The following is a 115343-nucleotide window of genomic DNA, read 5'->3' as shown; positions in this document are numbered from 1 at the left end:
TGCAGCGCAGTCCCTACAATATTCTCTCCCGCAATGTGATCGGCCATCCCAGCACCACCCTGCTCCGCAATGACCAGGATAGCTGGTACAATGAGCGGCTCAAATGGGTGGTCGATATTGAATTCTATGTGCGGCAACTCAACAAGAATGGTGGCAGGTTCGTCGATATTCCCCACCCATTGGTTTGCCTGGGTATGAGTAATGAGCAGGTTACGAAGACAGTATTCCGCAAACCGGCAGTCGAGATACCGGAAAATATCTGCCTGCTAAACATCATTACGCCAGCCGGGCTCAGGCCGATTATGGCCTACGACTATTTCTGGCGTTTTCTGCGCAACCTTTCCATCCGCGATATGGCTTACCTGGAGCAATACAACCAGGAATGTCCGATACCTGCCCTGATCGGACGCATGGTAGCACAACAACGTTCAATTCCCCTGCCATTACTAAAGCACGGGATCATTTCCAAAGCAGCTATGTTGTTGTCGTATGCAATATGCCGTATTACGGGGCTTCTTCGTTAGGTTGCGGGTCATTTTGCAGCCAGGGGAGGCAGGCAGCCGTCCAGCAGGTGCTTTTTATGCCGGGGGCAGATCAGGAAATTATAGGTTTTGCTGGGCATCAGGTTTGACTCTTCCGTGAGACCAGCTTCTTCGCTGATGTTGTAGAACAGGTATTCACTGGCCGGGAAATAGGGTGTCAGCTTTTCAGCAACCGTTTGATTCAGTACTTCAATCAGCATGATGGGGCTGAATGTTGCCAACCAGTTTTCCATTCCTTCAATTACTTCCGGCTCGTGGCTTTCCACATCGATCTTCATCAGATCGATCTGGCGGATATTCTCCTTTTCGATAAGGTCCCGCAAGGTAATGGTCTCAATCTCTTCATGTACGAACTGAAGATCCTTTTTCAGGTGCGTCATATTGCTGATATGATCGGCATTGAGTGAGGCTTCGTACAGGTTGCCGGTGACACTGGTTTGTATGCTGGCCGTGCCTGTTTGGTTCGAAACAGCTTTATGGAACAAATGAACGCCCTGGAACTGGTTGATCCTGACGTTCTCTTCAAGTCGCTGAAAGATCCTTTTAACAGGCTCAAAAGTATATAGCTCTGCAGTGGGCTGCACCGTTTTCGCCAGCAGGGTATAAGCACCCGAATTGGCGCCGATATCGAATATCACTTTCGATTTGCGTGCCAGTTGCATCCATATATGGGTTGAATGTTTCTCCCAGCCTCTAATGCCATGCCAGAAAAGCCCCTGTTCAATACCATCGCCATAGTTCTGTATATAGAACGCACCTCCCTCGTCGACCTTCACCTTTACCTTGCCTGTAAAAACCAGGTGACGGGTGATCTGATGACCGGGTTTGAACAACCGAATTATGCGCAGGAATGGTAGTTTGAAGGGCAGGACCTGATAGATGGAGCGGAATAACTTCCTCATAATAAAAGACTGGTTGATTGCAGCTGAATTGACAAATATAGTAAAAAAGAAGATGCCGCTGCTGCTGGTAGTAAATGGGTATTGCAAATCATTCTGTAGATTGCAGCCTTATCAATAGAGGCCACTTCACTATGCAATTTACAGACCTGGTAACAACCGGCTTGTCGTATATCCGGCAGGCGCCCAAAAGAAAACTGATCGGATACGCATACGGGCTTCGACGCCTGAAGGGCCTCGAGATCGGCGGCCCCAGCGCCCAATTCTCCCTGCGCGGCCTTTTTCCGGTGTATTTGTTTGCCGGTCGCATCGATGGCGTCAACTTCAGTACCAACACCGTATGGGAGGGGGCGATCCGGGAAGGGGAGACCTATCGGTACCACGACAAAACAGGCTACCAATACGTCAAAGAAGGCTCCGACCTATCGGGCATTGCAGACAACTCTTACGATTTTCTGTTATCCTGCCACAGCCTGGAGCATGTGGCCAATCCATTAAAGGCCCTCAAAGAATGGAATCGTGTATTGAAACCCGGCGGCATCCTGTGCCTCATACTGCCCGATAAGGAAAACACCTTTGATATCAACCGCCCCTATACCAGTTTGCAACACCTGCTGCAGGACTTTCAAAACAACACGGGGGAAGATGACACCACGCATTTTGAAGAGATCATCGCATTACACGATGTGGCCCGTGATCCGGGTGCCACCACCCGCGAAGAAATGATGGGCTATCTGCAAGACAATATCAACAACCGGCGCGCACATCACCATGTCTTCGGCCTTGAAGTGATCGCAGGTTTGCTGCAGCACGCGTCATTCGACGTGCAACACCAGCAAAAAGGACAACCCTTCCACCTTATCACCATTGCCCGGAAAAAAGGACTATGAAAATTGCAGTCAACACCAGGTTATTGCGGGCAGGGCAGATGGATGGCATCGGATGGTTCACCTACAATACCCTGAAATACATAACGCAAAACAATCCCGGCATCGAGTTCCATTTCTTATTCGACTCGGGCATCGATGAACGATTTCTTTTCTCGCCCAACATCGTTCCACACAACCTGTTCCCGCCTGCGAAACATGCGGTACTCAACGTGCTGTGGTTCGAGTGGAGCGCCAAACGCTTCCTCAACAAGCTTTCGCCTAACCTCTTCCTTTCGCCCGACGGCATCCTGAGCCTTGGCTGGAAAGGCGCACAATATGGCATCGTTCACGACATCAACTTTCACCATATTCCGCAGGACCTGAAATGGTCCAACCGTACCTACTACAATTATTTCTTTCCGAAGTATGTGGAACGGGCCAACAGGATCGCCACCGTGTCGTCTTACAGCAAGGAAGACATTGTAAAGACTTATGGTACCGATCCCGGTAAGATCGATGTCGTGTATTGCGGCATCAACGATTTTTTCGCTCCGGTACCTCCAGCAGAGCAGCAGGCTATAAAAGCACAATATGCAGGCGGCGCCGATTACTTTGTATTTGTGGGCACCCTGCACCCGCGGAAGAACATCATACGGCTCATGCAGGCTTTCGACCTGTTCAAGCAAAGAACAGGCGCGCCAGTGAAACTGGTGCTGGCCGGCAAAGAGATGTACAAGACGGGCGAAATGCACGAATGCAAAGAGCAGTTGGCGTCTAAACAAGATATCGTGTTCACAGGCCGGTTGCCCGACAATGACCTGAAAAAGTTATTGGGAGCTTCGCTGGCGCTGACGTTTGTGCCTTATTTCGAAGGTTTTGGCATACCGCCACTGGAAGCCATGCAATGCGATGTACCAGTCATTGCCGCGAATGCCACTTCTATTCCGGAAGTGGTAGGTGATGCGGCCCTCCTGGTTGATCCCTACCAGGTAGCGGATATCGCAACAGCCATGGAACAGTTGTGGGAGCAACCAGCGTTGCGTGCGCAACTGATCGCCAAAGGCCAGCAGCAAAAGAACGTATTTTCCTGGGAGCGTACTGCCCGCCTGCTCTGGGAAGGGATTGGAAAAGTCCTGTAACAAAGTAAAGGTTCAGCGCAATCGCCTGGATAGAGATAGGGGAGTGCCGCTTGGTTGCGCGCTAACACATTGGCAGCATACGCAAAGATATAGTCCATTGCCTGGTTCTAAACCAAAAGAGCTGCACCATTACGGGAGCAGCTCTTTCAGCAAATCAGGTATACAGTTAGTCTTTAACCCTGTTCAATTGCTTCACTTCACCGTCACAAAGCGCCCGGTTATAAATACGAATATCATCGATGGCTGCATTTAACCAGTTAGGATATTGCTGATCGGGCATCCTACCGAAATAGAGATCGCCTGCATTGGGAATGAAAGAGAAGGCTGAAAACTTACGGGACTGCTTCAATTCGCCGTTAATATAAAACTTGGACGTATAGTTTTCGTAGGTATAGACAATGGAATACCATTGACCAATTTTTACGGGAACCGTATCAGCCTCGGCAGATGAATTAGCGCCAAGCGCATCCCCATATACCGCCCAAAACCGGGTTTTGCTGGTATCTATATTTCCAGGGCATTTATGGTCATTGAACGTCATTCCATAAAGTCCATTATCCTTATCAATATTGCTCGTCTTCACGATGATCTGGTTACCATGGCAGGTTCCGTTGTAAAAACCATTGACCTTTATGACTGCAGACAATGTAATCGCATTCGTGGGATTCAGACTCGCGCTATTAGGAATACGCATATAACTGCTGCTGCCATTGAATAGATAGGCACTATTAGCGTTACCATACCGGCCAGTGGTCGTTGTGGCATTGTTGAAGACGATGTGGTTATTGTTTCCGCTGCTGTCTTTTAAGGTACCCCCATTGAAATTATACCAGGCAACCAGGCCATCCTTCAGGTCATAACAATTACAGTCGACCGTATCCCTGATCGTCAAGGTGTCTTTTACGATCAAGGTATCCTTCAGGATCAGGGTGTCTTTCACATAAACAGTATCGAAGATCGGGTCAGGCGAACAGCCTGACAGCTGGGTACCCGTAGAAAAAAAGAGGAAGTACAGTAATAAACTGCCGGAGACAAATTTTAGAATTTTCATATTGGTGAAGGGCTTAGGGTGCGAAAATAATTAATTATACGTGTCGATGGAAACAAATGAATAAACGTGTCATTTTGGGCAAAAAGCGTGCAGTTCTGACTGATAACTGTGCAGTTCCCAAATGGGGAAAGAGGTTCGTATTCTCCTCCGCCTGTTTCTGAAAACAACAAAGCCCCCTGAAAAGGTTTCAGAGGGCTTCTATAAATTACGACCTGGCGAATTACACCAGCTCCTTTTTCTTCCACATATACGCAATGCCCCCCAAAACCAACAGGATGGATAGGATACCGGCAACCAGAGAGATGGTTTCTCCTGTAGCCAGCGCGGCGGGCTCGAACCGGAATTCGATGGCATGTTTACCAGCCGGTAAGGCCAGGCCACGGAGGGTATAGTTTACCCGAACGATAGGCGCTTCCTTACCATCGATAAAGGCTTTCCAGCCAGCCGGATAATATACTTCACTGAATACCGCAAACTGGTTGGTCGCCGCATTGAAATCGTAGTTGATGACATCGTTCAGGTTCTTTACCAGTTTGATGTAGCCTGAAGAGTCAAACTGTGGAGCAAAAGGAACTTTCGATTGCTCACGCTTGTCGATGATCACGGTGTCTTTGGGATTGAAAGTATCCAACGCGCTCATCTCCTCGTCGGCATTGTTCACATACTTGATCGTCTTAACCAACCAGGTAGCTCCCAACGCATCCGGATTCATTTGTGCTATCGGCTGACGGTCTTGTGGATTGACTACGATAAAGTATTTTGTATTGAGCATGTTATACACCTGCATATTGCCACGCATCAACTGACGTTGCATCAGGTCATCATAAAGTGCGAGGCGTGCAGCATGGTGACCACCTACCGAATTGTGGAAATAAGCCGCCCGTGTATCCGTAAACGGATTACCAGAGGTTTGGTCCAGCACCCGGTAATAACCAGTGTCCTGTTTGATCTGCAGATCGGCCCGATTGGCCACCAGTTCTGAATTTTCGTCGGCCGGCCGGTAATTTTTGTGTGAAAGATAGCGGAGATCGACTCCGAACAGGTCGATGGTCGACAAGATCGCCAGTGCAATGGCCACCAGTTGGGTCGACAATCCTTTTTTCTGGTAGTAGGCCAGCAGGCCCGCCGCCAGCACAATAAAAATGATAGACCGGAACAGATCGCCAAGCAACAGACTACCCCGATCGGCCCGTAGCGCTTTTACGACGGAGTTGGCAAAATCAGCAGCCTGTTCCTGCGCTTGCGGATTGTTCTGTTGTCCCTGAGCCATTTGTTGCGCCAACCCCTCGCGGTATTGGTTATCGGCGGGGCCGGCATAGTCCAGCGTGAAATACAAGGCAAACATCAATGCCAGTACCCCCCCCGTGATGTATAATGACTGCTTAAACTTCTTCCAGCGCAGTTCTTTGTCGTATTTATCGGAAAGTATCTCAGAAAGTCCCAGCACTGCCAGCAACGGCACGGTAAGCTGGGGTATGATCAGTGCGATGGAAGGCGCCCTGAACTTATTGTAAAATGGCAGGTGATCGAAGAGCCAGTAATTGAAATCTTTGAAATTGCCGCCCCAGGCCAGCAGGATGCCCATCGCTGTAGCAGCCAGGATCCAGGCGAGGTGCCATTGCCGGTAGAATACCAGACCAACTATAAACAGGAAGCAGATGACCGCACCCAGGTATACCGTTCCCGAGGTGCTGCCCTGTGTTCCCCAATACGGCGAGAACTGTTTGGAAAAATCAACGGCCTGATCTTCCGGCATCCCCGTTTTTTCAGCGATCACTTCAGCCACTTTCGAATGATCACCCAGTTCATTGACATATTGATTGGCCACCACAGTCGGCGAACTTCCTCCATACAAGCGGGGTACCAGGAAGGTAAAAGTCTCCAACTTACCATAACTCCAATTGAAAGCATAGTCCTTATTCAGACCGCCTTTCGACTTGTTGGTCTTGTCTTCGGGAGTCAACTCCGAACGGCCGCCACGCATCGTTTCCTTTACATATTCCTGGGATGGCAACAGCATCACAGCAAAAGAGCCTGCGCTGAGCCCTACAGCCGCCACAAACACAAGACCACCCACCAGGAAAGCTTTGAGCTGCTTTTCACGAATGGCCTGTACCAGCCAGGCCAGACCTGCAAAGCCCGCTATCAGGAACGTATAGAACATGACCTGAATATGGTTCTGGTAGAACATACAGGTGGTAGCAATCACCGCCACGATAAATCCTGCAATGTATTTACGCTGTGTCAACAACACCAGGCCCGCCAATACTGCAGGCGCATAGCCCATCGAGCCAAACTTACTGATGTGGCCTACAGCCGCAATCACCGCACTGTAAGAAGCAAAAGCATAACCGATCGCCCCGAGGGCAGCAATCCAGTTACGGGCCCCCATGACCAACGCCAGCAGGTAAAAACCAATACAGTTCAGGAAAAAATAGTTGGCCGGCGTAGGCAGCCACAAAGTAAACAGGCTGTTCAGGTGGGCCAGCGTCACATTATATTTCGAGGCAAACGCGATCTGATAGGCAGGCATACCGCTCAGCATGCTATTGGTCCAAAGCGGCAGGTGGCCATACTTTTCTTTGAATTCGATAGATTGGTGTGACATGGCGGCCCAACCGATCGTATCGTGACCACCTAATTCCTGCCCGCTAAAAAGGGGCAGACAGTAAACTACAGATAGTAGAAAAAAACCAGCTATTGCAATGACATGGGGCTGCAGACGCTGCCAGATCGTTTTGTTCATGTTTTTATATTAACAGAAGGGCAAAATAAGGCAATTTTTATAGCAACCAGCCAATTAATTATCCATTCGGGAACGACTTTGCTCCCTGGCCAGCAGGCTGTTACCGGCCATCGATGAAACGGGCAGCCTTATGGGCGATAGCACCCCAGTAAAAATGACTGAAATAAGCAGGGGGCGTTTCAGCATCGTAACCAGCAGCCATTACCACCGCCTCGGGAAAGCCGCCGAGCCTGTCATCGGTAATGGTCAGCTTACCATTACAAAGGGCAGGATCGACCCCGATCGCGCCATTGAAGGTCGAAACGGCATTCATCCCATGTCCCAATGCTTCCACTAATTTGGTTTTGATACCGCCCCCTTCCACCACGGGATTCAGGAACACATCACAACCTTTGAAATACACATCGACATCCGGTACGAATCCCGCAAAGACCATGGCCGGGTAGGCTCCGCCAGCCAGGTCCGCCGGAATGTCTTTACCACAGATCAGGATCGTATACGAAAACCCTGTCATCCTTTGCAGGGCAGGGTTGATGGTTTCGATGATATGCCGCAAACCATTGAGGTTGGGCAAATAGTTGAAAGAACCGTTGAACAGTAACAGACGGTGATGGGCCGGGATATCGTGTTGTTGCAACAGGTATTGCCTGGCCTGGCCACGTTCCACGGCAGCAGGCGGCGTGTTCCATTCAATACCATAGGTGGTGGTAAGGCACCGATCGGGAGCCAGCTTAAAGTGGCGGAGCGCATACAACCGGTCTTCGTCCTGTTTGAAGAAATTATATTCGGCCTGGCGGTGTACCCATTTTTCGTATTGCCACAGGCCTTTCCACCACCATTTGCCTAAGGTCTTCCAGCGCGTACCTTCGATGTTGTGCGAATGCACAATCAGCTTTACACCCGTGGTACGCTGCAACCATACGGCCAGCCAGCCCCAATAGGGATGCTCCAGCTCAAGATGCGTGATACCCCGCTCCCGGATGATTGAACGGATCGTAAAATAATGAAGTGGGTTGGCATAACGGGATAACCCGTCTGCAATGATGTTGAGGACTTCGTATCCTTCGGCAGCGCCAGGATCATTGCTGCGTGTGGTAACACAAACCAGGGAAGTATGGCGGCTAAAATACTTGTAGAATAATGCGATATCCTTTTGCCCGCCGGTTTTAGCCGGCAATATATTGTAAGAGACCAGACCCAGCACTTTCATCAAAGCGGCTCATTTTAAAAGATGACCAAAATAATGCAATTTTACGCCAACTTGATATGCCTAAATTATTATTTTTCTCCCGCGTTGCTTTTATCTGCAATATCTGTTTCCTCCTCACCTGGGTAATGCGGTACGGCCCCCCAATACCACAGGGACATGTAGCCACTACCGTGCTGATCCTGGGTATAGGCCTGTCGGTATTCTTAAATGTGATCATTAATTTATTTATTATTGTATTGCTGGTGCAACGCAAGCTGCAAAAGGAACATAATCCACAGTGGCTCGCTATTGCCAATGCGCTATTCCTGATCGCTCAATTAATTCTGCTGGTTAAATGATCCACAACATCATAAAAGACAAGGGTACCCGCCTGTTCATTATCCTGGGCGGCTTTTTTATCGCCAATGCCATCATCGCCGAAGTGACGGGTGTAAAAGTATTCTCGCTCGAAGACACACTGGGATTACCCAAGGCCAGTATCGACCTGCTGGGGCAGAAGGGCTTGTCGTTCAGTCTTACCGTAGGCGTCATTCCCTGGCCGGTGATCTTCGTGATGACCGATATCATCAATGAGTATTATGGCGTACGGGGGGTGCGCTTTCTCTCGTTACTGACCGTCGTACTCATCGCCTTTGCTTTTCTGGTCTTTTACCTGGGCATCCATACCGTACCGGATGGAGGTTGGCGTTACCGCGGGCTGGAACCCGGGGTCACCGATCAGCAGGGCGCCTATGTGCAGGTACTGGGACAAGGTATGAACATCATCATCGGCTCTATTGCCGCCTTCCTGCTGGGCCAATTACTCGATGCGTTCATCTTCCGGGGCATCAAACGGGTAACCGGCGAAAAAGCCATCTGGATGCGGGCCACCATCAGTACCCTGGCCTCCCAATTCATCGACAGCATCGTGGTCACCTTTGTCGCCTTCTACCTGTTCAAGGATTTTAGCCTGGCCACGGTAACTGCCTGGGCGCTGACAGCCTACATGTACAAATTCATTGTGGCTGTACTGATGACGCCCGTCATTTACGGGGTACATGGTATCATAGAACGGTACCTGGGGCATGAACTGGCCGCCAATATGAAGGAAGCGGCCATGCGGGACAAGTAGGCCTCACTGCCTTGAGGGCAGCTCTGCCTCAGCAATACCCATGCACACCAAATCGGCCGGCAGGCTATCCATAAAAAAAGCCCTCGGGTTATCCGGGGGCTGCACCACTAAAGGGTTAATTATATAGCTTTTTCCATGACGTAATCGTTCATGTAGTATTGATTGCCGATGTCGATATCCTCTTCTTTCGTCACCACAAATCCCATCTTTTCGTAAAACTGGCGGGCTTTGTTGTATCGGTTCACGTTTAACCGCAGGATGCTGGCATCTGGCCGGGGCAACTGCTCGATGATGAAATCGACGAGGGCTTTACCGATGCCCTTACCCTGTGTTTTAGGATGTACATACAACTTTTGCAGTTTGTAAATACCTGGCTCCTCCAGCTCGGAATAGGAGGCAAAACCGATGGGTTCTTCATCCAGTTCTGCGATCAGGAACTGGTGTTTATTGCGCATTTGCTGTTGCAGGGAATCCGGGCTGTAGATCAGGTCCATCATGTATTCCAGCTGGGCCGGTGTAAGGATCTCCTGGTAAGTGCCAGGCCATATTTGTTGAGCAAGAAATCCGATCGTGGCTATATCATCAATATCCGCCGTGCGGATGATCAATTCATCATTCATATGCCAAAACTAAAGTATATCCCGCGGGTTATCAAAAACCTGTTTCGAAAGCGCCTCATGCTGCCGGATGGAGCGGAGCGATAACCGGATGGCAATCCAGTACGAGACCAGCGAACCACTGATCAACAATAATTGCGGCACATATTGGGTCACATTGGGATTGTCTTGCAGGAACAGGAAAAAGTCGAACGCGCCGTGAAAGAAAACGGCCAGGAACAGGCCTTTGAGAAAATGCAGGGGCGCGCGTGCCTGGTCAAACTTGGCCAGTCCGGCATGATACCCCATCAATACGCCGAAGCAGGCATGGGCCGGTACGGACAGGAACATGCGTAATATGCCCGTGGCCACGCCATGCTGGGTTACATACAGTACGTTTTCCAGCGTAGCAAACCCCATCGACACCATCACGGAGTACACAATACCATCAAAAGGTTCATTGAAAGCGCGGCGGCGATAGGAGTAGAGACGCAGTATCATGAACTTGCTGCCCTCTTCACTGATGCCTACCAGCACAAATGCCCAAACTACATAGTAGGTGATTGAAAAACGGGGAATCCATCCTTCCAGCAAGGGAAGCAGGTTGTTTTGAATGATCAATGCAGGTGCCGTGCTGATCACACCCAACAAGAAGGAGATAAAGAGGTTCTCAAACGGTTCACGATCATATTTATCGCGGTAATAAATATAGAAGGCGATGGCTATGCCTGGAGCAAGTGCTAAGGCTAACAAAGACAGCATACCCAAAAATACGGAACCACAGCCTACGTATCATTTTTTGTATGTATTCTTTCAACAAAAAAAGGCTTAATTTCCCTTCTTATAACCAATACTGCTAATCCCCTGCACATGCGTAGAAGTTTTTTACTGGGCGTAGGTCTTCTCCTGGCCGGCTGGTTGCCGGCTCAGCAATTTGGCGGACATCCCACCCGCACTCGGTGGAGCCAGATCAATACGGATACGATACGCGTCGTTTTCCCACAAGGCTATCGGGAGCAGGCAGCCGTCATAGCCGGCATGGCGCATCGGATAGGTTTGGAAACCACCAAAACGCTTGGCCAGGACTACCGTAAAATATCCATCGTACTGCAACCACATACCACCATTTCGAACGGTTATGTAGGATTGGGCCCCTGGCGCAGTGAATTCTACCTTACACCACCACAAAATAGTTTCGACCTGGGTAGCCTTACCTGGCACCGCACACTGGCACTGCACGAGTATCGCCATATCCAGCAATACAACAATTTCCGTAAGGGCGTATCCAAAGCCTTCTACTACCTCTTTGGTGAGCAGGGACTGGAACTGGTGAACAGTGCCGCCGTACCCAATTATTTCTGGGAAGGTGATGCCGTATTCCAGGAAACCTCCCTCAGCGATCAGGGACGTGGCCGCCTGCCCGCCTTCTACAACGGCTACCGCTCATTGTGGAGCGCCCATAAAGGATACTCCTGGATGAAACTGCGCAATGGTTCGCTGCGCGACTTCGTACCCGATCACTATAAGCTGGGGTATATGTTTGTGGCGTATGGCCGCCAGCAATACGGCGCCGATGTATGGGGCAAGATCACCGACGATGCCGTTCGTTACAAAGGGTTGTTTTACCCCTGGCAGCATGCCATCAAAAAATACACGGGCAAAGACTACAAAAGCTTCCGCCGCGAGGCCCTGCAATACTGGGAAACAGCGCTGGCCGCCGACGGCAAAAATGATTCGACGGTCGATGGCTGGGCGCAGCAACGCCGCCATTTCGTGGCCAACGAAGAATATCCACAGTGGGTAGATGACCAAACCCTCATCTACGTACGCAGCAGCTATCAGCGGGTACCTGCCTTTTACCAACGGAATGTGATCGGCGGACAGGAAGACAAACTCCGCCTCAAAGACATCTCCCTCGACAATTACTTTTCGTACCGCAATGGTAAGATCGTGTATGCCGGTTACGAGGTCGACAACCGCTGGCGCTGGTACGATTACAGTGTGATCAAATGGTACGATGTTCAGGCACGCAAACACCGTACACTGACCCACAAAACACATTATTTTTCGCCCGACATTTCGGAAGATGGCAACAGGATCGTTGCGGTGGAAGTGATACCTGGTCAGCCCTCTTCGCTGCAACTGCTGAATGCGATCGATGGTGCCGTTATGAAGAAGTTGCCAAATCCGGAAGGCTTGCTGTATACCTATCCCAAGTTCTATGGCAGCAACCAGGTCGTGGCGGCTGTCCGCAACCAGGAAGGGGCCATGTCTCTTTGCCTCGTCAATACGGCCGATGGCCGCACCGATTATTTACTACCCTTTTCGATGAACGTAATTGGCTTCCCCACGGTGCATAAAGACACCATCAGCTTCTCAGCGTCACTGAATGGGCAGGACCGGTTGTTTATTATTGCCAACAAACAGATCCAGTTGTTTACACCACCCGTAGCCACCGCGGCAACGGGCCATTATCAACTGCAGGTGGCGCATGGCCGGTTTGCCTGGTCGGCTTTTACAGCGGTAGGCGATAAACTCGAGCAGGGAGCATTCACACCAGCACAACTGACGACGGTGCCCGCCGAGTCATTTGCCCAGGCACTGCCCGTGTACGGTATCAAAGAGATAGGTGGTACACCGCAGCATGGCGAAGATGCCTTGCCTGCAGACAGCCTGTATGCGGCGACCAAATACCCGAAGGGATTTCGGTTGTTCAATTTCCATAGCTGGCGGCCTATTGTTGAAGACCCCGACTATACGCTTTCCGTCATTGGCGAGAATGTGCTGAATACCCTGCAGTCGGAAGTATTCTTTAATTACAACCGCAACTATAAACACAAGCAACTAGGTGCTTCATTCACTTACTCGGGGCTTTATCCCTGGTTGCGCTTGTCGAGCACGTACACCTTCGACCGGCTGGGTGCTTACAAGAACCAACAGTTCCAGTACAATACCTGGGAAAATGCCCTGGGCGTGCTGATTCCCTGGCAGTTTACCAGCGGCCGCTACAACCGGTCACTGACGATTGGTACTGACCTGATCCACTCAGCGCGGATCTATCCGCAACAGCTGAAAGACTCGATCTACAATCCGGCGGTGGCGTATGTACGTCCCTATATCACCTTCTCGAACCAATTGCTCACGGCACGCCGGCATATCTTCCCGCATTTTGCCCAATCGGTGACCCTGCAATACAAGTATGCCGTGACCAAGCTCGACGCCCAGCAGTTTGAAGCGAATGCCAATTGGTATTTCCCCGGCATCCTGCCCGACCACAGCATCATTGTCAATACCGCCTTTCATGGCCGGGATACGATGTATGCCGGCAGCATTTTCGGTACCAGCTTTCCCTTCTCACGGGGGTATCCCGCCCAGAATGCGCACCGCATGAGTAAGATCGGGTTCAACTATCATTTCGCGTTGTTGTATCCAGACTGGGGCATGGCCAATATCATCTATTTTACCCGGGTACGTACCAACCTGTTTTATGATATCACGCGCATATCGGATTACTCACCGACCAATACCGGCGGCCGCGCGAAGTTTTCCGTCGACCTGCGATCGTATGGCGCAGAGATGTATTTCGATACGAAGTGGTGGAACCAACACAATGTAACCTTCGGCTTCCGTTACAGCCGGCTGCAGGATGCCGACCAGTTCAGGGTGCCACCACCGGTCAACAAGTGGGAGTTTATCGTACCGATCAACTTGTTGGGAAGGTAGGAGCGCATGGGCGCCGTAGCCAGGGCGGTATCTATCGATCTAATGATGATGCCGCGGCAGTTGACCCCAGCTATTCGACGTATATCAAAAAGGTTCAGCCTTTAACAGCGCCCCGAAAGAGCCGCCGTTAAAGGCCGAAATATTTATGAGCTATTGTGGGATGGTTGACCTACCAACCACCAGCAACACTCGCTTACAAGTGAGATAGACTTTCTTCAATGATCGCGATCTTGGCAGCTGCATCAGATTGCTTCTTCCGCTCACTGTCGACCACTTCCGGTTTTGCATTCTGTACAAAACGTTCGTTGCTCAGCTTTTTCTCTACAGAAAGCAGGAACCCTTTCAGGTATTCCAGTTCCTTTTCGAGGGTAGCCTTTTGTTGAGTCGTATCTACCTCCTGCTCGGAAGTGATATAGAATTTATCCTTACCGATCACGGAAGCGATGCTGTTGGGCACGGGTTCCTGTACGAAAGTTACCGCCTCTGCGTTCACCTGTTTGAGCAGGATGGGCTCGATGGCTTTGTACAGCGTATTGTCGCCGGTATTGATACAGAGCTTGATGGCTTCTTTGGGTTTCAGATTGTTTTTGGCACGGGTATCACGCAGGCCGGTGATCACGTCTTTCAGTAACTGACCTTCCAGTAACAGGGTCTTGTCAGCGGCTTGTACGGGTGCCAGCTGCTTGATGCAAAGCACATCGCCTTCGGCACGAACAGCGAGTAGTTGGTACAACTCTTCTGTTACGAACGGCATGAAAGGATGCAGCAACTGCATCAGTTCCGAGAAGAAGCCAACGGTTTTGTTGTACACTTCCTGCGAGATAGGCTGCTCCGGTGCGGGCTTTACCCACTCCAGGTACCAGCTACAGAAATCATCCCAGATCAAAGAATATAAGATCTTCAGGGCTTCGCTGAGTTTGAACTCACCATAAGCCTTTTCTATATCCGCTTTCGCTTCGTTGAGTCGTTGCTGGAACCAGTTTACGGCAAAGGGAAGCGGTTCGCTGGTTGCTGAAGTAGCCTGGCGGGCCTCCCACATCTTCACCAGCTTCAGCGCATTCCACATCTTGTTATTGAAACGGCTGCCTTGCTCGGGCGATGTCTCGTCAAACAACAGGTCGTTGCCCGCAGGTGAAGAGATCATGATTCCGAAACGAACAGCATCGGCACCAGTGGCCTCGATCAGCTTTAAGAGATCGGGAGAGTTACCAAGACTCTTACTCATCTTGCGCCCCTGCTTGTCACGCACCATGCCGGTAAAGTAAACATCGCTGAACGGTTTCACGTCCATGTACTCCATGCCCGCCATGATCATACGTGCCACCCAGAAGAAGATGATATCCTGACCAGTTACCAGAACCGAAGTAGGGTAGTAGTAATTGATATCGGGATTGCCGGGATGCGTAATGCCTTTGAATACTTCGATGGGCCACAGCCAGGACGAGAACCAGGTATCGAGTACGTCGTCATCCTGCGTCAGTTCGTCGGCCGTCCAGTTGGCGCCTTGTTGTTGGAAGGTTTCCAGCGCGGCTTCTTTGTTCTCTGCTACCACAAGTGTTCCGTCGGGTGCATAGAAAGCCGGGATACGCTGACCCCACCACAACTGGCGGCTGATACACCAATCCTTTACATTCTCCAGCCAGTATTTATAAGTCGCGAGGAATTTATCGCCGGGGTGTATCCGTACTTCGCCACTGGTCACAGCCAGCAAGGCCTTATCGGCCAGGGTGCGCATCGCCACGAACCACTGGGTAGAGATACGGGGTTCTACCACTGCATTGGTACGTTGGGAAAAACCAAGGCGGGTGGTATACTCCTGGTCTTTGATCAACAGACCGGCTTCCTGCAATAAGCGTACAATCTCTTTACGTGCATCGAAGCGGTCCATGCCTACACATACCTGGGCGGCTTCGCTCAGCTTACCGTCTTCGGTCAGCGTGTCGATGATCTCGAGGTTGTGTTTGAGACCTAGGTTATAATCATTGATATCGTGGGCAGGCGTTACTTTCAGTGCGCCGGTACCAAATTCTTTGTCGACGTATTCGTCGAAGATCACGGGTACCGCACGGTTCACGAGCGGCACGATCACTTTCTTCCCTTTCAGGTGAGCATAGCGCTCATCGGTAGGGTTTACACACACCGCGGTATCACCCATGATGGTCTCGGGGCGTTGCGTGGCGATCACGATGGGCTCGTCGCTGGTAGGCGTACCCACTGCATCGACAACTTTATAAGCGACATAGTACAGCTTACCCTGCAGCTCCTTGTACTCCACTTCTTCATCACTGAGGGCGGTTTTGGCTGCAGGATCCCAGTTGATCATGCGCGCGCCGCGATAGATCAGCTTTTTATTGTATAGGTCTACAAACACCTTGATCACCGCACGGTAGTAGTCGGGGTCCATGGTAAAGGATACCCGGTCCCAGTCAACGCTACAGCCCAGTTTTTCGATCTGGTGGTAGATGATGTTGCCATATTTCTCTTTCCACTCGAACGCATGCTCGAGGAATTTTTCGCGGGTGAGGTCGCTTTTCTTGATGCCCTTTTCTTTTTCGAGCATCTGCACCACTTTGGCTTCGGTAGCAATAGAAGCGTGGTCGCTGCCGGGAACCCAGCAGGCGTTGAAGCCACTCATGCGCGCTTTGCGCACCAGGATATCCTGCACGGTTTCATTCAAGGTATGCCCCATGTGCAACACGCCGGTGACGTTGGGGGGAGGTATCACGACCGTGAAGGCCGGACGGCCATCGGGCTGACTATTGAAATAGCGTTTTTCTTTCCAGATCCTGGACCATTTTTCCTCGATTCCCGAGGGCGTGTAGTTTTTGCTTAATTCCATCTGTATGATCATCTTAAAGGACGGCAAAGGTACGAAAAAGGCGCGAGTTGGCCGGAGAAATGAAAGCTACACTGATCGTCCCACTCTGGGAATAACCTCGATTTAGCTAGGGCTTAGCTAGGGTTTAGCTCCGGTTGAGCTAGGGTCTTCCCAAATCCGGAAAAACCAGCCTGTGCAGGTCCTATTCGACTTGCTTTCAGGTCGGTTTCAGGTCCGTCCCTACTGCCTTCCTGATAACAGGGGACTGGTAGGAGACTGGTATGGGACTGGTATGACACTGGTATATAGGGATACCAGTTGTATGGGAGTAGTGTAGGAGTTCTATACAATAGGGATGGCAGTCCCCTAGAACCGGCATACCAGTCAGACAGGAGTAAACCACCAGCAGCCATGGGATGGGACTAAAACAAAATGCCCCGGGACCAGCCCGGGGCAAAGAAAAAGAGGTGTATAGCCGGCAATGCAGGTTGCCAGCAAGCTTCTTGTGGTCAGGTTTGCAGTGGTCTAAACTATGCGTACCAGTACAGGTAAGAAAGCGCCATGATAAACGCCAGGAAACCAATGGCCAGCAATACTACTTTAGTAGTTTCACCCAAGTGTAAAATGTTCTTCTTCATACGACTACGTGTTTTGAAATGAATGTGTGTGTTAAAAAGAATTTCACGTACGATCAGTACTTGCAGGTCTTCAGAGGGAGGAGATTTCCTAGGGGGTGGTCAATCAATAAGATACGTAAGTCGATTCAGGGGGTATAAAGCGTGTAACGAAAGCCGGGCTATCGGTATCGCCTCACTGCAACAAAAGTAATACAAGGATTTGGAAAGTGCAAGCCAAACTATCAACAAAAAAATACCCGCAGGGCATTGACTCCTACGGGTAAAAAACCTATCCTTATTGATTATCAATGATAATCAGCTTTGGGTAAACCAAAACGAGAAAAGAATTAAGGCGGTGAAGTAGAGAACGGCTGCTGCAACCAGCACGGTGTTCTCCGCAGTTTTCGATGCGTTGATCTTTTGCATAGATATGGATTTTGAGGTTTAAAGACCGGCTCAAAGTCCTCACAGGGTTGTATGCGACAACAGGAGTCCATGCGGCTCCCGCTTCGTGCGGTACGTGGATAAAAACCGGTGTGTCTGATCTACGCGATTACAGGCCCTTCTTCTTAACTTTAGCCCCGAATGATCTATGCCATCGTCGATATAGAAACCACTGGCGGTTATGCTGCTAATAACGACATAACGGAAGTGGCTATTGTGTTGCATGACGGGGAAAAAGTAGTGGACAGGTTCGAAAGTCTGATCCGCCCGCAGCGTCCCATCCCGCATTATATACAGGTACTCACCGGCATCACTCCCGATATGGTGGAAGATGCCCCGCGCTTTGAAGACATCGCCCCACAGATCCACGCGCTGCTGGAAGGGAATGTCTTTATCGCCCACAACGTCAACTTCGACTACTCGTTTCTGAAACACCACCTGTCGCAGGCAGGCTACGAACTCTCGAACAATAAACTCTGTACGGTGCGGTTGTCGCGGAAAGTGTTTCCCGGACATCGCTCCTACAGCCTCGGTAATCTTTGCCAAAGCCTGGGCATCGCCATGGAGAATCGCCACCGCGCGATGGGAGATGCTGCTGCCACCGTCCGGTTGTTCGAGTTGTTGTTACAGAACGGCGCCATCGATCATATCCAGCAGTACGTCAAGAAAGGCGCCAAAGAACAATCCCTGCCGCCACACCTGCCCAAAGAGCAGGTGGAGAGCTTGCCCTATACGCCTGGGGTATATTATTTCCACGATCAGAAAGGCAAGGTGCTTTATGTAGGCAAAGCGAAAAACCTGCGCTATCGTGTACGCAGCCACTTCACCCATAATGGAGCCGGCCGCCAACGCCAGGAGTTCCTCCGCAATATTCACAGCATCACGTTTCAAACCTGTGCCACCGAGCTCATGGCATTCATCCTGGAGAGTGTAGAGATCAAACGCCTATGGCCACCACACAACAGCAGCCAGAAACGCTTCACGCCCTCTTTTGGCCTTTATGTATATGAAGACCGCAATGGCTACCAGCGGCTTGCCATCGACAAGATCAAAAAAAGCCTGACACCTATCTATACGTTCAACCTGTTACTGGAAGGACACCGTATGCTGCGCAAACTGATGGAGACTTATGAGCTTTGTCCGAAGTTGTGCAACATGCAGAAAGACCATGTCGATTGTACCGGCATGGAAGAAGGAACCTGTCATGGTGCCTGCCAGCGTACGGAATCGGCTGTGCATTACAACTTCCGCGTGAACCAGGCACTCGACTTCCTCGACGAAAACCTGCCCACCTTTGCCGTGGTGGACGAAGGACAGGAGTCCATCGAGCAAAGCTGTATCCTCATTGAAAAAGGTCGCTTTTATGGCATGGGCTACCTGCCACAGGATTGTTCGGTGCATGATATGGACTCGCTGAAAGGCTACCTGACCCGTTACCCTGAAAACGATTATATCCGCGGACTGGTGTACCAACACATCGAAAAATACCCCCATAAAAAAGTGACCTGGAAGGCCCAGGCATAGGTCCATTGACCGTGACGCTGCGCCGATTACCACCGGTCAATATACAGACCGCCTGATCGTGCTTGATGGTTACTGGTAATTCTTCCGCCAGGGCCGCCGTTATTTGGCGCTTAGTCCATAATTTGCCGGCTTATACCATTCCTGTATGCTGTTGCTTCAACGTATTACTGTTTTTCTGTTTGTACTGATTGGAGGTTATGCCTGCCAGCCATCGCCGGCACCCCCAGCCGGCGTGCCGTTGACCCTCGCCACGCACCGCAAGGCCCAGTTGTCCAATGTTCGCTACCAGCTGAACTTTGATATTCCTGCAGAAAAAGACAAAGCGATACCCGCTACCGCGACCATCGAATTTACCAGTACGAAAGACAGCGGTACACTCGCGCTCGATTTCAAACAGCCGGCGGGCAGCGTACAAACAGTAGAAGTCAATGGCGTATCCATCAAAGTTCGGCAGGAAAATGAGCACCTGCTGATTCCCGGCGAAAAGATCATAGAAGGCGTCAATACCTTGCAGATTGCCTTTAGGGCGGGCAACGACGCACTCAATCGCAATGGGGACTATATGTATGCGTTGTTTGTACCGGAACGTGCCCGCACGGCCTTTCCCTGTTTTGATCAGCCCGACCTGAAAGCCACTTTTGCGCTCACGCTCACGATACCACAAGGCTGGCAGGCGATGAGCAATGGCCCCTTGCAAAAGATCACTACCGCAGACGATAAAACGACCTGGTCCTTTGCCCCATCGGGCACTATCCCTACTTATCTTTTTTCCTTTACAGCCGGTCGCTACCAGGTGAAGAAAATGCAGGCAGGTGGCCGCGAGATGGAATTCTTTTACCGTGAGACGGACAGTGCCAAACTGGCCGCCAGTATCCCCGCCATCTTCGACCTGCATGCACAATCGCTTCAATGGCTCGAAGGGTATACCGCGATCAGTTATCCCTTTCAAAAGTTTAGTTTTGCAGCCATACCCGATTTCCAGTTTGGCGGAATGGAACACCCCGGCGCTATCTGGTACAATGCCAATTCCCTGTTCCTCGACAGCAGTGCAACCCGTACGCAGTTGATACGCCGCGCCTCCCTCATCGGACATGAAACCGCCCATATGTGGTTTGGCGACCTGGTGACGATGCAATGGTTCAACGACGTATGGATGAAAGAAGTATTTGCGAACTTCATGGCGGATAAGATCGTGGCGAAAGTCATTCCGGATGACAATGCCGCGGTTAAGTTCATCACCGATCACTACCCGGCAGCGTACAGTGTAGACCGTACAAAAGGCGCCAACCCCATCCGGCAGCCACTCGACAACCTCAATGAAGCGGGCAGCTTGTACGGTAATATTATATACCACAAGGCGCCCATCATGATGCAGCAACTGGAACGGTTGATCGGGGAGGAGTCGCTGCAAAAAGGTCTACAACAATACCTGCGCCGTTTCGCCTACAGCAATGCCACCTGGCCCGATCTGATTGCCATACTCGACTCCAATACCACCGTCGACCTGCAGGCCTGGAATGACCAGTGGGTCAATAAGGCCGGGAGGCCAATAAAAAATGAGGCGCTGGCTAATGCGCAGGGAGATACGTATGGATTGTTTACGATAGACACCACCCGTATTGCCGCGATCTATAAGGAGCCCGACGCTGCCCTGCGTGCGCTGCAGCACATCAATTTGTTTGAAAACGTCATTGATGGTCGGGGTCTCACACCGTTAGCCTGGATGGCATTTGCCCAACAAGCCTTGATGGTGGAGAAAGATGAACTGATCAACCAACTGTTGCTAGGCCAGCTGCAAAGCATTTGGTGGGTGTACCTGACACCCGATCAGCGTGTCGCCAGGGCAGAGGAATTGCAGACTGGCTTGCTCAACCGCATAGCCTCGACAGAGAAACCGGGTATGAAGAAACAGTTCTTCAAGACCTATACGAATATTGCGATCACGGTGCAGGGCATGAATACCCTGATGACCATCTGGCTGAAGAAAGAACCACCGGCCGGGGTGAAACTGACCGATGACGATTATACCGACCTGGCAGCGGGGTTGGCTTTACGTAGCCATCCACAAACAAAGCAGATCCTGCGCGACCAGCTGGCCCGGATATCGAACCCCGATAAGAAACTACGGTGGGAATACCTGCAGCCCGCCTTGTCGCCGGATAGCGCAGAGCGGGATCGTTTCTTTGCGGGCCTGAAAGACCTGGCGAACAGGAAAAAAGAGGCCTGGGTGGTAACAGCGGTAGGCTACCTGCATCATCCTTTGAGAGGGGTGGGTAGCGTCAAATACATCCGGCCTTCGCTCGACCTGTTGGAAGAGCTGCAACGTACCGGCGATATCTTCTTCCCGTATAATTTTCTGCAAGCCACGTTGGGCATGCACCAGACTGCGGAAGCGGCGGCAGCGGTTCAGTCGTTTATAGATGCCCATCCCGGCTACAACAGCCGGTTGATGAACAAGTTGCTGCAGACCGCCGATCCGCTGATGCGGGCCAGGGCATTGTTGGAGAAAGAAGTTAAAAAATAGCGGTCCACCGGCTCTGGCCGGGATGCCACGATAATTCAATTGTCATTAATATATACCTGCTTTTACCCGGGGGAATGGCAGCATAAATTACCGCATCCTTGTCTGATATTGATATCTGTGGTAAACGGCGAAGGACCTCATTGGTTTAATCGTCAAATTGACAATAAATCAAAACAATGAGAAAGACAGGCCTTGCGGGTTTGCTGGGTATATTGCTGTTTCAAACTGCCCCTGCACAAACGACCGCTCCTCAACCGCTCACCAACGCCACCTTTACTCTGAAGACAGACCGGTACGGCATTGGCGAGCTATCCAGGACCAACGATGTGCATGCCACCAATTATATCAGGCGGGGTAGGGTGTTTGGCGAAGTCGTAGCCCGGTATTTTCAGGGCAGGAAACTGGATACGGTGCTGGCTTCCACTAGCAGCGAAACGACGGTTTCGCAAAACGGTACCAGGGTGAGTAGTTGGTCGCCGGAAGTAAAGTCGGGCAAAGCGCTGCAGATCACGCAATCATTTTCCCTCGACAAAAACGCCCTCACCTGGCAGATCAATCTCCACAACACAACAGCCAGTACGATCCGCATCGAAGACCTGGTGATTCCCCTTACCTATAATAGTGGCGGTGGAGAAAACCCCATCGAGATATTTGAACAGCGCGTCGTCAAACATCACTTTATATCAGGCAACAACTCATTCATATTCTGGGAGCGGCCAACCGGCCTGGGCCCTTACCTGGTGATGGTTCCGTTGCCCGGCACTTCACTCGAGTACTTCAATACCTCGCCACGAGACCGTGGCACTTTCAACGCCTATATCCACTCGTCGCTGACCGGCAACCAGGAGTTGCGTGGCAACTGGCGGCAGCCACATACTACCGGCTTTATCGAAGGCAAGGCTACGACCAGCTATTCGTTCCGGTTACGGTGGGCCAATAACTACAATGAGATACGCGACATACTGGTGGAAGAAGGCCTGATCGATGTGCAGGTGATGCCGGGTATGAGTATTCCGACCGATCTCGAGGCTACCATCGCGCTGCGCACCCAACAAAAGATCACTGCTGTACTACCGGAATTCAGCGCCAGTACCAAAGTGACTTATGCAGGCGAAAAACAACCAGGCACTAAGCTGTATAAGATCCGGTTCAGCCGCTTGGGCGAGAATAGGATCACGGTGACGTATGGCAATAACTATAAAACCTACCTGGAGTTCTTTGTGACCGAACCACTGGAAACGCTGTATAAAAAACGGGCTTCCTTTATCGTCAACCGGCAGCAACACACCGATCCCTCCAAATGGTACAATGGCTTGTTTGGCGTGTATGATATGAAGAATGCCCAGTTACGTGGTCCGGACAATGGCGATTTCTTCGATACCAGCCGCCTCAGTTATGTACTTACCTGCGATGATCCCGGCCTATGTAAAGCGCCTTTCCTGGCAGCGGTCAACGTCGCTTATCCCGATCAAAAGCAGATCGATGCGCTGGAATATTACCTTAAAAATTTTGTGTGGGGTGGCTTACAAAGAACGGATCAGGAGAAGCCTTATCCGTATGGCGTATATGGTACTCCAAGCTGGAAGGTGAATCGCGACAACGAAAAAAGACAGCCCGACATCAACGACACCAGCAAGTTTAAGATGCATGTGTGGCGCTCCTACGACTATCCGCATATTTTCATGCTCTATTATCATATGTACCAGATTGCGACCATGTACCCCCACATGACGCATTACCTCGACAAGAAAGGATACCTCGAAAGGGCGCGGCAAACAGCCATTGCTTATTTCAAATATCCCTATGAGATCCTTCCCTGGTACGAGATCTATAAATGGGGTTGTTACAACGAGTTGTTGCTACCCGACCTGATCAAAGACCTGCAACGGGAAGGCTTTACCGAAGATGCTGCTTTCCTGACCAGGGAATGGGAGAAGAAGGTCAAGTATTTTGTGTATGATGACAAGTATCCTTTTCGCTCCGAATATGCGATCGATGCCACGGCATTTGAGTCGAGTCATGCGCTGGCCAGGTATGCCGTGCAAAACGAGATGCAACCAGACAGCAACCTGTGGCTGGACAAGAAAACGAAGCAATGGTATTCGCACCCCACTATCCGCAAAGAAGATGGTGTGCAGTTCATGGACCGGCAAACGCAGGCCAATATGGCGCTGCGGGGTGTTATAGAGCCGGCCTATTATTTCCTGGGTAGCGACTTCAGGGGTAGGAGTGACGGTTATACGCTGAGCTATATGTCGCAGATGGGAGGTTGGTCGATCCTGGATTATGGCCTCAACTTCAGCAAGGACCCGGCAGATTATATCCGCCTGGGTTATCAATCGTACCTGAGCTCGTTTGCCTTGATCAATTCCGGTACGCCCGAAAGCAATTATGGGTATTGGTATCCTGGTAAGGAGAATGATGGGGCCAGTGGTTGGGCCTTTGAGCCACAGCAATACGCTACCCCGTGGATCCAAAAGCCACAGGGCCGTGGCCCCTGGTTTTATGATGGAGAGATCGACCTGGGCTTTGGCGGCGCTGTGCGAACGGCGGCAACGGTGGTCACCAACGATCCCATCTTTGGATTGGTAGCTTATGGAGGTGATTTACAACAAAAGAATAAATGGCTGGAAGTAGTACCGAAGGACGGCCTTCGCAGAAAGATCTATTACCGCAATGGCCAGCAGCAGCTGGATATTGAACTGCAGCGCGATGGCTTTAAGTCGGGCGCTCCGGTGGTGATCGACCCGGCTGGTGGCAGTATTCGTTTTACTTTGGAAAACCGCACGGCCAATGCCCATGAGGTTTTGGTTTACCTGAAGGGCTTTTCGGGAAACTATACCCTACAGGTAGGGCAGGGGACGGCCCGGAAAGTCTCGCTCCAGGCCACTGGTACGACCATTACCCTGGCGGTGCCAGCTGCTGCGAGCGCCGGCATCAGCCTGGTAAAGACCGGCAACAGATAGTTCGTTTGTAACCGTTCACGTCGGTGGCCGTACCGTGAGCAATGGCGGCGTGAACGGTTACTACTTAACGCATTAGGGAGGGCTTGTTTTAAAATTTCCCGTAAAAAAGACAGAAAAAATTTTGCAGTAATCTCCCAACCCTTATCTTTGCACTCCCAAACGATAACAGGGTAACAGTGAAAGAGATAGAGCGGTAGGGTTTGGGAAATAAAATGGGAGTTTAGCTCAGTTGGTTCAGAGCATCTGCCTTACAAGCAGAGGGTCGGCGGTTCGAGCCCGTCAACTCCCACAAAGAAGCAGTTATAACAAACGTTGTAGCTGCTTTTTTTATCAGACTTTAAATGGTTCCTGTTGAAAGTCTGGGTAAACATAAAAGGAACAAAAGGGAGTTTAGCTCAGTTGGTTCAGAGCATCTGCCTTACAAGCAGAGGGTCGGCGGTTCGAGCCCGTCAACTCCCACAGAAAAGGTTCACTGAAAAGTGAGCCTTTTTTATTGTCTATACGTCGGCGGTTTGCCGCGATAGCGCGGGGCGACTCCCACAAAAATGTAAAACCCAGTTCAGTAGCGGGTTTTGCATTTTAAGGAATCGAATTGACCTTTTTAGGATGTTTATGCCTTTAGAATGAATTGATCGCCCTATGGCTATCTGCACATACTTAATGCATCTTACTCAACACTTCCCGCTCAAGCCGGTTTATCATCCGCACCTTTTCGGCGCTGTCCAGGTAAGATGATTTCGAACAAGTCCATTGCGCATTTTTGAACATAAATACAACTTCGATAACGCCTGCAGTTATTTCACCAACAGAATAGGTAACTACATATATTTCTCTTGGCTTGGCTTCAAAATATTTCTTCTGATCAAAATCACCATAATACGAGAGCTACTCCGCGAATATAGAATCTTAGTGAACATTCCCCGGCACAATTCTATCTCAAACTATTTAGCAAGGGGCTGATTTAACAGGTGAATTTCGGACATTGCATATTACCCAAAATATAATCTGAAACTATTTACAGTGAGGCAAACGAAACAGGAATTCTTGAACTAAGGATTACCAAAATTCTTCACTGTCAGAAAAAGGTGTATAATAGCATACATGAACCATTTTCGGCTATAGCAGTACGACCCAAATCCAAATTTTGATAAAACATCTCTAACGTCAATCATTACAACCAGCATGAACCTGAAATCGCCTATTTTATTCAGCGTACTTTTCCTGAGTGTCAGCAATATCTTTGGACAGACCAAGCAAGATAGCCTGGATATTAAGCAAGCAGCCCTTGATTATATTGAATCTCAACACAAACCCAATCCTGCACAAATGGAGCAGGCTTTGCATCCAAGGATGGTTAAAAGAACATTCTGGAAAGACAAAGCAACCGGTAAAGACTATGTTCGGGAAACCACCACCGAATCGATGGTCCTGCTGGCAGAAAGCTATAACATAAAAGGCGATAAGTTTCCAACAGCTCCAAAAAAAGAGGTAAAATTACTGGACGTTTCTGAGCGAACCGCTTCTGTAAAATTGATTGCCGACGAATGGATCGACTATATCCACGTTGTCAAATTAAATGGGGCATGGAAAATCATCAATGTATTGTGGCAGTATAACGACATCAAACAACACTAGCAACAGGCACTAGTGCTTAGTCAAACCTCAATAAGGCTTCACTCCGTGACGCCTTTGTGTTTAGCGGTCGGCAAGGTCCAGCGGAAGCGCGGGATCAACGCGCGCTCAAGAAAGGTTACACATGTAGAGGTAAAATAAATAGCAGAGCCAATAATGTGTACTTGGAAGGAGCACAAAAAAGTTATGAGACGATCAAACTTTTATCCGACTCCAGTTCTCCTAAGCTCATTTGTCCTCCCAAATAAAAAGACGGAATATTACCTTTTATCCCCAATCGATACAATCCAAATCCAGTCAATCGCTTTTCTTCCCGTCCGCTTTTCGCTAGTCGAAATCTTGAAAAATAGGGCTTTGCAGGGTTTACATACTGGTACTGAATATTGAAGCAATTAAACATCAACTCCAGCCCATCAAATACCCCGCAAGTGTTCTCTAACAATACAGGCGTCTTACCAGCGCTTTGTTGCCCATGGGGAATGATGACGACTTTGTCAGCATGCAAATCGTCAAATTTCTCGTAGTCAACCAACTGCCGCCCAAGAAAGATCTTAAAATCGTCCAGTGTTTGAAATTTATTAACCGACCAAAATGATTCTTTAAAGCAATTTAACCGTAATGGTAAATCTGGCCTATGAATACATTCTTCTTGCTTCGTTAAACCAGTCGTTGCTATAAGCGATGAATTGTTGGTAAAGGATTCGGTATCGGTTCTAGCGTAAATCTGCGTTTTATATTTAGCGTAGATCAATTCATTCTTATCATCAACTGCTTGTAAAAAGACTTCCTTGTCATCCAACATCAAGATTTTACAATGACCGCCCCAACTGGTTTTATAAGTATACCCTGGTATCATTTTATAGTTACTATTTTATGGTAACGAAGTAAGATACTACCTAAAGAAAAGATGCGCAACAGTATACCACGTTATCCATAATAATGATTAGACTGAGAATCTTGCTTATACGCGCCATTTGAAAACCTGGCCCTCGCAACAACGTCTTGGCCATCCTACCCAAAATCGCGACCTTTGCACCCGAAAACCAATCATCGATACCAATAACCTCCATACCTTGATAAAGCTCATCGTTACCGACCTCGACGGCACCCTGTTGAATGACAACCACGAAGTACCCGACCGCTTCTGGCAAATAGCCGACCGCCTGTTCAACCAGGGCGTAAAAATTGGCATCGCCACCGGCAGACCCCATTTCAGCATCGCCGCCAAATTCGAAGCCATCATACACCAGCTGTATGCCATATCAGATAATGGCAGTCGCATCGTTCACGATAACCAGGAGCTATTGTCCAAATCACTGCCGCAGCATGAAGTGGAAGCACTGATACTGGCCGCCCGCCAAATGTCCAATGCATGGCCTATTCTCTGCGGCAAGGAGCAATGGTACCTCGAAAATACACACGACACGTTGATGAACGCTATTGGCGCTTACCACAGTAATTTCACCTTTGTAGACGACCTCACCAAGGTACAGGAAGCCGTTTTGAAGATGACCGTCTTCGATCATGCCGGATCAGAGGCAAACAGCTACCCGCATTACCAGTCGTTTGAGAACCGGCTTAAAATAGCCGTAGGTGGCCACAAATGGCTCGACATTACCCGTACCGACGTCAACAAAGGTGAAGCCGTTCAGCTCCTGCAAACCATGCATGGCATCAGCCCCGACGAAACCCTTGTATTCGGTGATTTTATGAACGACTACGAAATGATGCAAACGGCCACCTACAGTTATGCCATGAAAAATGCCACCCCAAAACTCAAAGAAGTGGCCAACTTCGTCACCGAAAAAGGCAACAATGAAGCAGGCGTCCTCGACGTCATAGAATCATTGTGTTTTAATAACTATTAATTACATTCATTGTCTGATAACCTCATTCAACAGCATATGACCAAACGTCCATACCTGATCTGCCTGATGATGACCTCCGTCGATGGTAAAATCCTGGGGGAGAAATGGGGCAAATCAAAGGAAGTACAGCCCCTCACCGAGAGTTTCGAAAAAGTACACGAGCTCATTGGACACAAATCCTGGATCGTCGGTAGAACAACCATGGAAAAAGACTTCACCCATTATGCCAAACCAGTATACAAAGAAGTGGACCATGCCATCAACCGGGAAGACTTTGTAGCCAGCAAAGACGCTGACTCCTATGCGGTGGTGCTTGATGCACAGGCCAAGCTTGGCTGGAACAGCTCCGATATGCTTGGCCAACATGTGATCACCGTACTGACAGAGTCTGTACAGGACAGCTACCTGGCTCACCTGCAGCAGATTGGCCTTTCGTATATTTTTGGTGGCAAAGAAGATATCAACCTGCACGTTGTACTGGAAAAACTGACATCCCTGTTTGGTATTGAAACACTCATGGTAGAAGGTGGCGGCCGCTTAAATGGCAGCTTTCTCAATGAAGGATTGATCGATGAATACCACCAATTGATCCTGCCACTGGCCGACGGCCGGATCGAAACATCTTCGGTTTTTGAGATCCCTGAAGCAGGGCGCAGGTTCAACGCCACACTGCTCAAACTGCAGGAGGTAAAACAGATAGAGCATGAAGTGATCTGGTTACGGTACAAAGTTGCCGGACAAGTATAGGGCTGGTGACGTTTTTGCAGTTGATCGGGTAAATGACGCAAATGGGGAAAGCAGCCATCGGTTCTTATCATGCAGGCACCAGCAACATCGTATTACCCGTGCCCAACAAACTGGCATTCCCACCCGAATACCGGAACAAAAGCAGGCTTACTTATTACAGTTCATTGCTGAACAGCCTGGAAGTGAACAGCTCATTCTACAAAATGCCAAGGGGTACTACTGTTAAGAAGTGGACAACAGAAGTACCTGCAGATTTTACCTTCAGTTTCAAACTCTGGCAGGAGATCACCCATAGTAAGGGATTCAACTATCACCGCGAAGAAGTACAAAGATTTATGGAGCAGATCGATCAGGCAGGCGCCCACAAAGGGTGCCTGCTTGTTCAATTCCCGCCCTCCCTGACGGTGGAAAAATATGGTCCGGTCGAAGAGCTGTTGGCCATCCTGCAAAGCATCGTGCCGGCACATGGGTGGCAGGTGGCGCTGGAATTCAGGCACCCCTCCTGGTATATCGGCGAAGTATTCGAGCTGGCTGATGAATACGGTGCCAGCATCGTGTTGCACGACATCCCTAAATCGGCAAACCAACGATTAAATAAACAAGCATCGTTCGTGTACCTCCGGTTTCATGGTCCCACCGGCGACTACCGCGGCGGTTACACCGACGAATACCTGCAGCAGATGGCCCGGCAAATTGATCAGTGGCGCCGGGAGGGCAAAGACGTCTACGCCTATTTCAACAATACCATCGGTGATGCCTTTGAAAATGTCACGACCCTAAATAGCAAGGTTGCAGCCATATAGACCACAACCATTTGCCAACATCATCAACAACCTCGATACCATCTAATCAGTGACTGCAGACTGCCTTTTTGAGCCCTTCCTGACCACCTTGCGATCAAGGAAGTCACGAATAACCGCCGCGATTTCTTCGCCCTGACTTTCGAGCGCAAAATGCCCCGCATCGAACAAATGATACTCCAGGTTCTTAACGTCTTTTTTATAAGCTTCCGCACCACCCACCGGGAATATATAATCGTTTTTTCCATACACGATCAGCATTTCGGGGTCGTAATCGCGAAAGTATTGTTGCCACGCAGGATATTGCGGAGGATTGGTCCGGTAGTCGTAAAACATGTCCAGTTGGATCTGTCCATTTTCCGGACGCTCCAAATGCCGCAGATCGATCTCCCAGTTATCTGGGCTTATAACAGCAGGCGTGGGTACACCATGGGTATATTGCCACTTTAACCCATCAGGACTGTGAAATCCACGCAACTGCGCTTCAGCCACTTTATCATTGCGGTCTTTCCAATAGGCTTTGATGGGATCCCAAAATGTTTCCAGCCCTTCATCATAGGCACAACCGTTTTGTACGATCAGCGTATCAATATTCTCCGGTCTTTTCGAAGCAATCCGCCACCCGACAGGCGCACCATAATCCATTAAATACAGGCTGTACTGGTTAATTTGCAACTTGGCCAGCAACCCCTCGATAATGGACGCATAATTATCAAACGTGTAGGCGAATTCACTGATAGGCGGCTGCTCACTGCGTCCATAACCGGGATAATCGGCCGCAATCAACCGGTATTTATCCGACAAGTCACGCATCAGGTTCCGGAACATATGCGAAGATGCCGGATACCCATGCAGCAACACCAGCACCGGTGCATCTTCCGGACCTGCATCACGATAAAAGATATTCACACCGTTGATCTCCATGAACTGGTGAGTTGTTTTATTTTTCATTTTTTGTTTGATTTTGATTGATTGTCTGTTAATAAAATGAGAAGGAGCTATCCTTATCAGTATCCAGTGGGTCATTCCGTACAGCGTCTTGCGCAATCAGCTGTGCGGGCATAGGTTCATGTTGCCGGCAACTTACCTGGTCAAATGTAACAGTAATCAAATGATCCATGCTATCAGGTCATTTATACCAGCATGTAAAATAATAATAGCGAAAAAGCGTCCGCCGTTGATAGGGTAGGGCCCTGAGCATTGTCAAATAAAAAGCCTGCCGCGCAGTTGGCGCGGCGGGCTTTGATGACAAGTCAGTTTGTTTATCGTTTATACGCTACGGGCGGTAAGGCGATCGGTATTGGATTATCCACCACCCATTTTACGACAGTCGCACAAAGTGGCGTAGGATCGCCTACTATATCCGGTATTACCAATCCTTTTATTGCATAAGAACAAGCGACTATTTCGCCTCCCGTAAGATCTTCTCCATCTTTCTGCCTTTGGCCAGTTCATCGACCAGCTTGTCGAGGTAACGTGCTTTCTTTGTCAGGGGATTATCGATTTCTTCGATGCGGTAGCCGCAGATCATGCCCGTGATGAGGTGGGCATTGGGATGAAGGGTTGCCCGCTCGAAGAAGGTTTCGAAGGTGACCTTCTCCTTGATCAAGGCGTCCAGTTTCTTTTTATTGAAGCCCGTCAACCATTCAATAACCTCGTCCAGCTCCTGTTGTGTTCTCCCTTTCTTCTCCACTTTCTGCACATACATCGGGTAAACTCCGGCAAAGCTCATATTGGCTATGCGCTGGTTGTGTGTATCGGACGGTGTCATATCGATGATTTTGGTGGTAAACTATTGAATTCTCTCCAAAACACCGGCAATAGTTTTGAGCTGCCGGGCACGCAGCACAGTCCTGATCGGGCGGCGTCATCACCCACCACGAATGGCGTGAATCCCGGTTGCATACCTAGATTTTAGAACATACCTAATCAACTGATTCACAGTCAAAAATCTTAGTGTTCCACAAGGCTTGTGATCCTCCGCACGTTTTTATACATTTGTACCATAATACCCGGAGATTATGTCATTTGTTGGATCTACCCGCCCATACGAAATGGAAGATGTGGATGTGCTTACCGAAGCAGAAGAGCCCTGTAACCTCATTGTCTGGAATGATGAGGTGAATACTTTCGAATGGGTGATAGAGACTTTGGTAGAAGTATGCGGACACAGTGCAGAGCAAGCCGAGCAGTGTGCTTACATCATACACTTTCAGGGCAAATACGCCGTCAAACAAGGCACCTACGATGACCTGAAACCTTTATGCGATGCTATTACCGACAGAGGTATTGGCGCTACGATTGAAGTGGTAGCTGTATAACTTGCCGGAATGCCACTATTCGCGTTAGACAAAATACTTCATTTCCCCCCTGTACATCTCGCAGAACCTGACGGATTACTCGCTGTTGGTGGAGACCTTTCGCAGGAACGATTGTTACTGGCCTATCGGCTGGGCATTTTCCCCTGGTATGAAGGCAGGCATATCCTCTGGTGGTGCCCCGATCCGCGGTTCGTATTGTTTCCTGATGAACTGAGGGTGAGTAAAAGCATGCAACAACTCGCCAGGCGGGAAGTATTTACCTTCACGATCAACAAAGCATTCAAAGCCGTCATCAACAATTGCAAAAGTATCCGTCGCCGTGGCCAAACCGGCACCTGGATTACGCCAGCCGTAGAAGCAGCCTATACCAGGCTGCATGAGGCAGGACATGCGCACAGCGCTGAAGTATGGTTGGATGGCGAATTGGTAGGGGGCTTGTACGGCATCCGTATGGGCAAGGTATTCTTTGGTGAAAGCATGTTTAGCAAAGTGAGCAATGCCAGCAAATACGCGTTTATCAGCTACGTAACGTTGCTACAGCAAGAAGGGGTGGAGCTGATCGATTGCCAGGTGCAAACCGACCACCTGGCCACCCTGGGCGCCCGCGGAATCCCCCGCACGGATTTTATTGACTTACTGGATAAGCTGATCGTATAATCCCCATCAGTTTCTACACTGGAATTCCCTCCATTGCCTGGATGCCTTTCAACCTGTATTTCCTCGTTACCTCGTTGCCTACATACCTAGATGCCTTGTGCCTGCATTCCCTCCCTTGCCTCGATGCCTTTTCGCCTCCTTTGTGCCTCGATGCCTGACTCCCTTCCAGCCCTTCCGCCCCCTCGGCCAGTCACCATTCCCTCATTTCCCGACCTGTACCACTAAAGTAGTATTTCATATATGTTATGTTAGTAATAGATTTGAATACCCGTTCCCACCGGAACGGACTGCCTTTTATTATTTACTTAAAAAATCAATGAAGATGGCTACAAAGACCAAGTTCGAGGTTCGCCTTGACAACATCGAGCTCAGCAAGGCCGCTACGACCGCGCTCGAGAAAGAGATCAATGCCGTTGTGACCCGCCATATCGCCAAGGTAGGGCAGAAGAGCGTCATTGGCTCCAAGCTCAAAATAGATCCCGAATGGCTCGGCATCTGGTTGAAGAAATTTGCAACAGCAGAAGAGCTGCTCAAGAACAAAGCCACCTTCAAGGCACAGAAGTTTTAATCCCACCCACCCAGTATTGCCTGGCATTACCGCTTCACCTGTCAAGACCAGGCAATCCATCCGGCCGCTAACGCAAAATTTACACGGATGAAAACAACAGATAAAAGTTGTCCCAGTGCCACCTGCGAAGAAGGAGCCATCCTGCTCGGCGTCGTCAATGGCGATGGTACCATCGGCTATATTTCCACACCGATGACCGTCGACCACGATTTCGTTCAGGAAGTACACGAACAGGGTAATCCCGAAAGCAGCTTTCGCTTCAGCAACAAATGCGTAACCTCCGGTTGCCGCCAATGGAGCAACGGTCAGTGCGGCGTCATCAACAAGATCATTCACAACAATGAAGATCTTGACCTGCCGCCCAGGCTGCCCGAATGCTCGATCCGCAGCTCGTGCCGGTGGTATTACCAGGAAGGCGCCAAAGCCTGTAGCTTTTGCCCTTACATCATTACCAACATGCTGGAAAAAAAGAAAACTGAGGTACCAACAGAATGATCGTACAAGAGGCTGTCGAGGCCTGTAAATAGGATTAGTAGCTTGCACAAGGCGATTACAATGCCTGGACAGCTTCTTTTTTACCATGATCCGGCTCACACGTCACTGCCTTTCCTTCCTCGATCCGTTACGCCCATCGTTAAAACCGGGTGCCAAGGTAATGCGGCAACATGGCCTTCCAGGTAGGCCAGTCATGCGTCCATTCGGACCCCCAGATATCGAGCTCGTAAGCAATGCCCTTACCATACAGGATCCCCGCAAACCGGCGGGCCGATTCAGGATCTTCGTATGCCCCACTGCCGGATAGCAGGTGAATATGATGGCTTCGCCTGATCTGTTCCAACACGTGATGGTCGGTCAGATTCGGCATATAATGCATGGGACTGTTGAAGTAAACATCATCGTCGAAATAACCACGGGTGTATTCCGTCAGCTCGTACACGCCACTCATAGCGATGCAGCCCGACAGGAGATCGGGCCTTTGAAAGAAAAGATTCGCACTGTGTAAAGCACCAAAAGAAGCTCCCGATACGATAATGGGCGTTTCCCCACTCGTGTAGGTATGTAGGAAAGGAACCACCTCCTGGTATACATAATCGTTCCATTGGCGATGCCGGATCGCCTTGAAGCGCGGCTCCATCTCGTAGTTCATCCAGCTCTCCGTATTGATGCTGTTGATGGAAAACACTTTCAACTTACCCGCTTCGATAAAAGGTCGCATCGACTCGATGAGCCCAAAACGTTCATATTCGAGGTAATCGGCGGCTGCCGTAGGAATAAGCAATAAAGCAAATCCATAATGACCATACACTGCCACCGGCATTTCTTTGTTCAGCGCCGGACTGTACCATGAAGTGATCTGACGTTCCATACGTTGACTTGAAGTTATATCACCAAGATACAGGATTCACCGCGCATTTCTACTCCTGATACGTCGCCACCGCATAATGCTTGAGGGCGGTGATCTTCAACTTGTCGCCCACGACATATACCTTCTTGTATTCGCGGAATTGTTTCTCCTTGTCGAGAAAGCCAATGATACAGGAATAACGTTCGGGCCCTTTGCGGATCTCCGGTTGTGGGTTGGTTCCAAAATTGGGAAGCTTCAACGTATCTGTACCCGAGATTTCTTCAAACTGAAGACGCATCACATAATAAAAGGTCTTCTTCGTCTCAAACAACTTCACCGAAAAATACCAGTCATTCAACGGGTTGTCTGTCTTCACCCGGTAGCCTGCCACCGGCTCTTTGCTCACGGTATCCCTGTACAAAGGGATAGCCGATGCGGCATTCACCACCACTTTTTCAGACGCACTGTCATTGCCATTGTTGGCGGCACCGGCTTCCGGCGATGAACCAGCCTGTCCGCAACTACCCAGATAAAAGCACGATAAAGCAAATAAGATCAATCTCATAGAATAAAAGACAATTTTCACAAATATGCCACATTTACCGCAGACCGCGAAGCGTAGCCTTCGATCGTATGCCCGTAACCGACAAAGACCTCCAGCCACCAATGCGCTACGTGGCGCCAAGTAATTGAACCGTAATTGATAGGACTTCTACCCGCAGAAATTACGCAGAATCATACTGTTAAAAAGGTTATTTATTTATATATTGCAGGAGACTTAAACAATATTGTGTCATTTTCAAGACACCGTTGTTTATCATCCGTGAGCCCGTATGAATAAGTTTTCATCCTTTCTCTGGTACCCGGCAAAACGAATGATATAGTAGCTTTGATCGATTTGATCGTCATTAACAGCAGACCCTCGTCCTATTCGAAATGCAGACCGACACGGAACAGCGCCTGTGATCCTTCGCTGATCGGCTGGGATGATCCAATACTAAAGCATGAACCAGTTTGTCGAATTTTTCGTCAGGTTGTTTGATACATCGGACTGGCCTCCCCGTTGGCACTGTGGCAGCTGGACGGATTTTCACGGATGGCTGTACATAATCAGTGACCTGCTGGTATTTACCGCCTACTCGGCCATCCCATTCCTCATTATCCGCTACATCTCCCGCAAACACGACGCCCGGTTCATCCGGCTTTATTTTCTCTTTGCCGGTTTCATCCTGGCTTGTGGCGCCACCCACTTTCTCGACGCTGCCACTTTTTGGGTACCTTACTATCGCCTCAGTGCACTCGTACGCCTGCTTACAGGCATACTTAGCTGGCTAACGGTGCTGGCGCTCATCAAAGTGTTACCCACTGCCTTCACGCTCCGCTCCTCCAAAGAGCTGGAAGAAGAAGTAGAACAACGTAAAAAAGCTGAAGTTAAGTTCAGGAACTTCCTCGAGCGCGCGCCCGACGGCATTCTCATCGTCGACGAAAATGGGATTATCCAGCTCGTCAACGCCAAAACCGTTTCCCTGTTTGGTTACGATCGCGAAGAAATGGTCGGCAACCGCATCGAGACCTTGTTGCCCGATCGCTACGGCAAAATGCACCCTTTCCGGCGTTTCCACACCTATACCACCAGCCAGTCGACCGAGATCGCCGAGGCGTTTGAGTTATACGCCGTCAGAAAGGACGGACACGAGTTCCCGGTAGAAATGAACCTGAGCCCCATGGAAACCGATGAAGGTCTCATGCTCACCGCCTCCATCCGCGATGTATCAGAAAAGAAACAACTGGAAAAGGTGATCCGTGATTACAGTATTACGTTGGAGCGTACCGTGAAGCAACGCACAGAGGAATTGGAACGTAAGAATAAAGAACTGGAACAGTTTGCCTACGTAGCCTCCCATGATATGCAGGAACCCCTGCGAACTACCGCCAGCTTCGTACAGCTGCTGCGCAAGCAATACAAAGGCAAGCTCGACCAGAATGCCGATATCTACTTGGATTACATGGTACAGTCGTCGGATCGGATGAAGAACCTGATCCGTGACCTGCTCGATTATTCCAGGCTGGGCCGGGAGAAGGAAAAACGCCGGGTTGATTGCAACAGCATCATCGACCAGGTACGTGCCGACCTCACCCGCGTGATGCGCGATAGCCAGGCCGAGATCAAAACCGACCATTTACCCTTGCTCGACGGATTCCCCACGGAACTTAAACTCTTGTTTCAGAACCTGGTAAGCAATTCCATCAAGTTCCGGCGCCCTGGCATACCACCCGTGGTGCACATCAAAGCGCACCATAATCACGGTGGCTGGGAGTTTGCAGTAAGCGACAATGGTATCGGTATCGACCCACAATACCATGAGCGCATCTTTGTGATCTTTTCCCGGCTGCACAACCGCACCGATTACGACGGATCGGGCATCGGACTGGCCCATTGCAAAAAGATCGTGGAGCTGCATGGCGGCAAGATCTGGGTGCGGTCGACACCAGGCAATGGCAGTACCTTTTACTTTACGATCTCAGAAATATAGTGACACCATGAACAAAAAACTCAATTGCATATTGCTCATAGATGATGATGAGCCCACCAACTTTCTCAACCGGATGCTGATCGAGGAAACGGGTATCGCCCACGAAGTGCGGGTCACCCAAAGCGCCCGGGAAGCGCTCGAATACCTGTCGGGACGGTCCGCCCTCGATGGCGTACAACCACCCAGGCCCGAACTGATCTTCCTCGACATCAACATGCCGGCGATGGATGGCTGGGAATTTCTGGAACAATACGACCAGCTGTCACCCGAACAGAAGTCATCCATCATCGTCGTCATGCTGACCACCTCGTTCAATCCGGAAGATGAGAACAAGGCACGCAAGATCAGTTATATCTCGAGTTATCAAAACAAGCCCCTGACCGAAGACGTGATCAACGGGATACTGAAAGCGCATTTCGGATGGTCCGACCAGTAAGTATTATAGGGGAATATCTACCTTCAGTACACATCCCTGACCACTGCTGCTGATGATCTCCATATTGCCGTTCTGCATTTCTACACGGCTTACGATGTTGTTGAGACCAATCCCTTTGGCTTTTTGTTTAGGATCAAAGCCGACCCCATTGTCTTTGATCACCAGGTGCGCCTTCTTGCGGGAGGTCTTGAGTTCTACTTCCGCATGAGTGGCACGGGCGTGCTTGACGATATTGTTCATTTGCTCCTGCACAATGCGGTACAGAATGAGTTTTTTATTGTTGGAGAGGGATTCGATGTGCTGGTCATTGGCCTTGATACGGATGCGCAGTTCCGGCGACACCGTCATATTCTCGATCATTTCCAGTAAGGCTTCCTTCAGCCCGATATCTCCCAGGGAAGGAGGCACCAGGTTCTTCGACAATGCCCTGATCTCATTGATGGCCCTGGAGATATTGTCATAGCTTTTGTGCAACAGCTCTTTGCGGATATCTTCGTCATTCAGCGCCATATCCACACACAATTTCGCCGTAGCCAGTATCTGGTTGATATTATCGTGCAATTCCCGGCCGATCTCGCGGCGTTCCTGCTCCTGTGTCTGTATCGTGATCTGGGTGATCAGCTTCTGCGTTTCAATCTGGCTGCGCACCAGTTCTTCCTGCATCTTCTTTCGTTCTGTAATATCCATCATGGCACCAATCACCCGGTAAGGTTTGTCCTGATCATTGCGCAGGATATATCCCCGGTCAAACACAGAACGATACGAGCCATTGGCACTCAGGTAGCGATATTCATCCTGCCACTGATCATCGCCCTTGTTGATACAATGATCGATCTTTTTCAATACCCGTTCGCGATCTTCCGGATGGATCTTCTGCTCATACCACTGGAAAGTATTCTGCACATCGACCGGCTTAAAGCCGAAGATGGTGGTGATCCCTTCATTCCAGAGAATTTCGTTGGTCCGTAGGTCCCAATCCCAAATGGTATCATTGGTGGCTTTGATCAGCGTATTGTAGCGCTCGTAGTTCTCAGTTACCTTCTGCAGGATTTTCTTACGTTCGATACTGTACTGGATCGACTTCACCAGTAGCTTTTCGTCGAATTCACCTTTCAGTAAATAATCCTGCGCGCCCAGTACAATGGTATTGAGCGCCATTTCCGTATCGGAAAGACCCGATAATACAACAATGGAAATATGAGGAGCAGCATTGTTGAGCTTCACGAATGACTGAATGCCTTCGCTGTCTGGCAAGGTAAGGTCCAGGAAAATAAGATCCGGGCTCTCCGTTTGCACGATCTCCAGTGCCTGTTGTAGCCGGTCTGCATGGAACAATTCACGAATCGGCAGACCCGACAGCCGGAGGTACTCGGTAAATAAAAAATAATCGCTTTGATTATCCTCTACTACCAGGATATTCAACGGATGCGTTGACGTGATCATAATAGGGTTTTTGTGGTGCCACCCTGATGCTACTACTCAGGACAGCCAAATCAGTTCGATTCATTCAGAGCCTACAGTTCCAGGGCACCCTTTTAACGGGGTCCGGCCGCTACCGGCAGCCAGTAAGGGAAACGATGCGTAATGAAAAGCCTCTTGGGGAGAGTTGCTACAGGTTTACCTAAACGAGGAAAAGGTACTAAATACTTCCTTTAGAAAAAAATCCGCCATTTTCTTTTTTTGTCGAAGGGCCGCCTGCTAATTTTGAACCCTGTAAAAGTTTCTATTGATAACCGATTCAGGCACTTACTATGGCCACAGTTCCCAGGAAAAGTTATTGCGATGCAGTCGCAGAGATGGAAAAAGGCAACGTGAACATACCGTATCACGATTACGAGTATGGCTTTCCGATTCACGACGATGATGAACTCTTTGCCCGACTGGTACTGGAGATCAACCAGGCAGGCCTCAGTTGGATCACCATACTGAAAAAGAAAGATAACTTCTTTGCAGCCTATAACAATTTTAGTATCGATCAGGTGGCCCGTTATACCGATAAACAGGTCGAGCGCCTGCTCGCCGATCCTGGCATTATCCGTAACCGGTTGAAAATAAACGCAGCCATCGAAAACGCCCGGCGTATCCGCCTGCTGCAACAGGAATTTGGCTCTTTTCAGCAATGGCTGCACCACCACCATCCGTTAACGAAAGAATCGTGGACCAAACTGTTCAAAAAAACCTTCCTCTTTACCGGCGGCGAGATCGTCCATTCCTTCCTCATGAGTATTGGCTACCTGCCAGGTGCGCATGTCGAAACCTGTCCCATCTATAAAAAAGTACTGAAACAAAAACCAGCCTGGGCCACCCAACGTTAATACAACAATACCCGTAACCGACCAGACACCAACCGCAAATTTTTCGTATGCTCCATATACTTCGTGTGAGTGCCCTCGTTTTTATCGCCTGGCTTTTTTTACATAGCTTATATGTAGTGGCAGACGGCGCCCGCCCCTTTACCGGCAAGGCCGATGTAGCAGTGGTGTTGGGCAATACGGTGTTTGCAGATGGAACCCTGTCGCCCTGGCTGCAGGGCAGGGTAGATGAAGCCCTGCGGCTATACCGCAATGGGCAGGTAAGTACACTCTTCGTAAGTGGTGGCATTGGCACCAGCGACTTCCCGGAAGGTGATGGTATGCGCAATTATCTACACGCCAAAGGCGTACCCGATACAGCCATCGTGGTCGACAATGCGGGAGACAACAGTTACCTGACCGCCAAAAACCTCTTGCAATGGAATGGCGCCCGGCACTACAGATCGGCTGTCGTGGTAACGAGTTTCTACCACATTACCCGGTCAAAATATATCGTAGACAAATTGGGAATGGAAGCAGTGGCAGGAGCCAGCTCAAACTACCGGGCCTGGGCCGATTGGTACGGCCTGCTCAGGGAATTTCCGGCATACTACAAATACCTGTTGGTCTATTAGGGAGACAGGGCGTACAAGGAGCAACCGCGCAACCTTAGTTCAGTTGCACAGCAGGGAGGCGGTAGTGCTGACCGTCGTAGATGAAAAGTTCGTCGATCTCGTAGCTCCAATATTTGTGAATAGGCGATTTCAGCAGGTATTCTTCGATCTCTTCCTTGTCGTGAGCGGTAAAGGTGATCCAAACGCGCTGCGACTCCATCGACACCACATATTGATCGATAATGCCTTTTTCTATCAGCGTATCGATGTAAACACGGTGGGAGGGAACCAGCGACATGAATTCATCATCCATCTCAAAATGTATCGTCACCTGGAATTTCTTCATATTGTCCATATCATCTAACACGTGGTTATTCAGAATTGTTTACAATCTGCAGTCGATCACCTGATTTGCCTGGTCGGCGCGGTAAGGCATCGTTACCTTGATGTAGTTGTCGGTATAACCTTCCATCATGCCATTTTTCTCATGGCGTTCAAACAATACTTTACGCGTAGTGCCGGCGTGCAGTTGGGTGAAATACTGCATTTTCATATAGGACAAGTTGCGCAACGTTTTGTTCCTTTCATTTCGGATGTTGACCGGTACAACCGGGTCAATTTCCAGCGCTTTGGTATTGTCCCGTTCCGAATAGGTGAAAACGTGGAGATAAGTTACATCAAGCGCGTGCAGAAAGTCAAAAGTTTCTTTGAAATGGTCATTTGACTCGCCGGGGAAGCCAACAATGACGTCGACGCCGACCGCACAATGCGGCATCAGTGTCTTGATCAGGTTCACCCGGTCTGCATACAACTCCCTTTTATAACGCCGGCGCATCAAACCCAGTATGTCGTTACTACCACTTTGTAATGGAATGTGAAAATGCGGCATAAAACGGCGGCTGTTGGCCACAAAGTCGATGATATCGTTAGTGAGCAGGTTCGGTTCGATAGAAGAGATCCGGTACCGGTCGATCCAGTCTACCTGGTCCAGTTCACGGATCAGGTCCAGAAAATTCTCCTCATGGCGTTTGTTGCCATCGGGTCCCTTGCCAAAATCGCCCAGGTTGACCCCGGTCAGCACCACTTCTTTCACGTCGGTACCCCGCAGCTCTTCCACATTGCGCAGCACATTCGCTATACTGTCGCTCCGGCTTTTACCACGTGCCATGGGAATGGTACAGAAAGAACAGGTATAGTCACAACCATCCTGCACTTTCAGAAAGGTACGTGTCCGGTCGTTGAGCGAGAAAGAAGCATTGAAACCTGTGATGGTATCGATGTCACAGCTGCAGATCTTAGCAGAATCGCCTTTCGCCAGTTCGCGGATATGGTGGGCAATGTTGAACTTTTCAGCAGCGCCCAGCACCAGGTCAACCCCCGGGATCTCAGCGATTTCTTTGGGCTTCAACTGCGCGTAACAACCGGTAATGACCACCAGGCTTTCAGGTGCTTTGCGTTGGATGCGGCGTACCAGGTGCCGGCATTCCTTATCGGCATTATCGGTCACGGAGCAGGTGTTGATCACATACACATCTGCCTGATCCTCAAATTCACGCTTCTCAAAGCCCTCATTTTCCAACAAGCGGGAAATGGTGGAAGTTTCCGAAAAATTAAGCTTACAACCCAGTGTATGAAATGCTACTGTCCTTTTTTCTGCCATGACGCCGCAAAGATAAGCATCATTTGCCGTTTGAGCCGGATTGGCCGGATGCGGGTAATCACCTAGTAACCAAATTTTTATGTATTTTGGTCGCATGAAACAAAAGCGTGGGCCACTTTCCATCGCCCTGATCGTTATTGCCATAGCAGTAGGTATTGTGTTGAAAAACAACCGGTCAGCGGATCGAAAAAATCCCCAACCAGGACGCGAACAAACCGACAACCGCCGCCCGGGCAACGACCAGAAAGACGTGCAGGACCCCGCCAACCATCCCCGCCGTGATCCCGACCGGCCATCACCCGACGGGCCGGCCAGCGACCTGGGCTTCGACCGCCACCACGGCGACGGTAAACTGGTGTTCACCAAACATGCCCGTTGCCGTATGGGCTGCCGCCACATCGATGAAAGTGAAGTACGCGAGATACTCGAAAAAGGCACCGTCAATCCCCGCAAAAGCGAACCGGCTGCCCGGCCCGACCCCAAATTTGCCGTAGAAGGTCACACCCGTGACGGTCAACAGGTACGCATCATCTTTGCACCCGCCAGCCGCGGCATGGTCGTCATTACCGTGATCGACCTCGATAACGAATGGACCTGCGACTGTCGATAAAAATCACTATTTTCCACGCTTGAAAAACCAATACAGCCCGATGAAAAGGCTCCTAACACCCGTCCGGTGGCTTTACCTGATCTATTCCATCATCGTCTTCATCATCCTGATGTTGTTGGTGTTGCCACTTGTGTTTGTAGCTTCTGCCTTCGGCAAGGTAAAAGGCGGCAATGCCATTTACAAACTTTGTACTTTTTGGGGAAACACCTGGTTTCTGCTCATCGGTATCATTCACCGCAACCGCTACGAAGTACCGCATAACAAGAACGAACAATACATATTCGTAGCGAATCACATCTCCTTTCTCGATGCACCCATCATTGTAGCTTCTTTAAGTCAACCCGTAAGGGTGTTGGGTAAAGTGGAAATGTCGAAGATCCCCATCTTCGGTTATATCTATCGCAATACCGTGGTGACCGTTGATCGCGGCAGTGCCATGAACCGCGCCCGCAGTGTGCGCGTACTGAAATCGGTGATCCAAAAAGGCATCTCCATCTTCATCTTTCCCGAAGGCACCTTCAACGAAACTGGTCAGCCCGTCAAAGAATTTTACGACGGCGCTTTCCGCATCGCCATCGAGACACAAACCCCCATCAAACCCGTATTGTTCCTCGATTCTTACGACCGGATGCATTATGCCAGCGTACTAAGCCTCTCACCCGGTCGCTCCCGCTCGGTATTCCTGGCGCCCATTCCGGTGGAAGGACTCACCAGCAAAGACGTACCCGCGCTGAAAGCAAAAGTGCAGGCCATCATGGAAGCAAAACTGATCGAATACAAAGCAAGCTGGATCAATCGGAACGCGTTGGATTGAGAAGCATTGCACGCCTTCCTTTCCGGCAGTGGCTTTCCTCGATGCCTCTCTGTCCCGCCGAATGGCGGGATTGCCTTCTTGCTTTTCAATGCCGTATATTGCGCTCCAATTGAACCATTTGTTTGCAGAAGTAATCATACCACTGGCATTACCCAAGAATTACACCTGGGCCGTACCCGACCATTTACTGGAACAGGTAAAAGTGGGCGTACGTGTAGAAGTTGGCTTGAAACAAACCAAACGTTATGCCGGTGTCGTCAAACGCCTGCACAATGAGAAGCCCGAATTCTTCGAAGCCAAAGACATCCTCAATGTGCTCGATGTAGAACCAATCGTATTTCCGGCACAATTACAGCTTTGGGAATGGATTGCCCGCTACTACATGTGCAGCGAAGGCGAAGTGATGGCAGCCGCCCTGCCTTCTCACTTCAAACTCAGCAGCGAAACCCAACTCGTATTCAACGAAGAATATGGCGATAACTTCAACCAGCTCGACCATGATGAGTACCTGGTAGGAGAGGCCCTGCTGCTGAAAAAAGAACTCAAGATCGGCGAAGTACAACAGTTGCTTGATTCTTCGCACGTATACCCCGTCATCAAAAGGCTCATCGATAAAAAGGTCTGCTTCGTGTGGGAAGCTCTCAAAGAAACCTATGCGCCCAAGAAGGAGTTCTTTGTCATGCTCAATCCTTTCTATGATAACGAAGAAGAGCTGGCCAAACTGCTCAACGAAGACAAAAAGCTGCAGCGTGCCGAAAAGCAACTCGAACTGCTGCTGAGCTATCTCTATATTTCCAAAACCGAAGGCGAAGTATCGAAGGCACAATTGCTGAAAAAAAGCAATGCCAGCGATGCACAACTGAAGGGACTGGTCGATAAGAACATTCTCTTTCTCGAGAAAAGACAGGTAGACCGGTTGGCGTACCTGCCGCGCAACATCAATATCGATTTCACCCTGTCGCCCGCTCAGCAACTGGCTTTTGAGGAGGTGAAACAATCACTGGCCGATAAACAGGTATGCCTGCTGCACGGCGTTACCTCCAGCGGAAAGACCCAGGTATATGTACGGATCATTGAAGAATACGTGCGCCAGGGCAAACAGGTCCTTTTTCTGCTGCCGGAGATCGCCCTGACCTCGCAGATCATCCGCCGCCTGCAACGGCATTTCGGCGGTTATATCGGCATCTACCACAGTAAGTTTAACCAGAACGAACGCCTCGAGATCTGGAACAAAGTAAAAGACGGCGAACTGAAGATCGTACTCGGCGCCCGCTCTTCTTTATTCCTGCCTTTCAGCGACCTCGGACTGGTCGTGGCGGATGAAGAACACGATGCCTCCTACAAGCAACAAGACCCGGCACCGCGCTACCATGCCCGCGATGCCGCCGTGTATTATGCCTCCCTGTTCAATGCCCGCGTGCTGCTGGGCAGTGCTACGCCCTCCATCGAAAGCTATTACAACGCGCAAACGCAGAAGTATGGCTTTGTCACGCTCAACGAGCGCTACGGAGGTGTACAACTGCCCGTCATCAACATCATCGATACCAAGAAGATCATGCGCCCCGATCGCGACAAGGTCATGATCACCCCCGAGCTGCAAACAGCCATCGACAACACGATGCAAAAAGGCAAGCAGGTGATCCTGTTCCAAAACCGGCGCGGTTATTCGCCGTATCAGATCTGCCAGTCCTGCGGGTGGATACCCCAGTGTAAGTATTGCGATGTATCGCTGACCTTTCACAAGAACACCAACAAACTCCATTGCCATTATTGCGGCACGGTCTATCCGCCGGTATACACCTGCCTGGCCTGTGGAAGCGACCGCTTTTTGTCGCGCAATTTCGGCACCGAGAAGATCGAAGAACAACTGGAAGAAGTATTCCCCAAATACCGCATTGCCCGTATGGATGTGGACAGTGTAAAAGGTAAAACCGCTCACGACGCGCTGATCCAGCAATTTGAACAACAACGGCTCGATATACTAGTCGGAACGCAGATGGTGGTGAAGGGACTCGATTTCGAACATGTATCGCTGGTAGGTATACTCGATGCTGACAGCCTGCTTAGCTTTGCCGACTTCCGCGTCAACGAACGGGCCTTCCAACTGATGGAGCAGGTGAGTGGGCGGGCCGGCCGCAAAGGCGAACAGGGCCAGGTACTGATACAGGTGGCCAATACACGCCACCCGGTGCTGGCCTATGTGCAGCAACACGACTACAACGCCTTTTACCAATACGAGATCGAGGGACGCAAGCAGTTTGGCTATCCGCCATTTACCCGCTGTATCCTCGTCACCTTCAAGCACTACATCAAGGACGTAGCCGATGCCTCGGCCAACAGTATGGCGGCCGGACTCAAAACGCAGTTTGGTCCTTACCTCGTAGGGCCGGCCGAACCGATCGTCAACCGCATCCGCAACCAATACCTGGTCGAGTTGCTCATCAAATTGCCCCGCGAAGCCGGATTGATCAACCGCTGCAAACAAATGATCTATGAGCAAACGGCCCTCTTACACAATGACAACCGCTTCAAAAAAACAGTCATCATTGTCGATGTAGATCCCGTATAAAACAATGGTCTGTTGCGCCGTCAGTGCAACAGACCATTGGTATCTTATGCGGTCCCTTCTATAGTTCCGGCAGTGGTTTCATCTCATAGCCTTCATAACTACGCACATCGGCCAGCGCAATGCCCAGCGCGGCCGCAACGCCTGCTCCATAAGCAGCATCGGCCTGGTAGCAGTTGCGTATATGCCGGATCTTGATGAATAACTCCGCGCCATCCATCGCAGCAGCGGTATTCCCGAACAGGGCTTGTTGCTGTTCGGCCCGCATCAGGCGAAACAGCTTACCCGGCTGACTGTAATAATCCGCATCTTCCCGGTGATCCCAATGTGCCGCCGCGCCTTCCAACGCCAGTGGTGGTTCGCTGAAATCAGGCTGGTCCTGCCATTGCCCGAAGCTGTTGGGCTGATAAGCCGTGGTGCTGCCATAATTGCCATCCGTACGCATGGCACCGTCCCGATGATAGGAGTGGTACGGGCATTTGGGGGCATTCACCGGTATCTGGTGGTGGTTTACCCCCAGGCGGTAACGTTGTGCATCTCCATACGAGAACAATCGCCCTTGCAACATTTTATCGGGAGAAAAGCCAATACCCGGCACAATCGCCGCAGGATTGAAAGCGGCCTGCTCTACCTCTGCAAAATAGTTATCCGGGTTTCTGTTCAGTACCAATTCGCCCACAGGTATCAAGGGGTAATCGCCATGCGGCCATACCTTCGTCAGGTCGAAAGGGTTGATGGGGTAGGTCGCTGCCGCTGCTTCTTCCATGATCTGCACATACAGTTTCCAGGCCGGGAAATCACCCGCTTCGATATGTTCGTACAGATCACGCTGGTGGCTTTCGCGGTCGTTGCCGACGATCGCCGTCGCTTCTTCATTGGTCAGGTTCTGAATACCCTGTTGTGTTTTGAGGTGAAACTTCACCCAGTATCGTTGCTGATCGGCACTGATAAGGCTGAAGGTATGGCTACCAAAACCATCCATGTTGCGGTAAGAGCGGGGAATGCCCCGGTCGCTCATCACGATGGTGACCTGGTGCAGGGCTTCGGGCAGCAAGGTCCAGAAGTCCCAGTTGTTGTTGGCACTGCGCAGGTTGGTGCGCGGATCGCGTTTTACGGCATGGTTGAGGTCGGGAAACTTCAGGGGATCGCGCAGGAAGAACACCGGCGTGTTATTGCCTACGAGGTCCCAGATGCCTTCTTCGGTGTAAAACTTCACGGCGAAACCACGGATATCTCTTTCCGCATCGGCAGCCCCTCTTTCGCCGGCCACAGTAGAGAACCGGACAAAAACAGGTGTTTCTTTCCCGATCCCCGAAAATAGCTTCGCTTTCGAATACTGGGTGATATCGTGGGTAACGGTGAAGACACCGTAAGCGCCGGAACCTTTGGCATGCATCCGGCGTTCGGGAATCAGCTCCCGGTCAAAATGCGCCAGTTTTTCCAGGAACCATACATCTTGCAAGAGGGCCGGTCCACGTTTGCCGGCAGTCATAATGTTTTGATTGTCTACTACGGGTGCACCCGTGCGGTTGGTCAATTGTTTGTCTCCCATATTTGATCATTGGCTGGTTACGGTACTGCATAAAAACGGATGCAAATGTGGGGGCGTGGCAACACGCAAACAATGGACAGATAGAGACAGTATACGTATATTTCCATCTTCCAACGGCCATGGCAAGGTCTTTGGCCCTCGTTCTGCCTTACCTTTGCCGCACGACACAACAGATCCATATGCAGCTACAAGAGAATGTTTCCTTACGTCCGTACAACACCATGGGCATCGATGCCAGGGCCCGTTATTTTGCGCCTTTCGACACGCTCGAGGCATTGCAACAATTGCTGGATCGGCGCGCGGCGACAGACACCTTACTGATACTCGGCGGAGGCAGCAATATCCTGTTTACAAAAGACGTGGATGGTTGGGTCGGTAAGAATGAGCTGAAAGGCATTGAAGTCGTACGGGAAGACGAAGACTATGTCTATGTGCAGGCCGGGGCGGGGGAGAACTGGCATGCCTTCGTACAATTCTGCCTGCAGCGTAACCTGGGAGGCGTAGAAAACCTGTCGTTGATACCCGGTAATGTAGGGGCCAGCCCCATGCAGAATATCGGAGCCTATGGGGTGGAGATCAAAGATGTATTCCAGCAGCTGGAAGCTTTTCACCGAGGCGAGCAAAAGGTACACACCTTCACCCTCAACGACTGTCAGTTCGGTTACCGCGAAAGTATATTCAAACGTCAGTATAAAGATCAGTTCGTCATACTCAACGTCACCTATCGCCTGCGCAAACAGCCGGTGTTCAACACCAGTTATGGCGCCATCGAACAGGAGTTGGCGAAGATGGGCGTGCTGGACCTCAGTATACAGGCCATCGCACAGGCCGTTGTCAACATCCGCCAATCCAAACTACCCGATCCCAAAGAGATCGGTAATGCCGGTAGTTTCTTCAAAAATCCCTCCGTACCAGCCAGCCAGTATGCAACCCTGCAACAAAGCCATCCGGGCGTGGTGGGATATAAGAACGACGATGGCACGGTGAAGCTCGCAGCGGGTTGGCTCATCGAGCAGGCCGGCTGGAAAGGCGTACGCCGCGGCGACGCCGGCTGCCATGCCAGGCAGGCCCTCGTACTCGTCAATTACGGCCACGCGACGGGCCGCGAGATCTATGACCTGAGTACGGAGATCGTGCAAAGTATTCAGGAGAAATTTGGCGTAGTTCTTGAACGAGAGGTGAACATCCTCTAATGAAGGTGATCTTCCGCAACTAAGTACAACAGTCGATAAGCAAGGGCTGGCCGATGGGCCAGCCTTTTGTCATTTCCCCAAGGTCGCACTGGCTACAGCCTAGCAACCCAAACCAAAACCTTCGCTATCTTCTCATAATCAGCCGATTAACCCATTACCGTCAACACTACATAATATACAATGTAGCACTGTATAGGCCAGTGGAGTGCGACCTTTAGTACTATGCAGTGCGACCTTGAACCCAATAGTGGGCCATTGTACATACTATAGGCATAACAGAGCAAAGTCAAGATTGAGCGCAAAAAAAGGGCTCACCGGATCGGTGAGCCCCTATCTACATGCTTTATTCGATTAGTTGAAATCGTCGCCTTCCAGCTCATCTTCCGAGAAGCTGCCGGTATTGCCCAGGTTGAGCATGGAACCCATCAGGTCCTTGAACTCGACCCGGTTCTCCACGATCTTTTTACTGATCAGCGAGAAGGATGCCAGGCCGTGCAATACAAACTCCATGAGCAACGCCGCTTCGATCTCATTGGCGCCACGGAAGTATTTTTTCACCAGGGCATGCAAACCATCCACCTGGTACAATTGCTGGATCTTTTCCGCATCGGTCGTCGTGAACAGCAGGTTCAGCGAATTGCCCTTGTCAAACCACGCTTGAATAGACCGGTAAGGATTTTCATCCGCCGGTTGTTGGCCACGTTTCTTTTTCAGCGATTCCGGATTGGGGAAGTAGTTCACAAACTGTGCGCGGATGGCTTTATCGAGCAGGTTCATGGCCACCTGATAGGGACCTTCCTGCTCACCTTCATACACCAGTTCGATCTTACCGGTAATTGAAGGAATTATCCCCACCATATCACTGATCCACACCTGGGTATCTTTCTCTTTGTTGATGATCACACGACGTTCTGCAGCACTCACGGCATTCTCGAAGGCCGAAATACTCAAACGGGCCGACACACCGCTCTTCTTATCCACCAGCTCGCTGCTGCGCGCCTCGAAGGGTACCTGCTCGATGAGGCGTTTGATGAGGTCGCTCACGCGCACCTTGTCTTTTTGCTCGGCCGGCAGATCAGCTTCCTGCTCGGTGATCGTCAGGGCCGTCTCAAGCGTCTTCGGATAGTGCGTCAGGATCTGGCTTTCGATACGGTCCTTGAGCGGAGTTACGATAGAACCCCGGTTGGTATAATCCTCGGGATTGGCCGTAAACACGAAGAGGATATCGAGTGGCATCCGCAGTTTGAAGCCACGGATCTGCACATCACCTTCTTCGAGGATATTGAACAGCGCCACCTGGATACGCGCCTGCAGATCGGGAATTTCGTTGATCACGAAGATGCCCCGGTTGCTGCGAGGAATGATGCCATAATGGATCACGCGCTCATCGGCAAAATGCAGTTTGAGGTTGGCCGCCTTGATGGGATCGATATCACCGATCAGGTCGGCTACGCTTACATCTGGGGTTGCCAGTTTTTCACCATAGCGCTCGCTGCGGTGTAGCCACACAATGGGTGTTTCATCTCCCTTCTCTTCGATCAGGTCTTTGGCATACCGGGAGATGGGGTTAAGCGGATCATCGTTGATCTCGCTGCCATATACTACCGGAATGTATTCATCCAGCAGGTCTACCATCTGGCGGGCCATACGGGTCTTGGCCTGTCCGCGTAAACCCAGGAATAAGATATTGTGTTTGGAGAGCAGGGCCCTTTCTACATCGGGGATCACCGTTTCTTCGTACCCTACAATGCCCTTGAACGTGTTCTCTTGTTTCTGCAGGGAACAGATCAGGTTCTTACGGATCTCTTCTTTAACCGATAAAGGTTTATAGCCACTCTTTTTCAGTTCACCTAACGTTGCTGCTAATCTTTTGCTCATTATTAATTTGTTCAATGATTGTATACACCTGACTAATAGACCGTCTTGCGCCGGCCGCTTTCAAAATCCTTGAAGATGAAGGCACCCAGTTTATCGAGCGAAGCGAAGAAAGCCTTGCCATTGTTCGTTTCGGTAAACTCCTGCACAAACCGCTGCAGGTAGGGGTCGGTGGCGATCATGAAAGTCGTGATCGGTATCTTCAGTTTCTTACACTGGGCCGCCAGGTTGAGACACCGGTTGGTGATCTTCCGGTCGAGGCCAAAACTGTTCTTGTAATAACGCTTGCCCACTTTTAAACAGGTGGGTTTACCATCCGTGATCATGAAGATCTGTTTGTTGGGATTCTTACGGCGACGCAACAAGTCCATCGCCATTTCAAGTCCGGCGACGGTATTGGTATGGTAAGGGCCGACCTGCAGGTAGGGGAGGTCCTTGATCTCTACCGGCCAGGCGTCGTTGCCAAATACCACGATATCGAGTGTATCCTTGGGATACTTGGTCGTAATCAGCTCACTCAATGCCATCGCCACCTTCTTGGCAGGCGTAATACGATCTTCGCCATACAGGATCATCGAATGCGAGATATCGATCATCAACACCGTAGAGGTCTGCGCCTTGTAATCCGTTTCCCGGATCGACAGGTCGTCCTCCTGCATACTGAAGCTGTCGATACCATGGTTGATCTGGGCATTGAGGATCGACGTCGTGAAGTCGATCTGCTCCAGGGTATCGCCAAACTGATACGGGCGCGTATCCGGACTGATCTCATCGCCCTGTCCCGGTTTGAACGTATGGTGTTGCCCCGCCTTAGATTTCTTCAGCTTCCCGAAGATCTCTTCCAGCGATTTCTTGCGGATACCTTGCTCGGTCTTGGAAGTAATGGAGAATTGCCCGTTGGCCGGGTTCTCCTGGATATATCCTTTTTCCCGCAACTCATCGATGAAATCACCCATGCCGTATTCGCCGTCGGTGAGCTCATACTCCTTATCCAGCTGATTCATCCAGTTCAGCGCCTCGTTAATGTCGCCATTGGTATAGGCCAGTAACTGCATCAGCACATCCAACAACTGGTCAAAACGGCTTTTGCCTTCCTTGTTGGGATCAAATTTTGAAAAATGGTGACCTATCACAAATAAAGATTTAAACTATATAAATGATTACCCTCAATTTAAGGATTATTGCTGACTCGGGGGCACAGCAAAACCTATCAATTTCAATAACAAATTGTTACGTGAAATTGTTGCGTAGGCCACCCCGCACGGTTTGCGCAGCTACTGTTTCAGGAAGGTGCTGGTCAGGGGCCGGCTGCCACCCAAAATCCGCAACCGGTATGCCCCCCGGCTGAGGGTCCCCACCGGAACCATGGCGGTAAGGCCATGACCGCTCGCGGTGACATCCACCGAGCGAACGACCTTACCCGCACCATCTACCACCTGTACCACCAGCTTACCAGTGATACCGGCTGGCAAACGTACCTGCAACAGATCCACCACCGGGTTGGGGAACACCTGCATACGAACGAATGCACGATCGTCTGCCACCCCTATTCGTTGCTGCACAGCCGGCGGGCCGCTTTGGGTGAACACCTGCCGCAGGGAATAACCGTCGTTCTCAAAAGCCGCCAGGGCAAACTCCTTGTTGCCACTCTGCTGCGCCCAGCCTGCCACATAGATCACCTGCCCAGCCAACCGGACCTTACGGGCAAAATCATTCTGGCCACCGGAGATATCGGCGGTAGCAATGCCATCGCTATCGAAGGTGCTGTCGGGAACCCCCAATGTATCGTAGCGTACCAGGTTGAAATCGCCGTTCCAGCTATTACCACACAACACGATCTTGCCATCCGGCTGTAGGGCCACACCGATCGCCTGGTCGTCGGAAGGACCGGGACTGATATTGGTGGTGACGATACCGTTCACGCCGAAGGTGGAATCCAGGCTTCCGTTCGACTTCAAACGAATGGTACCGAAATCGTCCTGACCACTCATATCGGCCCAGCCTACCAGCACGATCTTGCCGTCTGCCTGCAGGGCAGAAGCGTAGCAATGATCGTCCCCACCGATCGAATAGAGCACGCCACCACCGGTGCCAAAGCTGGCATCGAGGGTACCATTGGCATTGTACCGCACCGCTGCAAAATCATACACGCTGCCACCACCACTGGAACCACAAAGGATCAGCTTACCATCAGGCTGCAGCAATACCCCCGACGAGAAGTCTTCCGACCCACCATTCAGGTCGGTATACACGATGCCATCGCCTCCACCGAAAGTAGCGTCGGGCGAACCATTGGTGTTCAGCCTGATCAACGCAAAATCGCCGTTGCTGCCGGCATTGCGGTAACCATTGGCCACGATCTTCCCATCGGGCTGTATCAACATATAGTTGATGTGGTCGTCCGACTGAAAGCCGGTAATGTCAACCGTAGCAATACCATCACCACTGAAGCTGGTATCGAGCGTTCCATTGGCCAGGTAACGAATGACCGTAAAATCGTAACTGGTCTGCAGACCATCGCCTGCCACAACGATCTTTCCATCAGACTGAATAGCCACGCCATAGGCCAGGTCATCACCACCGTCGATATCGGTAGTAACGAAGCCGCCCGTACCGAAACTGTTGTCGAGCGATCCATCGGTATTGTACCGCGCTATGGCAAAATCGAGGTCGTTACCATTGTAGGCATGGCCTACCACCACGATCTTACCATTCGATTGCACAACGAGGTTACGGGCCTCATCCGACCCGGGCCCCACCGGCGTCAGGGCAGCGCCGCCACTGCCAAAAGAAGTGATCAATTGGCCCGACTGGGCGTTGGCATACAGACAAATGAGCACTAATGCCCATAAGCAAGCGATCCGTTTCATTGTTAAAAGGATTGAAAGGATGAAGAATAATGATTCCTGGGGGATAATGGAATTCTAAACGCTGGTCACAGCGCGCGGCAGGAATAAGCGTAAACCATGAATGCGGTACGTCTTGTATACAGGTGTGCTGGAAATTGGAAGGGGAGGGTCACCAGGCAGGTTACTCGAACAATTTAGTGTATAAAAATGATGCGGTCGGTAGGCGGTAGTTGATAGCTCCCTCGCCTATACTCAAAAAAAATCCCGGATGTAGATCCGGGATTTTTCTTTTATAGTACACCAATTTATTTGTTGGTATCCTTCGGTGCATTGCCCGAATCGGTTGAGACGTCCGTGGGGGCATTCTCTGTAGCAGTACCAGGTTGTTTGCCACCTTTGAACTGTTTTTCCCACTCACCCAGTTGCATCAACATCTGGTAAGAAGAAAGAATGTCCTGGGCAAAATAATCCTGGTGTGGTGCCAGACGGTGACCACGGTTGTTCAGCAACGCAGCAGCCTGCATCGCCAACTCTTCGTTGCTCATATCGTCACCCAGCGATTTGTAATAACGCATTTGCTGTTCCAGGTCACGCTTCATCGACTTGTTGACCTTGTCGGCCAGTGTCATATCGCCCGACTCGTAAGCAGCCAGCAGGAATGACATCGATACACGGTTGTGGAAGTTACCACGGTTGGAAGTCATACCATAAGGTACATTTTCTTCCAGCACATTCGCATCGTAGCGCTGCAGTACTTTTTTCGCAGAATCCTTCATGTTGAGGTTGTTCAGCGTAATACCGAGCAAGGCGTGCGCCTGGCGGATGGAGTTGACATGACGGCGGTTCTCTTCGTCGTAGTAAACGCCTGGACGATTTGCACCACCATACACGAACTTGTTCATCACCACATCATACATCTTCCGCGCGGCCACGTTGTTCGGATTCTCGATGGGCACGAGGCGGTAAGACATACCTTCCATACGGGTGTACTTCTCGAGGCCGAGGTTCTCCAGCTCCTGGGTAGAAGTGAAGTAGATCGGACGTTGCCATTTGTTGGCAGCGATCAGCGCCAGTATGGCGATATCGTTTTTATCGAGCGAATTGCGGTTGATGTCGAGCTTCAGTTCGCTGACGATCGAATCACCCGGATTCAGGATCAGCTCTTTTTTCATTTTCTCTACATCTACCGGCACCTTGAACTTCTTCACAGGGAATACGCTCGGACGATCTTCGTCATCACCACCTTCCATAGGAGCCATTTTGGAAGGATCTTCACTCGCTACTACGTCTTTGAATATAGTGTACAGGTCGTAATAATCTGTTTGATTGTAGCCGGGCAGGGGATAATAGTAAATGCGGTCGCGTTTACCACCCTGGATCTGCTCAGCCGACAGGATCACATCCGCAGGCGCACTTTCATTGAGTTTATAGCGCAGCTGGTTGATGTACCAGTCGGTACCCAACAGGCTGTAGTTGACGACACGCAGGTCGGGGCGTACATTTTCCACCTCCTGGGTGTACCACAGGGGATAGGTATCATTATCTCCGAACGAGATGAGTATAGCATTTTTATCGCAGCTTTCCAGGTAGTCCTTACCCAGGTCGCGGGCCAGCAGCTTCTTGCCACGATCGTGGTCGTCCCACTCCTGTGATGCCATCAGTACCGGCACAGCCAGCAGGGTAACGCCAAAGGCCAGGTAGCCGGCGGCAGGTCCCTTCAGGTATTTGGCCAGAAGATCATTCAGCCAAAGTACACCCAGACCAATCCAGATCGCAAAGGCGTAGAACGATCCCACATAGGCGTAGTCACGTTCACGGGGCTGGTAGCCGGCCTGGTTGAGGTAGATCACGATGGCAAAACCGGTAAAGAAGAACAGGAGGAAAGTAACCAGCCAGTCGCGGCGGTTGCGGTATTGATACACCAAACCCGCTATCCCCAACAGGAAGGGCAGGAAGAACAGTTTGTTGTTGGCCTTGTTTTTCGAACCAGCTGTTTCGGGCAGTACATCGGGTGTACCATGACCAAACATTTTATCGACAGCGTTGATACCACTGTTCCAGTTACCGTCACGGGCGTTACCGAAACCTTGCAGGTCGTTTTGTTTACCGGCAAAATTCCACATGAAATAGCGCCAGTACATCCAACGGAACTGGTAGTTGAAGAAATAAGCGATCTCGTTACCGCGGGTAGGCTCATCGCCATCTACACCGCCAAAGTTGCGGTATACCTGGTCCTGCTGCCTTTCGCCATTGGGATCCCACATACGGGGAAACAGGTGGGCAGTAGGCATGCTACCGTAATCGATTCCGCCGTTCTTACCAACGATCTCGTACTTGTCTTTTCCTTTTGCATAACGATCGCCTGTAGTCACAAAATTCTCTTGCGTAGGCTTATCGGTAAAGTAAGGACCGTACAGGATGGGCCAGTCACCATATTGCTCACGGCTCAGGTAACCTACCAGGCTCACGGGGTTATCTACATTATACATATCCACGGAAGGATTCGCAGAAGAGCGGATCAGTGTGGTGAAATAGGTCGAATAACCAATAATGACAAATACAGAAGCCCAGATGCCGATCTTCAGGAAAGAAGAAACACCGCTCTTAAAGCTGTAACACAGGTAGATCACCCCGGCCAGGCCCAACAGCAACAGCACGAAAGAACCGGCCGATTTGATGAAGGGGAAACAGAACAGCAGGATGATGGCCGACAGCCATACCGGGAACAGGGTGAACTTCTTGATCTTGGCGTCATCGAAGCGAAGGCCGTAGACCAGCAGGAAGGTCAGGAGAACGAAGTAGATGGCGAAGCCGCTGAAGAACGGCATGCCGAAGGTATTCACAAACAGGATATCAAAAGCACCGGCGCCCTTGATCGACCACTGAATGATCACCACCTGTACCAGGCCGGTGATCACACAACCGATCAGGAAAGCCCAAATGGTACCCCAGGTCGTAACCTTGTAACGTTTGAAGTAGTACACCATCACGATCGCAGGGATCGTCAACAGGTTGAGCAAGTGCACACCGATCGACAAGCCCATCATGAAGAAGATGAACACGATCCAGCGGTCGGCACCGCTAAACTTGTGACCGTCGGTCGTGCTCTCGCGATCTACCTCGTGTTCCCACTTCAGGATCGCCCAGAATACGATGGCGGTAAACAGGGAAGACAGGGCGTACACCTCACCTTCTACAGCGCTGTACCAGAAAGAATCGGAGAACGTATAAGCCAGTGCACCTACCACACCAGCTGCCATGACGTTGAACGTCTGGGGGCCGGTGAGGGCTTCACCCACCGTCTTTTGAACGAGCTTGCGGGCAAAGTGCGTAATAGACCAGAACAGGAACAATATGGTAAAGCCGGAGGCAATAGCATTCATGAAGTTAACGCCCATCGCCGCGTTCTTGGGGTCATCGCCAAAAAGCACGATGAAGAAACGGCCAAGCAAAACGAAAAGGGGGGCTCCGGGGGGGTGGGGTATCTGTAACTTGTAGGCACTGGATACAAACTCACCACAGTCCCAGAAACTACCCGTGGGCTCCATGGTCAGCACGTACACCGTACAGGCTACCAAACAAACCAGCCAGCCTACAATGTTATTGACACGGCTAAAATTCATATTGTATTGATTTTATTAAACTTGGCAAATATATAGTGTTTCCTCTTTCGGGTGGCACCTTTCAAACGGTTTATATTCATAGTTTTTCAACGATACATAACAGGTTTTACCCATACGAAAGGGCGCATCCCGCTTTATTTTACAGCTTGTTACGCAGATATAGTCGAAAGGGTGGGGAAGTTAGGAAAGAAAAACGAAGATTTACGTAGTTGTACGAGCGCAGGTAGAAAAATAACTTATTCGAAATGTATCCGTACCGTCTGGTAGAAGAGCCTGTTCTGCAGGCTTTGCGATTTTTCGGAGAAGCCCTGCAAGCCGAAAAGGCCGGCTGCATTGCCTTTGTTGATGGCAATCTCGAGGTAGCCGGCGGCATTGAAAAGGGCCAGTTTTTCGCCCTCGGGCACATCTGCATAGGTCTCGCTGATGGTGGAGATTACTTCATTGCGTTTGAAGGTGATCTTGAAACTACGGCCCCGGCGCTGCTCTTCAAACTGGGCGTGGGTGATATTGACCACGATGTTCTCGAAGTTGTCGATGAAAATGATCTGCCCCTCGATCCAGCTCTCTCCCTGCAAGGGGCGCAGGTGGTTGGTTTCAGTAAAGGATACGTCCGGTACACCGATGTCCATCAGGCTGGTTCCCGCTTGCAAGGCCTGCACCGCCTGGCCCATGACGCGTGCGCAATAGAGGGTGTTCTTATTGGCGGCTTTATCGAGCGGTAAGCCGATCACCATTTCAGGTTTTCCCTCCAGGATCATCGTCAGCAGGCCGTTGTCGGCGCACAGGATGTACTGTTCCTGGTGATAGGCCAGTAATAATTGCTCGGGCTTTCGCTCAAACAGGTTCACCATGAGCAGGTGGAAACTGTACGGGGGAAAATTGTTGATGGCATTACGGCAAACATACGCCGCCTGCGGATAGTTGAAGGGCGACAGGGTGTGCGATATATCGATCAGCTGAAAAGCAGGGTTGATCTGTAATAGCTGGCCTTTCAGCGCCCCTACGAGGTAATCTTGCTGCCCTATGTCGGAAGTAAGGGTAAGTAAGGCCATGCTTAATTGTCGGGTTTCGAATATTATGATAGACTACTTCACCAGTTCGCCGTTCTTAAAAAAGAATTTGTGGACCAGCTTATCGGCCCAGGCCGGGAAGAACCGGTTCATGAACACGGTTTGCTTGCCTTTGAAAGTAAGCACCATGGTACGTTTGCGGCGCTCAATGGCGCTCAGGATATGCGTGGCCACCTCTTCGGCCGTCATCAGCGCCCCCTCGTCCAGCGGTGATTCGCCCTGCGCCACACCGTCTTTGTTCAGTGCCGCATTCCGGATGTTGGAAGCGGTGAAGCCGGGACATACCCACATCACATTGGTACCGGTATCGAGCAGTTCGGTACGCAAAGCCTCCATCCAGCCCTGCAGAGCAAATTTGGAAGCCGAATAGCCGCTACGGCCAGGCAGGCCCCGATAGCCGGCAATGGAAGAAACGCCTACAATGGTTCCGCGGCGTTCTACGATCGAGTTCAACGCATATTTGGTACAGTGCACCGCACCGTAAAAGTTGATGTCCATGACCTTTTTGATCACCTCTACATCGGCATCGGCAAATAAAGCCCGCATGCTGACACCGGCATTATTGATGAGGATATCGATACCGCCAAAGGTCTTCAGGGTAGATTCGATGAAACGACGACAGTCGGTTTCCTTGCTTAGGTCGCAGGTCATCGTGTGCAATTCCACGCTCGTATGTTGCAGCTGCAGGGTATAGAGCTTATCATAGTTCCGTGCGCAGGTAGCCACTTTGGCCCCTTCGGCAATAAAAGCATTCACCAAAGCCTTCCCGATTCCTTCCGTACCGCCTGTGACAACAACAACCTTGTCTTTAAAAACCGACATATCTGTTAATTATGATTGCAAAAATAATGAATGGGTAACGGATTTACGAATAACCCTTGCGCATTTATATTACAAGTCAAATGCCGGAATTGAATTTCGCTGTACGGTTGCCCGAAACCATCAATCGACAAATTTCCTTTATCTTCCAGTCCGGCACCGAATCACCCAACACCCGGCCACAGTATGTTTATTATTTACGGTCAGAAGAAGATGCGCATCAATCGCTATAGCGATCACCAGCAAGCCTGCTCCGAATGCCGGGCTTTCGATATGGAAATTAAAGTCTATCATGGCTATTTTCACGTCTTTTTCATTCCGTTCTGGCCAATCAATGACCGAACCTCCACGCTGCAATGCAAGGGCTGTGGCCGGCGCACCCGGATCGACTCCTTACAATACCAGTACGAAAAGAAAACGAAAAAGAGCCCATTCCTCTACACCGGCCTCATCCTGGTCGCCTGCCTGATCGTATGGATCTCCATCGCCAACCACAACACACAACTCGAGAAAAAGGCCTATGTAACGGCTCCGCAGGAAGGCGATATCTATACCATGCAGCAAAGAGATGGACACAAGACGGAATACTATTTCCTGAAGGTAGTGATGATCAAAAACGACTCCATCTATACACAGCATTCCAACCTGCTCTACACCAAGTACGTCAGCGAACCCAATGATGAAGACTATTTCGTGGAAGGGGATGTACGGGTCATCGGCAAGCGGCAATTGCTGGAACTATTGCAGGAAGGCGAGATCAATGGCGTAAAAAGACCTTAAAAAAGCGATCATGCAACGTTGCGGCGCAGCCAACGATCAGGCAGCAAACCAACCACCATGAACGCCCGCTCATTCCTCGTTATACCTCTGCTGCTGGCGACCACCGCCGGCTGTAAAAAAGACAAGAAAGCAGACACCCTGGCCACACCGCCGCCCTGCTACAAAGAATCGGCCGTCTACCGGCAAATCACTAACCAGCGGGCAACGGTTAAGGTAACAGCAACTGCCCTCGGTATCTACCTGGTCGAAAATGGGGCCATCGACACCAGGCTCATTACCTGCGACCTGCCCATGGAATTTCAAAAGAACGACCAGGAAGTGATCATCACCGGAGGCGTCCGCAGAATGCCGCCCATCAATGGCTTTCCCTGCTGTATCGAAAGCCTCGACATCGCCAGCATCCGGAAACCCTGATCGACGTCTTCCAGCGCAGGACACCTGAAATGGGGTAACTTTGCCCCATGAGCCATGATCGTTTCGCCGCCCTCGATAATCCGGCCTGGTGGGCCCTCAGCGGTACCCAGCAGACTTTCGCCACCGGAAACACCTATGTACGCCGGTATCGCCGGGACATACTGCCCTTTGCCGCATTCGATCACGGGCATGGCGACAAGATCGTACAACTCGACAGCCTGCTCCTGCCCGGGGAAGTCTTTTTCCTGATCGGTGAATTACCGGCGCTGCCAGCCAACTGGACGATCCTGCAAGAACTGCCCTGCGCCCAGATGATCCACCAAACCCGGGTAACTCCGCCAGCCGGCGCGGTTACCGTCACTCCTTTACACGATCAACACCAAAAAGCCCTGTACAACCTCATCCAGCAGGTGCAGCCCGGCTACTACGAACCACGTACGCAGCAACTCGGCAGCTATTATGGCATCTTCGAGGAAGAACGGCTGGTGGCCGTGGCAGGCGAGCGCATGCGCTTGCAGGAGTTAACCGAACTCAGCGCCATTTGTACCGATCCGGCCTATACCGGCCGCCAGTACGCCCAGCACCTCATCGCCCACCTCTGCAATACCAACCTCGACCAGGGCATTATCCCATTTCTCCACGTACTGGAAAGCAATGAAAGAGCCATCCGCCTGTACGAATACCTCGGCTTTGTAAGAAGACGTACCATATCGTTCTGGAAGCTGCGGAAAGGTTGAGCTTGTCACTAAAGCACAGAATGCCTTAAATTGCACGTCATAGCTCCTCAACGCTGCCGTGGGATATAACTATTCCTTACTATGACCAGTACCAAAACATTGCGTATCTGTGCCAAGGGGCATAAATATTTCAAAAGCAGCGACTGTCCCACCTGCCCGGTGTGCGAACAGGAAAACAAACCCGAAACAGGCTTCCTGGCCTTATTATCTGCCCCCGCCCGACGTGCCCTTCAGCACGCCAGGCTCGATGTACCGGCACAGCTCGCGGGCAAAACCGAAAAAGAAGTACTGGCACTGCATGGGATCGGCCCCGCCGCCATGCCCATACTCCGCAAGGCCCTCAAAGCAGCAGGCCTCCATTTTCGGAAGGACGCATAACCAACCCATCGTTCCGTTTTATACAATTCCAGTCACCACGCTCCCGGTAGTTTTGTGCCAACAATTCAAACAAACAGTACAACCATGAAAAGGCACACACCACTATTCCTGATCGCGCTCATCGGCACCATCCTGTTACCTAGTACCGCCTGCGAAACCAGTACCGCAGCCCGACCAACTGAAAACCTCGACGAAGCGACCAAAGCCATCGCTGAAAGCAATGCGATCTACTTCCAGGCATTTGCCCAGGGCGACTCCTCCATCTTTATCGATCGATATGCTGAAGACTGCTGCATCATGGCACCAGATGCAGCCCCGCTATGCGGTCCAATTGCTCCGCTGGAGTTTTTTCGCATCGCCTACCACGAGATAGGCCTGCGGAATGGCAAGTTCATCACTACGGCCATTTATGGCGATGGGCTGGAATTTGTCACCGAAGAAGGCCGTTGGCAGTCCTTCGATGGTAATGGAAAAGAATTTGATGACGGCAAATTCCTGGTGTTGTGGAAAAAGACACCGAAGGGCTGGAAGATGTTCCGCGATTCATTCAGCAGTAACCGAAAAAAACAGTAAAAAACCTACTGTTTCCATAGAGAATAGCCATGAACGGCAAAGCCCGGACGAGTGTCCGGGCTTTTGAATATGGAGAGGATTCAACAGATCATGACTGGATCGGGAGGCACCTGCAGGCCACTATCGCCGCAAACCCGCCATAGGAGCGGACTTTACGTAGAACTACCTACAGTAGGGGCATAAAAAAAGGGCCAGCATAAAAATACAGCCCCGTTTTAAAATCCAATATCCTATGAAAAACCGAGACAAAAATAAGGGCTAGTTTACAGACTACCAATACCCCCTTGGTGGTATTTTTAAGAAAACTGTTAAAAAAGGGAATGCAGACGGTAGTAATTTCCCAAAACGGCCTACCCATACAGGTAAGAATACATATATCATCCCTGTAATTCATCACGCCCCACCTGCATTACCCGTAATTGTACCTTTAAAAAACGCGGGATAAACCGTATATTCACGGAAACCATAAAATACCCGCCCCGCCCCACCATGCTAACCTATTCGCCCGGCAAAAAAAATTATTGGCCACTTGTGCTCAAACGCGTGTTGATAACCATCGTCGCTTATGTTGTTATCGTTGTCGTATTAAAGACTTTGCTGGACGATGTGAACAATAGCATTTACTGGATCCTCGGAGGCTTGCTCGCTATAGGGATCGCCAATAGTCTCGACCATAAGCACATCCAGGAGTTGCAGATACACGAAGACACTAAAACGCTTAGCTATCAGTACCGCAGCCCACTCAATGGAGAAGGTGAAAAAGTACATATCCTGAGCCAGGTACAACTATATACCCAAACAAAAGATCATGCAGGCAAGGGATCAGAGATTACCTCTCTTACGCTGTACAAGAACAGGCGGCGGGTGTTGAAACTGCAGGCCAGCGCAGACGGCTTCACCCCCGAAACACTCAACGCCATTCGTGATCAGTTGCTTCGCCTGGGTGTAACCGAATAGGTACCGGGGTCTTTTCTATACACAACTTATCCATCAATACAAACGGCCGCAGCAGATGCTACGGCCGTTTTCCATTACAAAGGTATCAGCACTATCTTCTTTCGTTGAATACACCAAACTCGGCAATCTGCGGCGCCTCCGTGAAGCCATCGATCAGGATACGCACCTTTTCACCATACACGCGATCGAAGCGGTGGATCTTGATGCGGCCTTTATTTTCGCCGGCCAACAGTGGCTTCCAGGCGCCATTCGCGAAATACTCCAAACGATACTTCCAGATACGTGGTCTGCGCGATTCCGCCAACACGATCATGTTGAATCCTTCCTCTTTCTTCAGCACCACTTCATACCAGGGCTGCTTGACGGTTGGATTGGAGATCCAGGAACGACCAAAATCATCGTCGTTGCCAAAGTCCATGATCCACATATCATCGCTCCAGCTGGCATTGGCAGGCTGGTGTTTCGCGATATTGGAAGAGATGATCGGCGCATCGAAAGCAGGCAACTTCGCCGTAGCGCCGTTGTTCTTCCACTGCGAACCGATCTGCTTCAGTGCCGCCAGCGCATTGTCATCGATCAGGCCTTCCCGGTTGGGCGCCACGTTGAGGATGAAATTGCAATAGGCATTGTTCATCGGAACGATGTTGTCATTCACCAGCTTGTTCACGTCCTTTACAGGAGACGTCGGGAAGGAACTTTTCCAGAACCAGGCATCGTTGATCGGCAGGCACGACAAAGCCGGCAGGCGGTTACTTTCTTTGCCGATATGCTGACCAGCCCCTTGCTCATACGACTTGATATCGGTGTAATACAGCGCTTCTGCAGGGTACTTGGCCGCATTGAGGTCCATCACCAGGCAATTAGGCTGCAGCGACTTGATCAGGTTGTAGATCTCCTCAAAAGGGATATCATCGTACGAGATACGCGACCAGGGAGCATCCCAGCCATCGATGATCAGCGAATGGATTTCACCGTAATTGGTCAGCAACTCGGTCAGCTGTGCCTTCACCATCGCAATATGCTCCGGCGTAATATGACCCGGACGCAGTTTGTGGTGCGTATCGAGGATCGAATAATACAACATCACTTTCAGACCATTGGCCCGGAAAGCATTGACATACTCGCGCACCACATCTTTCTTCAACGGACTTTTCATCACGTTGTAATCCGTCGTCTTCGTATCCCAGATAGCAAAACCACTATGGTGTTTGGTAGTCAGACAGCCATAGCTCATATTGGCCGACTTCGCCGCCTTGGCCCACTGATCGCAGTTGAGCTTGGTGGGATTGAAAAGGGCCGGGGAGGCATCCGGATCGGCCCAGTCCTGGTCCATAAACGTAGGAATGTTGAAGTGGATGAACATCCCGAAACGAAGATCTACAAACCCCTGTTGCAAAGCCACAAGGTCCTGCCCGGCCTTCTTTACCTGCGCATCGGCAGCAGCGGGCATCAATAAAGATGTACAGAGACTAGCACACACCAGGGCACGCCTGGTAAACCTGAAATGATTCATTATTGCTGGATTATGATTTAAATGTAGGCACTTTTCATACATGGCAATCATCGCAACGCATCCGGATGCCTCCCATACACTTTAGGGATTGTACCAAAACGTCAACTCGCTCATATGGCTGTCCTCACTGTGATCGACCGTCTGCAGCACGCGGATACGGATATAACGCACGGAAGGGATGCCTGCCTGCAGGCTCACCCGGTAAGGAGCGGTGCCGGTAGTGGGATGCGTTACCGTTTGTAACAGCGTCCATCCCTTGGCTGTCGCCTCGGCTTCCCAACCCGGATCGTTGCCCGGCAGGGTAGTGATGGCATTGGCCAGGTCGGCCACACCCCACACCTGGTATTTGGTGACGTTGTGAAACGGATTGGCGTTATCCCGGCCAATCGTTTCCACCTGTGTCAGGTTGTAAACCCCACCCAGATCGATCGTAAAATGATGCGGCAGCCCATCACCATCCGTATGATAGATCTCCGGGTAATCGCCGGCTTTACCATCCCATAGCCAGGCCAGGTTGGTACCCCAGGCATCACCCGCCACATCTGTCGGCAACCGGACAACGCTCCAGTTGTTTTTAGCCACCGGAACGTTCTTTACAGTGATGGAATCCTTGTTGGGTACGGTGAAGGTATCGATCGCATAAGCGTAGGGCTTGTACGAGGATTGATAATTGATCCTGGTGCCCACTTTCCAGGGAAAGGTTGAGACATAAGTTCCCGAATCCACCTGCAGTACGCGCTCCACACCACCCAGATCGGTATACCAGATCTTTGTACCCGTATTGACGGTATCGGCCTTGCCCCAATTCACCACCACCAATTTGGCATCGCTCAGGTAGCTCACATTCAGCACGGCCCGGTTGAGCAGCGTGCTCTCATAGCGAGGACCCAGTACAGGCCCGGTACTGAAGGCGGGTACGCTTCTATTGCCTTCCTTGTCGTACGTATGAATGGTAAACGTATAACTCGCTTCCTGCAGTTGATCGATGAGCAGGCTGACGGTATCCACGCCCTGCTTGCGCGTGATATCCAACGCGGCAGAATCGTGGCCATTGTTCCAATACACCTTCGCCCGGGTAATGGTAGGATCCGATACCAGCAGCCAGCGCAACATCGCGCGGTTACGGCCCGGTAAAAAGCTGATCTCCGTGGCCTTGCCCGGATACACCTTGGGCTGATCCGGCAGGTAGGCTTTCCAGTCGTCCTGCTTCGCACAGGAGCCCCATACCAGTGCTGCCACCAGCAGCGCTACCGCCCCGATAGTCCATCGCCTGGCTCGTTGTATAGATGAAAAAACTTTCATGTTAAATGAGTTGAATGATTAGTAATGGTTATCGCCTCCATGTCCCGACGCATGTCGGGATTGCCTCGTTGCCTTCCTACGGCTGCCCCCAGATCGACACTTCCGCAATATTACAGGCCGCATCCGTAAAGGTGTGGATCACCTTCACACGCAGGTAACGCACCCCCTGCTTATCGAGCGGGATGGTCATTTCTTCTCCCCGGGCTGCCGCAGCAATATCATCGGCCGTCAGCTGCCCCAGTGGCAGGCCCGAAGGTTTTACCACTTTATGCTCCACCAGCTTCGTCCAGTTGTTCCACCCGCCATCAGGATCAGGATTGTTGGAACCATATATCTCCAGCTCTTTGGGATTGTTGGCATTGTACGCCCAGTCATTGACCGGCGTCTGCCGTTGCCACATAGTGATCCGGCTCAGCTTCACGGTAAGCCCCATATCGAACGTAAACCATTGCGGGAAAGGTTTGGTTTGTGTATGGAACATATCCCAGAACCCGACATAAGAGCCATTCCACAGGTTTTCCATGGGTAGCCCCCAATCATCCGCAATATCCGTAGCCAACTGCACCTTGCGGAATTTCAGCTTATCGAGCAGCTTCTCATACAAAGGCCGGTATACATTCGACAAGGTATCCGAGTGATTGCCAAACCGGTCCGTTACGTAAAAGGTAAACCGGCGGGCCGTACTGTCATAGCCACGAAGGGTGAATAACCCTTCCTCCAGCGTAGTATACTGAACGTGCGCCTGCGATAACACCCCTTTCTCATCGGGTGTCAGCACATGAATGGCTACATCTGCTTTTGCGTCGTTTTCAAAAGAGATACGCAGACCACCAAAATCTTCGCCGATCTTCAAACTTCTGTATACCAGTGTCACCGGCGGTGTCAATGGTTTAACGGTCACCGTCACTGGTTCAGAGACCTGCTCACTGCGATTGACCACATACAGTTTGATGGCATGTTCCAGTGTATCACCAAAGCCGTCCACCACCAGCTTGTTCGCATAGTACGATGCTTTCATTTCCTGCTTATTGCCAGGTTGACGCTCATACTCCGCTTTTACATATAGGATGGCGTTGTCGTGTGGCAACGAATAAGTGATCTCGGCGGCCCCTGGCAGATTCCTGACCGAGGTACTGGTCAATGAAGCAGGTACGGAACCCGCCCCGTAGAGCGAAGTATGCTCTTCTTTTTTACAGGCCGCTACTGTCAACAGCAGCGAACCAACATATATAAGATGACTTAGTTTCATGATTTGTAGTTAAGGTCAAAAGAACGGTTTACCAGCCTGGGTTCTGCACCAATTTCGGATTCACCAGGATGTCATTGTTCGAGATCGGCCACAGGTAATCCCTTACCTGGAAGGTTTGCGACCACAGCGGTTTCAACCGGTAGTAGGCGGCCGGTGCCGCCTGCGCGATATCCCAGCCACTGACCGTCTTGTTCTGCTCTTCGATCGCACGCTTCCAGCGACGCAGGTCCCAAAAACGGCTGGCCTCAAAGCTCAGCTCGATCAGGCGCTCACGCTGTATGATCGCGCGCAGCCCATCCTGCGTGGTGTACTTCGACGGGCTCTTCGAAAACTGGCTCCAGGATTGTTCCACCGACTTCAGGCCAGCTCTTTCCCGCACCCGGTTTACATAGGTAAGGATATCAGCATTACCCGGTCCCTCTGCTTCATTCAAAGCCTCTGCATACAACAGGTAGAGATCGGCCAGGCGGAACAAGGGGAATGGATATTCTTCGGTAGAGGAGCTTTGTCCCTCATTGATCACATACTTCCAGCTCACGATCTTTTTGGTGAAATAGCCGGTTACGGAGTAACCGAACACATTCTTCTGCGACTGGTTCATACCCCAGCGGGCATTTACATTCCACGTACCGTTCTGCATGTACCATTTGGAACCGTCGAAAGCAATGTCAGCATAGAAACGTGGCTCCCGATCAAAATGCAAAGTGGCTGTCTGATAACCCACCTGCATTTTTTCGCCTTCTTCAGGCACTACCGTACGCAAAGCATACCGGTTGGTATAATCGTAAGTTTTATCTTCGTCAATAGGTACACCATTCCGGGAGTAGAACTGCTCAGCGATCTTCATCGTAGGCGCCAGTTGCCCCAGCGGATCCTGGTTGCCCAGGCGGGCCGGGTCCAGTTTCGGACAAGCCAGCCGTTGCATGTAATTGTCCATGCGGCTATTCGAAGAACCCCAGATGAGTTCCTCATTCCACTTTTCACACACCGCATTCCGGATACTCATTTCTACTTTCATCGACTCCGAGAGGTTAGCGATCGGGTCATCGAACTTATACAACGTTATACCGGCAGCATGGCAGGCCTCGATGGCTTCTTTACAGGCAGTCGCTGCACGCACCCATTTCTGTTTGTCGAAAGTGGTATTGAACAATGCTGTACCGTCTGCGTTCTTCACACCGGTATAATCTGCGTTGCCATTGAACAACGGACTGGCCGCCGTCACCAGCACACGGGCTTTCATCGATAGCGCTATGGGCGCAGTGACACGCCCGAGTTCCGTAGTACGGGCCTGAATGGTAGCGGGCAACAGCCTGGCTGAAGAGTCCAGCAGGTGAACAATATAATTTGCCACTGAATCCAGTGGCGCCCTGGTCAGCTTTACCTGATCAGTCGTCGCATCTGTAGGCAGGTTCTTGTCGATGATATGGATCGCTCCATACATCCGCATCAGGTACCAGTGATAATACGCCTTCAAAAACAGCACTTCCCCTTTCCAACGCCGCAACATATAAGGCTCCAGGTCTACCACCTTGTCCACATTGTCGAGGAAGATATTACAGTCACGGATGCCCTGGTACATAGAGCTCCAGTAAGCAAAATAAGGCATGGTGGCATTCTGTTGCCCCATCGCCACACGCAACGGCTCCTGGCTGATGGTACTGAAACTGACGTCCTGCCAGGTTTCGTCGCCCGCACCGTATGCCGGGTTGTTGTTGTAATTGCCTTCACTCGGTAACCAGGAATAACAAGTGAAAAGATATTTTTCAGCCTCCGTCCGGATACTGAAAGCATTGTCGATCGTGGCTACGTTATCGGGCACCACATCGATGAACTTCTCACAGGAAGAGAGCCCCATGAGGCCGGCCAGTAAGGTGGCCAGCAAGGTATAATTGAATGAATGTTTAAATCGCATTCCGTAGAAATAAAAGGTTAAAAACTAAGGTTCACGCCTACGTTGTACACACGTTGCAGGGGATAGGCCAGTCCATTGCTGCCCATCTCAGGGTCCCACAACTTGAATCCGCTGATCACGAATAGGTTATTGCCATTGGCATAGAGCCGGGCATTCGCCAGCCCGAAACGCTTCAGCAGTCTGCCGGGGAGCGTATATCCCAGTTCAACGGACTTCAGGCGTACAAAGGCCCCGTTGCGCATCCACCAGGTAGATGTCCATTGGTTGTTTTGAATGGTCTCATCACTCAAACGGGGCCAGAAAGCATAGATATTCCGGTTACGCTCGGACCAGTGATCATCGGCGATCACTTTCAGCAAACCGCTTTCAAAGCCAAAACCATCCGCATCACGTTTGAAAGGCTGTATCATTTCATTGTTGACGAATATGGACGAACGTGCTGACCCCTGTACAAAAGCACTGATGTCAAACTGCTTGTAACCAAAGGAAAAGCCGCCACCATATACGATCTCCGGTGTTTCGGGATAGCCGATGGGTACCTGGTCGCCATTGCCATCGATCACGTTGTTGCCGTCGAGGTCGAGGTACTTGATATCACCGCCGCGCACTTCACCAAACTGTTGGGTAGGGGAGTTCTTCACTTCTTCGTCATCCACAAACAGGCGCTCAGCAATCAAGCCCCAGCGTTGCGACAGCGGATAGCCCACTTTGCTGCTCCAGGGCGTAGCATAGAGGGGTTCTTCATTCACCAGCATCTTGCTGTGCGCATACGTGAAGTTGCCTCGCAATTGCAGCCACATGCCGTTCTGGAATGATTTGTTGTAATCCATTTGCAGGTCCACGCCACGGCCTTCTGCCTCACCAACGTTCGCCTGGATATTCGCCAGCAGGCCCATCGAACTGGGTATGTAAGCGCGTGTCATCAGGATGTTCTTGCGGAGCTCGCGGTACACATCCATCGTGAAGTTCAACCCAAATGTGGTCTGTATGTCCATACCGACGTTCAGCTTGTACGCTTTTTCCCAGGTGATGGAACTGTTGGCATACCGCGTAACGCCAACCCCATTCATGGTTGTACCGAAGTTCTCACCAAACGTGGCGGCCCGGTCGGGGTTGTCCATATTCATGCTCGACAGGTAAAAGAAACGGTCTTCCGCGCGACCAATCTGGTCATTACCCACCAATCCATATGTGCCACGCAGTTTAAGTACGGAGATCTTTTTGGACAAGCCATCGAAGAAATTTTCGTTGTGCATGTTCCACGCAAGACCACCAGAAGGGAAGAAACCGAGCCGGTTGTTCTTAGAGAAACGCTCGGACCCATTGTAGCCAAAGTTGAACTCCGCCATATAGCGGCCATCATACCCATAAGTAAAACGGCCCGAAAGGCCCTGGTTCCGGTAAGGCAGCGACTGCTGCAGGTCATTGAGGACAGAATTCGCCGTCAGGTAGTTGCGCATCGTAGTGATCAGCATTCCCGACACATCATGATCGCCGAAGCTGCGGTTGTAGTTGATCGCGGCCTCCAGGTAACTGGTGGTGTTTAAGATCTTCGCACCGGGAATATAGCTCAGATATTCCGTCCCGTTCGTGTTGAGCGGACTCAGCATCGGCGACTTCCCGTCGGGACCATAGGATAGTGTATAGTAAAACGGGGAATATGCACGCATCAGGCTGAACGAACCGTAGCGCTGGGTGAAAGCCATCATACGCGCCGACAGGCCGCTGGTGATGAAATTCAGGTTCTGGCGCAGGTCCAGCTGGGCAGTCATGGTCGATGTATTCGACTGCTGGTAGCCCGATACCATATTGGCATACGGGTTGTTGTACCGGGTGCCGTTATCATCCAGCGCACTGCCAAACAACGGATGGTTCAACCGTGGCAGGTAATCCGTTGGGTAAACCGCCGCAAACATCACCGGGTTGCTCTTCAATGCCTGGTTAAAAATATTACCACCACCGCCAACAGGGCCATTGTAATCGTCAAACTGACCGGAGACCTTGATATTCGCTACTGTAGTGGATGTAGCATTGATCGTCACGTTCGTACGGATCTGGTAACTACGCAACTTAATATTGCTGTTGAAATTATTCAGCCCATTCTCCTTCAGTACACCATTGTCTACGTTATAGGTACCCGACACATAGTATTGCGCCACCTTACCTCCACCACTCATGTTCAAATTGTAACGCTGGTTATTCGTATAGTCCTTGATCAGCATCTTCAACCAATCGTTGTTGGGATACAGGTAAGGATCGCCACCGGCAGCGGTCTGATCGATCTTCTCCTGCGTGTACAAAGGCGCCCGCAACGGATAACGCGTTACCAGGGCTTCGTTGGCCAACTTCATGTACGTGATATTATCGGCGAAGCGAAAGTTCTTCGTGTTGCTGGAAGTAGAATTTTCCGCGCGTACACTGAACTTCGTCCTACCTTCCACACCCACTTTGGTGGTAACTAGGATCACTCCATTGGCGCCACGTGCCCCGTATAAGGAAGCGGCCGTAGCATCCTTCAATACCGAAAAACCGGCAATATCGTCAGGTTGCAGGCGTGCCAGGTCGTTGGGTGTCGACTCCATATTGTCGATCAGGATCAACGGATCGACCTTGCCCGACCCAAACGTGGTAACACCACGAATGAAGAAGCTGGCATTATCCTGCCCCGGCTCACCACTGCGTTGATAAGCGATGATACCCGAGATCTTACCGGCCAACATGGTCGTCAGGTTGCTGGTAGGCCCTTTCAGTTCTTTGGGATTGATGGTGGTCACGGCGCTGACCATGCTCTTCTTTTTCTGGGTACCATAAGCCACTACCGCTACCTCCTCCATGGTTTTATCACTGCCCTTCATGACCACATTGACCACCGGCTCACCCTTCACCTCGATCTCCTGCGTTCCAAATCCTATGAAGGAAAAGACGAGGGTACCGTTGGAAGGCACTTTGATAGTGTAGTTGCCTTTCGCATCGGAAAAGGTAGCCAGCGATGGATTCGATTTCAAAGAGATCGTAACGCCTTCGAGGGCGGCCGTATCGGAACGAACCGTTCCTTTCACGACGATCTCGCTCGATTGGGCCTGCGCATCGTGGATGGTCCCCAGCAGCAGACAAAACAAAAGGATGGGTTTGATCCTTTTGAATACGTAATGATACGTGTTCATAAGCAGTCTTGAGTTTTGGTGTATAGAGAAATAACTATTGCAAACTGATCTGTCGCAGGTTCATAGCTTTCCAGCCTGCGGGGTCGGGCTTCAACGTAACTGTATGCAGGCCAGGCTTGTCGATCGTCACTGTTCCTAATACCACTTCGTTATACTGGTTGTAGTCGCCTGTACTGCGCACGGTAGCGTCAATCGTCTGGTTGCCGATCTGCACGTTGAAGGCGCTGGCTTCGGCAGGCGTACCCGCCACCGCTTTAAGGGTGTAGGTACCTGCTTTTGCAAACTCCACCTTCCAGGATACCCACGAAGCAGCACTGGTCCAATAGCCGATATTCCGGTTATCCCAGTTTCCTTCCGTCATGGCACTCGATTCACCGGGCTGGTTGTGGATATCCGCCGTCTCGGCGCCCAATACCACACGACCGTCAGCTTCTTGCTTCACCGAATAGGGCTCGATGGTCATCGCGCCCTGTATCTTCACCTCGATCACCGAAGCCACCTCGTCTGGCGCCAGCAGGGGCACTTGTATTTGCAGTCCCTCCGCCGTAGCAGCAGCGGTGAGTTTGGCGCCCCCCGCCAGCAGCCGAACCGACTGCACCTTCGCTTTGAGCCCCGGCACTGTCAACTGACCGTTGGTGGGCCAATTGAATACATGCAGGTACAGAGAAGTGGCAGCACCTTCCACCCGTTTGGTGGCACGGCCCCAGGGTAATATCTTGAACGGACTGGCAGTAGTGCCATAGACCGATTCACCGTTTACCTTCGTCCACCGGCCGATGGCCGCCAGCCGCTCGATGATGGGAGCGGGGAATTCGCCTTCCGCCGTAGGGCCTACATTCAGGAGGTAGTTACCGCCTTTGGAAGCAATGTCGACCAGGTTGCGGATGAGGGTAGCAGATGATTTCCAGTTGTTGTCTTTCGTTTTGAAACCCCAGGTATCATTCATCGTCATGCAGGTTTCCCAATCGCGACCGGCAATACCGGTGGCCGGAATATACTGTTCGGGCGTAGTGATATCCCCTTTGTAACCTCCACCCAAGCGGTCGTTGGTGATGATGCCTGGTTGTAAAGCCAGCAACGCATGCAACTTGTCTGCACGCTCCTTGTTCATATCGGTCGGCACATCCCACCACAGCTCCACCACATCACCATACTGCGTCAATAACTCCTTCATCTGCGGGATCGCTACCTTGTCGATATACTCATCCATGCCATTGCCTGCCTGGGTCTTGTCCCAGTGACCACGGGCAGCGGCACCACCCGGATTGTACCAGTCATTGGCCTGCGAATAATAAAAGCCCAGTTTCATCCCTTGCTTCCGGCAGGCCTCTACCAGTGGCTTCAGCAGGTCTTTGCCATAGGGAGTAGCTTTTACGGCTGTCCAGTCGCTTGCTTTTGAATCGAACAGGGCAAAACCGTCGTGGTGCTTGGTCGTCACCACGATGTACTTCATACCGGCTTCCTTCGCCATCGTGACCCACGCATCGGCATTGTATTTTACCGGGTTGAATTGCTGTGCATAGCCGGCATATACCGAACGAGGTATGCTCACGTCGTGCATGATCCATTCACCCAATCCATCCACGGGTTTGCCCTGGTATTCACCAGCCGGAACGGCATACACACCCCAGTGAATGAACATGCCCAGTCTCGCCTTGCGCCACCAGTCCATTTTCGATGGACCGGCAGGCGGGTGGGCGATGGATTGCGACAAAACCAACTGAATGGGTACGATAAAAACAAACAATAAAGCCCAGGTACGGCGGGTCAGGATCGATAGCTGCATAGTGCGGCAATATTTTATAGATGGTCAGAAAATCGGGACAGGAGTAAGGCTTCCCCGCCTTCGGCACACGGATAGTCCAATTACCAGCACCTCCATTAGAAAGGCCTGACAGCAGTAGGGGATTGGCTAAAATTAACAGAGAATTCATCCCAGGCTTGTCAATGGAGTTCAAACGAATTGTTAACAGAAATTAAATGAGGCGGCATAACAGCGGGATTGCGCCTATCTTTAACCCTTCGCATTTTGAAACCAACAGGCTGCATGAAGTACACCATCACCGTACATAAGACCATCGCCATCGTGAGCTTCCTGATCCTTTCGGCAGTGCAGTTCTTCCTGGTGTACAACACCTACGAGCTCAAGAACAAACAGTATTATCTGCAAGAGAAAGACCTGATCAAGAAAGAGTACAGCATCAGCGTACAAAGCGACCTCATCTTTCCGGGCGGTGCCAGGATCATCGATACCGCGATGTACCGCAACCTCGTCAACATGGAACGTTGGTACCAGCAGAGCCCCGATAGTTTCAGCTGGCACACACAACGCATACTCGATAGCACGGTGCGGGTGCTCCGCCAGGCAGAGAACGTCGACAGTATCCTGGAAGACATCCGTAAAAAGTACAACATCCGCACAGCACTCACGTATGGATTGGCGATCGACGTATTGGAAGTGAGTTTTGGTCAGCGCCAATACAAAAGCATTTACACCAAGGAGAAGCACTATCCAGGCATCGCCGATTCGCTGCAACATGCCGGCGGCCTCTGGTTAGGTGGTGACCTCGACCAGGTGAATGAGAACAACAAGATCGTTACCGTATCGGTAGGCGGGGTCAATGATCGCAACTACCGCATCGCGTATAGCTTTTATGTAGATAGCCGCAACCGACAGATGGACATCCTGCAACGTATGATGCCCACTTTTGCGCTGAGTATATTCTCCATACTTGTGGTCGTGTTGTTGTTCTTCGTAACCTTACGCAACTGGATCAGGCAGAAAAAACTATCCGAGATGAAATCCGATTTCATCAACAGCATCACCCACGAGTTTCATACACCACTGGCGGCCATCATCGTTGCCAACAAGACCTTGCAAAATGAAAAGGTGAATGTGACCCGCGACACGGTGCAGCCCCTGACGGAAGTTATTGCCCGTCAATCGGACCGACTCAAAACGCTGTTCGGCCAGGTGCTCGACATCACCAGCATGAATGTGATCGTGCTGAAGAAAGAAACACAATCGGTCCACCACCTGCTCGAGGAGATCTTACTCGACTACCGGATCAATCTCGGCGGAGCCCCGGTACAATTGACACTCGAAAAAGAAGCAACCCGCGACATGGCACAGATCGACACTTTCTGGTTCACGACGGTGGTGCAGAACATACTCGACAATGCCATCAAGTACAACCACCAGGAGCACAAAGCGATAACGGTCAGTACGGCCAACGATAAAAAACAGTTGCTGCTCCGCATCGCCGACAATGGCGTGGGCATGAATACAGAGACCCAATTGAACCTGTTCGAAAAATTTTACCGGGGGGTGCCCACGCTACAGGGAGAAGCCAAAGGATTGGGCCTGGGCCTGTTTTACGCAAAACAAGCCATCGACGCCCATCACTGGAAGATAGAGGTAATCAGCAAGGAAGGAGCAGGCAGTGTATTCACGATCACCCTGCCGGTGGAAAACCAATCAACAGAACTATGAAATCGAGTATACTGCTGATAGAAGACGAGATAGACCTGGGTAATGTCGTCAAACAATACCTGGAGATCATGGACTTCACCGTCGACTGGAGCCAGGACGGTAAAGCCGCATTGACATTGTTCCAGGCCAATGCCCGGAAATACGATATCCTGCTCATCGATATTTCGCTGCCGGGTATGGACGGCTTTCAGCTGGCAGAGAAGATCATACAAATCAATCCGCAAACGCCATTCCTCTTCCTCACGGCCCGCAATGAGCGCGCTGATAAATTACACGGCCTCAAGATCGGCGCCGACGATTACATCACGAAGCCATTCGATATCGATGAACTGGTATTGCGTATCCGCAACATCATCAAGCGCCATGCGGGCAACCCTGCCGTGACAGAGCCCTCCACCCAACGCTCGTTGATCGAGCGGGGCGATGTACAATTCAATAAAGACTCCCTGAAGCTGGTGATTGGTAGCCATGCGGCCATCATGCTCACGCCCAGGGAGTCTGAACTACTGGAGTTCCTTTTCAACAACGAAAACAGGATTTTAAAGCGGGAAGAAATACTGACCCGGCTCTGGGGAGAAAATGACTATTTCCTGGGCCGTAGCCTGGACGTCTTTATCTCCCGATTGAGAAAACACCTTAACAAATCTGATTACATCAGCATCTCGAATGTGTACGGGGTTGGGTTCGTATTCAACGTAAAGGAAGGATAGGAATAGGGTACGGCTAAAAACAACGTTACAAGAACATATCGTAAGTACGAGAACAATTTCCTGCACAGATTGCTGATTGCCAAATATTCTGTACTTACTTGTTTCCCATCAAGCGCTCATCAACTTCCATTTGACCTACGACAAGTCGATTACACCCTAAACAGGCCCCAATCCGGGGATTTCCTGGTACAATAACAGGCAATTTACCAGCACTTCGGCGCTATTTACTGCCTTGTAGCAGGTCATCGGCGGCTGGTGGCTGATGGCATGTGTTTTGAAAACATCCTACAAAAACAGCCATGTCAACATCAGAACGTATGACGACGCTCGTGCAGGTGTTGGAGAAACTTCGCCAGCAAAAGAAAGACAATGAGTTCCGCTTAACACCGGAAGGATTTACCATCGGCAGGGGCAAGCATTATCAACCTGATGACCTCAAGATCATCAGGACATTCCGCTTTGAAGGAGAATCCAATCCCGACGATTCTTCCATATTGTACGTGATTGAAGCGAAAGATGGTACGGTGGGCTATAGCCTGGATGCCTACGGCGTTGCCAGCAACCACGATGACGACGGAGATTATGACAATTTTGTACGCCAGATACCCGTGGAGAACCGCGACGATCAATTGACATTCGAACTCTGATACACACGATAGAACCTCGAAACATCACCAGAAAGAAGGACGAACCACCCAATAGGTAAACGATCCCTGCGCAATTGGCGCGGGGATCTTTGTTGTAGGGGCTTCTCCGACATATAGAGGAGTTATAGAGCACTTATAGAGGACTTATAGAGCTATTATAGAGCCAGCCATCCCAGGGGTAGCCGAGGGGTATATAGGGGCTAGCCATGGGGCAGGGGTTACTGGCCCGCCCGGAGGGCCGGTGTGTGTTTCAGCACCAGTTCATAAAACACCTTGATGCCTGCTGAAGGGACCCCTCGATGCCTCGAGGCCTGGTTGCCTCGGTGCCTGGTTGCCTCTTTGCCTGGATGCCTTTTAAATAAAGATCCGCCGGCCCGAGAAACTCTCCCGGAACTCACGTGGTGTGCAGTTCTTCTTCTTGCGGAAAATGCGATTGAAGTTCGACATATTGTTGAAGCCGCAATGGTAAGCGATCTCCGCCACCGATTGGGTGGTATCGATCAAGAGGCGGGTGGCATGCCCCAGCCGGATCTCGGTGAGGCTATCGATAAAGGTATTGCCCGTCCGTTGTTTGAAGAACCGGCTGAAAGCCACTTCCGACATATTGGCCAGTTTGGCCACCTCTGCCAATCCGATCGGGCGATCGAAATTCAGCTTCATGTATTCGAAGGTTTTTTCCACCCGGCGACTATTATAACTAAAAGGTTCAGCCGTATTGAAAGAAGCATCCGAAAGCGTGCGCATGTTGCGCGACGTCGACAGGTCATGCAGGATCGACATCAGCTCCAGCACCGAATCGAAACCATGCTTGTTGTTCATATCGATGATACGTGGCGCTACCCGCAACGCCGTTTCTTTCGAGAACAGGATACCGCGCACCGATCGTTCAAACATGGTGCGGATAAAACTCAATTGATTGCGCCGCAACAGCCGCTCATCAAACAGGTCTTTGTGAAACTGGATCGTGATCTCCCGGATCTCCTTACCCTTACTCCGGTGGGTAAACCACGCATGCTGCAGGTTGGGCCCCACCAGCACGAGCTCGATGTCGTCGATCTCTTCCATATGATCGCCGATCACCCGTTGTGCGTTCTTCGCATGTTGGATGAAGTTAAGTTCGTACTCTTCGTGTGTGTGCAGGGGAAAATCGAACTCCGATTTGACACGGCTGAACAACGTAAAGCAATCGCTTTGCGTGAGCGGCGTAATCTCGCGTAGAATATCCGTTTTGGTAACCTTACTCATAGGCAGCAGAAAAATTGATGCAGGAATCTTTTCAAATGTAGGGAAAGAACGGTAATAAAGTATCAGCGTCCATCCTCCCTTTCTCATTCCGGATAGCCGTTTACAATCAGGCAGTTTACTACAGGGTGATCATCTGTGCATACGATTGCCTTCCTAAAAAATACCGGAAAAAGTTAAAATAGTACTTGTAGCACAGTAGGGCCGGAAATACTTTTGGACAAACATTGTAGCTGTATGAACGCCCCGGCAATCTCCTGGAAACTTCGTCTATTCCCGTTATGGTTAGTTGCCTTCGTTCGCGATGCTCCTAAAAAGGGTGTATTTTAATCCCCCAAAAAGTACACCACCTTATGAAATTGACCCTGCTCGACATCAGCATCATCGTTGCCTACCTCACCACCATGGTGATCATTGGCTGGGTGCTGCGCAAAAAAGCCCGTACCAATAAAGAGAATTACCTGATGGGCGGTAAAAAACTGCCCTGGTACATGCTCGGCCTCAGCGACGCCTCCGACATGTTCGACATCAGCGGCACCATGTGGATGGTCGCCCTCTGTTTCGTGTATGGCATGAAGAGCGTATGGATACCCTGGCTATGGCCCGTCTTCAACCAGGTCTTTATGATGATGTTCTTATCCAAATGGCTGCGCCGGTCCAATGCCACCACCGGTGCCGAATGGCTCGCGACCCGCTTTGGGATCAGCGGTAAAGGCGTAAAAGGATCGCACAACATCGTCGTGGCATTCGCCCTGCTCAGCTGCTTCGGGTTCCTGGCCTACGGCTTCATCGGCCTGGGTAAGTTCATCGAGATCTTCCTGCCCTGGCACCTCGTGCAGGACTATATTCCCTTCGCCGTATCCAAAGAATTCGTACCACACTTTTACGGCATCATTTTCACCGCCTTCGCCATGTTCTATTCCATCCTGGGCGGCATGCACAGCATCGTACTTGGTGATGTGATCAAATATTGCGTAATGACCGTGGCCTGCATTTCCATCGCCATCATTGCCATGATCCACCTGCGCGGCAACACCTTGAACGTGCCCGCAGGTTGGGAAAATCCCTTCTTTGGCTGGCAACTCAACCTCGACTGGAGCCGCATCATTCCCGATGCCGGCAAAAAGATCAGCGATGACGGCTATGGCCTCTTCGGCATCTTCTTCATGATGATGCTGTTCAAAGGCGTACTCGCCAGCCTGGCCGGCCCGCCCCCCAGCTACGACATGCAGAAGATCCTGTCGACCCGCTCTCCCAAAGAAGCATCGAAAATGAGCGGCTTCGTATCCATCATATTACTCCCCATCCGGTATGCCATGGTGATCGGGCTGACCGTGCTGGCCCTCCTGTATTACCAGCAGCTCGATCTCGGCGATACTTCCAAGGGCACCGATTTCGAAAAAGTACTGCCCGCCACCATCAATGCCTTCCTGCCTGCCGGTATCCTCGGACTGGTTCTTACCGGATTGCTGGGCGCCTTCATGGGCACCTTTTCCGGCACCCTCAACGCAGCCCAGGCCTATATCGTCAACGATATCTACCTCAAGTACGTCAATCCACAGGCGAGCAACAAAAAGATCATCCTGATGAACTATACCGCCGGCATTGTCGTGGTCGTGATCGGCATCGTGCTGGGCTTTTTTACCAAGAGCGTCAACAGCATGCTCAACTGGCTGGTAGGTGGCCTCTACGGCGGCTATATCGCCGCCAATATGCTCAAGTGGTTCTGGTGGCGCTTCAATGCCCACGGCTTCTTCTGGGGCATGACGAGTGGCATTGCGGCCGCACTCATTTTCCCGCGGATCGTAGACGGTCTAGATCTGTACTACTGGCCCTGGTTGTTCGTCATCAGCCTGGCAGGCTGTATCATCGGCACCTACACCGCACCAGCCACCGATATGGCACTGCTGAAAACGTTCTATCGTACCGTAAAGCCCTGGGGATTCTGGCAGCCCGTACACGAGCAGGTCGCCGCCGAAGACCCCTCCTTCGTGCCCAACAAACGATTCAGGCTCGACATGTTCAATGTAGCGCTCGGCATCATCGCCCAATGTTGTCTCACGCTGTTGCCCATGTACATCGTGCTCTGGCTCAAATTACCCTTATTGATCACCGTCTCGATTTTACTGGTCATCCTATTCATACTTAAAAGGACCTGGTGGAATAAACTGGAGGATTAGCCCAGTCCCCTTCATATTCAAACTACAAAAAATGCATAAAGGATTTCAGCAACGATTAGTGCAACTGGAAAGCGGATACGAGCAGTTGATCCGGCAGCCCAACGAAGCCGCCGGCACCAGCAATGGCGTTTACCTCCGTTATAAAAATCCCGTCCTTACCCATCAGCATACACCCATCTTCTGGCGGTACGACCTCAATGCAGCGACCAATCCCTACCTGATGGAAAGGTTTGGCATCAACTCCGTATTCAATGCCGGGGCCATCAAATGGCAGGGCAAATACCTCGTCATTGCGCGGGTGGAAGGGCTCGACCGGAAATCTTTTTTTGCAGTAGCCGAAAGTGACAATGGCATCGATAATTTTCGTTTCTGGGACTATCCCATCAATATGCCCGAAACAACGACACCCGATACCAATGTGTATGATATGCGGGTAGTACTACACGAAGACGGCTGGGTCTATGGCCTGTTTTGTGCCGAACGCAGAGATCCCGCCGCACCGGAAGCCGACCAGTCGGCCGCCATCGCCCAGTGCGGCATCGCCCGCACGAAAGACCTGTTACACTGGGAGCGCCTGCCCGACCTGAAAACCCCATCGCCCCAGCAACGCAATGTAGTATTGCACCCGGAGTTCGTACAAGGACAGTACGCTTTCTATACCAGGCCGCAAGACGGCTTCATCAACGCCGGCACCGGTGGCGGCATCGGATTTGGCCTTAGCCCTTCCATTGTGCAGGCGGAGATCAAAGAAGAGATCGTGATCGACAAAAAGGCCTACCATACCGTGTATGAAGCCAAGAACGGACTGGGCCCCGAGCCCCTCAAAACGCCACATGGCTGGTTGCACATGGCCCATGGCGTAAGAAACACAGCCGCAGGATTGCGTTATGTATTGTATCTCTTTATGACGAGCCTGGAAGACATTACCCAGGTTACCCATAAACCGGGTGGCTATTTTATGGCACCGGAGGCCGATGAAAGAGTAGGAGATGTATCCAACGTACTGTTTTGCAATGGATGGATCGCCGACGATGACGGAAAAGTATATATCTATTACGCCTCCTCCGATACGCGCCTGCATGTGGCCACTTCCACCATTGCCCAGCTCACCGATTATGTGATGCATACCCCGCCCGACGGCCTGCGGTCGGCCACATCAACAGAAACCGTCATACAGATCATTGATGGTAATCAATCCTATCTGGAACAGCAGCAGGATGTACCAAATTGGGAAAACGAACCACATACCAATGGCGTTCCTAACCCCAAACATTGAGCATCAATACACAACAAATAAACGGGAAAAATCTAAATACTTATTTTAACTGATGTAAATCAAATTTTGGCGTCGGAGGGGGCAACACCGTATTTGTACTGATGCAGTTTCATTACCCGGTGAGTATATTTAGCCTATGACAACCCCTGTTATGCAGGATGAGCCTGTAATAGAACAATTACAGCAATTCCGTACCCAGATCGAACAAGAGTTCAACGCCATCCTTTCCTGGTGGAGCAGGCATGCCGTCGATGAACAATATGGTGGCTTCTATGGAAGCATCGACCACCACAATACGGTTGATATCCTTGCACCCAAAGGCGTTGTGCTCAACAGTCGCATATTGTGGACGTTCTCCGCCGCTTTCAACCATACCCACCAGCACGAACACCTGGCCCTCGCTACGAGGGCTTATGAATACATCGTGACCCATTTTGTCGATGACCAAATGGGTGGTGTGTATTGGACCCTCGACCATGCCGGTCACCCGTTCGATACCGATAAAAAAATCCTGGCACAAGCCTTCACGCTGTATGCCTTCTGCGAATACTACAAAGCCACCCGTCGCGATACCGTGATCGACCGGGCCATCGAACTGTATACCCTGCTGGAAAGACATGGCTACGATAAAGAGAACGAGGGATACCGGCAGGCTTTCGACAGCCAATGGAATCCCCTCCGGAACCCGGAAACCACGGCCACAGGCGGAGGAGATCAAAAAGCCATGCATACGCAACTACACGTACTGGAAGCGTATAGCAGCCTGTTTCGCTTATGGCCCGACGAAAACCTGCGCCGGCAGATCATCCGCCTCGTCAATAACTTCCTCAACCATATCATACATCCAGGCACCTGGCACCAGGTGCAGCATTTCAATGAACAATGGCGCCCCGATAGTACCGTGGTATCATTTGGTCATGATATCGCGGCTTCCTGGTTATTGGCCGAAAGCACCCCGATACTCCAAGATCCCGAACTGATCATCCGGGTGAAAAAAGCAACGATCCAAATGGCCTACGCGGCCGTGAGAGGCCTCGATGTAGACGGTGGTATGTGGTACGAGCACGATGGCGCCAGCAATATCTGGGTGAAGGAAAAACATTGGTGGCCCCAGGCCGAAGCCATGGTAGGATTCTTCCACGCCTGGCAATTGTCAGACGATCAACATTTTCTACAGCACAGCCTCAACAGCTGGAGCTTTATTCGCGAACATATCCTCGACCAGGAACTGGGTGAATGGAAATGGGGCGTACTGACAGAGGCGTCCGGAGCCGACAAAACAGATATGTCGTGGGAAGACAAGGCCGGCCTCTGGAAATGCCCTTACCACAATGGCAGGGCCTGCCTCGAACTCTTGAAACGACTTGACCCCCTAACGAAAAAATAAAGGGTATGTCTGTCGACTTACCCTGTAGCGATTTACAGTTTCACCAGGTGCTTCGCCCATTCGGCGGGCAAATCATCCTTACTTAAGATCTTCAACGAATGCTCACCAGCAGGCGCCATGGTTGTAGCATTGTCCGTTCTATCCATCCGCGCTTCCACAAAATCATTCTCCAGCTTGTACATGGCACCGGTAGCAGGATCGATGATCAGGAAACCGAGCAAGCCGCCAAACACCACGTTACCAATATACCAGCCGTTCAACTTGCATTCCAGGGTTACTTTCTTGTCCTGAAAGCCATCCATCTTGAAGGAGACCGTATAGGACTCTTTCGCGAAAAATCCCGAACCAGATTTCAATTTCATGGTAGCCGGTGTACGTCCCGAATACACTTCAACGCCCTTTCGGTTGATAATGTTAATGTTCGCACCCGAAGGATCGGAGTGAATGGTGACGGGCCAGTTGCTCTTGCTGACGATCGAAGCACAACCGGACGAAGAGGCGACGATAGCCGCGAGCCAAACAATCTTGTAAATACTTTTCATAACGGCAATGAGGGGGTTATTACACTAAAATACAAAAGCCCCCGGTAAACCAGGGGCTTTTGGTGTTAATTGGTAACTAAACTTATTGTTTGATCAGTTGCTGACGATGCCTGAAGCTATCGCCCGCCAGTTCAATGGTGTACTGACCTTTGGGTAAAGATTGCAGATCACCGATCACATAGGTGTTAACACCTACACCACCACGCACATTGTATTGCTTGATCACACGACCGCCCTGGTCATACAGGCGAACGGTCAGCGATTCAGCTCTTTTCAGTTCGTAGAATACATTGATGCTACCTGCAAACGGATTGGGACCTACCTTGGCCGTAAACTGACCCAGTTCACTGCGGAGGGTTACTACCTTACTCAGCGTAGGACGACCATCGAGATCAATCTGGCGGATGCGGTAGTAGTTCACACCGGGAGCAGGAGCCGCATCGGTAAATTCATACTGATTGATCACACCGAACTTGGGCGCTACCTTACCGATCTTGGTATACGCTGCGCCATCGTTGCTGCGCTCGATGTCGAAATGACTATTGTTCTCTTCAGCCGATGTAGTCCAGCTCAGGTAGGCCTTACCATCCTGCAAACGACCAAAAAAGGCGTCGAAATGAACCGGCAGGTTGATCAGCGCGAATACACCACCAAACTCGGATGTATTGCCGGCGCCGGTAGCTGTTTCATACGCCAGCGATGTGATACGCGTGCCTGCGGAAGGAGAAAAGCCAGCCAGGGAGCTCAGGGGAATGCGGAAGGTAAACCTGTTTTCAGTACGGCTGCCGCCAGAACCAGCACCTTCGATCGTTTCGTCGTACGAACCGGTGGTATTGTCATCATCGGCAATACCATTGAGCGTGGTGCCTTCCTGTGCACGGAACAGGTAAGTCATACCCTGACCGAAATCTTTAGAGAAACCGCCGGGCAGGGGAGCGGGGTGCGGACCTGCATCAGCTACATAAAACTCCACGATCGAACCCGGACGGGTAAAGCCAGTCACCAATAGGTCGCTGCCATCTACTTGTACTGTGGTCAGTACGGGCGCATTCAGCAGGTTGTTGGCGCCTGCATCCACATCATCCTGGTCGTTGATGTTTACGCTGTATGGCTCCATAGGGCCGCCATCATATTGCAGATCGATACCCAACTGGGCATTGTTGTAAATACGGTTACCCGCAAATTTGTTGCCGGTAGATCCCGCGCCCGTAATGGGATTCACCACACGGATACCATGCAGACCGTTGTAAGCGATCACATTGGCTTCATTGGCATCGAGCACACCGTCGTGATTGGTACCAATCAGGTTGTCGTTCACAAAGAACCCCGATTGTGACGCATGCAGGGTGATACCATTTCTAAGATTGCCTAAACCGGCAGCCCCAGCGGCATTGGTACCTATTATATTACCTCTGACGACGTTGTTGCTGGTATTGGCATCAAATCCAAAGAAAGAATAGCTGGAGAAATGGATGCCATCGTTGGTATTACCACTGATGATATTTCTTTCGAGCAGGTCACTGATACCATCTGAATTGGTACCGATGCGATTAGAATAGGCATTTAACAGTTCGATACCATAAGCATTGGGAGCCACAGCGCCCGTTTGATCGAGACCAATGGTATTGCCCATGATGATGTTGGCAAAAGACCTGCCTGCCACCTGGATGCCATAACGGCCATTGCGGCCGATGATGTTTCCTTCGAGTGCATCCGATACACCGTCACCATCCGTTCCGATGGTTATATTGGAACAGTCTACGGTCAGCAGGATGCCATCACGCACATTGCCCATATTGGTGCCGTTGCCATTTTTATTGAGACCGATGATATTACCGGCGATAGTCGAGTTGTTGCAATACCACAGCGCGATACCGTCTCCGGTTGAGCCGGAACCACTGCTGGTACCCACGATCAGGTTGCCTTCGTTGGCGTCGTTGGTATTATCGCCGTTTACGCCGATCACGATGTTGGAAGAAACGGCACCGCCGCCTACGTTTACATCGATGTTACCGTTTACGTTGGAGAAAGGGGTTGTACCGTTGTTGTCGGTACCGATATAGTTACCCCATACAAACAGGTTGCTGACAGCGAAAGCAGCAGGCGCCTGGATACCATAACCAGGAGCACCATAAATGGCCAGACCGGAGATCGTTACATCATTGGCCTGAACGGTAAAAGCATTACCGGTCACAGCACCCGCATTGATGTTGACAGCGATCGTACGGGCGGCAATGGTGCCAGCAGCCGCGCCAGGCTGGGTATAACCCAGGATAGACACCGGCCCGGTGATCACCAGGGGAGCCGACAGGTTGATGGTAAAAGGTGCCGCACCGGGCAGGTTGAATTCGATCACATCCGCATCAGCCGTGTTGGCATTGGCGTTGGCCACGGCCTCGGCCAGCGAACCTGGACCACTGCCATTGGTATTCGTAACGACAAAAGTGGCTGAAAATGCGGGAAGAGAAATAGCAGAGCATAGCAGGAGGATAGCAGACCTCCGTACCCTTGGGTAGAGTTTTAGCATAGTACGACTGTTTTGTGGTTGAGATAGTCGGTTTGCCGGAGGAGAGTGGATTCGGGGGATTAGATAGGATATTCGACGTAAAGTCGATTTGGTCGCAAGATAGAAACCTTCCGCGAATATTCATAACTATTTTGAAACATGGCAGCATTGAACCATGAATAACAAGCTCTTAACCAACACATAATAGACAATAATTGCCTGCTGGAAGACGATTTTCCCGCGTTTACCGGTTGACGAGCAAGCCAAAAATGATCAGCAGCATAGCCACCAGCAAACAGACAACAAAGAACACCTTATTGAAGAACCGGGTTTTAAGGTGCGAGTGCCGGGCATCGGCGAGGGGAGTGGCCACCTGTTCTTCGGCTTCGACCAGCGCCGGAGGAACTGGAATGGCGGGTAATATCGCTTGTAACTCTTCGACCTGGCCCGCCTTGACCCAACCGTTGAGCCCTTCCCGCCATACCGGAGTATGGTGATGCAGGTGCTTACTTTTCAGTTCGGCAAGACTGAATGGCCCGTATTGGCGGGCGCCAATATACAGGTAATATTTTTTCATAGGTTTAATGGAAAACGAAGCATCGCTGATGGACAATCGGCAGTTGCCCCGTTTATAGACAAACGAAAGTAAAGCAGATCTATTATCGCAGATTCGGCCCCGGTAGTTAAAACAAGCCTTTATGGGCGCTTTTTTGATCTGCATCAAGACTGCTGCGATCAGGCAGCAAAAACAGGCCCGGCGGGCATCCGGGCCTGTTTCGGATGAGGGTTATGCATTCGGTACGGTGACGCCTGCCTGTGCCAGCCGTGCCTTCTCTTTCGACACCCTGCGGCCCCGGAAGAAGAGATAAAGGTTGAAGAACAAGCTGATGCCTAAATAGATACAATAACCGCCAATCTTGGTGCTCAGTATCTCCAGCATCGTACGGGGTGCATCTACCGCCTGCACGATCTCCATCACCCAAAATGCAAAGCCCAGGTTCAGCAGGTAAAATCCTGTCTCGAACAAGCGATTGGTCGCCAACGCTATCTCCGCTTTGCCATTGAATATGTCCAGCATAAAGACTTTACTATTCCTGAAAAGGATGTGGGCAACATACCAGGTAAGGACAATGACTACGGGTAAATAGATCAGGTACGCAGTAAAGTGATAAGAAGGGTTCATATAATTACAGATTTGGTTTCGTAGCACGAAATTGTTTCTGGGCAATCCAGTAGATTACCCCCATATTGCAGAAATGCATCACCGACAAGGTGAGTAGGATGCGACCGGTCATGACCACAATACTGGCCAGCAACGCCTGCCAGGTCCCGATCGTATCCCAGGTACGCAACATGAGGGCAGCATAGCCCAGGTTCATCAGGTAATACCCCGTCAGCAGGATTCGATTGATAAAGTCCGTCAATAACTGGTCGCCACGCAACAAGGTCAATATAAACACACGGCCATTGCGGTAAAAATTCCAGCCAACCCGTACCGTGATCAGGTAAGTAATGAGCAGGTAAATGATGTACGCCAGCATATTCATAAGGGCTGCGTTTAGTGATGGACGAATAAGAGCTGATGACCCCACAAAGATAGTAGCAGATACCAAACTTTCAAAATATTCTGAAAGTTTATTTAAATAATACAGCTCGTTCCACCCTCTGCATGACTGGCGTCCACGTACGTATTCCCTATAAAATCAGGAAACGTTGATCACAGTACGACCCAATAAAAAAGACCGTCTCACAGTAGGGAGACGGTCTCGTTTAAAAGCTTTGTTACAGGAAGATTACCGCTTACCCGGCGACAGGTCCAGCAAACGGATCCGCCGGAAATCGACGGGCTGCCCTTCACTTTGCAAAGCGATAAATCCTTTATTGAGGATCTTACCATCCTGCTTGATGGCCGGGTCATAGCGGTTGGCGACATCGCCTCCGATCTGCGGTTTTGAATATTGCATCACCGTATCGCCATTGATGATGTGCGTGATCAGCGAATCGCCCAGCACGATGAGCTCGGCAGATACCCACTGGTCGCCATCATATGTTTTCGACGTAGAATTGATACAATGCCGGGTATCCAGTTTGCCCTGGTACACGATATGCGTACCGGGCGAACACATATTACCCGTGGTGCGGGGCTTTCCGTCGCCCAGGCCACCAAGAAACTGCATTTCGATCGAAATAGGCCAGTCCTGCTCCTTCGGCATGGTGCGGGGATCCTGTGAATGGTACATCACTCCACTGTTGCGCAAGGTGTAGGAAGGCGCGCCCTTCTGCAATTCGCCTACAAAGCGGTACTCGAGTTTCAAATGATAATAGGAGAAAGGAACTTTATAATACAGGTGGCCAAACTGGTCATTGAATTCACCATACTGATCATATTTCACCCGGATCATACTGTCTTCTACCCGGAAGGTATTGCCGAAATTGACCCCCACTTCGTGGTGCTGGATCTTGACAAACCAGTCGTCGATGTCTTTTCCGTTGAATAAGGAGATCCATTTAGCCGGTGTGGCCGCAGGCTTGGACGATTTGCAACCGGCGCAGGCGACCAGGACTAGCAGAGCGAGTAGCAGGGAATACTTCATAGCAGGCATTGGTGTTAGGCGCTAAAGATAAGCTCCCCACAACGCACGGCAAAACTTACTATTTGCGCAAACCAGTGCGCAATGCTTTATCCGCACTACGCACCGGTAGCCATGATCACGTTGCCTCAATTATTTTGGAGCCACGGCGCCTGTTGCCACCCATTCCTTGAAGCGGGCAGCAAAAACAGCATGGGAGAGGGGCGGCAGGGTTCTACCTTCACCCGGGTTCCATCCCCACAACACCAGGCTATCGTGCGATACGTGTTCGATCAGTTGCTGCATCGTTTTATGTCCATTCTGTTTGGGATCTTTCAACTGCAGAGCGAGTTGCCGCGGCGTTTTGCCTTCAAACACCATTTTCATATCAGCTGGCGGCAGGTGCCAATTGGGATTGCCGGGTGGCATATTGGCCCCTGGTACATTTTCAGGCTGGTGACAATTCGCACATTTGAGCGCATACATTCCTTTACCGTCTTTGCCACGTGCCACGTCCATCACATGCGGATGGCTGTCATCGCCCTGCAGAGGCGCCTCTCCGCTCGGGTGACAGTTCATACACCGCGGGCTCATCAGCACTTTGTAAACATCCATGAACGCCGCTTGCGAAGCCGCGCTATCAGCCGCCGACAATGACCTCACCGTGAACGCCTTTTCCGGCAACACCTTATGCTCATTCCTTGGCTTGATACCAGCAGCGGCGACAGACACCGCAGCCGCCACGCATACACCGTAGACAGGCAACAACCTGGTTCCTTTGAATAGTAGCTTCATAGCAATAATTTATGGTTCAACTTTCAGTTGCATTATACTTTCAACAACTTTGCCGGATCGAGCGGCAGTTGCCGGATGCGCTTACCGGTAGCCGCATAGACCGCATTGATCACGGCCGGTGCGAGGGGAGGCACACCAGGTTCACCGGCACCGCCCATCTTCTCCGCACTGGGCACGATATACACCTCGATCTGCGGTGTTTCGTGCATGCGCACCATCCGGTAATCATGAAAATTCCGTTGTTGCACGCGGCCTTGCTCGATCGATATATTGCCATACAACAGGGCCGTCAACCCAAAGACAATACCACTTTCCATTTGCGCTATGACGCCGCCGGGGTTTACCGCCAGTCCACACTCGATGGCACAGACCACGCGGTGCACTTTCACCTGGCCTTTCTTGTCCACCGATACTTCTGCTACCTGGGCGACCGCACTGCCAAACGAATCGTGTACCGCCACACCCCGGAATCGGCCAGCTGGCAAGGGTTTGCCCCAACCTGCTTTGTCCGCGGCCATCGTCAGGGCAGCCAACGGCCGTGGATGCTCCTTGAGCAACAGCTTACGGTAGGCCACCGGATCTTTGCCGGCCGCATGCGCCAGTTCATCGATCATCGTCTCCATCACGAAAGCCGTATGCGTGTGCCCCACGGAACGCCACCACAATACCGGCACCTTGTTCTTCGGCGAATGCAATTCGACCGAATGGTGCGGCACGTGTTTCATATACGGCGAGTCATTGACCCCTTCTACAGAGGCCCCATCGATCCCGTTCTGTACACCTGCTTCAAAAGGCGTGCCCTCCATGATCGATTGGCCAACGATGCGGTGTAACCAGGCTACGGGCATCTTATCGGGACCCAAGCCGATCTGCACTTTGTGCATAAAGGCAGGCCGGTAATAACCACCCCGCATATCGTCCTCCCGGCTCCACACCGTTTTCACCGCTTCGCCGCTTGCTTTGGCCACTTCTACGGCCTCTACCACAAAATCGGATTGTCCCGTCGCCCGCCGGCCAAAGCCACCGCCGAGGAACATGGTATGCACCTCCACCTGGTCAGGTTTGAACCCCAATACCTTCGCGGCATTGCCCTGATCGATGCCCGGCATTTGCGTGCCGGTCCAGATCTCACATTTATCACCCGTTATTTTTACGGTACAGTTCATCGGCTCCATACAGGCGTGCGCCAGGTAGGGAAGGGTATATTCCGCTTCTATTTTAGAAACAGCCCCGCTCAATCCCGCCACCACATCACCCGCTTTGGCGGCCGAAGCACCCGGCTGCTCCGCAAGTTTGCGGTAAGCAGCCCACTGTTGCTTGGTGTCGAAGGCCAACGCCGGGTCGATATCCCATTCTACCTGCAACACGTCACGGCCCTGCTTCACGGCCCAGTAATGATCGCCGATCACAGCTACGCCCGAGGGCACGGCCACCACTTTACGCACACCAGATACTGCTTTGGTCTTGCTATCGTCGAAGCTTTTCATCTTTGCACCAAATACCGGTGCCCGCAGTACCAGCGCGGTTAACAAGCCGGGGAATTGTACGTCCATACCAAACTTAGCCGTGCCATTGATCTTCTCCGGTGTATCGAGGCGCTTGACACCCTTGCCGATGTATTTCCAGTCACCCGCTTCCTTCAGCGGAATATCGGCGGGCGGTGGTAATTTGGCCGCTGCATCTGCCAGGGCACCATAGGCCAGTTTTTGATCGCCATGGATCACATAGCCATCATCGGTGCTGCAGGTCTCCGGTGCCACCCCCCATTGTTGCGCAGCTGCCGTGACCAATAAGGCACGAGCCGTAGCGCCCGCTTTGCGGTACCGGTCAAACTCGGACCAGGTCGTCGAAGATCCGCCCGTAATTTGAATACCGAATAGGGGATGTATATAAGGAGCTGCCGGCGGGGCATGGCCGATCTTCATTTTGGTAAAATCACAATCCAGTTCTTCCGCAATCAGCATCGAAAGCGTCGTCCATATACCCTGGCCCATTTCTACGTGGGCCAGTATAATGTGAATGGTATTGTCGCGGCCAATACCCAGGTAGGCATTGGGTGCAAAGGCAATGGCCGAAGTATCTTCCGCAGTAGCAGCGCCGCCACCTAATACGTCCAGCAGGGCCATCTTTTTGGCACCTGCCGATACGAAGAAGGGGATCAGCAATCCGCCGGAGAAAACAGTTGTCGTTTGCAGGAACTTCCGCCTGCTGTAACCTTTGGTAGTGCTCATGATTTACCTCCTTCGCGTTGTAATTGTGCCGCCAGGTGAATGGCTTTGCGAATACGTGGATAGGTACCGCAGCGGCAGATATTGCCACTCATGGCATGATCGATATCGTCGTCGGTTGGGTTGGGATTCTCCCGCAGCAAAACGGCCGCCGACATCAATTGCCCACTTTGACAATACCCACATTGCAAAACATCTTCCTGTAACCAGGCGCGTTGCAAAGGATGGTTGTTATCCGAAGAGAGGCCTTCGATGGTAGTGATGGGTTGACCCACTGCCCGCGATAGTGGCGTAACACAGGCGCGCACCGCTTCTCCGTTGAGGTGTATCGTGCACGCGCCACATTGTGCCATGCCGCAACCAAACTTGGTGCCGGTAAGTCCCAGCATATCCCGCAACACCCATAAGAGGGGCATCTGTGGCGGTGCATCGACCGTATACGGTTTGTTGTTAACCTGCAGATTGATCATATAACAGTTGTTTCTTAAAATTACTGCTATTCCCAGGCACCCCACTTACAATATTCAAAGCAAGAATTGTATAATTCAAACAGTTGCACGCATCCTGCAAATTTGGTAGAGCCGTTTATTTTACGTATATACAGTTAGCACCCAAAGCCTGCTGCTGCTGCATTACCGATAAATTAACCGTAACTTTAAAAGCAGTTCTTTCTCCCTCAACTTAAAACATGCACTATGACACTGATGCAAAAACTGGAGCATTGGGGTGATACGCATCATCCGCAATGGGTGGACATTATCCGCATTGCCCTGGGTTTATTTCTTGGCTGGCGTGGTATCGTTTTTCTGGAGAACATGAGCGCCGAGCTGGGGCGCATATCTGGCAATATTTCTGCCAATTCCTTCTGGTTATTGTCTATCGGGCACCTGATCGTCTTTGCGCACCTGCTGGGTGGTGTATTGCTGGTTTTGGGTGTGCTGACCCGCTTTGCCTGTTTGATCCAGCTACCGATCATTATTGGCGCGATCCTGTTTGCTGGAGCACCAGGCGGTCTATGGACACCCGTAGCGACCATCCTCGTGGCCCTGGTCGTGCTGGCATTACTCGTGTACTTCCTCATCGCCGGCAACGGCCGGCTGTCGTTTGACCGGTACATGAACGAAACAGCGCGGTAGACACTCTGGCGCAAGCAACAGCATTCGGCTCCCCCTGGTGCCGGATAGGGATAGCTTTGCTGTAAAACTATCTTTCCTTAAAAAGGCCGCTGAAGAAATGTGGGTTATTGCGCAGCCTTTTGTCAATCCATGGCAGGAAGCCTGCCTCCAATACCCGCATCACCATATAGCCATAAAATTCATCATCGATCCTCTCCCTCGACGGTATCCACCCGCATTCAGCACCCGCCCCACAAAATCCCTTAAAACAGGGAGGTGCATTACCCGGAACTTTTAGTTGTATTGCATACCGTTAAACCTTGATCCACCGGGAAACCGACCACACCCCGTCATCCCGCCATGCACCACCCCGATTGCCTGCTCACATCAATTTACGGATAGTTCACCGGTCGTGTAAGCACGGTCAGGATACGCCATGCCATACAACATTCGAAACCATATAATAAACGCAAAAGCAACATGAACACCATCAACCTCGCCATCACGGGCGTAGCTTCCTTTGTAGCCGACCCCATCAGCATCGACGACTGGGCCACTGCCTACAAAGTACCCGACAGACAATCCGAAGGTAAATACCTCGACGGCAAAATGGTCGAAAAGATCCTGGGTATCAAATCCAAAAGCTGGGCGCCCGATGTATTCAAAGACCCACAGGTCGTCATCGATACGACCAAAGAAGCCATGCGCCGCGCCAACATCAGCGCCGACGAGATCGACGCCGCCATCATCGTCACCTGCTCACCCTTCATGGTACAGCTCGATCAGGATGCCTTTTTGCTGTACAAAGAGATCGGATTACGTGATGACATCGTTCCCGTACTGCTGGGAGCAGGCTGCGCCGGCTTTGCCCGCGCCATCGCGCTCGCTACACAAATGAAAGCAAAAAACACACTACTGATATCCTATAGCCTCAGTAGCCTGTATACGCAAACGCCGGTCTATAAGAACAACAGCCAGCACCCTTACGGCAAATCCCTGTGGATGTCGGCCGCCCTGTTTTCCGATGGCGTTTCGGCGGTCGTCCTGAAAAGGGGCGAAGAGGCTACTGGGTATTCTTTTTATTCGAGAGACTCGCTCAACTTCGGACAGGAAGCCGGTTTCGACGATCCGCTCATTCACTACACCGGCAGCGGCGCCTGGGCACCTCCCGGCACTGAAGACTGCGAAGCCCTGTCGTGCTTCGCCATGGCAGGTCCCAAGATCAAAGAGTATTACATCAAAGGCATGACCCTCAATCACCAGCAATTGCAGTCGGTACAGCCTGATTACCTCGCACGCGTGAAGAAGATCTATACCCACCAGGCGAGCCCCATGCTCACCAATGCCTTCCTGGATACACTCATCAAAGAGCATGGTATCAGCCGCGACAAGATGGGCATCAACGTGGTGAAGTACGGTAACCTCGTCAGCACCAGCACCATCAAGTTACTCGATGATGATATGCAGGCCGGCATCCTCGAAGCCGGTGACAATATCTGCATTTCCGTAGTAGGGGCCGGACCCGAACGCGGCGCTTTCATCATACCGGTGATGCCTGCAGCATAATCAAAAAAAGACAATCCCTGTGTAGCCCGAAAGCCACACAGGGATTGTCGTATAAAGCCCATATAGTTTATGCCTCCTGGTAAGCCTGCCACAATCGCACGGCCTGCACCGCCTCGCGCACATCATGTACCCGCAGGATTTGTGCGCCGTTGGCCAGGCTAATGGTGTTGATCACCGTGGTACCGTTAAGCGATTCCTCCGCAGTAATATCCAGGGTCTTCCAGATGGTTCTTTTGCGGGAAAGGCCCACCAGCACAGGCAGGTCGAGCAGCTTGAATACAGACAGCTGCTTCAGCAGCGACAGGTTCTGTACATGGTTCTTGCCAAAACCAAAGCCCGGGTCGAGAATGATGTCTTTGATCCCCGCCTGCCGGCAGGCAGCCGTTTCCCGGATAAAGAAATCCAATACCTCCCTGTTCAGGTGCTCGTAGGTAAATTCCTTTTTCAGGGTATCCAGCGTGCCTTTGCTGTGCATAAGGATATAGGGCACTTGTAATCGCCCCACGGTTTCATACATCGCCGCATCGACGGTGCCCGCACTCACATCGTTGACGATGGAAGCTCCGGCCGCCACCGCCTCAGCCGCCACGCGGGCGTAGTAGGTATCTATCGAGACCGGCGTTTCCGGAAACCGCGCATGAATAGCCTGGATAGCGCCCGTCACCCGCTCCAGTTCCACGGCCACCGGCACTCTTTCACTGCCGGGACGGGTACTTTGCCCCCCGATATCCAGTATGGACGCCCCTTCACCGATCATCCGCTCAGCCTGCTGCAAAACCTCCGTTTCGGTGTAGCGGCTGCCAGCATAAAAGGAATCGGGCGTCAGGTTCATGATGCCCATCACCAGTGGCCGGTCGACCACCAGCAACCTGCCTGTACAATTCAGTGTATACATTTAGTCTTTGTTCGCTATTTTTGGCGGCCCAAAGGTAACAAGATGGCAGCATTTGCCACCCGGGGAAGCCACATTATGAGCAATACCATTCAACAATACGAAGCAGCCGTACAATCGTGCAGGGACATCTTTATCAAAAAGACCAAAGATTATGGCACCGCCTGGCGCGTGCTGCGTCCCATCTCCATTGTAGACCAGATCTTCATCAAGGCACAGCGCATCCGCACCATCCAGGAGAAAAAGACTCAACGGGTAGGGGATGATATCGCCGGTGAATTTAAAGGCATGGTCAACTATGGCATCATCGGACTGATCCAACTGGAACTTAACAACAGCGCCATGGAGGATATGCCGGTAGCAGACGTAGAAAGAGCCTATACAGAAAAGGCAGCCTTCGTGAAAGCAACCATGCTCGATAAGAACCACGATTACGGAGAAGCCTGGAGAGAGATGAGCCAGGAAAGCTTTGCCGACCTGATCCTGATGAAGCTGATGCGCATGCGGCAGATCATGGCCAATGATGGCAAGACCCTCATCAGCGAAGGCCTCGATGCCAATTATGTCGACATCATCAACTATTCAGCGTTTGCGCTGATCCTGATCGCCGAAGGAAAACACAAGGGATAAGCTCCCGATCAAATACTTTTACATCTTAAGAGCTGCCATCACCAGCTCTTTTTTATTGCGCGATACCGGCACCTGCTGCCCATTGTCCAGCAACAAATAGCCGCCATCTTCTTTCACCCAGCTCTTCACCACCTGCTTGTTGACCAGGTGCGATTGATGGCAGCGGAAAAAGCCATAGTCGCGCAACAACTCTTCGTATTCAAAGATCGGACGGGAAGCCACCAGCTTTTCCCCGTCCGATATAAAGATCGTCGTATAGTTGTTGGAAGCCTCACACCGCACGATATCGGCCGTACGTACAAACCGGGTTTCCCGCAGGGTGGTAATAGCGATCCGGTGCTCCTCCTTACCCGCTTTCAGCAATTGCAGCAGGTTTTCGATGGGCAGGTTCTGTTGCTTGTCGCGGCAACGTGCCCAGGCACGGCCGACGGCCGCCTGCAACTCTTCGATGTTCACCGGCTTCAGCAGGTAATCGACGGCAGCAAAACGCACCGCCTGGATGGCATATTGGTCAAAGGCCGTTACAAAGATCACTTCCGCTTGTATAGCCGGTAGAGATCGGATCAGATCAAACCCATTTTGCCCTGGCATCTGGATATCGAGAAAGAGCAGATCCGGTTGATGTTGCAAGATCAGCGCACGTGCCTCCACCGCATGGAGTGCCGTAGCCACCACTTCCACCCCGGGGCAATATTGCAGCAGCAACTGCCCTAGGTTGATCAGGTTATTCGGTTCATCATCTACCAGGATCGCCTTCATGTTCATGCCAGCCAGTTTTTAAACAACAAGTCAATAACAGTACCGCCGGTGGGTGCCTGACTGATGTGCAGGGTGATCTGCTCATGTCCGGCCATTTCATTGTACAACCGGATGCGGTCACGGGTGAGTTGCAATCCATAGCCGCTTTTCGCAGCAGCCACCTCAAAGCCAGCACCATTGTCGCGCACGTTGATCAGCATATCGGTGCCTCTTGCCTGCACGGTAACCTCGATCCTTCCTTTGTCATGCAGGGAAGATACGCCATGCTTCACGGCATTCTCCACCAGGGGTTGCAGCAACAGCGAAGGTATCTCGGCGGTTGTTACCGGAAAACCATCGGGCCATTGGATGGCGTAGGTAAAGTTAAAACGTAACTTTTCCAGTCCCAGATAAATCTCCAGGGTTTGCAGTTCCTGCTGCAGGGGAATGAACTTCTGCTCACTATCCGCCAGGGACCGACGTACCAGTTGGGCAAAGTTCGACAGGTAATGATTGGCCCCTTTGATATCCTGGCTATTGATCAATCCCTGAATGGAGGACAAAGCATTGAACGTAAAATGAGGGTTCAGTTGCGCGTACACCGACCGCAAGCCCAGTTCCACCCGTTCCTTTTTGGCCTGCTCGGCCTGCAAAGCCCGGCGCTGCCGGCGCAGTTTGAGCGCCATCACCAGGAAGCCAATCGTGGCCGCCGCCAGCACACCTGCAGTGATCTTAAAAACCCAGGTTTGGTACCAGGCGGGCTCTACGGTAAACGGATAGGAAGTAATGTTCCTCGGGTTCTTGTGGTAGCGTAGCTGAAGTCTGTATTCGCCCGGCGAGAGCTTATCGACACGTACATACCCATTCAACGATTCATTCCCCCTCCAATCGGCCATCGCATGTCCGTTCCGCAATACCCGCCATTCCAACGCTCCCTGCTGAAAAACGCGTGCCCTTATCTGGAATACCAGCCCCGTTTCTCCGGCCGGCAATGTCCAACTGGGAGGAATACGAGGCACTGTATCGAACTTTGCCCCCTCTGTGTCATCTTGGACATACAATAAGTTGGCGATATGCTGATCGCCTGAATTATCAAGCATCCGATCGATAAATCCGCTCTCCGTAAATATCGCTGCCAGCAAAGGGCGCGTAGATACCCACCGCACCTTCGATACGGCCAACAACGTATCGGCGCCTTTGAGGCGCAACTCGACCGACAGGGTATTGCCAAATCCGGTTGCATAGCCTCCCAAAAAACCATAAGTGCCTTGCAATGCGCCCAGGTTGATCTTATTGGGTACAAACTGGGTTACCATGCTCCAATCCCTGATCACCCGATCGTCATTCTCAACGATCCGGAATTCATACAAAGCAGCATTGCCCTCGTACAAATTGGGCGTCAGGAAATACACGGGCGTAGTATCATAGGCGTACAATTGATAGCCCGTAACAGCAAGCTGCGAACGAAAACGGTAATTACCCAGCGCTACATCAAATGGTGTATTACCGGCGTTTTCGTCGATACCGTTTGAGGGTATAGCCGCCACCACATAGGGCTTTTTAAGGTCGGGGAAATAGCTCGTGGAATAATTGTTCCAATCTGTCGGAGCAGTATCGCCCGTCTGGAATACCGTATCGATCGCAGAGGCCTGTCCCCATCCCCAATAGACCATCGCCAGCAGGCCAGCAAGTGTTAGTAGCTTTTTCATAACGGTAATTGCCAGAAGGCATCGGGGTTATTGGTGTTATAATATTCATACTTTGTTCCGCTTTTGGTAGTCGAAGTACGTACGGCCGGATCCTGTTTGAAATAATCCAGCGGCAGCAGTTGAATGTACTGAATGGTTTTACCCGGCTCCCCGAGCTCCATATTGTACTTACTGTTGACGGGACATTGCAGCCTATACAGGTTCTTGGCCATATACTGGTAAAGGTACTGTTCCTTCACCGCGGATACCTGGTGGTTCCAGTTGGCCGTGGGGTTCAGGATCAGCGGCTGCCCGTTGATCAATCGCTCCCGCACTTCCCGGATGTCGAGCAAGTCGCCCTTTTCATTCATCACATAGGCATCCTGGGTAGGGTCGGTCCAGATCCATTTTTTCAACGACGGGATGTACACGACATTGATGACATGACAATCGAAATCGGTACCCAGGCTATCCTTCGGCAGGCAGGTAACCAACCTCGATTTAAAGCCCATCGCAAGGTAACATTCGTTCAACACGGTCGACAGGCCCCGGCAATTCAAGCCTCGTTTTTCTGACTTGCAGACCCCGATCATCGCCAGGGCATTGCGCACCGGCGGGTTTTCGTGATTACCATCATGCGGGATCAGTTCGTGCACCCAATGCAACAGGTTCAGCACCTTCGATACCTCACTGCCTTTACCGGCAACGGAGTCGAGGTTGAATCCCGTACGCAGCGCGGTCAGGTTGGAGTCGGCGGCCGATTGATAGGTGAAAGCCGGCAAGGCACGTTGGTCTTTGGCATTGTAGGCACCGCCCCGGCGCAGTATGTACATAAAATCGCCCGTGGCCCGCAAGGGTTCCATCAGGGCGATAAATTGGGGATCCTGCCGCAATCCGTTCAGGGCGCTATCCTGCTGCATATAAGAATAATTGTTATTACCCGCTTGTATGGAGCGTTGCAGGTAGTCCAGCGCCGGGCCTTTTTGGCGCAGCTGCGCGTACGTGCACGACAGTCGGTAGTACACATTGATCAGCGATGGCTTGAATTGCTTTTGCAGCGAATCGGGTAATTGCGCGTATCGCTGCAGCCAGCCGTCCATCAGGCGGGTATACCCGGCAGCATCCCGTTTTTCGTACAAGGCGGTGAATAATTTATGTTGCTCCCGGACATATTGTCCAAAATCGGGCGGGGTAGGGCCCTGGGCGCGTACACCGTTAAAAGCCAGCAAAACAAGCAACAACGGCAGGAGCCGCGCGTGAACATACATCATGATTTACAGATTTAGTTTGCGTATGACGTTACAGCCTGCAAAATGTTACTTACCGGTCAACCGGCCACGACCGATGTGAATCGGGGTATTTTCGCCGAGGATCGGGTATGCCTCCGCTTGAATTGGTAGCACGACCGCCGCAATAAGATCATAACCCTTATCTTGCAGTACTTAATCGCTATCCGTTTTAAACATGAAATACATCCTCAATATATCCCGGATCATCGTAGGCGTGCTCTTTATCTTCTCCGGATTGGTAAAAGCCAATGACCCCCTGGGCCTCAGCTACAAAATGCAGGAGTTCTTCGAGATCTGGGGATGGGGTTTTCTGGATAATTATACGCTGGCCTTTTCTGTCGCGATGATCGCCTTCGAGATCATTGCCGGCGTGGCAGTACTGGTGGGCTGGCAGATGCGCCTGTTCAGCTGGCTGCTGTTGATCCTGATCGTCTTTTTCACCTTCCTGACAGGATATGCTCATTTCTCCGATAAAGTGCGCGAGTGTGGTTGCTTTGGTGATTGTATTCCGCTCACCGCGGATCAGTCCTTCATGAAAGACCTGATCCTGCTCGTATTGATCGGCGTGATCTTCCTCAACCGCAACAAGATCAAACCTTCCATGCCCAGTTTCGCCAGCGTGGCGATCCTGTTTTTTGCCACCATCTTTTCATTCGCCATTCAATGGTATGTGCTGCTGCACCTGCCGGTGGTAGATTGCCTGCCTTACAAGATCGGCAACAATATTCCCGAGAAAATGAAGGTGCCTGCCGGAGCTATTCCCGATAGTACCGTCATCAGTTTCGTGTACAACAAAGACGGTAAAGACGTGGAGTTTACCGCTGCCCAGTTCCCCGACGATTTCGACGATTCGCTGTATAAATTCGTGAAGCGGTACGACAAGGTGGTACGGAAAGGCAATGCAACGCCCAAGATCAACGATTTTTCGCTGCAAACTTTCTTTAAGAACGACACCACACAGGCCCTGTTGCAGGAAGACCGCTACCAGCTATACCTGTTCCTGAAACACGATTACAACAAAGGCGATTGGACGCAAGCCATGGAGGTGTTGCTGCAAACCGCCACCCAGAAAAATATCCGCGGCTTCCTGGTCACCAGTCTCGCCGTAGAGGAAGTACTCGATCCGCAGTCACCGGCCGTTTTTCAAAAACTGTTGCCGCTGCACCTCGATCCCGTAGCCCTCAAAACAGCGGCACGCGCCAATCCTACGCTGTTCCTGATCAAACAGGGCACCATCGTGGGTAAATGGAGTTATTCCGACCTGGCCAGGGCCATGCCTGTATTGATGGCCCTGAAAGCCAATCCGCCCGCCGGCCAGTAAACTTTCCGTACACCAACAACCAACAACAATTTGATCGGGTATTTCACCAAAAGAATGATCTATGGCCTCCTGGTAATGCTGGGGGTGGTCGTATTGGTGTTCTTCCTGTTTCAGGGTTTTGGTGATCCCTCACGATTGATACTCGGACAGAGCGCCGATGCCGCCACCCGCGACAACATTCGCAAGGAACTCTACCTCGACCAGCCGGTGTGGAAACAATTTGCACTGTACCTCAACGACGTGTCGCCGGTGGCCGTTCATACGCAGGAAGAGATCGACAAAAAACAACTGAAAGGCTGGTTTGTCGGCGGTGACACCAAGGTGGGATTGAAAGTGCCTTACCTGCGCCGCTCGTACCAAACAAAAAAAGAAGTGTGGCAGGTATTGATGGAAGCCCTGCCCGGCACCCTGGTACTGGCGCTGGCCGCCATACTCATTGCGATTGCCATTGGGATACCGCTCGGTGTCATCGCTGCCGTGAAAAAGGATACCTGGATGGATACCAGCGCCATCTTCGCCAGTGTACTTGGTATATCGGCACCATCGTTCTTCATGGGCATCATCATCGCCTACCTGTTTGGATTTGTACTCAGCGATTATACCGGCCTGGGTATGACGGGCACCTTGTTCGATACCACACCACCTGGCTGGCACCGTGAGCTGCAACTTCGCAACCTGATCTTGCCCTCCTTCACCCTCGGCATACGACCACTCGCGATCATTACCCAGTTAACCCGCGGCTCCATGCTCGATGTGCTCAACCAGGATTATATCCGTACGGCTTATGCCAAAGGATTGAGCCGCCGCTCCGTCATCTTGAAACATGCTTTGCGTAATGCACTCAATCCGGTCATCACGGCAATCACCGGTTGGTTTGCCGAACTGCTGGCCGGCGCCTTTTTTGTGGAGTATATTTTCGGTTGGAAAGGCATTGGAAAAGTAACGGTAGACGCCCTGGAAAAGCTCGACTTTCCCGTGGTGATGGGGTCTGTACTCATCACATCCTTTTTCTTCATACTGGTCAACATACTCGCCGATATGCTCTATGGCGTAGTAGATCCCAGGGTAAGACTTCAATAAATTTATTTGATCACTACTTCTTTGACGGTGTTTTCACCCAACGCTTCATTGACGCGGGCTACGATCTGCTCTTTTTGGTAAAGCAATTCTTGTTTGAGGGGAGCCACAGTGGTGGTAATGTATAGAGTAGTACCGTAGATCTGGATCTTATCCGTGTATTTAGCAATGGTTTTGCCCATCAGGTTTTCCCAAACATCTTCTATTTGCAAAGCCTGCATCGAACCCTTGATACGCGGGTTCTTCATAAAATGCTTCAACGCATCACTCATCGAATACTGTCCCATGGGTGCAAGTTAGGAAGAAATACCTTTACAATCTGAAACGGGGATCGCGCGGATTATCCGGTGCATACATATTTTGTTCGCTGTTGCGCAGGATCGTTTCACGGGCATGATACTGAGGCCTTACGCAACTAATGAGGTTATAACCCGTTTCACTCACCATCCACTCACGTGGACACAGCAGCATACTGTTTTGCCGCGGCATTCGTTCCATCTCCATCGATTTCTGTAGTAATTCCAGTGCATACAGACGAAGCCCTTCTTTATTGGCACTGATCGCGCCTGACTCGCCAGCTTCATCGCTTGTGTAAGAAAAATAGGCAACACGTGGGTCGGTAGTCTCTTCCAAAAAGGAAATGATAGACTCAATTGAATTAGTCATAAGCAATCGTTCTTCTCCTTATTGTGAATATACGTTTTTATAACCAGATTTTAATAACCCAATTTAAGTTTTAATAATGTTTTTTCCACACGTTTATAGACCAATGACCTGAAAAGTGTCGGTGAGTTGGGAGAAATGCCGGTTGATTCGTTCGGCGTGCGTATCGCTGATAAAAAGCTGCCCTTTGTTTTTAACACATACCTCACCCAGCAGGTTGTGCATACGTTGCTCATCCAGCTTTTCGAACACATCATCGAGCAACAGGAGGGGAGCGAATCCTTTCGCCGTCTTTAGCGCTTCAAATTCAGCCAGTTTGAGTGCAAACAACAAACTCTTGCGTTGCCCCTGCGAGGCTATTTGCTTGAAAGGCTGTTGCTGAAAGCGAATGTCGAGATCGTCCTTGTGAATACCCGTAGTAGTTCTTTGCAACAGAATATCTTTTTCCCGAAATCGGAAAAACAGATCAGCGAGTGGTTGCTGTAACAGCTGACTTTCGTAATCAATGTCCAATTGTTCATCCACCCCTGCAATATGCCGGTAAGAACGTTGAACGGCTGGGATAAATTCGGCCAAAAATTGCCGACGTTTTTCAAACACATAATTACCATAGTACACCAGCTGGCGATCGTACACATCCAGCAGGCTCGTATCGGTCAATCTTTTTTCAGCAATGGATTTCAGGAAACTGTTGCGCTGCTGCAGCACCCGGTTGTAGTCGATCAGCTGCTGCAGGTAGGTGGCATCGAGTTGCGACAATAACATATCCAGAAACCGGCGCCGGTCTTCACTGCCACCCGTAATGATCTGAATGTCGTCGGGTGCAATGATAACACAAGGCAGGCGCCCGATGTGCTGCGCCAACTTTTCGTAAGGCTCGTCATTGACCAGGAACTCTTTTTTACCGTTCTCCCGGAGTATACAAACTATCTTCAACGGTTCACCCTGCAACGTAAAATGCGCTTCGATGCGGAAACCGGCCGCGCCGCGTAAGACATTTTGGCTATCGGAACGCGCAAAATAGCTTTTGGTAAAACAACAATAGTAAATAGCATCGAGCAGGTTGGTCTTGCCCACGCCATTTTTACCGGCAATTCCAACGATCCGTTGCTGAAAAGAAAAAGAGGTTTGTTGGTAGTTCTTGAATTGAACCAGTGATATGGAATCCAGCTTTAACAAGGCTGCAATATACATCCGAAAATCTAATGCATCCGGTCGCCGCGCACCTCCAGGTGCTGAATGATCTCCGCTTCGTACGTCAGCCATTCCTGCCAGCGCGTGCGCACCATCGCCTTATCGAGATAGGTTTCGGACAATTCAATGAACAGGTGGTAATGCCCCGCTTCACTTTCCATAAAGCGGCGGTAGAATTTGCGCAGGTAGGGGTCTTCCAGTCCTTCGCTCAGGCGCTTGAAGCGCTCGCAGCTGCGGGCTTCGATCAGTGCAAAGATCAGCAGCTTGTCGAGGAAACGCTCATCTGGATTGCCGCCTTTCTTCTCGAACTTCATCAACTCGTTCACATACATATCGCGGCGCTGACGCCCCAGTTTTAAATTGCGTTTGTCGAGCTCGGCCAGCACCAGGCGGAAATGCCCCCATTCTTCGGTCACGATCGGCGACAACTCACGCACCAGTTTCTCTTTCTCACTATACCGCTGGATCAGGGATATACAGCTGGTGGCCGCTTTCTGCTCGCAATAAGCGTGATCCGTCAGGATGTCCTCCAGCGAAATACTGGCCAGGTCTACCCAACGGGGGTCGGTCGGCAACTGCAATCCAAGAATGTTCTTGACGTCGTTCGTTTCCATGGGCGCAAGTTAAAGAAAACCACGCACCCTTTCCGGCATCGATGCCCGCAAAAAGCAGTAGCTTCGGCGCCGTCATGAAAGAAGCATTCCTCCACCAGCCATTGCAGGAACGACAGGCCACACAATCTTTGCGACAGCTCCGGCTGCCGGAAGGCAAAACGGATTTCTGTTCCAACGACTACCTTGGCATGATCTACGGCGGCCTGATCGAAAAAACGATGAGTAGCGAGGATGCTGCCGCACCACATGGGTCGGGCGGGTCGCGCCTGCTGGCCGGCAATTACCCGGCCATCGAAGCATTGGAAAACCTCCTGGCCGGTTTTCATGAAGCACCGGCAGCCCTGCTGTTCAATTCAGGCTACGATGCCAACCTCGGCCTGCTGAGTTGCGTGCCACAACGGGGAGACACTATTATTTATGATACCCTGATACACGCTTCGCTGCGCGACGGCATCCGCCTCAGCTTCGCCCGCGCTTTTTCATTTGCCCACAATGACGTGGCGGCGTTGGATAAAAGACTGCAGACGGCCACCGGCAATATCTTTGTCGTGACCGAATCGGTCTTCTCTATGGATGGTGACGAGGCGCCACTCGCAGCCATGGTGCACAGTTGCCGGCAATACGGTGCACACCTCATCGTCGACGAAGCACATGCCACCGGCGTAGTTGGCCCCAAAGGGCAGGGGCTGGTGCAGGCATTGGGCCTGCAGGACGACTGCTTTGCCCGCGTCCACACCTTCGGCAAGGCCGTTGGTTGCCATGGCGCCGTGATACTGGGCAGCGATACCCTGCGACAATACCTCATCAATTTTTCCCGTCCCTTCATTTATACTACTGCGCTACCCGAAAGCAGCGTCGCCGCCATTCGTACTGCTTACGGATTGATACCGCAATTGCAGGCAGAAAGACAACGCTTGCGACAATTGATCGCACAGTTCCAGGCCGCTACGCTACCGTTTCAAAAACTACCGTCGACAACGCCCATTCAGGTCGTCATCATTCCCGGCAATGAAACCGTGCGCAGGGTGGCAGCCCGGTTACAGGCAGCTCAACTAGACGTAAGGCCCATCCAGTCGCCCACAGTACCTCAGGGCAGTGAAAGACTGCGCATCGTGTTGCACGCCTTCAATACCGCCACAGAAGTCGATCGGCTGATACAGGAACTCTGTAAAACCACCTGACCCACCTGGTGAGCAGGTACAACCATAAAAGGAAACCCTTCCGTTCAGGCAATAAACGAGGAGCAGCCCGGTTCAAACGGGACAGTCATTGATAATATAGTAAGGAGGAAAGATCCGGTCCTACATAATGAGGCCTACTACAAACAGGCAGCATACGAGGGTAACACCAGCAAACTTTTTCAGGCGGAAGATCTTGTTGGAGGTAGATGACTTTTTCATGTTAAGCGAGTTTGGGGGATTTGGAATTGGATAGAGCTGCAAGTTAAGGCAGCTCAAAATAACTTACAAATCCTATAACGTATAAATTATAATAAAAAGTGTGCTGCCTATATTCCTAACGGTGAAGCACTTGTCGACCAATCTCTACAGAGCATCGGGGAATGGAAAAGAATCATCGCCCAATGGGCGCCAAACCAGGGTGAATGCTGACGATAACAGCCCCTCGTACCAAAAAAAACCGGCCCTACGGAGGCCGGTCGATAGACAACCCGAAGGTCATCCAGCTTCATAAAGGCATTCGATTAAAATACGACGACTGTTTAAATGTTCCCTCAAACGTTTTGTAAAATTGCAGTGTAATCACTTGCCGCACAATACAATTTTGTGGTATTACCAGTTCGTGTTACTTTTAAACGATTTCTAAATCCTTCCGGTAATATGAGACTCGTTCCCTTGTTGATTTCGGCCGCCGTGACCACTGGACTGGTCATTGCCTTAAGTGTTCCCATGGGTAGTGCGCCGCCTTTCGGCAGCTTCCTTAGCCCACAGGAAGGGTTCTGGCAAAATGCCGAACCCATCGACCAAAGCTACGATGCCCAACTCCAATTGCCCCAGTTGAAGGAGAAAGCTGCCGTCTATTTCGACGACCGCCTCGTCCCCCACGTATTTGCACAGAATGATGAAGACCTGTACTTTATACAAGGTTACCTCCATGCAAAATTCAGGTTATGGCAAATGGAATTCCAGACCCATGCCGCTGCGGGCAGGTTGAGCGAGATCGTAGGAGCGGGGGCAGATAGCACGGTACTGAACTTTGATCGCAACATGCGCAGGCTCGGTATGGTATACGCCGCTACCAACTCCCTCCAGGTCATGGAAAACGATGCCGATACCAAAAAAGTGCTGGACGCCTACACCGCCGGTGCCAACGCCTGGATCGACCAGCTCAACCCCAGCAACCTGCCTTTCGAATACCGACTGCTCAATTACCGTCCGGAACATTGGAGCAACCTCAAAACGGCCCTCTTCCTCAAATACATGAGTTACGACCTCACCGGGTCTGAAAACGATATAGAATATACCAACGCCAAAGCAGCCCTTAGTCAGGAACTGTTTGCAAAATTCTATCCTGTAGCACCCGATTCGCTGGACCCCATCGTGCCCCGCGGAACGGTGTTCGAGACACCGGCTAACCTGCCGGTAACACCGGCATCGGCCGACTCGCTGTATTTTCAATGGAAGAATACCGTCGACATCGCCGCGATCGACAAACCCGATCCCGACAATGGCAGTAACAACTGGGCCGTGAGCGGACAAAAAACACAAAGCGGCCGTCCCATCCTGTGTAATGACCCGCACCTGGGATTGTCATTGCCTTCCCTTTGGTATGAAATGCAATTGCATACCCCGACCAGCAATACTTATGGCGCCAGCTTTCCCGGATCACCCGCCATCATCATCGGCTTTACGGACCGCATCGCCTGGGGCGTCACCAACGCCAGCCGTGATGTGAAAGATTATTATGCCATCAAATTCAAAGACGACACGCGCCAGGAGTATTGGTACGACAGTGCCTGGGTGCCCACGACCATCACCATAGAGGAGTACAAAGTCAAAGGAGCACCGGTTGTCAAAGACACCGTGGCCTATACCGCCTTTGGCCCCGTACAGTACGATGCCTCCTTCACCGGCTGGGGCCGTGCCACCACCGTCACCAACCTCGCCGTTCGCTGGCAGGCACATACCGGCTCCAACGAATTCAAGACCTTTTACCAGCTTAACCGGGCCAATAACTATTCCGACTACCTGGAAGCGATCAGGCATTTCAGCTGTCCGGCCCAAAACTTTGTCTTTGCCAGCAAAGACAATGAGGTGGCCATCTGGCAACAAGGGGCCTTCCCGGCCAAATGGAAAAGACAGGGCGATTTCGTGATGCCGGGCACAGATGATACCTATAAATGGCAGGATACCATTCCACAGGCCGCCAATCCGCATGTAGGCCCCGGTGCAGAATGGGTAGCCAGCGCCAACCAGTTACCCACCGATACGACGTATCCGTGGTACCAGAGTGGGGGCTACGACCTGTACCGCGGTTACCAGATCAACCATCGCCTGCGCAGCATGTACAGCATCACGGTAGATGACATGAAACAACTGCAAACGGAGAACTACAATGTGATGGCCGAAATGGCCCGCCCCATACTGCTGAAGAATATCAAAGAGCACATGCTCACCAACGAAGAAAAAAGCTACCTCGATACCGTTAAAGCCTGGAACCTGCGCAACGATGCGACAGAGACCGGCGCCACAATATTCGAAACCTGGTTTAAAGTGTTGGAAGCAGAAGTGTGGAGCGACGAGCTGGAAGGAGTCGCCAAGCCTCATATGACGCCCGAATCTTATACCCTGATCGAAGGCTTGCTCAGGGATTCGTTTTTTATCCCGGTCGACAACATCAAGACGACAGCCACGGAAACCCTGGCCGACGTGACCACTACCGCTTTCAAAAAAGCCATTCCGCTCCTTAAGAGAGCTGCCGCCGAAGGCAAGCTGCCCTGGGGCAAATACAAGGATACCGGTATCCGGCACCTGACACGCTCGGTAGCACCACTTGGCCGCCTGCACCTGAATGCCGGCGGTGGGGATAATATTATCAATGCCACCAAACAATATCATGGTCCCAGTTGGCGTATGATCGTACACCTGACCGATAAAACGGAAGCCTGGGGCATCTACCCCGGTGGGCAACAGGGCAATCCCGGTAGTAAGTATTACGATAATTTTATCGACAAATGGGTAGCCGGAGAATACAACAAGTTGTGGGTGATGGCCGAAGGTGATGAGAAGAACGCAGCCGTGAAGCATACGATCACCTTCAACAAGTAAGTAATCACCCCCGTTTGATCAAAACCAGCAACACGTAGAAAATACCGAACATGAAATTTGCAGTATCCCTTGTACTCACCGCCTTATTGAGCTTTGCCGCCGGCCTCTACCTGGGCTGGTGGAGTCTTGCCATTGCCGCTTTTGTGGTCGCTATTTGCATCCCTCAAAAGCCCTGGCAAAACTGGCTCGCCGGATTTCTCGGTCTGTTCCTGCTGTGGGGTGGCCTCGCCACCTGGATCGATATCCGGAACCTGCACATCTTATCGGGCAAAGTCGCCAACATCATTCCGTTGGGCGGATCGACTATGCTGCTTATCCTCATCACTGCCTTTGCCGGAGCACTGGTAGCCGGTTTTGCCGCACTGACTGGTAGCTATGTGCGCAAGAAATAGACAATACCAAACAGGCGCCATCAATCAACCTGTCCCATGTAAAACTCCAACCACCCACAGACGAATCAGGAGGACCTGCTTTCATTTACCCCCAACTTCGTGCTCGCCAAACCCGGCAAGCGGTACCTGGCCGCCTTGATCGACTTCTTGATCGTTTTTATCATTTTCGGTGTCTTTGTCTATAAATATGGCACTCCCACCAGAGACTGGACGGATGGCAGCATCTCCTATCATCTTGGAGGGTTCAATGCATTTGTCGGCCTCATCGTTGCCAGCAGTTCCAAAAAATCACAACGCACGGGCGATATGGCTGCCCACACCATCGTGGTACAGGAGTAATACCCATTTTCCTCTTTTTGTTAAAACTTCGATAACCTGCTGCCATAGCAATGCAAGCAGCAGGGAAAGCTATTATTTTCGCCGCATAACCACTGCTGATGATTAAAACCTTACTCACCCTCACCACATTATTATTATTTGCATTTGTTACCCAGGCGGGCCGCGTAACCGGTAGCGTGAAGAATAAACAGGGAGAAGCATTACCCTATGCCTCCTTATTTGTTAAGGGAACGACCATCGGTACCACCACCAGTAGCCAGGGCAATTACTTCCTGGATCTCGCTCCCGGGCAGTATGTATTGGTGTGCCAGTATGTAGGGTATGCCAAAGCAGAAAAGACCATCACCGTTACTGCCAGCACCCTGACCGTCAACTTCGAACTGGGCGTACAGCAAACGGAGATGAGAGAAGTGGTGGTAAGGGCCAATGCCGAAGATCCCGCCTATGAGATCATCCGCCAGGCTATCAAAAAGAAAAAGGACTATGTAGCGCCGCTTGACTCTTTTACAACGGAAGCCTATATCAAAACCCTGGTACGCACCCGCAAGATGCCTAAAAAAGTGCTGGGACAGAAGATAGAAGAGAATGACAAAAAGGATATGGGGGTCGACTCGGCCGGCAAAGGCATCATTCACCTGTCGGAATCGGTCACGAAGATCGCCTACAAGAAACCCGACAAGATCAAACTGGAAGTATTGTCGGGCCGTGAAAGTGGCTCCGGTGGTTATGGATTCAATTTCCCCACCTTCATCAATTTCTATAACAACAACGTCAATGTATTGACGTCACAGTTTAACCCGCGTGGCTTTGTATCGCCCATTGCCGATGCAGCCCTTAATTATTATAAATACAAATACCTGGGTTCTTTCTGGGAAGATGGCAAAGAGATCAACCAGATCGAAGTGATCGCCCGCCGCGACTTCGAGCCCTTGTTCAATGGCACCATCAACATCACCGAAGGAGACTGGCGCATTCACAGCCTCGAGCTGACCCTCACCAAAAGATCGCAGCTGGAAATACTGGACACCATGCGCATCAAACAGATCCATGTACCGGTGACACCCAATATCTGGCAAACGAAAGACCAGGTAGTTTACTTCACCTTCAACATCATGGGTTTCGACGCCATCGGCAACTTCCTCAACGTGTACAACAAGTACGAAATAGCGCCCACCTTCAATAAGAAGTACTTCAACAATGTGGTCATTAAATACGATACGGGCGTCAACAAGAGAACGAAGGCTTATTGGGATTCTATCCGCCCCGTACAGCTGGAACTCGATGAAGTGAAAGACTACAAATTCAAGGACAGCTTGCGTGAGTACCGCCGCGACTCGGTGTATACCAAAGCCTATACGGATTCCATGCGCCGCAAGCAGGGTAAGATCACGCCCTGGAAGATATTGTATACCGGATTCAACCGGTATAATTACAACGCCAAAGCACCGCTGAGCGTTAACTGGAAGCCCCTGTTGAAGCAGGTACAATACAATACCGTAGAAGGACTGGTATTGAATGCAGAAGCCACGATCACCCGCTCTTTCCCGAAGACGAAGCAAACCATCAGTCTGACCCCGCACGTGCGGTACGGCTTCAGCAACCAGCATTTGAATGCCTGGGCTACGCTGCAGTGGTGGAAGCGCAATTTCACGTGGGATGAAGATGGCGGTACGACCAGCCGGTCGGTATGGTCACTCGCTGGTGGTAAACGGGTGAGTCAGTTTAACCAGGACAACCCCATCCGGCCATTGCTGAACAGCCTGTATACTTTGCTCGACCGGCGCAACTACATGAAGATCTATGAAAATTATTTTGGTAAGCTCACCTTTAGCCACCGGTTCGACAATGACTTGCGCTTCACGGCCGATCTGCTGTACGAAGACCGTATCCCCATCGACAATACCACCGACTTCTCCATCTTCAAGGATAAAGACAAACCTTTTACGCCCAATTATCCGCAGGAACTTATGGACGAGCAGTTTACCCGGCACCAGGCGGTAGTGGCCAGTATCGGTATTCAGTTTCAACCCGGTCAGCGGTATATACAGTATCCCAACAACAAGTTCCCCATCGGCTCCAAATACCCGACATTCTCGCTGACCTATAAAAAAGGCATCGACAATATTCTCGGCAGCGATGTAAACTTCGACAAATGGAATTTCTCCATGTGGGATGATGTCAATTTCAAATTGCGGGGCGCGTTGAAATACCGGTTGTCGGTAGGTGGCTTCCTCAATGACAAGCAGGTGCCGGTACAGGATTACCAGCACTTCAACGGCAACCAGCTGTTCTTTGCCAGCAAATACCTCAACAGCTTCCAGCTGGCGCCCTATTATGCCAACAGTACTACAGCATCTTTTTACGCAGTAGGACATGTAGAGCATCATTTCAATGGATTCCTGACCAATAAGATCCCCTTGTTCCGCCGCCTCAACTGGCACCTGGTAGGGGGTAGCAATGCCTTCTTCGTAGACCGGAAAAACAACTATGTGGAGGTCTTTGGCGGCTTGGAGAACATCTTCAAAGTGCTGCGCGTGGATGTGGTAGCCTCTTACCTGAATGGCAAAACGGGTCAGGTAGGTGTACGCCTGGGGCTTGGCGGCCTGCTGGGAGGCGCGATTCAGTTGCCTGATTAAGCGAAACAGGCATCGAGGCCCCCAGGCGACAAGGCATCCAGTAGATACAGTTAGAACTGCTTCATAATAAGGCACCGGGGTACCGGTGCCTTTTGTTTGGCAACCGGCTGAACGCCAGGAGCACATCACAGCTTTCGCCCCATGTTTCTTGGCGCCTTTCGCTGGTTGCCTTTCCCTCGTTGCCTGGTTGCATTTTCTTCCAAATTCCCAAATCCGGAAAACCACTCCCTGACTGGGACCCAAAACCCGGTTTGGCACGCCGTTTCCCCTTTAAAACCGAAATGGCACGAGGATTGAAATAACCATCTCGGTTTTTCATAGGATATTGGATTTTGAAACGGGGCTGGATGTCTATCCTGGCCCTTTATTTTTTTAGCCCCTGCAAGCCCGTCCCCGCATCTCCTTCAACCCGTTACCAGCACAAACCATAGCGACCACGGTCATCCATTTACCCGCTCCGGCTGTCAGCTGCGGCACGAACAGAACCCGGCCTTTTTTCGTACCTTTGCGGCGTTTAAAAATTTTGACTGTCAGGCATACGGTCGCAAAATTTTACCCATGGCATTTTTACACAACAGAGTCTCCCAAAAGGAGCTGAAAGAGCGTTTATACCAGGAAACCGAACCCCGGACAACCATTTCCTTCTACCAGTATTTTCCCATTCCAGATCCCGCCATCTTCCGTGATGACCTGTACGCGGCCTTGCAAGGGTTGAAGGTCTTTGGTCGGATCTATGTGGCGCATGAAGGCATCAACGCCCAGATCAGCGTGCCGCAAAGCGGTTTCGAGGCATTACAGCAATACCTGTACTCGATTCCGGCCCTCGATGGACTGCGCCTGAATATCGCCGTAGACGATGACGGCAAATCGTTTTGGGTGCTGAAGATCAAAGTACGCGACAAGATCGTGGCCGATGGTATCAGTGATCCCACCTTCGATATGGCCAATAAGGGCAAGTATGTGAACGCAACCCAAATGAACGAGTTGCTACAGCAACCCGGCACCATCGTGGTAGACATGCGCAATCACTACGAATACGAAGTAGGTCATTTCGAGAATGCCCTGGAAGTGCCCAGTGACACGTTCCGGGATCAGCTGCCCATGGCCGTGGATATGCTGAAAGACAAAAAAGAAGAAAACATCATCATGTATTGCACCGGTGGCATTCGCTGCGAAAAAGCCAGTGCCTATATGCTGCACAATGGTTTCAAAAATGTATTTCACCTCGAGGGGGGCATCATCAACTATGCGCGGCAGATCAAAGAAACCGGTGATAACAGTAAATTCATCGGCAAGAATTTTGTCTTCGACGACAGGCTGGGGGAGCGCATTACCGAAGACGTGATCGCGAAATGCCACCAGTGCGGTAAACCGGCCGACACCCACACCAACTGTGTGAATGAAGGTTGTCACCTGCTGTTTATCCAGTGTGAGGCCTGCGCTGCCAAATATGAAAACTGCTGCAGCACCCAATGCCAGGAGGTGATCCACCTGCCACTCGAAGCACAAAAAGAAATGCGCAAAGGCCAGGTCAAAGAAGGCAATATCTTCAACAAATCCAAGGCGCGCCTGCGGCCCAAGCTGCATCCACCCGAATAATCTCCTTACCATAGATGCCCGACTATACAACGGCCGCCTCCCGCAAGAGGCGGCCGTTGCATTTCCGCATTGGCTGCTACGGCGCACAACTACCAGTCATTCGAGGCGATCAGGGGGCGCCTGAAAAGTAATTTCGCCCGCCTGGCGGTTTTGTGCTTCGCAATGGGCTGCCGCTGGTGGTAATTTCACAATAACCGCACTGTCGGTATTACATAAACCTGAAAGTATAGCCATGAATATAACACTAGCACAAGCCGAAACCGCGATAGCGGCGGCCAGGGAAAAGGCCATCGAGTTGAATACGCTGATGAACATTGCCATCCTCGACGCAGGCGCGAACCTCGTAGCTTTTGTCCGGATGGACAAGGCCTGGATCGGTAGTATCGATATCGCGCTTCGTAAGGCCAAAACGGCCCGGTATTTCGACACGAACTCCGGCGAGATCGGAAGGATGTCTCAACCAGGCGGCCCTGCCTACCAGATCGAGCATTCGAATGGCGGCATGATCACCATGCCGGGCGGTATCCCCATCCGGAACCAACAGGGAGACATCATTGGCGCCATCGGCGCTTCCGGCAGCACCGTACAAAACGACCACCTGGTGGCCCAGGCCGGTGCCGACGCCCTATAGTACACACTATTATTCACCAATAAATCAGTATAGCATGGAACTCAAAAAGATCTTATTCGTGCTCACAAGTCACGACAGGATGGGCAATACCGATCGTAAAACAGGTATCTGGATCGAGGAATTTGCAGCGCCCTATTACACATTTCGCGATGCCGGCATCGATATCGTGATCGCTTCGCCCAAAGGCGGACAGGTGCCCATTGACCCCAAGAGCAATGAAAAGGAAAACCAAACAGAGGCCACGGTGCGCTATTACAACGATCCCGAAACGATCAAACGTATTGCAAATACCGTTAAGATCAGTAGTGTGAACGAAAAAGACTTCGATACTGTTTTTTACCCCGGCGGCCACGGCCCCATGTGGGACCTGGCCGAAGACCAGGATTCTATCAAATTGATCGAAAGTTTTAATCGGGCAGGGAAGGTCATGACCCTGATGTGCCATTCGCCCGCCGCCCTCAAATATGTGAAAGGACTCGATGGGGATTGGCTGGTGCGGGGAAGGAGAGTAGCAGCCTTTACCAATGGAGAAGAATCAGCTGCAGAATTGGACCATATCGTTCCTTTTTTGCTGGAGGACATGTTGCGCATGCGCGGCGCCAATTACCAGAAAGGAGAAAACTGGTTGCCTTTTGTGGTGCGCGATGGTAAGTTGATCACCGGACAAAATCCCGCCTCTTCCGTATTGGCGGCAACGACGGTCATGGAGTTGTTCAAACGAATGCCATAGGTAAAGATCATCCAGTCGTAACCATTGGGTCTACTAATACAAAGAGGCTGCTCATGGTTGCACTGCCCCCAAAAAGTTAGACACTATTTGGGGGCTTTTTTTATGGTTAAATACAGAAAACACAAATCCGACTTTAAGTTAAAGATTGTTAACGCGCATATT

The 115343-nt window shown here is 51.1% G+C and carries 96 protein-coding genes and 2 tRNA genes (1 of these 98 running past the window's edge); 52 read left to right on the top strand and 46 right to left on the bottom strand.

Annotated elements, in window-relative coordinates:
• On the top strand, window positions 1–524 hold the 3' portion of the coding sequence (locus tag P2W70_RS14600; RefSeq protein ID WP_276482219.1) for a glycosyltransferase family 2 protein. Its footprint begins 427 nt before the window's first position; 524 of the gene's 951 nt are visible here — the last part of the coding sequence; the start codon falls outside the window, past its left edge; its stop codon occupies window positions 522–524.
• An 8-nt stretch (window positions 525–532) separates the two neighbouring features.
• Here P2W70_RS14600 and P2W70_RS14595 read toward each other — a convergent pair whose 3' ends face one another.
• A complete protein-coding gene (locus P2W70_RS14595) occupies window positions 533–1444 on the bottom strand; it encodes an FkbM family methyltransferase (RefSeq protein WP_276482218.1) in 912 nt (303 codons plus the stop codon).
• A gap of 131 nt (window positions 1445–1575) precedes the next feature.
• Here P2W70_RS14595 and P2W70_RS14590 point away from each other — a divergent pair, with 131 nt between their 5' ends.
• Together P2W70_RS14590 and P2W70_RS14585 are read left to right on the top strand one after the other, a co-directional pair.
• Entirely contained in the window at window positions 1576–2331 is a 756-nt protein-coding gene (locus tag P2W70_RS14590; protein WP_276482217.1) for a class I SAM-dependent methyltransferase, read from the top strand.
• Window positions 2328–3449, top strand: a complete 1122-nt coding sequence (locus tag P2W70_RS14585) for a glycosyltransferase family 4 protein (RefSeq protein ID WP_276482216.1) — start codon at window positions 2328–2330, stop codon at window positions 3447–3449. The genes P2W70_RS14590 and P2W70_RS14585 overlap by 4 nt, the downstream gene beginning before the upstream one ends.
• Window positions 3450–3615: 166 nt before the next feature.
• Here the strand turns inward: P2W70_RS14585 and P2W70_RS14580 are convergent, their stop codons facing one another.
• From P2W70_RS14580 to P2W70_RS14570, 3 genes are all read right to left on the bottom strand, one after another.
• Window positions 3616–4500, bottom strand: a complete 885-nt coding sequence (locus P2W70_RS14580; protein ID WP_276482215.1) for a LamG domain-containing protein — start codon at window positions 4498–4500, stop codon at window positions 3616–3618.
• 220 nt (window positions 4501–4720) lie between these two features.
• Window positions 4721–7246 (bottom strand): YfhO family protein, encoded by a 2526-nt coding sequence (locus P2W70_RS14575; RefSeq protein ID WP_276482214.1) that lies wholly within the window; start codon window positions 7244–7246, stop codon window positions 4721–4723.
• 100 nt (window positions 7247–7346) lie between these two features.
• On the bottom strand, window positions 7347–8456 hold the full coding sequence (locus P2W70_RS14570) for a glycosyltransferase (RefSeq protein WP_276485376.1): 1110 nt from the start codon (window positions 8454–8456) through the stop codon (window positions 7347–7349).
• Between the two features lie 56 nt (window positions 8457–8512).
• Between P2W70_RS14570 and P2W70_RS14565 the strand changes: the two genes are divergently transcribed.
• Together P2W70_RS14565 and P2W70_RS14560 are read left to right on the top strand one after the other, a co-directional pair.
• Window positions 8513–8794 carry a hypothetical protein gene (locus tag P2W70_RS14565; protein WP_276482213.1) on the top strand — a complete coding sequence of 94 codons (282 nt, stop codon included), beginning with the start codon at window positions 8513–8515 and terminating at the stop codon, window positions 8792–8794.
• A complete protein-coding gene (locus P2W70_RS14560; protein ID WP_276482212.1) occupies window positions 8791–9567 on the top strand; it encodes a queuosine precursor transporter in 777 nt (258 codons plus the stop codon). The genes P2W70_RS14565 and P2W70_RS14560 overlap by 4 nt, the downstream gene beginning before the upstream one ends.
• Window positions 9568–9686: 119 nt before the next feature.
• Here P2W70_RS14560 and P2W70_RS14555 read toward each other — a convergent pair whose 3' ends face one another.
• Window positions 9687–10187, bottom strand: a complete 501-nt coding sequence (locus P2W70_RS14555) for a GNAT family N-acetyltransferase (RefSeq protein WP_276482211.1) — start codon at window positions 10185–10187, stop codon at window positions 9687–9689.
• Window positions 10188–10196: 9 nt separating this feature from the next.
• A complete protein-coding gene (locus P2W70_RS14550; RefSeq protein WP_276482210.1) occupies window positions 10197–10925 on the bottom strand; it encodes a PrsW family intramembrane metalloprotease in 729 nt (242 codons plus the stop codon).
• Between the two features lie 108 nt (window positions 10926–11033).
• Between P2W70_RS14550 and P2W70_RS14545 the strand changes: the two genes are divergently transcribed.
• Window positions 11034–13886, top strand: coding sequence for a TonB-dependent receptor (locus P2W70_RS14545; protein WP_276482209.1), 2853 nt, complete (start codon window positions 11034–11036; stop codon window positions 13884–13886).
• Between the two features lie 193 nt (window positions 13887–14079).
• Here the strand turns inward: P2W70_RS14545 and P2W70_RS14540 are convergent, their stop codons facing one another.
• On the bottom strand, window positions 14080–16725 hold the full coding sequence (locus P2W70_RS14540; protein WP_276482208.1) for a valine--tRNA ligase: 2646 nt from the start codon (window positions 16723–16725) through the stop codon (window positions 14080–14082).
• A gap of 1181 nt (window positions 16726–17906) precedes the next feature.
• Between P2W70_RS14540 and P2W70_RS14535 the strand changes: the two genes are divergently transcribed.
• The 6 genes from P2W70_RS14535 (at window position 17907) to P2W70_RS14510 (ending at window position 26414) form a co-directional block, all read left to right on the top strand.
• Window positions 17907–19289, top strand: a complete 1383-nt coding sequence (locus P2W70_RS14535; RefSeq protein WP_276482207.1) for an exonuclease domain-containing protein — start codon at window positions 17907–17909, stop codon at window positions 19287–19289.
• Window positions 19290–19434: 145 nt separating this feature from the next.
• Window positions 19435–21813 (top strand): M1 family metallopeptidase, encoded by a 2379-nt coding sequence (locus P2W70_RS14530; RefSeq protein WP_276482206.1) that lies wholly within the window; start codon window positions 19435–19437, stop codon window positions 21811–21813.
• 176 nt (window positions 21814–21989) lie between these two features.
• Entirely contained in the window at window positions 21990–24779 is a 2790-nt protein-coding gene (locus tag P2W70_RS14525; RefSeq protein ID WP_276482205.1) for a DUF5695 domain-containing protein, read from the top strand.
• A 214-nt stretch (window positions 24780–24993) separates the two neighbouring features.
• A tRNA-Val gene (locus tag P2W70_RS14520) sits at window positions 24994–25068 on the top strand.
• A 95-nt stretch (window positions 25069–25163) separates the two neighbouring features.
• Window positions 25164–25238 (top strand) — tRNA-Val (locus tag P2W70_RS14515).
• 723 nt (window positions 25239–25961) lie between these two features.
• Entirely contained in the window at window positions 25962–26414 is a 453-nt protein-coding gene (locus P2W70_RS14510) for a nuclear transport factor 2 family protein (RefSeq protein WP_276482204.1), read from the top strand.
• Window positions 26415–26595: 181 nt separating this feature from the next.
• Here the strand turns inward: P2W70_RS14510 and P2W70_RS14505 are convergent, their stop codons facing one another.
• On the bottom strand, window positions 26596–27267 hold the full coding sequence (locus P2W70_RS14505; RefSeq protein WP_276482203.1) for a hypothetical protein: 672 nt from the start codon (window positions 27265–27267) through the stop codon (window positions 26596–26598).
• 217 nt (window positions 27268–27484) lie between these two features.
• On the opposite strand from P2W70_RS14505, the gene P2W70_RS14500 reads away from it, so the two are divergent.
• The 3 genes from P2W70_RS14500 to P2W70_RS14490 are packed head-to-tail and all read left to right on the top strand — an operon-like array spanning window position 27485 to window position 29829.
• Window positions 27485–28279 (top strand): HAD family hydrolase, encoded by a 795-nt coding sequence (locus P2W70_RS14500; RefSeq protein ID WP_276482202.1) that lies wholly within the window; start codon window positions 27485–27487, stop codon window positions 28277–28279.
• Window positions 28280–28315: 36 nt separating this feature from the next.
• Complete coding sequence (locus P2W70_RS14495; protein ID WP_276482201.1) at window positions 28316–29026, top strand: RibD family protein; 711 nt, start codon at window positions 28316–28318, stop codon at window positions 29024–29026.
• 41 nt (window positions 29027–29067) lie between these two features.
• Window positions 29068–29829: a DUF72 domain-containing protein gene (locus P2W70_RS14490; RefSeq protein ID WP_276482200.1), complete on the top strand. Its 762-nt coding sequence runs from the start codon at window positions 29068–29070 to the stop codon at window positions 29827–29829.
• 42 nt (window positions 29830–29871) lie between these two features.
• Here P2W70_RS14490 and P2W70_RS14485 read toward each other — a convergent pair whose 3' ends face one another.
• Together P2W70_RS14485 and P2W70_RS14480 are read right to left on the bottom strand one after the other, a co-directional pair.
• A complete protein-coding gene (locus tag P2W70_RS14485) occupies window positions 29872–30777 on the bottom strand; it encodes an alpha/beta fold hydrolase (protein ID WP_276482199.1) in 906 nt (301 codons plus the stop codon).
• Window positions 30778–31228: 451 nt separating this feature from the next.
• On the bottom strand, window positions 31229–31597 hold the full coding sequence (locus tag P2W70_RS14480) for a DUF2200 domain-containing protein (RefSeq protein ID WP_276482198.1): 369 nt from the start codon (window positions 31595–31597) through the stop codon (window positions 31229–31231).
• Between the two features lie 250 nt (window positions 31598–31847).
• Here P2W70_RS14480 and P2W70_RS14475 point away from each other — a divergent pair, with 250 nt between their 5' ends.
• The 4 genes from P2W70_RS14475 (at window position 31848) to P2W70_RS14460 (ending at window position 33867) form a co-directional block, all read left to right on the top strand.
• A complete protein-coding gene (locus P2W70_RS14475) occupies window positions 31848–32147 on the top strand; it encodes an ATP-dependent Clp protease adaptor ClpS (RefSeq protein ID WP_276482197.1) in 300 nt (99 codons plus the stop codon).
• A gap of 9 nt (window positions 32148–32156) precedes the next feature.
• Entirely contained in the window at window positions 32157–32804 is a 648-nt protein-coding gene (gene aat / locus P2W70_RS14470; protein ID WP_276482196.1) for a leucyl/phenylalanyl-tRNA--protein transferase, read from the top strand.
• 322 nt (window positions 32805–33126) lie between these two features.
• The gene (locus P2W70_RS14465) at window positions 33127–33372 is read left to right on the top strand and encodes a hypothetical protein (RefSeq protein ID WP_276482195.1); all 246 of its coding nucleotides are present in this window, start codon (window positions 33127–33129) and stop codon (window positions 33370–33372) included.
• An 87-nt stretch (window positions 33373–33459) separates the two neighbouring features.
• Window positions 33460–33867, top strand: coding sequence for a hypothetical protein (locus P2W70_RS14460; RefSeq protein WP_276482194.1), 408 nt, complete (start codon window positions 33460–33462; stop codon window positions 33865–33867).
• Between the two features lie 139 nt (window positions 33868–34006).
• Here P2W70_RS14460 and P2W70_RS14455 read toward each other — a convergent pair whose 3' ends face one another.
• Window positions 34007–34738, bottom strand: a complete 732-nt coding sequence (locus P2W70_RS14455) for an esterase family protein (protein ID WP_276482193.1) — start codon at window positions 34736–34738, stop codon at window positions 34007–34009.
• A 49-nt stretch (window positions 34739–34787) separates the two neighbouring features.
• Window positions 34788–35282, bottom strand: a complete 495-nt coding sequence (locus tag P2W70_RS14450) for a hypothetical protein (RefSeq protein ID WP_276482192.1) — start codon at window positions 35280–35282, stop codon at window positions 34788–34790.
• Window positions 35283–35721: 439 nt separating this feature from the next.
• Between P2W70_RS14450 and P2W70_RS14445 the strand changes: the two genes are divergently transcribed.
• Window positions 35722–37251, top strand: coding sequence for a sensor histidine kinase (locus P2W70_RS14445; protein WP_276482191.1), 1530 nt, complete (start codon window positions 35722–35724; stop codon window positions 37249–37251).
• 7 nt (window positions 37252–37258) lie between these two features.
• Window positions 37259–37687 carry a response regulator gene (locus tag P2W70_RS14440; protein WP_276482190.1) on the top strand — a complete coding sequence of 143 codons (429 nt, stop codon included), beginning with the start codon at window positions 37259–37261 and terminating at the stop codon, window positions 37685–37687.
• A gap of 3 nt (window positions 37688–37690) precedes the next feature.
• Here P2W70_RS14440 and P2W70_RS14435 read toward each other — a convergent pair whose 3' ends face one another.
• Complete coding sequence (locus P2W70_RS14435) at window positions 37691–39130, bottom strand: hybrid sensor histidine kinase/response regulator (RefSeq protein ID WP_276482189.1); 1440 nt, start codon at window positions 39128–39130, stop codon at window positions 37691–37693.
• A gap of 308 nt (window positions 39131–39438) precedes the next feature.
• Between P2W70_RS14435 and P2W70_RS14430 the strand changes: the two genes are divergently transcribed.
• Together P2W70_RS14430 and P2W70_RS14425 are read left to right on the top strand one after the other, a co-directional pair.
• Window positions 39439–40002: a DNA-3-methyladenine glycosylase I gene (locus P2W70_RS14430; RefSeq protein ID WP_276482188.1), complete on the top strand. Its 564-nt coding sequence runs from the start codon at window positions 39439–39441 to the stop codon at window positions 40000–40002.
• A gap of 47 nt (window positions 40003–40049) precedes the next feature.
• The gene (locus P2W70_RS14425) at window positions 40050–40613 is read left to right on the top strand and encodes a YdcF family protein (protein ID WP_276482187.1); all 564 of its coding nucleotides are present in this window, start codon (window positions 40050–40052) and stop codon (window positions 40611–40613) included.
• Window positions 40614–40647: 34 nt separating this feature from the next.
• On the opposite strand, the gene P2W70_RS14420 is transcribed toward P2W70_RS14425, so the two are convergent.
• Entirely contained in the window at window positions 40648–40959 is a 312-nt protein-coding gene (locus P2W70_RS14420; protein WP_276482186.1) for a hypothetical protein, read from the bottom strand.
• Between the two features lie 18 nt (window positions 40960–40977).
• Window positions 40978–42252, bottom strand: coding sequence for a tRNA (N(6)-L-threonylcarbamoyladenosine(37)-C(2))-methylthiotransferase MtaB (gene mtaB, locus P2W70_RS14415; protein WP_276482185.1), 1275 nt, complete (start codon window positions 42250–42252; stop codon window positions 40978–40980).
• A gap of 94 nt (window positions 42253–42346) precedes the next feature.
• Between mtaB and P2W70_RS14410 the strand changes: the two genes are divergently transcribed.
• From P2W70_RS14410 to priA, 3 genes are all read left to right on the top strand, one after another.
• Window positions 42347–42862: a DUF4258 domain-containing protein gene (locus P2W70_RS14410; RefSeq protein WP_276482184.1), complete on the top strand. Its 516-nt coding sequence runs from the start codon at window positions 42347–42349 to the stop codon at window positions 42860–42862.
• A gap of 40 nt (window positions 42863–42902) precedes the next feature.
• Entirely contained in the window at window positions 42903–43676 is a 774-nt protein-coding gene (locus P2W70_RS14405) for a lysophospholipid acyltransferase family protein (RefSeq protein WP_276482183.1), read from the top strand.
• A 118-nt stretch (window positions 43677–43794) separates the two neighbouring features.
• Entirely contained in the window at window positions 43795–46245 is a 2451-nt protein-coding gene (priA, locus tag P2W70_RS14400; protein ID WP_276482182.1) for a replication restart helicase PriA, read from the top strand.
• 58 nt (window positions 46246–46303) lie between these two features.
• On the opposite strand, the gene P2W70_RS14395 is transcribed toward priA, so the two are convergent.
• Complete coding sequence (locus P2W70_RS14395; RefSeq protein WP_276482181.1) at window positions 46304–47794, bottom strand: catalase; 1491 nt, start codon at window positions 47792–47794, stop codon at window positions 46304–46306.
• Window positions 47795–47973: 179 nt separating this feature from the next.
• Between P2W70_RS14395 and murB the strand changes: the two genes are divergently transcribed.
• Window positions 47974–48987, top strand: a complete 1014-nt coding sequence (murB, locus tag P2W70_RS14390; RefSeq protein WP_276482180.1) for a UDP-N-acetylmuramate dehydrogenase — start codon at window positions 47974–47976, stop codon at window positions 48985–48987.
• Between the two features lie 351 nt (window positions 48988–49338).
• Here the strand turns inward: murB and P2W70_RS14385 are convergent, their stop codons facing one another.
• The 6 genes from P2W70_RS14385 to P2W70_RS14360 form a co-directional block, all read right to left on the bottom strand.
• Window positions 49339–50865 (bottom strand): sigma 54-interacting transcriptional regulator, encoded by a 1527-nt coding sequence (locus P2W70_RS14385; protein WP_276482179.1) that lies wholly within the window; start codon window positions 50863–50865, stop codon window positions 49339–49341.
• Between the two features lie 32 nt (window positions 50866–50897).
• Window positions 50898–51995 (bottom strand): vWA domain-containing protein, encoded by a 1098-nt coding sequence (locus P2W70_RS14380; protein ID WP_276482178.1) that lies wholly within the window; start codon window positions 51993–51995, stop codon window positions 50898–50900.
• Window positions 51996–52136: 141 nt separating this feature from the next.
• Window positions 52137–53732 (bottom strand): hypothetical protein, encoded by a 1596-nt coding sequence (locus P2W70_RS14375; RefSeq protein WP_276482177.1) that lies wholly within the window; start codon window positions 53730–53732, stop codon window positions 52137–52139.
• A 284-nt stretch (window positions 53733–54016) separates the two neighbouring features.
• Window positions 54017–57334 carry a protein O-mannosyl-transferase family gene (locus tag P2W70_RS14370; protein ID WP_276482176.1) on the bottom strand — a complete coding sequence of 1106 codons (3318 nt, stop codon included), beginning with the start codon at window positions 57332–57334 and terminating at the stop codon, window positions 54017–54019.
• 236 nt (window positions 57335–57570) lie between these two features.
• A complete protein-coding gene (locus P2W70_RS14365) occupies window positions 57571–58386 on the bottom strand; it encodes an SAM hydrolase/SAM-dependent halogenase family protein (protein ID WP_276482175.1) in 816 nt (271 codons plus the stop codon).
• Window positions 58387–58419: 33 nt separating this feature from the next.
• Entirely contained in the window at window positions 58420–59226 is an 807-nt protein-coding gene (locus P2W70_RS14360; protein ID WP_276482174.1) for an SDR family oxidoreductase, read from the bottom strand.
• A 183-nt stretch (window positions 59227–59409) separates the two neighbouring features.
• Here P2W70_RS14360 and P2W70_RS14355 point away from each other — a divergent pair, with 183 nt between their 5' ends.
• The 6 genes from P2W70_RS14355 to P2W70_RS14330 all read left to right on the top strand — a co-directional run bounded on the left by P2W70_RS14355 (window position 59410) and on the right by P2W70_RS14330 (window position 63062).
• Window positions 59410–60003, top strand: a complete 594-nt coding sequence (locus P2W70_RS14355; protein ID WP_276482173.1) for a zinc-ribbon domain-containing protein — start codon at window positions 59410–59412, stop codon at window positions 60001–60003.
• A gap of 57 nt (window positions 60004–60060) precedes the next feature.
• Window positions 60061–60417 carry a hypothetical protein gene (locus tag P2W70_RS14350; protein WP_276482172.1) on the top strand — a complete coding sequence of 119 codons (357 nt, stop codon included), beginning with the start codon at window positions 60061–60063 and terminating at the stop codon, window positions 60415–60417.
• Window positions 60418–60464: 47 nt separating this feature from the next.
• On the top strand, window positions 60465–61154 hold the full coding sequence (locus P2W70_RS14345; protein ID WP_276482171.1) for a GNAT family N-acetyltransferase: 690 nt from the start codon (window positions 60465–60467) through the stop codon (window positions 61152–61154).
• Between the two features lie 81 nt (window positions 61155–61235).
• Window positions 61236–61532 carry an RNA polymerase alpha subunit C-terminal domain-containing protein gene (locus P2W70_RS14340; RefSeq protein ID WP_276482170.1) on the top strand — a complete coding sequence of 99 codons (297 nt, stop codon included), beginning with the start codon at window positions 61236–61238 and terminating at the stop codon, window positions 61530–61532.
• A gap of 84 nt (window positions 61533–61616) precedes the next feature.
• Window positions 61617–62105, top strand: a complete 489-nt coding sequence (locus P2W70_RS14335) for a YybH family protein (protein WP_276482169.1) — start codon at window positions 61617–61619, stop codon at window positions 62103–62105.
• A 531-nt stretch (window positions 62106–62636) separates the two neighbouring features.
• Window positions 62637–63062 carry a hypothetical protein gene (locus tag P2W70_RS14330; protein ID WP_276482168.1) on the top strand — a complete coding sequence of 142 codons (426 nt, stop codon included), beginning with the start codon at window positions 62637–62639 and terminating at the stop codon, window positions 63060–63062.
• Window positions 63063–63153: 91 nt separating this feature from the next.
• On the opposite strand, the gene P2W70_RS14325 is transcribed toward P2W70_RS14330, so the two are convergent.
• The 6 genes from P2W70_RS14325 to P2W70_RS14300 form a co-directional block, all read right to left on the bottom strand.
• On the bottom strand, window positions 63154–64575 hold the full coding sequence (locus P2W70_RS14325; protein ID WP_276482167.1) for an alpha-L-fucosidase: 1422 nt from the start codon (window positions 64573–64575) through the stop codon (window positions 63154–63156).
• 81 nt (window positions 64576–64656) lie between these two features.
• Entirely contained in the window at window positions 64657–65877 is a 1221-nt protein-coding gene (locus P2W70_RS14320) for a DUF4998 domain-containing protein (RefSeq protein WP_276482165.1), read from the bottom strand.
• 76 nt (window positions 65878–65953) lie between these two features.
• On the bottom strand, window positions 65954–67126 hold the full coding sequence (locus tag P2W70_RS14315) for a DUF5000 domain-containing lipoprotein (RefSeq protein ID WP_276482164.1): 1173 nt from the start codon (window positions 67124–67126) through the stop codon (window positions 65954–65956).
• 28 nt (window positions 67127–67154) lie between these two features.
• Window positions 67155–69041, bottom strand: a complete 1887-nt coding sequence (locus P2W70_RS14310; RefSeq protein ID WP_276482163.1) for a RagB/SusD family nutrient uptake outer membrane protein — start codon at window positions 69039–69041, stop codon at window positions 67155–67157.
• Between the two features lie 17 nt (window positions 69042–69058).
• A complete protein-coding gene (locus P2W70_RS14305) occupies window positions 69059–72205 on the bottom strand; it encodes a SusC/RagA family TonB-linked outer membrane protein (protein WP_276482162.1) in 3147 nt (1048 codons plus the stop codon).
• 34 nt (window positions 72206–72239) lie between these two features.
• Window positions 72240–73991, bottom strand: coding sequence for an alpha-L-fucosidase (locus tag P2W70_RS14300; RefSeq protein WP_276482161.1), 1752 nt, complete (start codon window positions 73989–73991; stop codon window positions 72240–72242).
• Window positions 73992–74252: 261 nt separating this feature from the next.
• Between P2W70_RS14300 and P2W70_RS14295 the strand changes: the two genes are divergently transcribed.
• The 3 genes from P2W70_RS14295 to P2W70_RS14285 all read left to right on the top strand — a co-directional run bounded on the left by P2W70_RS14295 (window position 74253) and on the right by P2W70_RS14285 (window position 77055).
• On the top strand, window positions 74253–75698 hold the full coding sequence (locus tag P2W70_RS14295) for a sensor histidine kinase (RefSeq protein ID WP_276482160.1): 1446 nt from the start codon (window positions 74253–74255) through the stop codon (window positions 75696–75698).
• On the top strand, window positions 75695–76408 hold the full coding sequence (locus P2W70_RS14290; RefSeq protein ID WP_276482159.1) for a response regulator transcription factor: 714 nt from the start codon (window positions 75695–75697) through the stop codon (window positions 76406–76408). Before P2W70_RS14295 ends, P2W70_RS14290 begins: the two co-directional genes overlap by 4 nt.
• 299 nt (window positions 76409–76707) lie before the next feature.
• A complete protein-coding gene (locus tag P2W70_RS14285; RefSeq protein ID WP_276482158.1) occupies window positions 76708–77055 on the top strand; it encodes a hypothetical protein in 348 nt (115 codons plus the stop codon).
• 354 nt (window positions 77056–77409) lie between these two features.
• Here the strand turns inward: P2W70_RS14285 and P2W70_RS14280 are convergent, their stop codons facing one another.
• The gene (locus tag P2W70_RS14280) at window positions 77410–78300 is read right to left on the bottom strand and encodes an AraC family transcriptional regulator (RefSeq protein WP_276482157.1); all 891 of its coding nucleotides are present in this window, start codon (window positions 78298–78300) and stop codon (window positions 77410–77412) included.
• Between the two features lie 350 nt (window positions 78301–78650).
• Between P2W70_RS14280 and P2W70_RS14275 the strand changes: the two genes are divergently transcribed.
• The 3 genes from P2W70_RS14275 (at window position 78651) to P2W70_RS14265 (ending at window position 83140) form a co-directional block, all read left to right on the top strand.
• Window positions 78651–80477 carry a sodium:solute symporter family protein gene (locus P2W70_RS14275; RefSeq protein WP_276482156.1) on the top strand — a complete coding sequence of 609 codons (1827 nt, stop codon included), beginning with the start codon at window positions 78651–78653 and terminating at the stop codon, window positions 80475–80477.
• 31 nt (window positions 80478–80508) lie between these two features.
• Window positions 80509–81753 (top strand): glycoside hydrolase family 130 protein, encoded by a 1245-nt coding sequence (locus tag P2W70_RS14270; protein WP_276482155.1) that lies wholly within the window; start codon window positions 80509–80511, stop codon window positions 81751–81753.
• 136 nt (window positions 81754–81889) lie between these two features.
• Window positions 81890–83140: an AGE family epimerase/isomerase gene (locus P2W70_RS14265; protein WP_276482154.1), complete on the top strand. Its 1251-nt coding sequence runs from the start codon at window positions 81890–81892 to the stop codon at window positions 83138–83140.
• Between the two features lie 32 nt (window positions 83141–83172).
• Here the strand turns inward: P2W70_RS14265 and P2W70_RS14260 are convergent, their stop codons facing one another.
• From P2W70_RS14260 to P2W70_RS14220, 9 genes are all read right to left on the bottom strand, one after another.
• The gene (locus tag P2W70_RS14260) at window positions 83173–83682 is read right to left on the bottom strand and encodes a peptidase associated/transthyretin-like domain-containing protein (RefSeq protein WP_276482153.1); all 510 of its coding nucleotides are present in this window, start codon (window positions 83680–83682) and stop codon (window positions 83173–83175) included.
• 82 nt (window positions 83683–83764) lie between these two features.
• Window positions 83765–86209 carry a T9SS type A sorting domain-containing protein gene (locus tag P2W70_RS14255; protein ID WP_276482152.1) on the bottom strand — a complete coding sequence of 815 codons (2445 nt, stop codon included), beginning with the start codon at window positions 86207–86209 and terminating at the stop codon, window positions 83765–83767.
• A 223-nt stretch (window positions 86210–86432) separates the two neighbouring features.
• Entirely contained in the window at window positions 86433–86765 is a 333-nt protein-coding gene (locus P2W70_RS14250) for a DUF4339 domain-containing protein (protein WP_276482151.1), read from the bottom strand.
• A gap of 210 nt (window positions 86766–86975) precedes the next feature.
• Entirely contained in the window at window positions 86976–87371 is a 396-nt protein-coding gene (locus tag P2W70_RS14245; RefSeq protein ID WP_276482150.1) for a hypothetical protein, read from the bottom strand.
• Between the two features lie 4 nt (window positions 87372–87375).
• A complete protein-coding gene (locus P2W70_RS14240; RefSeq protein WP_276482149.1) occupies window positions 87376–87735 on the bottom strand; it encodes a hypothetical protein in 360 nt (119 codons plus the stop codon).
• 246 nt (window positions 87736–87981) lie between these two features.
• Complete coding sequence (locus P2W70_RS14235; RefSeq protein WP_276482148.1) at window positions 87982–88782, bottom strand: 3-keto-disaccharide hydrolase; 801 nt, start codon at window positions 88780–88782, stop codon at window positions 87982–87984.
• A gap of 129 nt (window positions 88783–88911) precedes the next feature.
• Window positions 88912–89553 (bottom strand): hypothetical protein, encoded by a 642-nt coding sequence (locus tag P2W70_RS14230; RefSeq protein WP_276482147.1) that lies wholly within the window; start codon window positions 89551–89553, stop codon window positions 88912–88914.
• A 32-nt stretch (window positions 89554–89585) separates the two neighbouring features.
• Complete coding sequence (locus P2W70_RS14225) at window positions 89586–91784, bottom strand: xanthine dehydrogenase family protein molybdopterin-binding subunit (RefSeq protein ID WP_276482146.1); 2199 nt, start codon at window positions 91782–91784, stop codon at window positions 89586–89588.
• Window positions 91781–92251: a (2Fe-2S)-binding protein gene (locus tag P2W70_RS14220; protein WP_276482145.1), complete on the bottom strand. Its 471-nt coding sequence runs from the start codon at window positions 92249–92251 to the stop codon at window positions 91781–91783. Before P2W70_RS14220 ends, P2W70_RS14225 begins: the two co-directional genes overlap by 4 nt.
• Before the next feature lie 225 nt (window positions 92252–92476).
• Between P2W70_RS14220 and P2W70_RS14215 the strand changes: the two genes are divergently transcribed.
• Window positions 92477–92917, top strand: a complete 441-nt coding sequence (locus tag P2W70_RS14215) for a DoxX family membrane protein (RefSeq protein ID WP_276482144.1) — start codon at window positions 92477–92479, stop codon at window positions 92915–92917.
• A 459-nt stretch (window positions 92918–93376) separates the two neighbouring features.
• Window positions 93377–94462, top strand: coding sequence for a 3-oxoacyl-[acyl-carrier-protein] synthase III C-terminal domain-containing protein (locus tag P2W70_RS14210; protein ID WP_276482143.1), 1086 nt, complete (start codon window positions 93377–93379; stop codon window positions 94460–94462).
• A 67-nt stretch (window positions 94463–94529) separates the two neighbouring features.
• Here the strand turns inward: P2W70_RS14210 and folP are convergent, their stop codons facing one another.
• Window positions 94530–95357, bottom strand: coding sequence for a dihydropteroate synthase (gene folP / locus P2W70_RS14205; RefSeq protein WP_276482142.1), 828 nt, complete (start codon window positions 95355–95357; stop codon window positions 94530–94532).
• Between the two features lie 42 nt (window positions 95358–95399).
• On the opposite strand from folP, the gene P2W70_RS14200 reads away from it, so the two are divergent.
• Window positions 95400–95984 (top strand): DUF1599 domain-containing protein, encoded by a 585-nt coding sequence (locus P2W70_RS14200; protein WP_276482141.1) that lies wholly within the window; start codon window positions 95400–95402, stop codon window positions 95982–95984.
• Window positions 95985–96002: 18 nt separating this feature from the next.
• Here P2W70_RS14200 and P2W70_RS14195 read toward each other — a convergent pair whose 3' ends face one another.
• Genes P2W70_RS14195 through P2W70_RS14185 form a run of 3 tightly spaced genes read right to left on the bottom strand, consistent with a single transcriptional unit; the run spans window position 96003 to window position 99681 of the window.
• On the bottom strand, window positions 96003–96749 hold the full coding sequence (locus P2W70_RS14195; protein ID WP_276482140.1) for a LytR/AlgR family response regulator transcription factor: 747 nt from the start codon (window positions 96747–96749) through the stop codon (window positions 96003–96005).
• On the bottom strand, window positions 96746–98431 hold the full coding sequence (locus P2W70_RS14190) for a sensor histidine kinase (protein ID WP_276482139.1): 1686 nt from the start codon (window positions 98429–98431) through the stop codon (window positions 96746–96748). Before P2W70_RS14190 ends, P2W70_RS14195 begins: the two co-directional genes overlap by 4 nt.
• On the bottom strand, window positions 98428–99681 hold the full coding sequence (locus tag P2W70_RS14185) for a transglutaminase-like domain-containing protein (RefSeq protein WP_276482138.1): 1254 nt from the start codon (window positions 99679–99681) through the stop codon (window positions 98428–98430). Before P2W70_RS14185 ends, P2W70_RS14190 begins: the two co-directional genes overlap by 4 nt.
• A 193-nt stretch (window positions 99682–99874) precedes the next feature.
• On the opposite strand from P2W70_RS14185, the gene P2W70_RS14180 reads away from it, so the two are divergent.
• On the top strand, window positions 99875–101020 hold the full coding sequence (locus P2W70_RS14180) for a BT_3928 family protein (RefSeq protein ID WP_276482137.1): 1146 nt from the start codon (window positions 99875–99877) through the stop codon (window positions 101018–101020).
• 30 nt (window positions 101021–101050) lie between these two features.
• Window positions 101051–102100, top strand: a complete 1050-nt coding sequence (locus P2W70_RS14175; protein WP_276482136.1) for an ABC transporter permease — start codon at window positions 101051–101053, stop codon at window positions 102098–102100.
• Between the two features lie 2 nt (window positions 102101–102102).
• On the opposite strand, the gene P2W70_RS14170 is transcribed toward P2W70_RS14175, so the two are convergent.
• The 4 genes from P2W70_RS14170 to P2W70_RS14155 form a co-directional block, all read right to left on the bottom strand.
• Entirely contained in the window at window positions 102103–102384 is a 282-nt protein-coding gene (locus tag P2W70_RS14170) for a DciA family protein (RefSeq protein ID WP_276482135.1), read from the bottom strand.
• A gap of 25 nt (window positions 102385–102409) precedes the next feature.
• A complete protein-coding gene (locus P2W70_RS14165; RefSeq protein ID WP_276482134.1) occupies window positions 102410–102763 on the bottom strand; it encodes a hypothetical protein in 354 nt (117 codons plus the stop codon).
• 93 nt (window positions 102764–102856) lie between these two features.
• Window positions 102857–103939: a DNA replication/repair protein RecF gene (gene recF / locus P2W70_RS14160; RefSeq protein WP_276482133.1), complete on the bottom strand. Its 1083-nt coding sequence runs from the start codon at window positions 103937–103939 to the stop codon at window positions 102857–102859.
• 23 nt (window positions 103940–103962) lie between these two features.
• A complete protein-coding gene (locus tag P2W70_RS14155; RefSeq protein ID WP_276482132.1) occupies window positions 103963–104568 on the bottom strand; it encodes a MiaE family protein in 606 nt (201 codons plus the stop codon).
• 41 nt (window positions 104569–104609) lie between these two features.
• Between P2W70_RS14155 and P2W70_RS14150 the strand changes: the two genes are divergently transcribed.
• The 8 genes from P2W70_RS14150 (at window position 104610) to P2W70_RS14115 (ending at window position 115181) form a co-directional block, all read left to right on the top strand.
• Window positions 104610–105749, top strand: coding sequence for an aminotransferase class I/II-fold pyridoxal phosphate-dependent enzyme (locus tag P2W70_RS14150; RefSeq protein WP_276482131.1), 1140 nt, complete (start codon window positions 104610–104612; stop codon window positions 105747–105749).
• A 657-nt stretch (window positions 105750–106406) separates the two neighbouring features.
• Complete coding sequence (locus P2W70_RS14145) at window positions 106407–108854, top strand: penicillin acylase family protein (protein ID WP_276482130.1); 2448 nt, start codon at window positions 106407–106409, stop codon at window positions 108852–108854.
• A 50-nt stretch (window positions 108855–108904) separates the two neighbouring features.
• The gene (locus P2W70_RS14140; protein ID WP_276482129.1) at window positions 108905–109246 is read left to right on the top strand and encodes a hypothetical protein; all 342 of its coding nucleotides are present in this window, start codon (window positions 108905–108907) and stop codon (window positions 109244–109246) included.
• Window positions 109247–109345: 99 nt separating this feature from the next.
• Window positions 109346–109585 carry an RDD family protein gene (locus tag P2W70_RS14135; protein WP_276482128.1) on the top strand — a complete coding sequence of 80 codons (240 nt, stop codon included), beginning with the start codon at window positions 109346–109348 and terminating at the stop codon, window positions 109583–109585.
• A 98-nt stretch (window positions 109586–109683) separates the two neighbouring features.
• Window positions 109684–112221: a DUF5686 family protein gene (locus P2W70_RS14130; protein WP_276482127.1), complete on the top strand. Its 2538-nt coding sequence runs from the start codon at window positions 109684–109686 to the stop codon at window positions 112219–112221.
• Window positions 112222–112779: 558 nt separating this feature from the next.
• A complete protein-coding gene (gene trhO, locus P2W70_RS14125; protein ID WP_276482126.1) occupies window positions 112780–113820 on the top strand; it encodes an oxygen-dependent tRNA uridine(34) hydroxylase TrhO in 1041 nt (346 codons plus the stop codon).
• A 232-nt stretch (window positions 113821–114052) separates the two neighbouring features.
• On the top strand, window positions 114053–114451 hold the full coding sequence (locus P2W70_RS14120; protein ID WP_276482125.1) for a GlcG/HbpS family heme-binding protein: 399 nt from the start codon (window positions 114053–114055) through the stop codon (window positions 114449–114451).
• 34 nt (window positions 114452–114485) lie between these two features.
• Window positions 114486–115181: a type 1 glutamine amidotransferase domain-containing protein gene (locus tag P2W70_RS14115; protein WP_276482124.1), complete on the top strand. Its 696-nt coding sequence runs from the start codon at window positions 114486–114488 to the stop codon at window positions 115179–115181.
• The last annotated feature ends 162 nt before the right edge of the window (window positions 115182–115343 follow it).

The organism is Paraflavitalea pollutisoli (genome assembly GCF_029360705.1).
Lineage (GTDB): Bacteria > Bacteroidota > Bacteroidia > Chitinophagales > Chitinophagaceae > Paraflavitalea > Paraflavitalea pollutisoli.
This window is presented reverse-complemented; position numbering and strand designations above follow the sequence as displayed.

Excerpts from the sequence above, each read along its gene's own strand:
- P2W70_RS14545 (WP_276482209.1), top strand. The coding sequence starts at position 11,034 with ATGCGTAGAAGTTTTTTACTGGGCGTAGGTCTTCTCCTGGCCGGCTGG.
- P2W70_RS14565 (WP_276482213.1), top strand. The coding sequence starts at position 8,513 with ATGCCTAAATTATTATTTTTCTCCCGCGTTGCTTTTATCTGCAATATC.
- P2W70_RS14395 (WP_276482181.1), bottom strand. The coding sequence starts at position 47,794 with ATGGGAGACAAACAATTGACCAACCGCACGGGTGCACCCGTAGTAGAC.
- P2W70_RS14445 (WP_276482191.1), top strand. The coding sequence starts at position 35,722 with ATGAACCAGTTTGTCGAATTTTTCGTCAGGTTGTTTGATACATCGGAC.
- P2W70_RS14290 (WP_276482159.1), top strand. The coding sequence starts at position 75,695 with ATGAAATCGAGTATACTGCTGATAGAAGACGAGATAGACCTGGGTAAT.
- P2W70_RS14355 (WP_276482173.1), top strand. The coding sequence starts at position 59,410 with ATGTTTATTATTTACGGTCAGAAGAAGATGCGCATCAATCGCTATAGC.
- P2W70_RS14585 (WP_276482216.1), top strand. The coding sequence starts at position 2,328 with ATGAAAATTGCAGTCAACACCAGGTTATTGCGGGCAGGGCAGATGGAT.
- P2W70_RS14535 (WP_276482207.1), top strand. The coding sequence starts at position 17,907 with ATGATCTATGCCATCGTCGATATAGAAACCACTGGCGGTTATGCTGCT.
- P2W70_RS14490 (WP_276482200.1), top strand. The coding sequence starts at position 29,068 with ATGGGGAAAGCAGCCATCGGTTCTTATCATGCAGGCACCAGCAACATC.
- aat (WP_276482196.1), top strand. The coding sequence starts at position 32,157 with ATGCCACTATTCGCGTTAGACAAAATACTTCATTTCCCCCCTGTACAT.
- P2W70_RS14555 (WP_276482211.1), bottom strand. The coding sequence starts at position 10,187 with ATGAATGATGAATTGATCATCCGCACGGCGGATATTGATGATATAGCC.
- P2W70_RS14475 (WP_276482197.1), top strand. The coding sequence starts at position 31,848 with ATGTCATTTGTTGGATCTACCCGCCCATACGAAATGGAAGATGTGGAT.
- P2W70_RS14435 (WP_276482189.1), bottom strand. The coding sequence starts at position 39,130 with ATGATCACGTCAACGCATCCGTTGAATATCCTGGTAGTAGAGGATAAT.
- P2W70_RS14310 (WP_276482163.1), bottom strand. The coding sequence starts at position 69,041 with ATGCGATTTAAACATTCATTCAATTATACCTTGCTGGCCACCTTACTG.
- P2W70_RS14240 (WP_276482149.1), bottom strand. The coding sequence starts at position 87,735 with ATGAATATGCTGGCGTACATCATTTACCTGCTCATTACTTACCTGATC.
- P2W70_RS14185 (WP_276482138.1), bottom strand. The coding sequence starts at position 99,681 with ATGATGTATGTTCACGCGCGGCTCCTGCCGTTGTTGCTTGTTTTGCTG.
- P2W70_RS14350 (WP_276482172.1), top strand. The coding sequence starts at position 60,061 with ATGAACGCCCGCTCATTCCTCGTTATACCTCTGCTGCTGGCGACCACC.
- P2W70_RS14230 (WP_276482147.1), bottom strand. The coding sequence starts at position 89,553 with ATGAAGCTACTATTCAAAGGAACCAGGTTGTTGCCTGTCTACGGTGTA.
- P2W70_RS14320 (WP_276482165.1), bottom strand. The coding sequence starts at position 65,877 with ATGAAAGTTTTTTCATCTATACAACGAGCCAGGCGATGGACTATCGGG.
- P2W70_RS14570 (WP_276485376.1), bottom strand. The coding sequence starts at position 8,456 with ATGAAAGTGCTGGGTCTGGTCTCTTACAATATATTGCCGGCTAAAACC.
- P2W70_RS14455 (WP_276482193.1), bottom strand. The coding sequence starts at position 34,738 with ATGGAACGTCAGATCACTTCATGGTACAGTCCGGCGCTGAACAAAGAA.
- P2W70_RS14130 (WP_276482127.1), top strand. The coding sequence starts at position 109,684 with ATGATTAAAACCTTACTCACCCTCACCACATTATTATTATTTGCATTT.
- P2W70_RS14165 (WP_276482134.1), bottom strand. The coding sequence starts at position 102,763 with ATGACTAATTCAATTGAGTCTATCATTTCCTTTTTGGAAGAGACTACC.
- P2W70_RS14580 (WP_276482215.1), bottom strand. The coding sequence starts at position 4,500 with ATGAAAATTCTAAAATTTGTCTCCGGCAGTTTATTACTGTACTTCCTC.
- P2W70_RS14360 (WP_276482174.1), bottom strand. The coding sequence starts at position 59,226 with ATGTCGGTTTTTAAAGACAAGGTTGTTGTTGTCACAGGCGGTACGGAA.
- P2W70_RS14345 (WP_276482171.1), top strand. The coding sequence starts at position 60,465 with ATGAGCCATGATCGTTTCGCCGCCCTCGATAATCCGGCCTGGTGGGCC.
- P2W70_RS14235 (WP_276482148.1), bottom strand. The coding sequence starts at position 88,782 with ATGAAGTATTCCCTGCTACTCGCTCTGCTAGTCCTGGTCGCCTGCGCC.
- P2W70_RS14295 (WP_276482160.1), top strand. The coding sequence starts at position 74,253 with ATGAAGTACACCATCACCGTACATAAGACCATCGCCATCGTGAGCTTC.
- P2W70_RS14115 (WP_276482124.1), top strand. The coding sequence starts at position 114,486 with ATGGAACTCAAAAAGATCTTATTCGTGCTCACAAGTCACGACAGGATG.
- P2W70_RS14540 (WP_276482208.1), bottom strand. The coding sequence starts at position 16,725 with ATGGAATTAAGCAAAAACTACACGCCCTCGGGAATCGAGGAAAAATGG.
- P2W70_RS14560 (WP_276482212.1), top strand. The coding sequence starts at position 8,791 with ATGATCCACAACATCATAAAAGACAAGGGTACCCGCCTGTTCATTATC.
- P2W70_RS14375 (WP_276482177.1), bottom strand. The coding sequence starts at position 53,732 with ATGAAACGGATCGCTTGCTTATGGGCATTAGTGCTCATTTGTCTGTAT.
- P2W70_RS14270 (WP_276482155.1), top strand. The coding sequence starts at position 80,509 with ATGCATAAAGGATTTCAGCAACGATTAGTGCAACTGGAAAGCGGATAC.
- P2W70_RS14260 (WP_276482153.1), bottom strand. The coding sequence starts at position 83,682 with ATGAAAAGTATTTACAAGATTGTTTGGCTCGCGGCTATCGTCGCCTCT.
- P2W70_RS14340 (WP_276482170.1), top strand. The coding sequence starts at position 61,236 with ATGACCAGTACCAAAACATTGCGTATCTGTGCCAAGGGGCATAAATAT.
- P2W70_RS14450 (WP_276482192.1), bottom strand. The coding sequence starts at position 35,282 with ATGAGATTGATCTTATTTGCTTTATCGTGCTTTTATCTGGGTAGTTGC.
- P2W70_RS14405 (WP_276482183.1), top strand. The coding sequence starts at position 42,903 with ATGAAAAGGCTCCTAACACCCGTCCGGTGGCTTTACCTGATCTATTCC.
- P2W70_RS14495 (WP_276482201.1), top strand. The coding sequence starts at position 28,316 with ATGACCAAACGTCCATACCTGATCTGCCTGATGATGACCTCCGTCGAT.
- P2W70_RS14460 (WP_276482194.1), top strand. The coding sequence starts at position 33,460 with ATGAAAACAACAGATAAAAGTTGTCCCAGTGCCACCTGCGAAGAAGGA.
- P2W70_RS14430 (WP_276482188.1), top strand. The coding sequence starts at position 39,439 with ATGGCCACAGTTCCCAGGAAAAGTTATTGCGATGCAGTCGCAGAGATG.
- P2W70_RS14250 (WP_276482151.1), bottom strand. The coding sequence starts at position 86,765 with ATGAAAAAATATTACCTGTATATTGGCGCCCGCCAATACGGGCCATTC.
- P2W70_RS14365 (WP_276482175.1), bottom strand. The coding sequence starts at position 58,386 with ATGGCCTTACTTACCCTTACTTCCGACATAGGGCAGCAAGATTACCTC.
- P2W70_RS14265 (WP_276482154.1), top strand. The coding sequence starts at position 81,890 with ATGACAACCCCTGTTATGCAGGATGAGCCTGTAATAGAACAATTACAG.
- P2W70_RS14180 (WP_276482137.1), top strand. The coding sequence starts at position 99,875 with ATGAAATACATCCTCAATATATCCCGGATCATCGTAGGCGTGCTCTTT.
- P2W70_RS14305 (WP_276482162.1), bottom strand. The coding sequence starts at position 72,205 with ATGAACACGTATCATTACGTATTCAAAAGGATCAAACCCATCCTTTTG.
- P2W70_RS14505 (WP_276482203.1), bottom strand. The coding sequence starts at position 27,267 with ATGATACCAGGGTATACTTATAAAACCAGTTGGGGCGGTCATTGTAAA.
- P2W70_RS14285 (WP_276482158.1), top strand. The coding sequence starts at position 76,708 with ATGTCAACATCAGAACGTATGACGACGCTCGTGCAGGTGTTGGAGAAA.
- P2W70_RS14550 (WP_276482210.1), bottom strand. The coding sequence starts at position 10,925 with ATGCTGTCTTTGTTAGCCTTAGCACTTGCTCCAGGCATAGCCATCGCC.
- P2W70_RS14145 (WP_276482130.1), top strand. The coding sequence starts at position 106,407 with ATGAGACTCGTTCCCTTGTTGATTTCGGCCGCCGTGACCACTGGACTG.
- P2W70_RS14150 (WP_276482131.1), top strand. The coding sequence starts at position 104,610 with ATGCCCGCAAAAAGCAGTAGCTTCGGCGCCGTCATGAAAGAAGCATTC.
- P2W70_RS14425 (WP_276482187.1), top strand. The coding sequence starts at position 40,050 with ATGCTCCATATACTTCGTGTGAGTGCCCTCGTTTTTATCGCCTGGCTT.
- P2W70_RS14255 (WP_276482152.1), bottom strand. The coding sequence starts at position 86,209 with ATGCTAAAACTCTACCCAAGGGTACGGAGGTCTGCTATCCTCCTGCTA.
- P2W70_RS14220 (WP_276482145.1), bottom strand. The coding sequence starts at position 92,251 with ATGATCAATCTGCAGGTTAACAACAAACCGTATACGGTCGATGCACCG.
- P2W70_RS14590 (WP_276482217.1), top strand. The coding sequence starts at position 1,576 with ATGCAATTTACAGACCTGGTAACAACCGGCTTGTCGTATATCCGGCAG.
- P2W70_RS14465 (WP_276482195.1), top strand. The coding sequence starts at position 33,127 with ATGGCTACAAAGACCAAGTTCGAGGTTCGCCTTGACAACATCGAGCTC.
- P2W70_RS14280 (WP_276482157.1), bottom strand. The coding sequence starts at position 78,300 with ATGAGTAAGGTTACCAAAACGGATATTCTACGCGAGATTACGCCGCTC.
- P2W70_RS14485 (WP_276482199.1), bottom strand. The coding sequence starts at position 30,777 with ATGAAAAATAAAACAACTCACCAGTTCATGGAGATCAACGGTGTGAAT.
- P2W70_RS14195 (WP_276482140.1), bottom strand. The coding sequence starts at position 96,749 with ATGAACATGAAGGCGATCCTGGTAGATGATGAACCGAATAACCTGATC.
- P2W70_RS14575 (WP_276482214.1), bottom strand. The coding sequence starts at position 7,246 with ATGAACAAAACGATCTGGCAGCGTCTGCAGCCCCATGTCATTGCAATA.
- P2W70_RS14245 (WP_276482150.1), bottom strand. The coding sequence starts at position 87,371 with ATGAACCCTTCTTATCACTTTACTGCGTACCTGATCTATTTACCCGTA.
- mtaB (WP_276482185.1), bottom strand. The coding sequence starts at position 42,252 with ATGGCAGAAAAAAGGACAGTAGCATTTCATACACTGGGTTGTAAGCTT.
- P2W70_RS14200 (WP_276482141.1), top strand. The coding sequence starts at position 95,400 with ATGGCAGCATTTGCCACCCGGGGAAGCCACATTATGAGCAATACCATT.
- P2W70_RS14335 (WP_276482169.1), top strand. The coding sequence starts at position 61,617 with ATGAAAAGGCACACACCACTATTCCTGATCGCGCTCATCGGCACCATC.
- P2W70_RS14225 (WP_276482146.1), bottom strand. The coding sequence starts at position 91,784 with ATGAGCACTACCAAAGGTTACAGCAGGCGGAAGTTCCTGCAAACGACA.
- P2W70_RS14530 (WP_276482206.1), top strand. The coding sequence starts at position 19,435 with ATGCTGTTGCTTCAACGTATTACTGTTTTTCTGTTTGTACTGATTGGA.
- P2W70_RS14215 (WP_276482144.1), top strand. The coding sequence starts at position 92,477 with ATGACACTGATGCAAAAACTGGAGCATTGGGGTGATACGCATCATCCG.
- folP (WP_276482142.1), bottom strand. The coding sequence starts at position 95,357 with ATGTATACACTGAATTGTACAGGCAGGTTGCTGGTGGTCGACCGGCCA.
- P2W70_RS14595 (WP_276482218.1), bottom strand. The coding sequence starts at position 1,444 with ATGAGGAAGTTATTCCGCTCCATCTATCAGGTCCTGCCCTTCAAACTA.
- P2W70_RS14370 (WP_276482176.1), bottom strand. The coding sequence starts at position 57,334 with ATGAATTTTAGCCGTGTCAATAACATTGTAGGCTGGCTGGTTTGTTTG.
- P2W70_RS14275 (WP_276482156.1), top strand. The coding sequence starts at position 78,651 with ATGAAATTGACCCTGCTCGACATCAGCATCATCGTTGCCTACCTCACC.
- P2W70_RS14385 (WP_276482179.1), bottom strand. The coding sequence starts at position 50,865 with ATGAGCAAAAGATTAGCAGCAACGTTAGGTGAACTGAAAAAGAGTGGC.
- murB (WP_276482180.1), top strand. The coding sequence starts at position 47,974 with ATGCAGCTACAAGAGAATGTTTCCTTACGTCCGTACAACACCATGGGC.
- P2W70_RS14480 (WP_276482198.1), bottom strand. The coding sequence starts at position 31,597 with ATGACACCGTCCGATACACACAACCAGCGCATAGCCAATATGAGCTTT.
- P2W70_RS14325 (WP_276482167.1), bottom strand. The coding sequence starts at position 64,575 with ATGAATCATTTCAGGTTTACCAGGCGTGCCCTGGTGTGTGCTAGTCTC.
- P2W70_RS14525 (WP_276482205.1), top strand. The coding sequence starts at position 21,990 with ATGAGAAAGACAGGCCTTGCGGGTTTGCTGGGTATATTGCTGTTTCAA.
- P2W70_RS14300 (WP_276482161.1), bottom strand. The coding sequence starts at position 73,991 with ATGCAGCTATCGATCCTGACCCGCCGTACCTGGGCTTTATTGTTTGTT.
- P2W70_RS14410 (WP_276482184.1), top strand. The coding sequence starts at position 42,347 with ATGAAACAAAAGCGTGGGCCACTTTCCATCGCCCTGATCGTTATTGCC.
- P2W70_RS14510 (WP_276482204.1), top strand. The coding sequence starts at position 25,962 with ATGAACCTGAAATCGCCTATTTTATTCAGCGTACTTTTCCTGAGTGTC.
- P2W70_RS14190 (WP_276482139.1), bottom strand. The coding sequence starts at position 98,431 with ATGAAAAAGCTACTAACACTTGCTGGCCTGCTGGCGATGGTCTATTGG.
- P2W70_RS14315 (WP_276482164.1), bottom strand. The coding sequence starts at position 67,126 with ATGAAACTAAGTCATCTTATATATGTTGGTTCGCTGCTGTTGACAGTA.
- trhO (WP_276482126.1), top strand. The coding sequence starts at position 112,780 with ATGGCATTTTTACACAACAGAGTCTCCCAAAAGGAGCTGAAAGAGCGT.
- P2W70_RS14210 (WP_276482143.1), top strand. The coding sequence starts at position 93,377 with ATGAACACCATCAACCTCGCCATCACGGGCGTAGCTTCCTTTGTAGCC.
- P2W70_RS14440 (WP_276482190.1), top strand. The coding sequence starts at position 37,259 with ATGAACAAAAAACTCAATTGCATATTGCTCATAGATGATGATGAGCCC.
- P2W70_RS14120 (WP_276482125.1), top strand. The coding sequence starts at position 114,053 with ATGAATATAACACTAGCACAAGCCGAAACCGCGATAGCGGCGGCCAGG.
- P2W70_RS14170 (WP_276482135.1), bottom strand. The coding sequence starts at position 102,384 with ATGGGACAGTATTCGATGAGTGATGCGTTGAAGCATTTTATGAAGAAC.
- P2W70_RS14140 (WP_276482129.1), top strand. The coding sequence starts at position 108,905 with ATGAAATTTGCAGTATCCCTTGTACTCACCGCCTTATTGAGCTTTGCC.
- P2W70_RS14155 (WP_276482132.1), bottom strand. The coding sequence starts at position 104,568 with ATGGAAACGAACGACGTCAAGAACATTCTTGGATTGCAGTTGCCGACC.